This window comes from Ruminococcus sp. 8Y-12 (assembly GCF_058119865.1).
Map to the genome: position 1 here is coordinate 3,479,290 of NZ_CM176623.1, position 115,343 is coordinate 3,594,632.

Consider the following 115,343-nt stretch of genomic DNA (forward strand, 5'->3'; position numbering starts at 1 on the left):
CCGGAGGTCCGGCGGGACCTGGGCACCCTCTAGGGCCAGTGGGTCCAGTGGGGCCGCAGGGACAGCAGTTTGGACGGCAGCAAGATCTTATGTACTCAGCGGATTCGGTTTGTAAATCGTTTTCGGATAGGGAATTTTCCATGGGATTTTTGTTTTTAGAACATCTGAAAAACATATGATTCATCCTCCTGTTTTTGCACAAAAAGGCTCAGTCTCTAACAATATATGCAAAAAAACCAAAGTGGTGAGGAGGGGTGGGAGAGAACATAGATAGGTGCAAAAAAGATGGGAATTAGCCCTGGGGGCAGAAGTGTGTGTTCCACCAAAATAGATACGCTGCCGAAACACACACTTTGCAATAGAAGTTAAATCTCTGTCTTCCAAAATCCGTGCAGATTACAGTAGGCATATGCAGCCACCGGACGGTCACCCTCCGCCAGAAGAAAAACGGCGACAGGCTCATCGGTTGCACTTAAGTTTACTCTCTGACATCCCTTTTCTGTCTGCAGATAGACCCATTCGATACTGTGTTCCTGAGACATGGGATGGAAGACACTGCCCACCTTAACGGTAACACGGTTGCCTTCCTGTTCTACTACCGGCAGATGCTTTTCCTGAGCGCCTTCTGAGGTGTTTGCAGTCAGTTCTTTGAGCTGTGTGTCACAGCAGGAGAATTCTCCCTTGTCTCCGCAGATTTCTTCAATGACGACATGACAGCTGCCGCATGCATAAAATTTAGGTTCTTTCTGGTTCATAATTACCTCCTAATAGATTCATCTTTGCAAAAATATGAAATACTTCTGTACAGGTTTCTTTTTTATTATGTGCATGATCTGCCTTTTCATTCCGAATCTTTGATATAGGATTACTTTCCGAATCTTCATACCAAATTCATAAAAATTTGTTATAATTTTAAATAAACGTACCAGTAACTTAATTTTAACAATACCAGGCAGATCGATAAGAAGCAGAAAAGGGGAGGAGATGTTCACATGAAAAAAATACTGTTTATGGAGGATGAACCAACTATTCGTGAGGTCTTAGCTGAATATATGAAGATGCAGCATTATGAGGTGACGGAAACAGCAGATGGGGAGGAGGCAGTGGATGCCTTGGGGCGCAGCATTTACGATATGGCAGTGCTTGACATTATGGTTCCCAAGAAAAATGGCTTGGAGGTACTGGCTTATATCCGTCAACGTTTTCCAGACATGGGAGTGATCATGCTGACAGCTCTTGGAGATGAGCAGACACAGGTGAAAGCTTTTAATGCCTTTGCAGATGATTATGTGATTAAGCCTGTGTCGCCCATCATTCTTTTGAAGCGCATGGAGACGATTCTGCGCCGTGCAGCCCGAAAATCACAGGTGGAGGAGCTGGGACTGGTGATACGAAAGGAGTCCTATCAGGCATTTTTTAATGGTGAGCCCCTGGATCTGACCTTGAGTGAATTTTTGCTGCTGCAGGCTTTATGTGAGGAATCCAAGAGAGTTTTTACCAGAGAACAGCTGATTCTCAAAATATTCAATGAGGATTATATTGGAAACGACCGAATCATAGATGCCCATGTCAAAAATCTCAGAAAAAAGCTGCCCGTAAACTGCATTCGCACGGTCATTGGTGTTGGATATCAGTTTGAACCAGCCAGCCGCTAAGGACAGGCAAGTCCGGATTGGGCTTGTGTTTGAAAGAAAAAATGGAGGAAAGGTATGGGCCTGTCAAAAAAAACATTCTGCTACAGTATTTTAATTTCGTTGGTATTAATTGTATTTGTTGTTCTGTATTTTTCGTTTATGCTTCCCTCTCTGTATGTGGAATATATGAATCAGGAAAACCTGGATTCCATAGTAAAAGTTCAGGAGGGGTATGTAAAGGACAGAAGCTACCAGGGCCTTCAGGTAAAAAATCCTACAGGTTCTGCATCTGTGGAGATACCATACGTTGGAAATAAGATTTATCTGGCGGGAAAGGCATTTCGTATTGCCGTGGAGTTAAATGATAAAGAACTTCTGGAGATGGTCTGCCAGCTGAGGGATGCGGCGAGATCAGCGGAAAGCTTTGCGGATATTGAGATGCCCGACATGGATATTGAGAAGTTTATAGAGCGGCTACAGCAGGAGGATACAGGTCTGTTCGCAGAGCTTTTGTCCGTTCACATTGAGCTGGATGAAGAGATAAATGGCTTGGAAAGCAGAAAGGGAAAGATACATCAAATCTCTGATTCTATGGTGGTTTTTGAAGGTGGTATGAATGACGGAGAAATTGACTATACCACATATTTTGCAGCCGGGAAGACTGAGGATGCGTTAATTTTCTCTGTACTTCCTGTCACAACACCCCAAATGAAGGAAATACGTTCCATTGTACTGGGCAGCCTGCCTATGATTACTGCGGTGGTGTTTTTGATTGTTTTGATTGCCTCTCAGATGTTTTCACGAAGGATCGTTAACCCGATCATCCGGCTTGCAGGATATGCGGAGGAAGTCAAGGAAGCAGGATATGCAGAACTGGAACCCTTTGTAATTCATGAGAAGGACGAGATTGGTGAGCTGGGTACGGTTCTAAACGAGCTGTATGAGAGGCTTAGGAGACAGTACCGGGAACTGGAAGAGAAGAACCGGGCCCTGGCAAGTGAAAATAAGCGGCAAGAGGTCTTTTTGAGGGCATCCTCCCATCAGCTGAAAACGCCTATAACAGCAGCTCTATTGCTGACAGAGGGTATGATTTCTGAGATAGGAAAATATGAGGATACGCATAAGTATCTCCCGGAAGTGAAAGCACAGCTTCTTGCTATGCGGAAGATTGTGGAGGATATTTTGTACCTGAACCACTCTGCAGATCATATTCGAAAAGAGCAGGTGGACATGAACTTGATGGTCAGAGAGGCCCTGGAGAATTATCGGATTCCGGCAGGGGAGAAAAAGCTGCAGTTTTCCTATATGGAGAGATCCGTGGACACTGTGACGGATATGGAGATTATGCGGAAGATTCTGGACAATCTAGTGTCCAATGCAGTCTCCTATACTCCTGATGGCGGCAGAATTGACATTCATCTGTCTGAGAGGTGTCTGGTGGTTCATAACACTGGAGCACATATTGACGAGGGACTGCTGCCACATATCTATGAGCCCTTTGTGAGCAGCGACACCAGCCACAAAGGCAGAGGACTGGGGCTCTATGTGGTATCTTATTATGCCAGGCTATTAGGTTTGGAGATTGTGTTGAAGAACCGGGAAGATGGTGTCGAGGCGCGTCTGAGCTTAGATCAAGGAGGCGCATAGCTGCAAAGAACCTGCACGTCATCTTCATACGGTCTTCACAGGGATTTGATATGATATAGGTATCAAAAGATGTTGGGGTCAAAGGTTCTTTTAGAGAAGGAGAGGAGATATATGCTGCTGACGATTAAAGATCTTCAGGTTCGTTATGGAAACCAAATTGCACTGCAGATTGACCGCCCTATCGAAATCAGGGAGGGTGAGCGGATAGGTATTATCGGTTCCAATGGTGCTGGAAAAACCACGCTTGTGAAAGCAGTTTTAGGGTTGACGCATTATAAGGGAAGCATACGGACCAGTCTGAGGCCGGAACAGATCGCTGCCCATATGCAGTCAAACCACTATGCCGCGACGATGCCGGTCAAAACGATTATGGAAACCATTCTGGATACGAGTATCCGGAAAAACAGAGAGCTGCAGGAGCTGATCAAATACTTTGAATTTGAAAAATGTCTTCATAAGCGCTATACACATTTGTCCGGGGGACAAAAACAGCGATTTACAATTATCATGGTGATGCTTCAGAATGCGCCTCTCACTTTTTATGATGAGGTGACGTCTGGGTTGGATTTTGAAACCAGGCAGAAACTGATGGAGAGATTGTCCGATTGGTACCAGGGGAGATCGAACACTCTGTGTATTGTATCCCATTATTATGAGGAACTGGAGATGCTGGCGGAAAAAATCCTGATTTTAGACCAGGGGAAGGTAATTGACTTTGGCAGTAAAGGGGAATTATTTCAAAAGTACTGCGGGCGCTCTGTGATCATTGTAGATAATAACAGGGACAATCAAGAGCTGCTTGGGGAATACAAAAAATTGGTGGCCCCGGATCATCTTTTGGCTGTTTCCTGCCCGGATCTGGACGCAGAGCAGAGATTGTCCCTGCTCTTACTGCAAAAAAATGTGAACTTCAAAAGAAGTGACAATGATATTGAGATCATGTCCACTAATGCAAAGGCTGCATACTATGGGAAGGAGGAGCTGCAAAATGAAAGCTAAGAGATGTAATAAACGCCTGATTGTCTACGAGATATTAAATGTGATTGGAAATCCCTTTATTGCCTTTTTTGGAATTGTGTTTCCTGTTATGATGCTGATGATCATTACCGTCTCATTGAAAAAGCAGGTTCCCGCCTCCATGCTTCAGGAGTCAAATACGGCTGTGTTTATCACAATGAGCCTAGTCATCCCTATGGCCGTGATTCTATTGGGCCACGCAGCCAACTATTCACAGGAGCTTGAGAAGGAGATACCGATTCGGCTGCAGCTGTTTGGATTCCGTGCAAACAGTATCATGATTGCAAAAGTGATTGCCCAGACCATAACTTTGACAGCAGGACTGATTTTTTATACAGTGGTTTCCTATCTCTTCGTAGATTTGCAGGTTCCAAGGCTGGCGTCTGCCATTTGCCTGATTGTCTGCCTGTATATTTTGGGAATATTGTACTTCTTGTTTGCACATGGACTGTCTAATATTTTGAAAAAGTTTGGCCCCACCTATTCAATCAGCATGTTATTGTACTTTGGTATCATGCTTCTCTGTGGAATGATGGGAATCCAGACAGAACAGCTTCCCAAATTTCTGAAAGGAATTGCCTCATTCCTGCCAATGAGCTATATAAGCAGCGATTTTATCGATTTCTGGCAGGAGGGCAGCTATAATTTTGGACCCTTGATACAGGCATTCCTCTTTTTCGGCGCTGTCTGCGGACTTCTGCTTCTCTATGCCAATTACCGCAACAGAAGAGTGATAAAGTGACGGCTGGCTTCGTTACTGTGAACGTGTGAAGAGTAACCTGGCTGCTGAACATGGTGTGGTAGTTTCCCTGCAATTGTGTTAGACTGTACCTGTAGAGTATATTATGGAGGTATGGATATGTATGAACTAAAACAGGTTGGCAGCAGCAGTTACTACATAGAAAGTCCTGCAAAGATTGGTCTTTTCAGGCTAAATGAGACAGAAGTATGCTTGATTGACAGCGGAAGTGACAAAGATGCCGGACGAAAAGTTAGGCAGATTTTGGACAAAAACAACTGGCATCTTGCAGCCATCTATAATACCCACTCAAACGCGGATCATATTGGAGGAAACCAGTATCTGCAGGGGCAGACAGGCTGCAAGATCTTTGCTCCCGGGATAGAATGTGACTTTACGAGGTCTCCTATCCTTGAACCAGCCTTTTTATACGGCGGTTTTCCGCCAAAGGAGTTGAGGCATAAATTCTTGATGGCAAAGCCGAGCGATGCCGAGTATCTCCAGAGGGAGAATCTGCCGGAGGGATTGAGCATGATCTCTCTTCCCGGACATTTTTTTGAGATGGCAGGGTTTCGAACTGCAGATAACGTGGTTTATCTTGCGGATTGCCTATCCAGCAGGGAGACCCTGGAGAAGTATCAGATAGGATTTGTTTATGATGTCGCTTCCTATCTTGATACCTTACATAGGGTAAAAGAGATGGAGGCGTCTCTCTTTGTGCCCTCCCATGCAGAAGTCACAGAACAGATTGCACCCCTTGTCAAGATGAACATTGATAAAGTAAATGAAATTGCGGAAAAGATTGTCCACATCTGCAATACACCGGTTTGTTTTGAGCAGATTTTACAGAGGCTATTCCTGGATTATTCCCTGGTGATGAATTTTCAGCAATATGCATTAGTTGGAAGTACCGTTCGGTCTTATCTGTCCTGGCTTAAAGATACAAAGAGGCTGGAGGCAATATTTGACAATGGGCGGTTATTGTGGACTGCAGGTGGGGAGTAAAAAAGAATCCCGCCGAGGCGTATTCGAGATAAAAAGCAGGAGGAACAGAGTATATGGGATTTCGGAAAGATTTTTGGTGGGATGCAGCAACTTCTTCGTATCAGATAGAGGGAGCTGCCTATGAGGATGGCAAGGGTCTGAACATATGGGATGTTTTCTGTCAGGAAGAGGGAAGGGTGTTTAGCGGACACACAGGGGATGTTGCCTGTGACCATTACCACAGATATCGGGAAGACGTGGAGTTGATGAAACAGCTGGGTTTGAAGGCTTATCGCTTCTCTATTGACTGGAGCCGGATTCTTCCGGATGGTACCGGTAAAGCAAACGAAAAGGGGATTCGATTTTATAGTGAACTCATCGATGCTCTTTTAGAGGGTGGGATTGAGCCGTTCATTACTCTGTATCACTGGGAACTTCCCTACGAGCTGTACAAAAAGGGCGGCTGGCTCAATGAGGAGATAGTAGACTGGTTCGGAGCATATGCTCGTCTAGTGTCAGAACGATTTTCGGACAGAGTAAAGTATTTTTTTACATTTAATGAACCTCAGTGCTTTATAGGACTCGGCTATCTGGACGGGATTCATGCGCCCGGAGTGAAGGCGCCGGTGAGGGATACCTTTCAGATGGCCCACAATGTGCTGAAGGCCCACGGTATGGCTGTAAAAAATCTAAAAGAATATGCGAAACAGGAGATTTATGTGGGGTACGCCCCAACGGGAAGTATGAGCTTTCCGGACAGCGATAAGCCAGAGGATATCGAAGCTGCCAGGAAACATTTTTTCAGCTTTCCGGAGGCTTTTGACCGCTGGGCCGGAAACGTACGCTGGTGGAGTGATCCGGTGCTCTTTGGAGAGTACCCGGAAGAGGGCTTAAAGAAATATCAAAAATATCTTCCCAAAATTACAAAAGAGGATATGAAATTGATTTCCCAGCCTATTGATTTTTATGGACAGAATATTTACAGCGGAAACAGGATTCGCATGGGAGAAGACGGAGCGCCCCAAGTGGTGAAGCACTATGACGGGTTCCCTAAAACGGCTCTGGACTGGCCGGTGACCCCGGAATGTCTGTGCTGGGGGCCGAAATTTTTATACGAGAGATACCTAAAACCCATTTATATTACGGAAAATGGTCTCTCCTGTCATGATGTAATCTCTGTGGACGGACAGGTACATGACCCTAACAGAATAGACTTTCTCACCCGCTACTTACGGGAGTTGAAGAAATGTGCAGAGCAGGGAGCGGATATTCGCGGATATTTCCACTGGTCTCTTATGGATAACTTTGAGTGGCAGAGCGGATATGCAGAGCGTTTTGGGCTGATATTTGTGGACTATGGTACACAAAAGAGGGTTATCAAGGATTCCGGATATTGGTATAAAAACTTAATCTTGGAGAATGGACGAAATATATAAATAGAGAAGGAAAAGGTAAATATACCATGAATGAATATTATATTAGAGAGGCAGATTCCTGTTTTCGCTACCTGGACTTTCCGGGTAACGATATTCCTATTTTACTGATACATGCCTGTACCGAAAGGATTTATATTCGGTGAGCGTTCATAGCCGGATGAAGACTATGATGTAATGAAGCAGCGGGGTGTACATGTTGAGACCGTGGAACAGGCAGGTCACTCTATGGCGTGGGAAAATCCACAGGGATTAGCGATTGCTGTTTCCAGATGTGTGGAGGCATTCCGCGCTGCATTTTGATATTAATGGGGCTGTCGCAAAATGAATCTTTCATACAAGATATTGGGACTGACTTGTGAGTCAGAAAACATATCTTGTTGGTGATTTACATTTTGCGACAGCCCCATTGCAGCAATCAGCGAGACAACTATCTATTGCAGTGACTTCCAATATCTCCAGAATTGGTATCCAAACCAAGCAAAAAGAGCCAGATACAGGAGAAACAATCCCATAAACAGAATCAACAATATTTGATTTATCAGTCTGTTAAAATGAGCCTGCAGATATATATTTGGTAAGATCAGAAGAAAGAAAAAGAAGATAAGAGGAATCACACGCCCCTGAAATACCCGTTTCATCATATCCAATCTGGATGCATTATCACAGAAGATTTCTTCCTCACCGTTCATTTCAGAAACGGGTTTGCAGAAATAGCTGTATCCTGCATAATCCTGTATATATTTCCAGCCGCAGTCATGGAACATCTGGATGTACTCCCCCTTATGCGCTGTGCCGTTGGGATTGTAGTCTAATTGATAGACAACGTCTTCTGGCTCACATTTATCAAAATGATAGAATCCAATAGAGCTTACCCCAGTAAACTTCCAGCCATTTTTATGCTGTTTCCTTAAAAAATCCTGCTCTTTCTGCCATTCTGGAATCGTGAAAAATCTTAAAACTGTTTTTCTGTCGTTCATTTTAGCGCACCTCCATCATGTTTTTATATAAACGTTCTATACGCAGCATCTCCAAGTCCAATACTTGCGTTCCTAAATCGGTAATACAATAAATTTTTCGTTTCTCTTCCTCGCGCACAAACTGGATCAGCCCATCTCTTTCCATTTTAGACAGGCTTCCATACATGGTGCCAGGACTTATCCTAAGTTCTCCCCGGGTCAACGTCTCTACTTTTTGTACAATACTGTAACCATGCGATTCCTCCCGCAGACACAGCAGGATATAAAAACCTGTCTCAGTCATTGGCACATACACTTTCCGAATATGAGCATCCATAAAATCCCCCCAAACTATTCAGTACGATATATCGAACTGCGATATTATACCTATAGTATATAGCACTGCGATATATTTGTCAATGTGTATCGGCTGATATTAAGGATAATTAAGGTTCTCCCATCATGGATTACTCTTCTTGAAATTGCGTCAAGCTCAGCCCTGTGCTATACTTCATAAGTAGCGCTATACTAATAGGAGGAGTGATGAATGACCACATACAAGACTTCAGAAATTGCATCAATGATTGGCATACACCCAAATACTGTTCGGCTGTATGAAGAGTTAGAGCTCATCCCAAAACCACAGCGTCAGCCCAATGGCTACAGGATTTTTTCGGATCTCCATGTGGAACATTTTCAGCTTGCGAGGCTTGCCTTTCAGGTAGAAGTACTACAAAATGGGCTCAGGAAAAAAATGGTACAAATGGTTAAAGTATCTGCAGCCGGGGACTATGATAGAGCTGTGAATATCACAGAGGATTACTTGGCTCAAGTTCGGCGGGAAATTGGGAATGCAAAGGTGGCCATTGCCGTTGTGGAGCAGATCTTAAATGGAGATACACAAAAGGACGCGCAGACCTATAAGAGAAAAGAGGTATCCGAGAAATTAAATATTTCTATGGATACATTGAGAAACTGGGAGATGAACGGTCTGCTGAGTGTGAAACGCATGCAGAATGGATATAGAGTATACATGGGGGCAGATATACAAAGGCTGAAAATAATCCGCTCACTGAGATGTGCAAATTACTCATTGGAATCCATTTTGTCTATGCTTAGCCAGTTAGATGAAGATCCCCAGTTGGATATAAAAAAGGCGCTAGATACTCCCAGAGAAAGTTCAGAAATCATCGCGGTCTGCGATAAACTGCTCACCTCTTTGGCAAAAGCAGAGAGGAATGCGTGCGAAGTGATGTGTAAATTAAAGATCATGAGAGAGAAATATTTTAAACCCTCCACTTAGCCACCAATGTTGTGCTCTGTGATATCCTTGTTTTTGACAAAAACAAGGAGGTAATAATATGCAGGAAGTAATTAAAGTGGATCAGCTTTCGAAATCTTATGGCAGTCTGGCGGCGGTCGATCATATCAGTCTATCGGTGAAGCGCGGTACGGCCTTTGGATTGATTGGGGCAAACGGCGCAGGGAAGTCTACTACTATTGAGTGTATTTTGGGAACCAAGAATGCTGACAAAGGGAAGGTTGCGATTTTAGGTAAAGACCCGGCAGAGGACAGGAAACACCTTTTTGAGAGAATTGGTGTTCAGTTTCAGGAGAGCAATTATCAGGATCAGATAAAAGTGGGTGAACTCTGCGAAGTAACTGCCTCACTCTACCAAAGGGCTGCAAACCCCTCTGTGCTGCTTGAAAGATTTGGGCTTGCGGACAAGAAAAAAAGTCTTGTGAAAGAATTATCCGGAGGACAGAGGCAGCGTTTATTTATTGTCCTGGCGTTGATTCCTAGCCCGGAAGTCGTATTTCTGGATGAGCTTTCTAACGGCCTGGACGCAAAAGCGCGCCGGGAAATCTGGAAAATACTCTCAGACCTCAAAGGGGAAGGACTGACTATTTTCCTGACCTCCCATTTTATGGATGAGGTAGAAACCCTATGTGACTGTATTTGTATTCTAAAAAAGGGAAAAATTGTTTATTATGGAACCGTCTCAGAGGCAGTGGAAAAAAGCCCTTATGACAAGTTTGAGGATGCTTATCTTTGGTACACAGACGAGGAGGAACAGGACTATGAAAACATTTAGAGCCATGCTGAAAACAGAATTAAAATTGTCACTGAGAGGGATGGATATGTTTATTTTCGCCATCTGCGTTCCGCTTATAGTGCTGGTTATTCTAGGAATCCTATATGGGAATAAGCCGGCCATCCCAGGCGCAGAATACAGTTTTTTGGAACAGTCTTTTGGCGCGCTTACAACCATATCCATATGTGCAGGTGGTGTTATGGGCTTACCTCTGGTGGTGTCGGATTACAGGAACCGAAATATCCTGAAGCGCTATAAAGTGACCCCTGTCAGTCCTACCATGATACTTATTGTGCAGGTGGTGATTTATACTCTCTATGCACTGGCCTCCCTTTTCCTTTTGTATTTGGCGGCGGCGATTTTCTTTGGATACCAGTTCCGGGGATCAGTAATAAACTTTTTGGGAGGATATCTTCTGGTTCTGGTGTCCATTTTCAGCATAGGTATGATGGTGGGCGGAATTGCCCCCAACACTAAGATAGCAGGTGTAATTGCCAGTATCCTATATTTCCCAATGCTGATATTTTCAGGGGCTACGCTGCCCTATGAGATTATGCCGGAAGCATTGCAGAGGATAGCCAATTTCCTGCCTCTGACCCAGGGAATCAAACTGCTAAAGGCAGCCTCACTGGGATACGATGTAAACAATGTGCTTGCGCCGATTATAATATTGGTTGTGATTGCTGCTCTCTGTACAGGTATCGCCATTCGGTATTTTCAATGGGAGTGAATTGAGATGAAAGAAAGCGGGTGAAAAGCATAGACAGCAGAATTTTATTGGTGGATGATGAGAGAGAGATTGTGGATTTGTTGGAAGAGGTTTTGCAGCGGGATGGGTTTCTGAATATAAGGAAAGCATACACAGGGACAGAAGCCCTGGAGGCTTGTTTGGATTTCCAACCGGATGTTGTGATTTTGGATATTATGCTTCCTGACATTGATGGGCTGGAGGTTTGCAAAAAAATAAGGGATTTTTCTTACTGCTCTATACTGTTCTTATCCTCCAAAAATGATGATCTCGATAAGATTCTGGGACTCTCCGGCGGCGGTGATGACTACATTACAAAACCCTTCAGCCCCCGTGAGGTAGTGTTCCGGGTTAAGGCCCAGCTTCGCCGCCAGAGCTATCAAAGGTATGCCTCTTTTGAAGAGGAGGCACCTTTGAGTGTGGGCCCTCTTACCATTGACAGGGGAAGCTGCCTGGCTTTTAAAAATGGGCGGGAATTATCACTCACTGGCAGAGAATTTCTCTTACTTGCTTATCTTATGGAAAATGCGGACAAGATTATTAGCAAAGAACGGCTTTATGAGCAGGTTTGGGGAGAGTACAGCAGCATCTGTGACAATACCATCATGGTTCACATCCGACATCTCCGGGAGAAGATAGAAGATACTCCCTCAAATCCGCGTCAGCTTATCACAGTGAAAGGTTTGGGCTATAAGCTCAGGAAAAGGATTGGTAAATGAGAAAATCAGGTTATAGAACCATATTTCATATTTATGTAATTTTTTTCCTGTCCTTGCTGGGAACGGTAATCGCAGCAGTTGCCTTTAGCTTTATGCTGATTACTGTCCGGCAGCCGGATGGAACAAGGTCAAGAAGCGACTGGCCAAAAGTATTTACTGAAAATTTCAGAGAACAGATTGTGTTCATTGACAATGCGCCGCAGGTAAAGCAGTCAGGGATTGCACTGCTGCATGAAAATGATCTGGGCTTACAGATTATATCTCCTCTTGGCAAGGAGGTGTTTTCTTATGAACGGCCATCCGGGGCTGGTGTGACGTATTCCATATCAGACTTACTGAGTCTCTGCCAGGGAGTCCGGTCAGAGGATGGACAAACTACAGGCTTTGCAGGCACAGTCACAAATGGCGGGAAAGAATATATATATATTCTCTACTTTCCTGTGAACATTGCTAAGGTTACTATGTACCTGAATGGAGAGCAATTTGCCGGAGGAAAACTCGTGGTGCTTGCTGTATTTGTGGTACTGCTTCTTGCTATCGTAGGTTCAGGTGTACTCTATGGGTTCATGACAACGAGAGCTATGAAGAAGCTGACTGCTTCGATTGAAGACATAGCATCCCGGAGTTATCTTCCCATACAGAAGCAGGGAGCATTCCACGACCTTTACAAGAGCCTGAATACTTTGGACGCGCAGATCAGGACCAGTGACCAACTGAGGACTCAGACGGAAAAGATGAGGGAGGAGTGGATTGCAAATATCACCCATGACTTGAAAACGCCGCTTTCTCCTATTAAGGGATATGCGGAGATTCTGCTGGAAACTGACGGTAAGAGTGCAGAGCAGTGCAGGCGCTATGCAGGGATTGTGATGAAAAATGTCTCCTACATGGAAACCCTTATAGAGGATTTAAAGCTGACTTATCAGTTGGAGAATGGAATGCTTCCCTTAAACTGCCAAGAGCAGAACCTCGTCCGGTTTTTAAGAGAGCTGGCAATTGATATTTTGAATGACCCGGAATATGAAGACCGCATCATTCATTTTGAGTGTGCAAAACAGATGGTACGGTATTCATTTGATCAGATGCTTTTTCAGAGAGCCTTTGGAAACCTGATTGTCAATGCCTTTGTACATGGCAGAGCAGATACAGAAATTACACTGCGGGTCGCGGACACGGAGGATTCCATCCAAATTTCGGTGAGGGATAACGGCGGAGGAATGAGTACGGAGGAATGTGCGCATCTCTTTGAGCGTTATTACCGAGGTGCAAGTACGGAAAAAAGGCCAGAGGGAACAGGGTTAGGTCTGGCAATCGCAAAAAATATTATTGAACGTCATGGCGGCAAAATTTCCGTTTCCAGTGTTTTGGGCCTTGGCACCACTTTTTATATGGAATTTCCGGTGTGAACAGAAAAGTATACGTTTTGAGAGTCAGCAGTGCATCTCTCACAGAGAGTCAGGAAAAAAGAGATCCGTTAAAAGATTCAGAGTCAGGTTTTCCATTTGCTCGTCTACATAGTAACGGGTCAGCTCTGGATTGTCTGTGATAATCCCATTCACCTTACATCTCAGATTCCTCTGAATGGTATTCTCAGAGTTTGCAGTCCAGCCAAAGATCTTTTTGCCCTGATAGTTTGCGGTCATTACCATTTCTGTGGTAATGGACGTGGTCTCAACACTGTATCCGTCGATGTAGTCAATTCCATAATCATGAGAGTACAGCAGGGGAGTAATGTAAACGGTCTCAATCTGAGACTCCATCTGTTTTGCTTCCTTTAGAATTTCCAGGTTCATGGAGGCTATGCTGCACTGGTGAACCATATCATATTTGCGGATTTGTTCTAAAGTCTGTTTTACCAGATCGATGCGCTGCTCATGGCCGGTGAGCTTTAGTTCAATCATCAGGTTAATTTTGTTTTTTGCGGTTTTTAACATCTCATCCAGGGTTGGAACAGGTTCTTTGGCGAAATCATCTGAAAAAAAGGAACCTGCATCATACCCCCTGACTTCAGAATAATTTGTATCCCAGACGTTTTTATCAACGCCGGTTGTACGCTTAAAGTTACTGTCATGCAGGATTATCAACGTATTATCCTTTAGTAGCTGTACATCAATTTCAGCGGCATCCGCCTTTGCTTCAATAGAATAGTTGAGTGCAGCCATAGTATTTTCTGGGGCAAAAGCGGAAGCAGCACGGTGGGCAATGATCTGAGTAGATAAATCGTCTGAATAAATAAAATTACCTCCCAGTTCCGTTTCACTGAATAGAATCACCAGAAATACTGTGGCTGCCATAACAATAACGCGCCTGATAATCGAAAAAAGTCGGGGCTTTGTATGGACCCGGTTGGGACGGATATCGTTTCTGTACTCATGAAACAGAGAGAGGACCATGGCGAACAGCCATATAGTACTGATTGTACTGGCTAAAATGATCCCGATCCTGCCCAGAGTCTCCATCCGGAAACGAAAGGCGGCTTCTGCCTGGGAGAGGGCATAGGCGGATTTTGCGTAGGCTGCAAGTGCTCCTGCTCCTGAAAAAAAAATGAGAAAAAAGACAGCAAAAAGAACTGTGAATGATACCACAAACTTCCACAGGGTAGCTGCCTTGCGCTTTCTCAGCAAGACGAAACATTCCTGCCAAGAGGCTCTAAAATCTTTTTTATACAAGATGACAGAGGGCAGAACAAAGAGGCAGAGAATAAACAAATAATTCAGACCGATGAGGATAATGATAAATAATACCCGGAATAGTTGATTCTCCCAAATAAAATCCATGATAAACTCTGGCATGCTTCTCCATCCCAATACGTAACGTGAAAAAGGAGAGACTGCCAGCAGCACACCGAGCATAAATCCCCAGAAGAACAAGAGTATTTTTATATTCAAAAGCGCTCTGCAGCTTTTAAACGCTTTTTTGATTAACTGCCACAGCGATAGAAATTCATTCCGCCATCCTTTTTCACAGTAAATATAGAGCGCGGAAACTTCAAAAAATGTGCTCACTGTTATGATCATTATGAGGCAGAGAAATAATACTATGGAAAGTGGGTGGGTTAATAAAATGCGGATATTTTCAAAGCTCAGGTATGTAATACCTGCAGCATGCAGAATATTGTCCATAATAATGCCTACGATTGAGGAGAGGAAGGAATAACATACTACTTTATAGAATAATTCAAAAGTCAACAGAGTGGTCCAGTTCTTTAGAGTGATACTGCCGGATACTTTCAGCAATTTTTTCATTTTTATTTTCTCGCTTTTAAAATGATTTCTTATATGGTATAGTGTTATAATATAACTATTCTATCCAGTTTTCAAGGCTAAACCTTCTTCTTTCCAAAGAATACAAATTTTTTATTCCACGTCATAATTCTCAGAACGAAGTTCACGGGAGACACTTTAGGGGATTCCTAGTTGGAATCCTCTAAAGTGTCTTTTTTGTTACATTAATAAAAATAATTTATATATATCGAAAGAATAATGAAAATTACAATATATAGCCCTAAAAACACTTGTAAAATTTTGGTAAAAGCAAAATATTTGGGTATAATACACAAAACTATTTTAAATTAATAGTAAAAATATAAAAGAATTATTAATAAAATAAATTTAAAAATATATTGACATGGGCATTGTGTTGATGTATGATTAAAATATCCTTATTGCTAGGAGGCAAAAGAGAAACACACACATTTTGGACTGTAGAAGAACAGCCAAAGAGGATTTTACAAGGAGGTATAAGCGATGTCGGTAGTAAATGATTTGTTCAATCTGAATGGAGAAGTTGCGCTGGTGACAGGTGCCAGTAAAGGACTGGGAAGGATGTTCGCCAATACGTTGGCAGAAGCGGGGGCAAAGGTTTGTTTACTTTCTTTTGAAAAGGAGGACTTGGATCGCGCGGAAAGAGAAATGAGGGAAGCTGGCCATGACTGCATGAGCTTTTTTGGGGACATTACCCATGAAGACGAGATACAGAAATGCGTGGATGCGATAGTAAAACGTTACGGAAAACTTGACATTCTGGTCAACAACGCAGGGATCGGACGTTGTAATAAATCTCCAGAGAATACCGCCACACAGGAGTGGGAAAAAGTAATAGATATAAATGTAAATGGAAGCTTTATCTGCGCGAAAGTTGCGGGGAAAGAAATGTTGAAAAACAGAAAGGGGAAGATTATTAATATGTCTTCCATCTCCGGTAAAATCATTAATAAAGGAGTACATGGAGGCTCTTATGATGTGTCAAAAGCAGCCATAGATGGTCTGACAAAAGCTCTGGCCAGTGAATGGGCTCAATATCATATAAATGTAAATGCGATTGCTCCAGGATATTTTATGACAGACCCTAATAAAGAGTTCTTTCGTGCTGACCCTGGTTTTTATGATCTGGCTCTTGATATGATACCGGCAGGTCATATGGCAGAACCGGAGGAACTGGCAGGAACGCTTCTTTTTTTAGCCTCCAGGGCCTCAGATTACGTACACGGAACGATTATACAGGTTGACGGCGGTTATATGGTGTGGTAAGAAAATTCGACCCTGAATCATAGAAAATGAGAGGTGATGAGTGTGGCTGAAACATTGTTGAAACTTACCGATATAACGAAGAAATTTCCGGGAGTTCTCGCTTTAAACAAAGTCAGACTGGATATTAAAGAAGCTGAGGTATTGGCCCTGGTGGGAGAGAACGGAGCGGGAAAGTCTACACTGATTAAGATTCTGACCGGTGCTTTGGGCGGCTGGACGGGAGAAATTCTTTGGAAAGGTAAAAAACTGAAGATTCAGCATCCGAGGGAAGCTCAGCGGGCAGGAATCTCAACCATCTATCAGGAACTCACTCTCTGCCCGGATATTTCAGTGTCAGAGAATGTATTTCTGGGCAGGGAGCCTAAGAAGAACGGCCTGATCGATTGGACTAAGATGAATAAAATGACAGAGGAGGTGCTGGGAAAGCTGGAAGTCAGAGTATCTCCAACAGCAAAGGTGGGGAGCCTGAATGTGGCGACTCAGCAGTTAATAGAAATTGCAAGGGCATTGACTATGAATGCGCAGCTCATAATCATGGATGAACCAACCTCCTCTCTTTCAGAGCATGAAGTTGTGAACTTAATGAAAATCATTAAAGATCTGAAAGCGAATGGGATTTCGATTCTGTACATATCCCATAAATTCAATGAAATCTTTGAGATATCTGACCGAATCAGTGTTCTCAGGGATGGCGAATATGTAGATACTGTCAATACTGCACAAGCTGATCTGGACAAAGTTTTGGAGATGATGGTGGGCCGTACTGTAAATATACGGTTTAAGGAGCGGACAAACAAGATAGGAAAAGAAATTTTTGCTGTTACAAACCTGACTTCTAAGGGAGTGTTCGAGGATATCTGTTTCAGCTTGCATGAGGGAGAGATTCTGGGAGTGTCCGGACTGGTGGGAGCAGGCAGAACAGAAATGGCAAGGGCAATATTTGGTATTGATAAATCAGATTCAGGCGAAATCACCATTGGAAACAAGAAGCAGCACCTTCCGCGCTCTCCCAAAGAAGCATTAAAGCTGGGCATTGGATTTTTACCTGAGGACCGCAAGGACGAAGGGCTCGTGTTGCTTATGAGCGTACAGGAGAATTCGACTTTGGCAGCTTTGGCTAAGAATAAAGCAAATTGGTTTATACATTCGAAAAAAGAAAAAGTGTTGATGGATGAGTACGTTCGGAAGCTTACAATTAAGACTCCCTCCACGAAACAATTGACCCGTAACCTCAGTGGCGGTAATCAGCAGAAGGTTGTAATTGCTAAGTGGCTTTTAAGCAAATCCAAAATTTTAATTTTTGACGAACCTACACGCGGCATTGATGTGGGCGCAAAGGCTGAAATATACGATTTGATGAACGAGTTAGTGGCTGATGGCTACGGCATTATTATGATATCCTCTGAGCTGCCGGAAGTGATTGGAATGAGTGACCGGATCATGGTGATGCAGGAGGGGAAGGTTGCTGGTATTTTCCCAAAAGAGGATGTTACACCGGAAGAAATTATAAGTTACGCAACAGGAGCAGACAGAAATTAGAATTATTGGAAGGAGGGGACAGGTATTTTGAAAAAAGATGTTACGGCCATCCGCAAGGGAGGAATGGGGAGATCTGTCGGAAGAATTTTGATTAGCATTCCGGAACTGACCATTATCATATCAATCATTCTGATTTCTATATTGATCGGTGCGCAGTCAGAGTCTTTTTTTACCAGTACTAATTTGCTAAATATTTCAAAGCAGATTTCAGTGAATGGGATCATTGCTGTGGGCATGATGCTGGCAATTATCGCCAAGGGAGTCGATCTTTCAGTAGGGTCTATGGTTGGTGTAATCTGTGTAGTGGCCGGGTCTTTCATTAAGTTGGGGCTTCCGGCTGGAGCTGTACTGATGGTTTGCTTACTTACCGGAGCAGTTTGTGGCGGAATAAATGGACTTCTTATCGTAAAACTGCAGGTAAAGCCAATCATTGTTACCCTGGCCACAATGAATATCTTCAGGGGAATTACGTATGTATATTCCGGCGGGAAATGGGTAACCAATTTGCCTAAGGAATTTTTATTGTTTGGAAATGGGGTGGTTCCCGCAGTAATCTTATTGGTTGTACTGGTTTTATTTACTATCATTATGAAATATACGTCATTTGGAAGGCATGTCTATGCTATTGGCAGTAATGAGGAGTCTGCGAAATTAGCCGGGATTCGGGTTGATCAGACAAAAGTAATGATTTTTATGGTGTCAGGAATTTTGACCGGGCTTGCGGCAATGCTATTTATCGGACGAACAGGAGCTATTCAGCCGGCAGCGGGGACTGGATATGAGATGGACGCAATTGGAGCAGCTGTGCTGGGCGGTGTCAGTTTCCTGGGAGGTAAGGGAACTGTTTTGGGAACGATTATGGGGGCTGTTTTAATGGGGCTAATTCTAAACGGTATGACTTTGCTAAAGATCTCAGCAAATTATCAGGGATTGATCACCGGACTGATTATTATTTTAGCATTGCTTCTGGATACTGTAAGAACCATTTATGGGGAGAGGAGGTGAGTACAATGAAAGGCAGTGTAGGAAAAGACATATTTGCAAAAATGGGCTATGAATTGGTTTTACTTGGTTTTCTGGCTATATGGTTTCTTTTCATGGGCGTTATGGAGCACAGCTTTCTGGCCCTGAACAATATTGTAACCGTTCTTACCAGAGTCAGTGAAGTGGCAATCATAGCTGTGGGGATGACAGTGGTGATCATAGCCGGAGGATTTGATCTTTCAGTGGGAACTGTGATGGCTATTGTCCCCATTATCATTGGCCTTAGTTACGGCAACGGCTTTCCTTTTGGCGTATGTATATTTTACGGTATCCTTTCGGCTGTCGCTATCGGAATAGTGAATGGCATTTTGATTGCAAAGGCAGGATTTCAGCCAATTATAGGAACCTTGGCTACTATGACAGCGCTTAGAAGTATTATATATGTGCTGACAGACGGAAAGCCGGTCAGCACGTTTCCCAGCGGTTATGACCAGTTGGCCCAGGGGAAGCTGCTGGGAATACCTATTCCAATACTGATTCTTTTAGCTATCATCATTGCAGCTCAGTGGATGATGAGGTGTACGAAATATGGAAGATTCATCTACGCAACAGGAGGCAATCCCAAAGCAACGGACATTGCGGGAATCAGTGTGGTGCGGATTACCATCGCTGTATATGTGTTGAATGCGCTGCTTGCAGGAGTAGCGGGTATCATCTTCTCATCCCGTTTGATTTCTGCCTCACCTGATGCAGGAAGGAATACTGCTTTTGACGTGGTGACAGCAGTATTAATGGGGGGAACCAGTATCAATGGCGGTCAGGGCAATATTCTGGGCACAATGCTTGGTATTCTGATCCTGAATTTTATCATTAATGGTTTCAACTTACTCGGGGTAAATGCTTACTGGCAAATGATCTTCATGGGGATTGTGCTGCTGATCGCTATCGGGTATGATGCAAAACTGAGAAATGGTTTTGACATTGCAAAGTTTTTTAAACATAGAAAGGGATAAAATATGAAAAAAAAGAGTTCATTTATGGCAATCTTGATGAGTACTATCTTTATTTTAACCATTGCAGGCTGTGCAAGTAACGGCGAAAGGACACCAGAGCAGTCAAAGACAGCAAAAAGTGCAGATACCACCGCAGACAAAGATTCAGAAGTAAAAGAAACAAGTGACAGAGATACATATAAGATAGGAATTGTGGTCAAACAGATGGGAGCCCCATATTTTGATTATGCAGCGGAGGGAGCCAAGAAGGCAGCAGCGGACTTTAACGCGGAAATCATATCCTATACAGGACCGTCCACAGAGGATGTAAATCAGGAAATCACCTTTATCGAGGATCTTATCACTCAGGGAGCAGACGCGATTTTAATATCTACTGCGGATAGTACTGCTATTATTCCAACCATAAACAAGGCCGTAGATGCCGGCGTAGATATTTTCACCTTTGACATTGATGCACCTGACAGCCAGCGTCTGTTTTGTATTACAGCTGGTGAGCCGGAAGAAAGCGGTACTGCAATCGGAGAGAGCTTGGTTAAGCAGGTTGGAGAGAAAGGACAAGTGGCGTTACTCACGGGTGGACTTGGATCAGAGACTTTGAACAGGCGTTTGGAGGCAATTAAAGCTGTTTTGGCAAAATATCCTGATATTGAACTGGTTGCTACGGAGGCATGTGACGATAATTTTGAAAAATGTGTATCGCAGGTTGAAAATTTAATACAGACATACCCGGATTTAAAAGCAGTGGCGGGGGTATCCACTGTGAATCCTCCAGCTGCGGCCATGGCCATCCAGTCAGCCAATAAAACAGGGGAGATCATTTCACTGGGAATTGGCCTTCCTTCACAGTGTTCTGAGTATATTGATGCAGGCGTAATACCGGAATTGATCCTGTGGGACCCGGGAGTTATGGGATATGATGCTGTGGCAGCAGCAGTCAATTACATGGATACAGGGAAACTGCCTCAGAATAATGAAGATTATGGAGAATACGGCGGTAAATTGATTGTGAAAGATGGAAGTGATGTAGGATATATTCCGAGTATTATTTTTACAAAAGAAAATGTACATAATTACGAGTTTTGAGATAATTTTAGTACGCAAATCACAGTAATATCTATCGCTGGAGTTGATCGGGTAGCATGAAAGAAAGGTGGTAAGGAAGAATGGAAAAATTGAGAATGGGTATTGTTGGAGCCGGCATTTGGGGAGAAACACATGCAAGTATCTATAATGAACATCCTTTTGCAAAGACAGTGGCAATTTGTGATCAAAATCGTTCAAAGGCGGAGGCTTTGGCGGCAAAGTTTGGAATAGAAGAGATCTATACGGACTACAGGGAAATGGCAGTAAAATCCAAATGTGATGCTATTGCCATTGTTACACCGGATTTTCTGCATGCTGATATTGCCATAGCATGTGCAAAGGCAAAGAAAGATCTCTTGATTGAGAAACCCCTGGCGACCACGCATGATGATGTGTACCGGATGATGGATTCTTTTGAAAAGAACAAAATACGTGTGATGGTAGATCTGCACAATCGTTGGAATCCAGCGGTCAATACTGCAAAACAGTTGATTGATGCAGGGGATCTGGGAACGCCCACCAGTGCTTATGGCCGCCTAAATGATATTAAGTGGGTAGCTACAGATATGCTTTCATGGGCAGGACAGTCTTCTATTTTGTGGTTTCTGGGCAGCCATTGCCTGGATACCCTCCGATTTTTAGTGGGATCAGAGGTAGAGAGGGTATATGCTGTTTCGAGGGAAGGTATATTAAAAAAAATGGGGGTGGATGTTCCGGATATGTATCAGGCTACTCTGGAATTTAAAAACGGCGCAATTGCTCAGATGGAGTGCGGCTGGATAACGCCGAATGCAAATACCTGTATTAATGACATTAAGTTTACTGTGTTGGGTACAGACGGGATGATCAATATTGACTGCTCCAGCCATAACATGATCCAGGAAGTGACAGACCATAAAGTGATAACACCGGATATCATTGTACGTAATAAAGTGGATGGGAAGGTAAAAGGTTTTGCATATGAGAGTATTCGTTCTTTTGTGGACTGTATCTTAAGCGAACGGAATTTTCTGGTCACAAAGGAGGATGCTGCTAATACGTCCCTGGCACTGCTGGCAATTATGGAATCGGCAAAGACAAGGCAGCCCGTGACAGTAAAATACTAAAAGTGTGAAAGGATTGGTTTACCCATGAAGAGTAAATTTGATTTAAGCGGCAGGACTGCAGTGGTGACGGGGGCAGGACAGGGGCTTGGAAAGTCATTTGCACGGTCCCTGTCTTTGGCGGGCGCTGAGGTCTTTATGATGGCAAGAAATCTGGAACGTCTGGAGAATACTTCCAGGTTTATACAGGAGGAGTCGGGGAACACAATCCATGTCTGGCCTTTGGACATTACAGATGAGCAGAGTGTGAAGGAAGCATGTCGGTTTGTAATGCAATCCGCAGGACACCTGGATATCCTGGTCAACAATGCCGCTGTGGGCAGGAGTGATACGCCACTGGTGCATGAGAGCTTGAAGGAATGGAGCAGGATACTGGAGACAAACCTTACCGGAACATTTCTGATGATGAAGCATGTGGGCAAAATAATGGAGGCACAGAAGTACGGAAAAATAATTAATCTGGCTTCTGTGACAGGGAAGGTGGCGATGAGAAACCCAACCATTGGGGCATATGATGTGTCAAAAGCAGGAGTTGAGTGTCTGACGCGGCTGATGGCAGGAGTATGGGCAGAGCACAATATCAACGTCAATGCCATTTGTCCAGGTTATTATATGACCGAGATCAATGAGAAGTATGTGAAAGAGAATCCCGGATTCTATAAGGATTCTTTAGATTGTATACCACTAAAGACCTGGGGAAAACCGGAGGATATCGGGGATATCGCTGTATTTCTGGCATCACAGGCGTCAGATTATATGACAGGAGCTACACTGGTTACAGACGGGGGATACATGGTTTGGTAGGAGGAGAACATATTATGCGGGTGGAAGGAAAAATAATCGCTGTTACCGGAGCCGGAAGCGGCATTGGTAAAGCGTCAGCTCAATTATTTGCTGAGGAGGGAGCGACCGTTTTGCTCTTGGAGAGAGATGAGTTAAAAGGAAGGAAAGCAGAGCAGGACATAAAGGCTGCTGGCGGACGGGCAGAATTGTATCTTTTGGATATCTCAGACTGGGATGCGGTTCAAAAGGTTTTTGGAAGTATCAAGGAGGAGTACGGCGGGATTGATGTCTTGTATAATAATGCATCCGTGTTCTGGGGAGAACTTGACAAAAGCATCGATAGTCTGGAGGTAGATGTGTTTGAAAAAATAATCAGAATTAACCTGTTTGGAATGATGTATTGCTCAAAAGCAGCGTTGCCGCTGATTCGCAGAAGGGGAGGTGGATCAGTAATTAATACGTCATCCAGCTGTGGACTGATCGGAGTTCCCGGTTGTGATGCCTACAGTGCTTCAAAAGGAGCAGTGATTTCCCTGACCAGATCCATGGCTGTCGAATTTGGACCCGAAAATATCAGGACAAATTGTATTGCGCCGGCGGCGATTCATACCCCTATGATATATGAAAGTGATCTAAATAAGAAAACGTTTGATGAAAAGCGTTTTCTGAATCAGGGTACGCCGCTCCGCCGCTGGGGGATGGCCGAAGATGTAGCCAATATTGCATTATTTCTGGCCAGCAATGAGTCCAGCTATATGAATGGGGCAATTCTGGTGGCAGATGGGGGTATTACCGTTTCCTGAATGCCGTCTATCACAAAATACTGTATTTGAAATGATCATAGATAAAAGATAGGGGGAACAAAGATGAACGTTTTGGCAGTGGGGTGCCATCCTGACGATTTAGAAATTGCATGTGGTGGAACACTTGCAAAATATGTAGAACAAGGCGCCGATGTCTCTATATGCCATGTTGCAAATGGAAATATGGGACATGCGGAAATATTACCGGAACCATTGGCCAGGCTTCGGGCAATGGAATCAGAACAGGCAGGCCGGGTACTTGGAGTTAAGAAGGTATTCAACTTAGATATAGGTGATGTTTTAGTGAACCGTTATGATAATGAAGCGGTAGATGCGCTTGCGGATGTTGTGAGGCTTGTAAAACCTGATGTTATTATCACCCATAATGACATGGATTATATGCAGGATCATATTGAGACCAGCAAACTGGCGTTCAACAGCAGCTTTATAGCCACTTTAGCGCATAAGTCAGTACAATATGCTGCGTACAATGAGTTCGTGCCCATTTATTTTATGGATACCTTGGCAGGAGTCGATTTTATACCCACCCATTATGTAGATGTCACCAAACAGATAGACAGAAAGTTAAAAGCCCTTGCGTGTCATGAATCCCAGATAAAATGGATGTTGGAACATGACGGAATAGATTTTTTGGATATGGTCAGAACCTGTTCCAGATACAGGGGGTATCAGTGCGGGGTTGCATATGCGGAGGGATACCGGCCGTGTACCGTTTATCCCAGGATGACAACAAAACAATTACTGCCATAAAGAGTGTAAATGATGTATATGGTTTGAAAGGAAGAGGGTTTATGAAGATTAACTTTAAAGAAACAGTTGAAAAAAGTTTATTGGAAGGATTCTATCCAAAAGGATGGGATATGGATAAAATTGACAGGTGCTGCAGCTACGGTCCAGAAGAAATCAAAGAAAGGCAGGCTTTTTGGAACGAGGAGTTTGAGATTGCAGCCTGTAAATCGCTAGAGGAGTTTAATGTAAAACTGGGCCATGAAATTGCGCTGGAAATCCGGGAGACAAGAGAAAAAGGACAGACACTGGCGCTCATTTTACCTGTGGGACCCATGGGAATGTATGAATGGATTGTATATTATCTGAAAAGATGGAATATTGCCTGTGATCATTTGTATTGTTTTAATATGGATGAATGGGCTGATAAAGATGGAAATACACTTGACAGCACAGAGCCGGGTTCCTTTCAATATGCAATGGAGCATGCATTCTATAATCCATTAGGGGATTTGACGGTGCCTGAATCTCACCGAAATTTTGCAACAAAAGAAAACCTCCCTGCTTACCCTGAGAAGATTAAAAGGTTGAAGGAACAGGGGGCGCGGCTTATAACAGTATACGGTATTGGCAGAATGTGTCATATTGCTTTTTGGGAACCCCATTTTGCAGCGGAGTTTGATTCAGAAGCATCTTGGAAAGAGCAGTGCTACAGGGAGGGCGCGCTGCTTCATCCGTTGACTGTTGAACAAAATGCGATAACCAGTTTCAAGAGCAGAACCCCTCTTGTACCATGTACAGCGAATACCATAGGACCCGGTTTGTTTCTCCAGTCTGACCGAATGATCGGAGGGGCGGATGGAGCGTTCTCCAGGGGAATGCAGTGGCAAGGGATGCCTTTATGGATGACCCTACGCTATGGTCCTTCCAGGTGGGTTACATCCTCTTATATCCCTACCATTCCCGGAACTCTTTTTTATCTGGAAGAGCTTGCAGGACCTATGCTGGCAGATTGCAACTAAGGGAAAAAGCTGCTTTGCGTGCCGAAATGCGGATGCAAAGCAGCTCTCTTTGTAAACAGAGTAACATGGAAGGGAAAATCAAATAGTCAGGTTGCCGGTAAATAGCTGGTCTAAAACGATGCAGACGGAGCCGTAGAGAGGGCTGTTCTCCTCAAATTTTGTCTTATGCAGTGTAATTGTGCGGTTATTGCGAAAGATACTGAGCTGATTCAGGGTGAACGCGATAGATGCCAGTATTTCATCCGGAAAGTACACAGCAGAGTGGCCGAACACCACGGTACTGATATCTATTATATTAATCAGATTATTAAGTGCATAGGCCAGCTGATCAGATATGTTTTGCAAAGTGGAGTAAGCTTTCACAGAAGTAGTACAATACTCCATCGTTTCCTTAAAGGTACTCAGTTGGGTACCGCAGGCTTCATTAATCCTTCGGATAATAACAGGGGCACTGGCATACAGCTCCAGACATCCACGACTGCCGCAATTACACCTGGGACCTTTGAAATCAATGGTAGTATGTCCCAGCTCTCCGCAGGAGCCGGTGGAGTTGTTTAACAATTGCTTATTGGAGACAATAGCGGAAGCGATTCCATTTGTAATGCCAATATATAGAAAGTTTTCTTTTTGCTGTCCAATACCATAATACATCTCGCAGAGGGCAGCAGCCTGCATGTCATTTTTAACATATATGGGTATATCAAATTTAGGGGACATATAACTTTTAATGTCCATCTCTTTAATATCAAAAAAATTCGTTACATTTTTAATAACTCCGTGAATGGTATCTACGACACCGATTGCAGAGATACCAATACCGAGTACCGGACGCTCTGTTAAATGGAGCAGAAATTCAGCCAGATGATATGTTTTCTCCAGAATGGTTTCGGAGGTCTCGTTATCCTCGAAATATTCCTGCTTTGCTGCTACCAGCTTTAAACTGAAGTCACTTAAGATGCCGAAAAGAAAGTCTTTTGAAATCCAAATTCCTGCAACGACCGGGGAAGTTGGAGAGATTGTGAGGAGCTTAGGCGTCCTCCCCAGATTTTTGGAGTTGGAGGGAGCTTCTGATTCTACAATAATATTTTGCTGTAGAAGTTCAGATGTAATGTTCGTCAGTGTCATAGACGTTAGCCTTGACCGCTGTGCAAGACTATTGCGTGTTGTTCCGTTTCCAGTGGCAATCAATTGTAATATTAGGGCGCGGTTATATTCTTTCACGCCGATGAGGTTTAAACCGGATTTTTTCATAAGGTTTCCTTCTGATTTGTAAAAAGTTTTTATTATATATTGTATCGCATTTTTAATTAGGTGTAAACCTCTCAAAAAATAATTTCCTCATTCATCAAAACTGCCAAAAGAAATTATGTGCGCTGCATAGAAGGTGTGAATGAATACATCTCCAGTTTGTTTTACTATTTTTTATTCCACGATAAAATTCTCAGAACTGAAATTCCTGTAGAATCTACCCTCTTTGGCAGTGAACCGAAGCACACAGTAATCAGGGTCAGTGACGCCCTGAGGGTAATACATGGTGTCACCCTCCTGCCATATCATCTCCTTGTAAAAACTATCCTCCAATACCTCCATGGAGCCAAGCAGCATAACGCCCCTGAAAAATCTTTTGTCACAAAAATAAATACAGGCCTGCGGGTTTTTCCGGTACTGGTTTACACGCAGAGACGACGTATTTGTAGTAAAGTAGAATACTTTTATTCCTTCCCTTTTTCGCGGGGGAAGCATGGCCTTTGTGTTAGGATACCCATTCTCATCCACAGAACTTATGAATGACACGTTTTGTTTGTCTATTAGGTTACCAATTGTTTGTACTGCATTTCTCATTTTCATCTTGTAGCCCTCCTTTCACAATAGCAGCAAATAATTTACCAGAGTGTTTTATGACTTTATGTTACCATAGAGTCATGATAAATTCTATATGGGAAGTGTAATGAATGAGAAAAATAAATATTATTTTGTAAATATATCAAGACAGTAAAAAATTCCTGTGTTAAAATGAACATTATGATAGGCAGAGAGAGGAATCACATATAACGTCAGTGGAGCGTGGGTTGAAACAATTCAAAGGAACGGAGGCTATGTATGGAAGTTAATTTAACAGAACTGGAACGTGTTCTAAGTACAGCAGAAGTGATCTATTTATCGACAAGCAGAGATGACAGGGTATCATCCAGACCTGTAAGCCCCTTGAGTATAGGTCTGCGCCTATATGTAAGGACATCAGCAGCGACCAGAAAGGCTGGAGAAATGCTTTATAATCCCAATATTGCTGTCTGTGTGGGAAATTTCTATTTTACAGGAAAAGCAAAGCCTCTTGGTTCTGCATTTGATGACAGGAATGCTAAGATAAAGGCTTCCTATATGCTGCGCTATCCGGAATCCTTTAGCGAGGAGGACGAATTTATTGAATCGGACGAGGTGTTTTTTGAATTATCAATTGAAAATGTGTCTGAATGGATCTATGAAGATCATATCCCCATTGGATTTGCACAACAATCAAAGATGGAAAAATAGGAGATCTTGTGATTATGAATATGACAGACAGTAATATAGACGGCGGAAAAGCATTTGATTGGGGCAAAACCTCTGAAGATTACGCAAAATTCCGTGATATTTATCCGCAGAAATTTTACGATAAAATTTTAGAACGTAAACTATGTATAGAAGGTCAAAATGTATTAGACATGGGTACTGGAACGGGAGTTCTTCCCAGAAATATGTACCGATATGGGGCAAAATGGACGGCCACGGATATATCAGAAAATCAGATTGAACAGGCTAAATTACTCTCAGAGGGTATGGATATTGACTATTATGCGAAATCTGCTGAACATATAGATTTTCCCGAACATTCTTTTGATGTTATCACTGCGTGTCAGTGTTTCTGGTATTTTGACCATAAGCATCTTATTCCAAAGTTATACAAAATGCTGAGGACTGGTGGACGTATACTTATATTGTATATGGCGTGGCTGCCCTTTGAGGATGAGGTTGCGGGGGCAAGTGAAAAACTCGTTCTGAAATACAGCCCCAAGTGGAGCGGGGCCGGAGAAACGCTACATCCCATCTCAATTCCGGACTGTTATAGAGAAAAATTTGAGCTTGTCTATCACGAGGAATATCCATTGAAGGTGCATTTCACCCGCGAGAGCTGGAATGGGAGAATGAAAGCCTGCAGGGGTGTGGGCGCTTCGCTCTCTGAAAGAGAAGTCGCTGCATGGGAACAGGAGCATATGAAGCTGCTTGCTGAGATTGCTCCGGCCGAATTTGATGTTTTGCATTACGGAGCAATTGCTGAACTTAATAAGAGATGAAGGGTTCTTATTGTCCTGCTAAAACAGGCCAATTGAGGTATGTAAGCTGATCATTGAATAGAATGGATTTCCATTTTTTTGAGAGGGAGATATATAAAAGTGAAAAGAATCTTTTATAATAACAATAAGGAACTGAGGAACATATGGAAAATTATTTTCATTTTTGTATTTTTTAACATGATATCTCTGACATCCGCCGTCGCAGCGGGCGTGATATATCAAAATGTCAATATTAAAAGTTTTCCAGAAATGATCTCAGAGACAATGAACCATGATTTGGGATATGATTTGGCGATTCTAATTATGTGCGGGCTCATATATCTATTTTATAGATATATACTAAAAAAGGAAAAACGAAGTTGGATCGATTTGGGGCTTTCCAGGGAGCATCGGTTTCTGAAGATATTGCAGGGTTTTGCATTTGGTGCGATTTTTGTAGCGGTATATATATCTATCCTAATTCTTATGAAGCAGGTGGAATTTGAGATGAGGCCCCTGACGAGTTCTGCAGCATACTCACTATTAAATGGTCTTCTCATCTTTTCCGGAGTGGCGTTTGCCGAGGAGACTACTTTCAGAGGCTATTTTCAATATTTGCTGGGTAAAAAAAATAAGTATGCAGGAATGGTATTGTCAGCGGTAATATTTGCTTTATATCATCTGGTAAATGCTGACAATTATACAATCGCGTCTCTTATTTATTTGACATTAGGCGGAATACTGTTAGGTATCATTCGACTGAGTGCAAATAATATCTGGTTTCCAATCGGATTTCATATAGCTTGGAATTGGATGGAAATCAGAGTATTTGGGTTGAATAATATCTCGGATCATCATTGGCTGTCGACAAAAATAGTACATAATACAATCTGGAATGGTGGAGAAGGCGGATCAGGACTTGTGCTAATATTATTGCAAGTGGCTTTTATCTTTGGCTTTGGATATTTTTATTCCAGGAAGCGAGGTGAAACAAAGTTGCTGTTCACACGTTCACAGTAACATGCATAAATACATCCAAAATCGCCTGCGGCGATGGGATTTATGCACTCCTGAATCATTTTCTCACGGTCTGAGCAGTAAATGCTCAGACCTGAGTGAACCGTAACGAAACAAACCTGGAAAATATACGTTTAGAATAGAAAATAGAACGATTATGTGGTACAATATGTATTAATTACAGACATGCCTTATCTGCCTCTTTCAATTTTCTTCATTAACGTGCAGAGAGTGAAAAAATAGCAAGAGCAGACAAGCTTTTTGTCTGTAAATCAATTTTATAAGGAAGGTGAACAATTGGAGAATTATACCAAGTATAAGCTGAAGGGAAATGAGGAACTGGCTTCATTACTGGCCGACAAGGATAAGCTGTTCGTCATTGCCTGTAACAAATGCTTTAAGGAATTTGAGACCATTGACGAACCAGATTGCGGTGAATTTGAGAAGATTGCCTCTGAACATGGAAAAACGATCACTGGCAGTACAAAGGTTGATTTTTTGTGCAATAAAACTCAGACTGGCAACAAATTACAGGATATGATTCCGGAAGGCACGGAGCATATTTTTGTAATTTCCTGCGGCCTGGGTATACAGACTGTTGCGGACATGGCAGAGATACCTGTATATGCGGCCAGCAATTCATTGAATTATACAGGACATCACGGCATGGCGCTGACCAAAAAGAGCTGTGATGCATGTGCCCAGTGTTATCTGAATATCACCGGAGGAATCTGTCCCATCGTTGATTGCTCCAAGAGTCTGGTCAATGGACAGTGCGGCGGCGCAAAGGATGGAAAATGTGAAGTGGATTCCAACAAAGACTGTGCCTGGGAAAAAATTAATAAAAAGCTGGAACAGCAGGGACGTCTTGAGGAGTTTTTGAGTCAGCCGGTTCAGGTACGCGATTATTCAAAGGTCAATTTCAAAGTGATCAATGATTATGTGAGATCCATCCGTGAGGAAAGATTCGCAGGCTATTACGGTGGTGTTCATCCATCAGAGCGCAAAGAGTTCAGCGAGCATCTGGCGCTTGTGCGTTTCCCGGAACCGAAGACAGTTGTGATTTCTATGTCACAGCATTTAGGTGCTCCGGCAAATCCCATTGTTCAGGCGGGGGACACCGTGAAGGTGGGACAGAAAATCGGTGAAGCCGCCGGTTTTATCAGCGCTCCTGTACACTCCAGTGTCAGCGGAACCGTAATTGCCGTTGAACCGCGGCTGCACGCCACAAGGGGCAGCGAGGTGATGGCTGTCGTAATCCAATCAGATGGAAAAAATACTCTGCACGAAACAGTAAAACCAAATAAAGATTATGAAAGCCTTACGCCGGACGAGATCATTGAGATTGTCCGCGAGGCAGGAATTGTAGGTATGGGGGGAGCCGGTTTCCCCACCTCTGTTAAATTAAAGCCCAACAAGCCAATTGAAGCCATTTTGCTAAACGGCTGCGAATGTGAACCGTTTCTGACCGCAGACCACAGAGTGCTGTTGGAGTTTGCCGACGATATTATTTACGGTCTCAAAGCTATGATGAAGACCGTTGACGCCCAGAAGGGTATAATCGTCATTGAGGATAACAAGCCTGACGCGGTCGAGCTTATGGAGACTAAAACTGCGGACTGCGGCAATATTGAAGTGGTAGTGGCTAAGACAAAGTACCCCCAGGGTGCTGAAAAAATGTTGATCAAGCGCGTTATGGGAAGACAGGTGCCCAGGGGCGGTCTGCCTGCAGATGTAGGCGTTGTAGTGAGTAACATCAGCACCGTGAAGGCTGTTTCTGATGCAATTCAGAAGGGTATGCCGCTGATCGAACGTGTTGCCTCTATAACTGGTGAAAAGATTAAAAAGCCGGGCAATTATATCGTGAAGGTCGGTACCAATGTAAAAGATCTGATCGACTACTGCGGCGGAGTGACAGATGATGATGTGATGATAAAGATGGGCGGGCCCATGATGGGATTTGCGCTTTCCGATTTGAATGTGCCTATGATGAAAGGCTCCAATGGAATCATTGCCATTGATACAGATCAAACCCAGGAAGTAGCATGCATCAAATGCGGACGCTGTGTGGATGTATGTCCTATGGAACTTTCACCGCTGTATTTTGCGAAACTTGCGGATGGGCAGGACTGGCAGGGTATGCGTGACAGGAATGTCATGGACTGTGTTGAGTGCAGGAGCTGTGAGTACATCTGTTCCTCCAAGATTCCATTAGTCAGCAAGATCAAAGCTGGAAAAAATGCCATAAGGGAGATGAAGTGATATGTTAATTACCCAATTAAAATCTAAGGAAACTATCGTATCACTGGTGGACGCTAAGAAAGTCTTTATCATTAACTGCCAGGGATGCAAAGAAGTTCATTTCCCCGAAAAAGAAGCCGAAGAATTCCAGAAGGAATTGGCTGACGGCGGGAATGTGACCGGAATCATTACGACAGACTATATATGTAATCCGGAAAATATGAAGCTTCGTCTTCAGAAACATAAAAGTGCCATCGAGGCAGCGGATGTGGTACTTGTATTCTCCTGCGGTGTCGGTGTACAGACAATTGCCGAGTACCTGGAGGATAAAAAAGTATGTGCAGCATGTGATACATACCCTTTGCCGGGATTCCAGGGTGTGACACCCTTAGAGTATGACTGTGATCAGTGCGGTGAATGTTACCTGAATATCACCGGAGGAATCTGTCCTATCACTGCCTGTTCCAAAAGCCTGGTCAATGGCCCCTGCGGCGGTACGAAAAACGGCAAATGTGAAGTGGACAGCGAAATGGAATGCGGCTGGGAGCGCATTTACAGACGACTGGCACAGCTAGGGCGTCTGGATGAACTGAAATGTCCTGTAAAGATACGCAACTACGCAACGGATGATGAAGTGTCTAAATAAACAGAGAACGGTCAACATACATGTAACTAAACGGATATACAAATATAGAATGATTAGGAGTAAGGGAGAATGAATATTAGCGAATTATTTCAACATGGTGAATTTGTAGTTTCTGCAGAAGTAGGACCGCCAAAAGGAACCAATATAGATCATCTTGTCGAAGAAGCAAAGACTTATCTGAAGGGGGTTACTGCAGTCAATGTGACAGATAACCAGTCTTCCGTTATGCGTCTTGGCTCACTGGCCACATGCAAGGTTCTGAAGGATGAAGGGTTGACGCCGATCTATCAGCTTACCTGCCGTGACAGAAACCGCATCGCGCTGCAGTCTGACCTTCTGAGCGCGGCTATGCTGGGAATCGAAAATCTGCTGCTATTGACCGGAGACCATACAAAGATGGGAGACCATCCCCAGGCAAAGCCCGTTTTCGATCTGGATTCTGTTTCTCTGATCCATACAGTCAAGCTGCTGGAATCAGGCTGTGATCTTGGCGGAAACGAACTGGTAGGGGAACCGCCAAAGTTTGCAAAGGGTGCAGTGGTATCACCCTGCAGCGACTCAGTTGATGCGCAGCTTGCAAAGATGGAGCGAAAGGTTATGGCCGGAGCGGATTATTTCCAGACTCAGGCAGTTTATGAGCCGGAAAAATTCATCGAATTTATGGAAAAAGCAAAACAATTTGGAAAACCGGTTCAGCTTGGTATTGTAATTCCGAAATCTGTGGGAATGGCAAGATACATGAACGCAAATGTTGCCGGAATCCATGTTCCGGAATCCATGATTGATGAGCTGAAAGCGGATAAAGAAAAAACAAAAGCAGGAATCACAGGTGTTGAGATCGCTGCGCGCATTATCAAAGAATGTAAACCGTACTGCCAGGGTGTACATATTATGGCATTGGGATGGGAATCCAAAATACCGGATCTACTCAAACTGGCTGGCTTATAATGAACTACGTGCTCTGTTAAGCTGTCAAAAGTGGATTGAGACAATTCTAAATAAGAAATCCCCACTTGAATCCATGCTTCATGGCATTGAGATTTATAGTGGGGATTTGAAATTTCACTTATTCTTATTAAAGCCTAAGGTCTTCTTCCAGTGAGGCGATCCATGTCTCAACCGCATCCGTAAGGACAAGCTGTTGTTCTAGAACAGCAATCCCTTCTTTGGGGATATCCGGGTTATTTTCCTTAATAGTCAGGTTCTCCTCTATATATGATTTTAAGATCTTCACATTGCTGCCGATATCTGTCAGACATCGTTTCTGCTGATCGGGAGAGAGGCTTGACAGGTTTACGATGACAGCGTTGAAATCCAAAAAAAAGTGAACCGGTTTGGTGGAAATATCCAGCATAAGTCTCTCGAATTCCCGTTCCCCGGCTTCTGTCAGGGAATACACTGCCTTCTCAGGCATCTTTCCTTCCTTTACAATATTGCTTTTCACTAATTTCTTTTCCTCTAATTGAATGACTTTTTTATATATGGATGGGGTACTGATTTTTACCCATTTAGAAATATTCCGGTACTCTACCAGTTTTTGAATGTCATAAGCGCTCAGAGATTCCTTTTTCAAAATCCCCAAAACAATTAAATCAATGGCTGCCATAAGCTCCTCCTTTTTCACTTGACAACTACTATAAATTATAGTAATATAAATACTGATAATGCTATAAATTATAGTAATATATTTCATGCTTGATGTCAAGCGAAAGGAGAATTTTATTATGAGTCAATCAAACAAAAAAATGGTGCTGCTGGGAAGTATACCCATACCAAAAGCACTTTTGGCACTGGGTTTTCCCACAATGATTGGGATGTTGATTAATGCAGTTTACAGTCTGGCTGACACCTATTTTGTGGGTGGACTGGGAACGGATCAGATGGGCGCGGTCACGGTGGCTTTTCCATTGGGGCAAGTGATTGTCGGTCTGGGCTTACTATTTGGAAATGGTGCTGCCGCGTATCTTTCGAGACTGCTTGGGCGGGGCGATGAAGAAAAGGCAGACAAGGTAGCCAGCACGGCCTTGTACAGCAGCCTTTTGGTTGGAGCAATCCTTATTCTCTGCTCAGTTCTTTTCCTGAAACCAATCTTAAAGCAGATGGGTGCAATTGAGAGTGTCATGCCTTATGCAATCTCATATACCAGTATCTATATCACATTTTCCATATTTAATGTTTTCAATGTCACAATGAACAATATCGTGTCCAGTGAAGGTGCTGCTAAAACAGCCATGTTTGCATTGATGGCAGGCGCTCTGTTAAATGTGGGTTTAGACCCAATTTTCATATATGTGTTAAACCTTGGAGTAGAGGGGGCGGCGATTGCCACAGCCATATCGCAGATGGTCTCCACAATAGTGTATCTGGTCTATATCCTTCGCAAAAAGAGTGCATTTAGCTTTCATATCAGAAAATGCTGCTATTCCAAAGAAATCATGTCAGAGATTTTTAAGATTGGAATCCCCACGCTGTTATTCCAGATATTGACCAGCCTTTCCATTAGTATGATGAATAGTGCGGCAAAAGAATACGGAGGCTCTGCGCTGGCTGCAATGGGGCCGCTCACTAAAATCATGTCTATGGGAAGCCTGGTTGTTTTCGGCTTTTTAAAAGGGTTTCAGCCAATCGCAGGATTCAGTTATGGAGCGAAAAAATTTGACCGGCTGCGTGAAGCAATTAAGACCTCTATTCTCTGGTCTACCATCTTTTGTGCGGCTTTCGGTTTGGCTGTGGCCGTATTTCCTGCACAGATCATGGGGCTGTTTACCAAGGGGGACACAGAGATGATCCGTGTCGGCACAGCCGCATTGAGGGCAAACGGCATTTCGTTCTTCCTTTTTGGTTACTATACAGTATATTCGTTCCTCTTCCTTGCCATGGGAAAAGCAAAAGAGGGCTGTATCCTTGGAGCCTGCAGGCAGGGTATTTGTTTTATACCTGTCATTTTGATTCTACCTAAGGTCATGGGGTTAAATGGAGTGCTCTATGCCCAGCCGGTTGCGGATATATTGTCGGCTGTCATTACAGTATTAATAAGCCGAAAATATGAGGTATGATTTAGGCTGATTGTCTGCTATAATTTATTAGGAAAGATTCTTTCCGAAATATTTTTGACAGAAAATTATGGGAGAATGTATGCAATGATTAAGCTTGGGAAAAAATTATTTGCGATTTTTGGAAATGTAAGTCTGGTGGTCTTTTTGCTGTCCGGATGTGGGAAAGATTTAACGGAACAGCAGGATTCAGAGCATATGGAGTCCACAGCCATTACTCTTTTAGCCTCTCAGAACTGGATCAGGGAAATTGATCGGATCTTGTTTCAGGAATTTGAGGAAGAAACAGGTATAGAAGTGCGGGTACTGCTGACTCCGGACAACGGATATAAATCCCTGGTAGGAACCTGTCTTTCAGGGGGAAACAATGCGGTAGATATTTTTATGTTTCCGGTAGGATCAGCACTGACCTCCATGGGAATTCAGAATATGGCAGTAGACCTATCGGACGAGAGTTGGGTGGCTGATCTGGAGGATTGGGCACTGGAGTCTGGCAGCTATCAGGGAAAAGTTATTGGATTTAACACATGGGGGATGGATTACGAAGGGATTTTATATAATAAATCATTTTTTCAGGAACATAATCTGGAGGTTCCGGACACATGGGAAGGGTTCCTTACACTTTGTGATCAAATCAGAACACTTGGGATAGTGCCATTATATGAAGGAATCAACGGTTCTTGGCATACCCGTTCCTGGGTAGACGGACTGACTCCTGTACTTTATAAAGAAAGACCTGACCTTCCAGAGTATTTAAATGCAGGTCCAGACCATAAATTTGCAGATATCAGCTGCTTTAGTGAAGGGTTGGAGCAAATCAGGCAGCTGTTTTCTGAAAAAGAAGACGGCGTTCCCAAATATTATATCAGTGACGGACAGGACGAAGATTTTAAAGGAAGCTATCAATATCTGAAAGAGCGCAGGACCGTCATGATGTTTACCTACTCTGCTTATGCCGGAGAATTGGAAGCATACGGAAGCCAGGATGAATGGGGGATGTTTCCGGTTCCACTGCTGGATCATCAGACGGTAATTTCCAATGGAGGCGGGATGGCGAAGTTCATTAATAAATACAGCCATCAGGCAGAAGCGTGTAAAAAGCTGTTTCAGTTTCTGGCAAAAAAGGAAAATCTGGAGCGCTACTATGATGCACGTACAGATTTAACAACATCGGCCTTTCGGGATGTAAAGAGCGTACATACCACAGATGCCACCAGGGAAGTCTTGAGCAGAAGTAAAGAAGAGCCTGTAGTCATGTTTGTGAAGGATGTATTTTATACGGATCCGAATCTTTATCAGTATCTCCGGGGATTCGCTAATGGGACGTGCAGCGTGGAGCAAGCTGTTAAAAACATAGATACATATCGAAAGGAGATGTTTGTACCAAAATTGACGGAACCATAAAAGGTAAAAAAATTTCTCCAAACAGGTAAAAAAAATCCTCATGGTCCAGGAAAGAAAATTGCTATAATAAGATCTGCAACTCAGCACTTTCTCGCAGATGTGGCTTTATTTTTCATCATAGGCGTTGCTTTAGCGAGGTCATTTAAAATAGATGGAAAATAAAGCAATTTTTTGAACTAAGACAGCAATTTTTTGAAATGATACCACAAATGCCAGATGCTATAATGAAAGAGAAAAGTGGCGGATCATTAAAAAGTGCTTTTTGCGAAGAGGAAGAGAGCTTCGAGAGGCTATTTAGAAAAAAGGAGGAAAATGAAATGAAGAAGCGTATTCTCTCAGGTTTTTTGGCAGTGGTCATGTGCGGAAGCTTAACTTTACCTGTTACAGCCGTGGCAGGAACCGGACAGCAGAACGCGGTGTTATCTGGCAGTGTTTCGGGTGAGGGAGGGCCAGTGGTGGAGGCATTTGCAGATACGGGCCGTCAAACCCTGAATTTTAACAAGGATTGGCGTTTTCAGCTTGGAGAGGTCAAAGGTGCAGAAGCGAAGGACTATGATGACAGCGAGTGGAGGGCATTAAATCTGCCTCATGATTACAGCATCGAAAATGACTTTGATACATACTCAGAGGCAAAGTCGGGAGGCGGATTTTTAGACGGAGGTGTGGCTTGGTACCGCAAGACATGGGTGGTTCCTGCTTCTATGGCGGACAAGCGCATCAGGGTTGAATTCGACGGGGTATATATGGACAGCAGCATTTATGTCAACGGCACCCTGGTGGGAAGTTATCCCTACGGATACAGCCCATTCAGTTATGACATTACAGACTATGTGGCAGCTGACGGTATGACGGAAAATGTCATCGCAGTCCGGGTGAACAACACACAGCCCAGTAGCCGCTGGTATTCCGGCAGCGGTATTTACCGTGATGTAAAGCTGGTTGCAACGAACCCTGTCCATGTAGACCGGTACGGTACGAAAATAACAACACCTGATCTGGAGAGCGAGTATACAGAAGGTGAACCGGTCACAGTAAACGTAGATACAGAGGTTGCCAACGAGAGTGGCAAGGATTCTAATATTACTCTCCGGCATACGGCTTACTTTAACGGTAGCCTGGAGACACCGGGCAGTTTAGACCCTGTGTCCACCGTGACTACGGAGCAGGCAATTGTAAACTCCGGCGCAGTAGAGAACATAAATACGCAATTATCCATAGCAGATGCCCACTTATGGGAGGTGGGAGACGGCGGCATGTACAGCCTCCATACTGAGGTACTTTCCGATGGTGTGGTGATTGATACCTACGACACAGATTTTGGGCTGCGCTGGATGAAGTTCAATTCAAAGAATGGCTTTTTCCTGAATGGGAAATATACAAAGATGCAGGGTGTATGTCAGCATCATGACCAGGGCGCCTTGGGAGCAGTAAACAATCCCGCGGCTCTGTCCCGGCAGATCCGTATTTTGAGGGAGATGGGCGTCAATGCCATCCGTTCTTCCCATAATCCTGCCTCCCGTGCCCTGCTGGATGCCTGCAACCAGCAGGGTATCATGGTCATGAATGAATCGTTCGATACCTGGTGGAGTTCCAAAAACCTCTACGATTTTCATCGCTTCTTTGATATACCCTGCTCTCATCCGGATGCACAGGAGGGCCAGACCTGGCAGGAGTATGATATCAAAAATATGGTAGACGGTTCTAAGAATGATCCCAGTATTATCATGTGGTCGATAGGAAATGAGATCGGTGAATCCTGGAGCGATAAAGGACTGGAAGTAGGTTCCAAGCTGCGCCAGTGGGTTAAAGAGGTTGACGATACAAGGGCAATTACACAGGCTGATCCGATTTTCTACAGCATTGATAAGCCAGCCTATGACCCGGCGAATAACCAGGCTCACTGGCAGCTGATCAATGGGCATGACGCCATGGGATTTAACTACGGTCAGTATACAGATTATGACTATGTTCATGAGAAAAATCCCAACTGGTTTATCTACAGTTCTGAGACTTCATCTGCCGTAAGTACACGGGGGGCCTATTTCCACCCGGAGGTGGATGACGACCCGGATGCCGGTCTGCACAGAGATACTTATCAGTGTTCCGAGTTCGACAACGACCGGGTAAACTGGGGTACCACGCTTCATTATGCCCTGCGTGAGGATGCAAAGCGCAAATATATGGGCGGGCTGTTCTTCTGGACCGGCTTTGACTATATTGGGGAGCCTGCTCCGTTTGCGGGAGGATCTTCCAAAAGCTCTTATTTTGGCGCGATAGATACCTGCGGTTTCCCAAAGGACAGCTTTTATCTGATTCAGAGCCAATGGCTGGATGAAAAGACCGATCCTATGGTTCATATCCTGCCCCACTGGAACTGGGAGGATGACCACAGCATAGACATTGACGGAAAGAGTCCAATCCGTGTTTACAGCAATGCCCGCAGCGTGGAGGTTTTCTTAAATGGTGAGAGCCTGGGCAGAAAAGAATTTACCTATTATCCAGAGACAGATACCAGCCTGGCCCGTCAGGACGATGGCAGCGACCAGGAAAACCTCTATCTCCAGTGGCTGGTACCTTATGAGGCAGGTACCGTTGAGGCTGTGGCTTATGATGAGAATGGAAAAGAAATTGCCCGCGATGTAAAGACGACTGCAGGTGATCCTGCTGCGATCAAGCTGTCTCCGGAGCGTCAGTCTATTACTGCAGACGGGGAAGACCTGTGCTACATTGAAGTGGACGTGGTAGATAAAGAGGGCGTCATGAATCCCAGAGCCAACAATTCAATCCAGTTTTCCATAAGCGGAAATGGCCGCATTGTTGGAACGGATAACGGAGATCCAACGGATTTTACTAACATGAAGAGCACCAGGAGATCTGCTTTTAACGGAAAGGCACTGGTTATTGTCCAGTCAACCGAAAAGTCCGGCTCCTTTACCCTGAAGGCTGTTTCAGCCGGACTGCCCATCAGCAGTACCACAGTTTATACAGTGGATGACACCTATGAAGAGGATGCCCTGTTAGGTTATCAGCAGGTGTCCGTTAGGACGAAAGCGGGAGAATACCCCAATTTGCCAGATACCGTGACTGCTGAATATCTGGACGGTACCAGCCAGGAGGCGGCTGTGACATGGGAAAAGATTCCGGAGATCCAGCTTAAGAATGCAGGTATCCTCAACATAAAAGGTACGGTGAACAGGGATGGGGCAGCGGTAAAGGCTACTGTGGAAGTCGTAGCCCCGGTGGGGGTACGGCCCGTCAGTGCAGTCACAGCCCCAGGCATGCAGCCTGCTCTGCCCGAACAGGTACAACTGGTATACAGCGATTCTTCCGAGGAGGCCTATGGAGTTTCCTGGGCAAATATTGATGGGGAAGATCTAAAGGAGGGAGCACAGCTTACGGTAGAAGGCACTCTGGAGGGACGGACGGACTTAAAGGCAGAGGCTGTTGTCCGCGTGGCAGCCATGGGTACCAGACAAAATATAGCATTGGCGGTAAAAGGAGCAGAGTATCCGAAATTTACGGCCTCCCACACCAGTACCTATGACCCTCTTTCCCATGTAAATGATGGAATTATTTCTTATGGTACGGATCCCAAAAATGGGTGGGGAAATTGGAAATATGCACCTATTCCTGAGGTTACTACCTTGGATTGTGAACTTGAGGAACCTCTTGAATTGAATAATATCTCTATGTATTTCAGAGAAGATGGCGGCATCTATATCCCTGAAGATACCCTGATCCAGTACTGGGATGGTACGGACTGGGTGGATGTGGAAAACCAGAGCCAGAGAACCGGATTCGTCTCAGGCAGTGAACAAATCATTACTTTTGACCCGGTGACAACAAACAAGCTTCGAGCCCAGTTTACACGCGGTACTCAGGACACCAGCGTCGGAAAGAAGGACTGCCTTGTCCTGACAGAAGTGGAAATCTATGCCTTCCCTCCCGAAAAGGGCTTTGCTACAGCTCAACTGGAAACTCTGACCGTAGGAGGAGAGGCAATCGAAGACTTTGACCCGGATCAGAAGGACTATACAGTGACCCTGCCCTATGGCGCTAAGGTACCTGAGGTGAAGGCAACAGCAGCGGATCATGGCACTGTTTTTGTGCTGCCAGCGCTTACGAACCAGTCTGCCGCTATGATTCAAGTGGCATCTGAAAATGGAAAAGTCACAGAAACCTATACAGTTCAGTTCCAGGAGATTCCGGCGTCCATCGTCTCTGCCAGCCTGCGGCTGGAACAGGATGAGGTGTATGAGGATTCTATGATCCCCATTCATGTAGATGCCATGCTGGAAAGCGGTGAATTGGCCGACGAAGAAAATCTGCGCATAAAGTACCGCATTGTGGACGGCGGTATACCTGCCAGAGCAGAGGTTAAAAATGGTATTCTTTATGCCTATTGGGAAGGGAACCTTCAGGTGGAAGCGGACATTACCCTGAATGGACAAAATAAAGTAACCAGTGCACCGTTGAATATTATGATTCTCCCGGGGCAGAGCGATAAGAAGATCATAAGCTACGCACAGGCCGTAGTAGACACCAAACTTAATCAGGCCCCCAAACTCCCTAAAACTGTACGGGCAACTTATGACGTTGGCCTTCCGAGGGATGTACTGGTGGATTGGGAACCTGTGGATCCTGCTAAGTATGCCAGTTACGGTACGTTTACCGTCAGCGGTACAGTAGAGAACCAGGCGTTAAAGCCTACGGTTACCGTTCGGGTGAGGGACAGACTGGCAGCTCAGAATGTTTCAATGGTAACTCCCATAGGTATTGTACCCAAACTTCCCGAGAGTGTACTTGTGTATTTTACAGATGGAACCTCCACACTCAGCCAGGTACAGTGGGATGACTATGATCCGGATCAGCTAAAAGCAAGCGGGACGTTTACCGTGAACGGCAGTACACAGCTTGGCGGTTTTGCTGTAAGCGCCTCTGTACGGGTGACCGATGATACGGTACAGAGCGAGAATCATGCGAAAAAACGCAATGGCTGTCCTTATTCTATGGCCATTACGTCCTTCAGCGAGGGAGGATCTGCGGTGGCCCTCAACAATGGGCTGCTGGATAAATGGACAGACTGGAGCAATCCAAATGCACAGGGAGATATCTGGTTTGGCGTAATTTTCGGCGCCGATTATCCGGAAACCCGTTATGTAGACAGCATAGTCCTGGATCTCTTAAATGACAGCAGCTGGGACAGAACAAAAATAACATCCTGTACAGTAGAGTACTACAATCAGCCAATTACGCTGGAAGATGTTCCCCAAAATGTGGCAAATTTTGATGCTGCAAACATGGCAGACCACCCATTCAATAATCCGGATAACTGGACTCAGGTGACTGGACTTAAACAGCCGGAAGCCTATCATTTCGGCGAAAACTCCCTTACCTTCGATATGGTGGAGGCGCCGGCCATCCGTGTCAAAACCAAGCATGAAACGCCAGGCGACACATACTATACTGCACTGAAAGAGATGTATGCCTATGGCAAGCAGGCGGTATCCAATGGAAGCTTTAGCGTATCTGGACTTAAGGTAGATGGTAAGGAATTTGAAGGGTTTGATCCTAAAATCCATGAATATCTGATTACCGGTTACGATGCCGATATACCAGCACTGGAAATGACGGCCGATAAGAATGCATCTATTACCTTGCTGCCTGCAACAGATATCAACAGTGAGGCCAGGTTCCTTATTACTTCAGAGGATGGGTTGAAGACGGAGACTTATACCATACGATTTAAGGAAAAAGAGATTCCGGTTGAACAAATCCGTCTGACCGCAGGCAAAGACAGGATAGAAGTAAAGGAAGAGACCTTCATAACGGCAGAAGTATTGCCTGAAGAAGCAACGAATAAAGAAGTGGAATTTTCAGCTTCCCCATCAGATCGCGTCCGCCTGGAAGCAGACCCGGCCAATCAGAGAAAAGTAAAGGTAACAGGAATAAAAGCAGGTGAAGTCACCATTACTGCCAGAGCAAAAAATGAAAGCCAGGTATTCAAAGAAGTAAAAATCACAGTAACAGAAAAACCGGTGGAGGATATTAAGGTAAGCGGTATAACCCTGACTGCTGTGAAACGCTCCATACTTGTGAATGAGATATCTCAGGTTACGGCACAGGTAGCTCCTGAAAATGCAAAGAATAAGGCATTAAGCTATAGCAGTTCCAACCCAGCAGTGGCATCTGTAGATCAAAATGGATTCGTAAGGGGAGTGAACGCAGGGACGGCAACCATCACAGCAGCCGCCAAAGACGGAAGCAATGTAAAGGGGAGTATTGTGATGACAGTCACAGCTCCAGTTGTAAATGCAGAGAAGGTTCATGTGACTCCATCCAAGAAAACATTGGCAGAAGGAGAAAAAGTCACCTTAAAAGCCGTGGTAAAGCCTTCCAATGTAACCGTAAAAGGAGTTAATTTCAAATCCTCTAATAAGAAAATAGCAACCGTTTCAAGTGCAGGAAAGGTGACAGCAAAGAGGACGGGTACAGCAGTCATTACCGTGATCTCAAAAGACAACAGTGCAAAAGCATCTGTGAAGATTACGGTGACACCAAAGAAGGTGAGAGGAGTCAAGGTAGAGAAAGTATCTTCAAGGGTGGCAAAAGTATCCTGGAAAAAGGTTTCAGGAGTGAATGGATATAAAGTATCTGTCTCTACAAAGAAAAACGGTAAATATCATGTAAAAGCCAGAATTAAGAAATCAGGTAAAACTTCTGCAGAGATTAAAAAACTTAAAAAGGGAAAAGTATACTATATAAAGGTTTCCACTTATAAGAAAGTTGGAAAGAAAACGTATATAACTACCCCAATAAATAGCGTCAGATACAAAGCAAAGTAAATCTCATAAGGCAAGCCCGTGGCAGAACCAGGAATTTGGGTTCTGTCACGGGCTTTTACTGCTGTGGGAAGGACGCATGCAGGAATGGTTGTGGAACAGCTTATAAAATGGTAAAATTAAAATATGAAAAAACAACCCATTGTTAAAAAATTGTTTGGAACTTATATTTTCTGGATTGTGATCTGCATTCTGGTTATACTGTGCAGCACCATATTCTACGTAGGTTATGTAATTAACAGCAATATTACGCAGACTCAGAGCCAGCTGACATTGAGCATTAATCAGAATATCGAAAACTATTTTGAAGAAATGAATGACTTCTCCATGGAATTAGTGAAATCACAGAAATTTCGGGACACAGCCCTGGACAGTCTTCCGGAATACTATAGGGGAGGTCGTAACACGGTAGATTTATTTTCTAGCCTGTATCTGGACGCCTATAAAATGATTCAGAAAAAGTATAGTCTCGGGATCATCACGGATCAGGAATACTATATTTGGATGGGAAATGAATACTTCATTGATCAAATCGGAAAAAAAGTTCCGGATATATATCAGGATTATGCCATGGACGGCAGCCCTGTGATCAAGTATCTGGATAAAAATGAATACCTGCAGAGCAGTGCGGGAAGCAGAGCGATCAGCGCTATAGACAGCCCGAAAGTTACCCTCTCCAGGAGTTTTGGAGGTAACAGTTTTTTGTATAACGGGTCAGCACTTTTGGAGGTTCAAGTAGAAGCAGAGGAATTTTTCAGGGATATCCGCAGGCTTTCTTCCGGCAAGAATGATGTGGGACTTCAGATTCATATTCTGAATGACTTGGGAGAAGAGATATTCTCAGAGACAGATTGGGACGGAAAAGCATTTTTAGATGAAAACGGGTGGAAAACAGGAAGTTTTTGGAAGGATGGATACTATACATTTGTCTATCAGATCTTTAATTCAGGATTATATGTCCTGTATAATATTTCTGTTTTTAATTACTATAATAAACTGTTTACATTCCTGGGCATTGCACTGATTTTCTTTTTCCTGATCACTATTTTGATGATCTGCGTAAGTTATCATGTATCCAAACAGATTTCAAAACCCCTCCATCAGATATGCAATGAACTGAGGAGGGTAGATATGGAACAGGAAATCCGATATCAGCCGGTAGACACGGATATTCTGGAATTGGATTACCTGTCCGCCACGATCGGTGAGTTAAATGAAAAACTGGAAGAATCCCTGCATCATATCATTACCCTGAAGAACTTTGAAATTCATTCCAAGCTACTGGCTCTGCAGGCCCAAATGCAGCCTCATTTTCTGGTCAATACACTGACTACCATGGGCTCTATGGCGGATGAGATGGGAAACATGGACATCGCCAGGATGTGCCTGAATCTGACTCAGATGTTCCGCTACATTTCCGCAGAAGATAGCCAGGGAGTCCGCCTGTTTGAGGAAATGAAACATGTGGATCGTTATGTGGAAATTATGAAAGAAAGGTTCCCTAATGCCTGCGTGGAAATTGACATTCCTCTAGAAATGATGAATATCCGCATTCCCAAACTGATTATCCAGCCTTTGGTAGAAAATTCATTTAAGTATTGCAACCGGAGTAAACCTTATATCCGGATTACGGGTGAGATGCCGGAAGAGGGAGAATGGAGGATAAAAATATCCGATAATGGAGCAGGCTTTACAGATGAAAAGGCGACTGAAATCTTGAAAAAGTGTGCGGAAAGCATGGAAGGAGTAAACAGCCTTTCTACTCAAATTGACGGCATGGGATTAGTAAATGTGTATGTCAGACTACAATTGTTTTACCGGGAACGGGTCTTGTACATCATCAATCAGGAAGGCATCATGATAGGAGGAAAGATATTATGACAACAGATCCGTCGGGCCATATCCAGGCCATAGTAGTAGAAGATGAATTAAAGATTGGCACGTATATTAAGCATAAAATAGAATACCTGGATTCTTCTATTTCCATTGCAGGTGTGGCCGAGAATGGAAGAGAAGCCCTAAAGCTGATTGAACAGTTCGAGCCCCAGGTGGTCTTCACAGACATCTCCATGCCGGTTATGGATGGGTTGGAATTATCCCGAATTATTAGGAATACATACCCCGGTCTGATTGTGGTAATTATTTCAGGATATTCCGATTTTACCTATGCACAAAAAGCGATGCAATACGGGGTATTTAATTATATTTTAAAGCCCCTGGAAGACGAAAAGCTGTCAGACGTACTGCTTGAAATCAAAAAGAGCCTGGTCTATACAAAGTCTAAGCATGAGCGTCAGGTGCTCTATTCAGACACCTATATGTTCTTGCAGACTTCCGGAATGCAGTATGCAATTTTTTCACTGTGTATAGGAAATCTGCTTTATGATATTGAGGATACGGTCCTGACAGAGTACTACCAGAAGGAACTTCGGGATATTCCATGGAAGAAGATCATGGAGGAACTTTGCCAGGATGGGTATAATTGGTATCTGGCAGACGAACAGGCAGTAAACCAGAAAATTGTGGGCATTCAAATGCAGGATAGAAGTATCCAAAAGACAGAAAAGCTGGCAGAACGTCTTTTAGAATTACTAAAACCCTGGACACGCCTGGCTATTCACATCGGTCATTCCGGAAAAATCCTGGAGTATGAGTGTGTATGGAACATGACCAAGCATTTAAGACATGTCATGCATCAGGAATTGATCATCGGGTGTCCCCAGATTCTGACGGTAGAAAAACAGAACGGCGGAAACCAGGATATGCTGGAAATAGTTAAAATGAAGCTGAGCAGTTATATTAAGAATTACTTTCTGTCCACGGACCTGAAAAGCTTTACCAATGAAATCCAGACTGTCTTAAAATATATGATCCAGAACCGGGCACCCCAGCTCAGCATAGAAAAAGTAAGCATCTATGTGCTAAAGCTGCTGGAGTTTTCCAGCCAGATCTATGAGGGCAACTTTCTGGAAACCATGCAGATAAAGCAGCAAAGATGTATAAGCCTTGCAACCACGGGGGAAGAACTGATCAGTCTGATGATGGAGGGGTTTCAGGAGATCGGCTGCTGCATGGACCAGATCTATGAGAAGAATCTTGATACAAAAGTGCTGGAATATGTGGATAACAACTTTCTGACCCTGGAAAGCCTGGAGCAGGTGGCAGATGTGTTTGGTTACAACTATACATATCTCTCCAGATTATTCAAGAAAATGTCAGGAATACCCATGAACAAATATATAACCGAAAAGAAAATTGCACTGGCCAGAAAACTGTTGAAAGAGCAGCCGGATCTGATACTGGAAGAAGTGTGCGAACTGTGCGGTTATAATGACTGCCGCTATTTCAGCAGAGTATTTAAGAGCCAGACAGGCGTTACTCCAAGTGAATACCGGACAGGAGAAAAAAAGGAGGAAGAAGATTGTCCTTTCACTGCGAAACCGATGCAGTGTAATTACGATTGACAATAAATATCTACTTGAAGTTCTGCCGGAAACTTCGTATAATTGAAAAAGTATGCATAGTTAGACAAATTGAGCTATACTGCTGAAGCAGAAAATAAACTGCATATAGCGGTTTTTAAGAACTAAGGAGATAAAATGAGAAAACTTGCGTTAAGCGATGAAATATTACTAAAAATAGAAAAGCCTGCCCGCTATATCGGCAATGAGGTCAACTCGGTGATGAAGGATGGCAGCAAGGTGGATATTCGTTTCGCCATGTGCTTCCCGGACGTCTATGAAATCGGTATGTCACACTTGGGAATCCAGATTCTCTATGATATGCTGAACAGACGGGAGGATGTGTACTGCGAGCGTGTCTACTCTCCGTGGACTGATCTGGATCAGATTATGCGTAAGCAGCATATCCCTCTGTTTGCCCTGGAATCCCAGGACCCGATCAAAGGGTTTGATTTTCTGGGAATTACGATACAGTATGAGATGTGTTATGCAAACATTCTTCAGATTCTGGATCTGTCGGGAATTCCTTTAAAAGCCGGGGACAGGGATGAAACCGTTCCCATCGTAATCGGCGGAGGACCATGTACCTACAACCCGGAACCGTTGGCAGATTTTTTTGATCTGTTTTACATCGGAGAGGGAGAGACCGTGTATTACCAGCTGTTGGATCTCTACAAGGAGTGCAGGGCGGCTGGAAAGAGCAGGGCGGAATTTCTGCGCGCAGCTGCCAGGGTGCCGGGGATTTATGTGCCTTCTCTGTATGAGGTTTCCTATCATGAGGATGGAACCATCGCCTCCTTTGTTCCCAAATATAAAGATGTTCCGGCTCAGATTGAGAAGCAGATTGTAATGGAAGTGACGGATACGTATTATCCGAAAGCGCCTGTTGTGCCCTTTATCAAGGCAACTCAGGACAGGGTGGTTTTGGAGATACAGAGGGGCTGCATCCGCGGATGCCGTTTCTGTCAGGCTGGAATGCTGTATCGGCCCACCAGGGAAAGGACGCTTCCCATGCTTAAGGAGTATGCCGCTAAAATGCTGAAAAATACCGGACACGAGGAAATTTCTCTGAGTTCACTCAGTTCCAGCGACTATACACAGCTGGAGCCTCTGGTTGATTTTCTGATTGAGGAGTGCAGTAAGAAGGGAATCAATATCTCTCTTCCGTCCCTGCGTATAGACGCTTTTTCCCTGGATGTAATGAGTAAGGTTCAGGATGTGCGCAAAAGCAGTCTGACGTTTGCTCCGGAGGCTGGCTCCCAGCGTATGAGGAATGTGATTAACAAAGGCCTCACAGAGGAAGTGATCCTGGAGGGAGCGGCCCAGGCATTTGAAGGCGGTTGGAGCAGAGTGAAGCTCTATTTTATGCTGGGACTGCCCACTGAGACAGAAGAGGATATCAGAGAAATCGCCCGTCTGGCTGACAAAATTGCGCGGCGTTACTATGAAATCCCCAAGGAGCAGAGAAACGGCAAATGTCAAATTACAGTGAGTTCTTCCTTCTTTGTGCCAAAACCCTTTACCCCTTTCCAGTGGACCAGGATGAATACAAAGGATGAGTTTCTTGGAAAAGCGAGAGTGGTAAATCAGGAAGTCAAGGATCAGCTAAATCGAAAGAGCATTAAGTACAACTGGCATGAGGCTGACGTCACTGTTCTGGAAGGTCTTCTGGCCAGGGGCGACCGGAGAGTAGGCGCTGCTATTCTGCGCGCATATGAAAAAGGTGCCCTCTATGATGCCTGGGGTGAGACTTTTCGAAATGAAGTTTGGCAGGAGGCTTTTGATGAGACAGGAGTTGACCCGGATTTTTACACAGTGCGGGAGAGGGACTGGGAGGAGATTCTCCCGTGGGATTTTATAAATATTGGGGTAACTAAAAAGTTTCTGTGGCGGGAGTGGGAGAGGGCGCAGGCCGAGCAAGTCACTCCAAACTGCAGGGCAGGCTGTGCCGGATGCGGGGCAAAGCTTTACAAGGGAGGTGTCTGCTTTGAAGGTGAGAATTAAATTTTCCAAACAGGGGGTTATGAAATTTATCGGCCATTTGGATATTATGCGCTATTTTCAAAAGGCCATCAGGAGAGCAAAGATTCCTATTGTATTTACAGAGGGATTCAGCCCTCATATGATAATGTCCTTTGCATCCCCACTGGGCGTGGGACTCACCAGCAGCGGTGAGTATATGGATATTGAAGTCAGCACAGAGATCCCGTCAGAGGAGGCTGTCAGACGCTTAAACGCAGTGATGGTGGACGGAATTCAGGTGCTGAGTTATCGCAGAATCGAAGATGGAAAGGCCGGTAAGGCTATGTCCCTGGTTGCTGCTGCTGACTATACCCTGGGCTTTCGGAGCGGACACGAGCCTGCGCAGGAATGGAAAAATCGAATAGACGCATTTATGGCACAGTCATCCATAAATATTTTAAAGAAAACAAAAAAGAGCGAAAAAGAAGTGGATATCAAACCCATGATCTATGAGATGCGCATGGCGGACAATGATCGTGTCTTTATGCAATTGGCGGCGGGAAGTGCGGCAAATTTAAAGCCGGAACTGGTGATGGAGGCTTTTGCAAATTATCTAGGGATCACACTGACAGAGTTTGCGCTGGAGATTAACCGGGAAGAACTCTATGCTGAGGGCATGGTATCCCTAGAAGATCTGGGAGAGGAAATTGGAGCGTAAACTGATTATCACAAGACAGAATGAGCGTATTGTCACTGCACTTTTTGAGAATGGCAGAGCGGTGGAACTGGGATGTTATAATGAAAATGTTCCCTCACTATTGGGCAATATTTATATCGGGAGGGTGAAAAATGTAACCAGGAACATCGGCGCTGCATTTATAGAGATCAGCAAAGGTGTTACCTGCTATTACCCGCTGGATGACTGCAAGAGACCTATATACACAAAAAAAGGAAAGTCCCCACATCTGGAGGCGGGCGACGAGTTGCTGGTGCAGGTTTCCCGGGAAGCGGCCAAGACAAAGCCCCCCAGCGTGACCGCAAATTTAAATTTTACGGGAAAATACCTGGTGCTTACCACAGGGAAACAGCAGGTGGGTGTGTCCGCCAAGCTGGGTCCCCAGATTCGGTGCCGGCTAAAGACATTGATTGAGGAGAGCGGCATCGGGGAGTATGGATTTATCGTGCGCACAAATGCCGGGAATGCATCGGATAGGGAAATATTAAGAGAGATGGAGACTCTGAAAGGACACTGTCAAAAATTGACAGAGCGGGCACAGTTTTTAAGTTGCTTTTCCCTTCTTTCCGAACCATCTCCTTCCTGGCTTGAGGCTCTCAGAGATACACGCACGGAGGGTCTGTCCGCTATCACTACAGATGATCCCGAACTGCATGGAAAAATGAAAGAATATTTGGAGCTTCACCAACCCGGGGATCTTCAGTTGCTTTGTCTATATAAAGATGCACTTCTGCCCCTGGACAAGCTGTATAATCTGGGAGGAGAGCTTCAGAATGCGCTGCGGGAGAAGGTATGGATGAAATCCGGCGCATACCTGGTCATTCAGCCCACAGAAGCTCTGACGGTCATTGATGTGAATACTGGGAAATATGAGAGTAAGAAAAAAAGGCAGGATACCTATCTAAAGATCAACCTGGAGGCTGCAGGGGAGATTGCCAGGCAGCTTAGGCTGCGTAACCTCTCCGGAATCATCGTGGTGGATTTCATAAATATGGACTCCCAAGAAGCAAAGCAGGAGCTTATGGAATATCTGGAAGCCTGCCTCAGACAGGACCGTATTAAAACAGTATTGGTGGATATGACTGTACTGAATCTGGTGGAGATTACCAGGAAAAAAGTGAGGAAACCCTTGGCGGAACAGATGGGAGAGGTGGGAAGATGATAAAAGCCGATCTGCATATACATAGCCGCCGCTCTGACGGTGAGTTCACTTATGAGGAGCTTGCTTTAAAGGCAATGGAATCAGGGCTGCAGGTGATTGCGTTTACGGACCATTATGTCAGCCCTGATTTAGAGCGCATAGGCAGACTGAATGACAACTACCCTCTTCGGATTCTGCCGGGAATAGAGTGTGCCGCATATTGTCCTGCCACTCATCTGAAGGCTCACATTTTAGGGTATGGGATCCGGGATTATATGCCTGTAGAAAAAGTGATGGAAGACACCTTGGCATCTTTGGAAAAAGGCGGATTGCAGCAGCTTACTCTTTTGCAGGAAATGGGGTATCCTATTACAGAGAAGGAAGCGCGCGCGTTCGGGGAAGGTCCCATGTTCAGCCAGCAGTTTAACGATATTCTTCTGCGTAAGGGTGTTATTCCCGATATGTTCGGCAGCTGGTATCAAAAGATGTACAAAGGGCACGGTCCCTTAAAGTATTCGTATCGTTATCCTGAGCCGATAACCGTTGTCAAGGCTATTGTCCAGGCAGGGGGTGCCGCTGTGTTGGCTCATCCGGGGCAGCAGAAAAACTACTGTCTGATTCCTGAACTGGCAGACGCGGGCCTTGTTGGATTGGAGCTTATACATCCCTCCAACAGTGCTGAGGACCAAAATTATATTTTGGAGTATGCAAGGGAAAGGGGATTGCTTCTCACAGGTGGCAGTGATTTTCATGGAAGGCTTTCAAACAGCGGAGGAGCGTTGGGAGAATATATAATTGACGCCAAAGAGCTGTTAAATCTGATTGATGCGAGGTAAGTATTACTGTTTAAAATAATTGTTCAAAAGTACAAGGAGGTTTTGATATGTTAAAATTTGCACATTTTAACTTTAATGTTTTGGATTTGGAGAAATCCCTGAAGTTTTATGAGGATGCGCTTGGGCTGAAACCTGTGCGGGAGAAAAATGCCAAGGATGGTTCCTTTAAGCTGGTTTATCTCGGGGACGCTGAGACTGACTTTACACTTGAATTGACCTGGCTGGCGGACAGAACGCAAAAGTATGATTTGGGAGAGTGTGAATTCCATCTGGCCTTTGAGACTGACAATTATGAAGGCTTTCACAAACGCCATCAGGAGATGGGATGCATCTGCTTTGAAAATGAAGCTATGGGCATTTATTTCATTACAGATCCCGATGGCTATTGGATTGAAATCGTACCGGCAAAATAGAACGATTGGCGAAAAAACAGTTGACGTAATAACCATAATATGCTATTATACAACAGTATGCCGCATAAAGAGGTCTAAGAGTTATGCAGATAACCACCACATTTAGCGAGTAATGATAATAGGAGGTGCCATATGTACGCAATTATTGCAACAGGTGGTAAACAGTACAAAGTAGCCGAAGGCGATATCATTAACGTAGAAAAGCTTGGAGTAGAAGCTGGAGAAACCGTTACCTTTGACAATGTACTTGCAGTGAGCAATGACGGCTTAAAGGTAGGAGCGGATGTAGCTGATGCAACCGTAACTGCCAGCGTGGTAAAGAACGGAAAAGCCAGAAAAGTGATCGTTTACAAGTACAAGAGAAAAACTGGATATCACAAGAAAAACGGTCACAGACAGCAGTTTACTCAGGTTAAGATCGAAAAAATCAACGGTTAAGAGCCATGATTACGATTGAGATTCATAAGAACGGGGAACAATATAAAGGCTTTACTTCACAGGGACATGCAGGGTATGCTGACAGCGGACAGGACATAATATGTGCTGCGGTGTCGGTGCTGGCTGTGAACGCCATTAATTCTATAGAAGCATTTACGAAAGACCGATTTGCCGTAAGGCAGGAGGATGGATTTCTGGAGCTCATCTTAGAAGGCAAGGTATCAAAAGAGGCCACATTGTTACTGGATTCTATGATTCTGGGTCTGCAGGATATTCAAAATAGTTACGGTAATGAATATATCAAACTGATATACGAGGAGGTGTAAGTGATGTTAAATATGAACCTTCAAATTTTCGCTCATAAAAAGGGAGTTGGTTCTACCAAGAACGGCAGAGATTCCGAGTCCAAGAGATTAGGAGCGAAAAGAGCTGACGGACAATTTGTAAAAGCTGGCAATATTCTTTACAGACAGCGTGGAACAAAGATTCATCCGGGCGTGAACGTAGGACGCGGCGGAGACGATACTTTATTCGCATTAGTTGACGGTGTTGTAAGATTTGAGAGAAAAGGCAGAGACAAGAAACAGGTTTCAGTCGTTCCAGTAGCAGAGTAGTACATGTGGCTTCAAATCAGTTTGGTTTGAAGCCATTTATATATTTAAAGGAGAAAATTATGTTTGCAGACAGAGCCAAAATCTATATCCGCTCCGGTAAAGGCGGCGACGGACATGTGAGCTTCCGCCGGGAGCTGTATGTACCGAACGGCGGTCCGGATGGCGGCGACGGCGGTAAGGGCGGGGACATCATCTTTGAGGTGGATGAAGGACTGAACACCCTGGTGGATTTCCGCCATAAACGCAAATTTTGCGCCCAGGACGGTGAGCCTGGCAATAAAAAACGCTGCCATGGCAGCAATGGAAATGACTTGGTTTTAAAGGTTCCGGAGGGAACAGTCATCAAGGAGGCGGAATCCGGCAAGGTGATTGCAGACTTGTCTGGGGAGAACCGCAGGCAGGTGATTTTAAAGGGCGGCCGGGGCGGTCAGGGAAATATGCACTATGCCACAGCCACCATGCAGGCGCCCAAGTATGCCCAGCCTGGACAGAGTGCAAGAGAACTCTGGGTGAACCTGGAGCTGAAGGTGATTGCGGATGTGGGACTTGTGGGCTTTCCGAATGTGGGGAAATCCACCCTGCTTTCCCGTGTCACAAACGCCAGACCCAAAATTGCCAATTACCATTTCACCACTTTAAATCCCAACCTGGGTGTGGTGGACTTAGAGGGCGGACGCGGTTTCGTTATCGCAGATATTCCCGGACTGATCGAGGGAGCATCCGAGGGTGTGGGACTGGGGCACGAGTTCCTTCGCCATATTGAACGCACCAGAGTGATCATTCACATGGTAGATGCCGCATCCACGGAGGGACGGGAACCCATTGACGATATTTATAAAATCAATGAGGAACTAAAGGCCTACAATCCGGAAATTGCAGCCAGACCACAAGTCATTGCAGCGAATAAGATAGACGTAATCTATGCAGGGGATGAAGATCCCGTTGAGCGTATCCGCAAAGAGTTTGAACCTCAGGGAATACGGGTTTTTGCTATCTCAGCAGTGAGTGGAAAGGGACTTCAGGAACTGCTGTATTATGTGAGAGAATTATTAGATTCTCTGCCGGACGAGCCCGTGGTGTTTGAACAGGAGTACTTTCCGGAGGAGTTAAATATAGATGAAAATCTTCCCTACACGGTGGAAAAATCCCAGGAGGAGGAAAATACCTATGTTGTGGAAGGACCTAAGATTGAAAAAATGCTGGGTTATACCAATCTGGAATCAGAGAAGGGATTTGCCTTTTTCCAGAGATTTTTAAAAGAGACAGGTATATTGGACGAACTGGAGGCCGCCGGCATCCAGGAGGGAGATACCGTCCGCATGTATGGTCTGGTGTTTGACTATTATAAGTAAGAGACAAAAGTACCAAACAGTAAGAGACAGAGGAAAAAGGAGAAGAGATGACAAGTAAACAGCGCGCATATCTGAAAAGCCTGGCTATGACCATGGACCCAATTTTTCAGATTGGAAAGGGAAGTCTTACCCCGGAGAATACACAGGCTATTGCAGAGGCTTTGGCCGCCAGGGAGTTGATTAAAATCAATGTTCTTCAAAACTGCATGGACGACCCCAGGGAACTGGCCTCCACCATTGCAGAGCGGACCCGGTCTCAGGTAGTGCAGGTCATTGGAAAAAAGATTGTCCTCTACAAAGAAGGCAAAGAGGATAAGAAAAGAATAGAGTTACCATAAAATAAATGGATGAAAATTATGTCGGAAGAGAAACGCAGAAAAGTTGGAATTATGGGAGGGACCTTTGATCCCATTCATATTGGTCACCTGATTTTAGGGGAAAACGCCTTTCAACAGTTTGGATTGGACTATGTGCTCTTTATGCCGTCCGGGAACCCGCCCCACAAACGAAACCGTCCAGGGCGGGCCAGTACACAGGAGAGGGTGGATATGGTTAAACTGGCCATAGCGGATAACCCTCATTTTGTGTTATCCTTAGCTGAGACACATGAGGACGGATATACCTACACAAAGGAGACACTGGAGCGGCTGACCAGGGAACATCCGGATACGGATTATTATTTTATTATGGGAGCGGACTCTCTTTTCAGCTTTGAAACCTGGAAAGAACCCCAGGGGATCTGCGATCTGTGTACGCTCCTGGTTGCAGTGCGCAATGACGTGGGGATGGAGCTGCTGGACGCGAAGATCAGCGATCTGAAGGAAAAGTATGGCGGACGTATCTTAAAGCTGGATGCCCCCAATATAGAGATCTCGTCTGGGGCTATGCGCAAGCACATATTTCAGCAGCGTTCTCTGCGGTACTATATGCCTGAGACAGTGGCAGAGTATATTGAAGTAAAACAACTGTACAGAGAGTGTGAAAAAGAATGAGCGGCTATGATTTGGAAAGAATGCAGAAAAAACTGAAAAAATATCTGGACAAAGAGCGTTTTGAGCATACCATAGGCGTGCGTTACACCTGTGCAGCTCTGGCCATGTGTTACGGCTGCGATCTGGAGAAGGCTCAGGTGGCAGGTCTGCTCCACGACAGCGCCAAGTGCATTCCAAATGACCAGAAGCTGAAGCTGTGTAAAAATCATGGCATACCAGTGACACCAGCGGAGAAAAAGAGTCCGTTTTTGCTCCACTCCAAACTGGGCGCCTGGATTGCCAGGGAGAAGTATGAAGTGGAGGATGAAGAAATCCTCGGCGCGATTTGCTGGCACACCACAGGCAAACCGGAAATGACCGTTCTGGAAAAAATCACTTATATAGCGGATTATATTGAGCCCTGGAGAAAAGCGGCTCCAAATCTGGACAAAATACGCTCTATGGCGTTTCGGGATCTGGATCTGACGATGTATGTGATTCTAAAGAGCACACTTTTTTATCTGCGGCAGTCCGGACGGGAAACTGATCCCATGACGGAGAATGCCTATGAATATTACCATGAACTTTGTGAGATAACAAGAGAAGAGAAGGAGGTAACACCATGAACGCGAAAGAAATGTCCCATATGATATGCAAGGCCTTGGATGAGAAGAAGGCAGGAGATATCAAGGTTATCAACATTGAAGAGGTTTCCGTTATGGCTGATTATTTTATTATAGCAAGCGGAACAAACAGAAATCAGGTACAGGCCATGGCTGACAATGTGGATGAAACTTTGAGCAAAGCAGGAATTAACCCACGCCAGGTTGAGGGTTACCAGACTGCGAATTGGATTTTGATGGACTACGGCGATGTGATTGTACATGTGTTTGACGAAGAGAATCGCCTGTTCTATGATCTGGAGCGCATCTGGCGCGACGGAAAGAGTGTGGCGGTAGAAGATCTGAGATAAAGGAAGCCATGGAAAAACACGAATATGCCACCATCCAGGAGCTGCTGAGATGTCTTACTGAGCACGGTTGTATCCATATTGAGGGAAATCAGGAGGTTGCGGAAGAAGCTTTACGGATTTTTCGAGATGAATATGGACTGCAGGACACTAGCTACCTTCTGCGCACTGACAGAGGTTATGAGAGGGAGAGCGTATACGCTTATTTAAAGTTGTTTCGTGCCCTGTTCCGGTACAGAGGTTCTTTGGAACAGGTGATGGAACGCTTTGGCCTCACTGCCCTAAAGCACAAAAGAATACGCCTGCTGAGTGCAGCTGAGGCTTTGCGGCTTCAGTATGCCCGTATCAGTATGCAGGATGCAAGTGTCTGTTTTTTAGACGAACCGCTCTTGAACTTGGACAGCGAAGCCATGAAGTCTGTGGTGCAATGGCTAGAATCCCAGTATGAGAGAGGTGTACATTTTGTCAGTGTAAATGCCTCACTTAAACATGCGCTCCTGCTTCCGGGGAACGCTTTTTATCTGGATAATGGCAGTTACATAGAGATTGAAAGAGAAGAGGATGAGCCCGCAGAGGAGGAACAGGAAATTTCTGTATGGAAAATTCCCGTTAAATCAGGAAATCAAACTTTGCTTTTTGAGCCCAAGGATATTGATTATATTGAAAGCTTAAACAGGTGCAACTATCTCTCAATCAGAGGAACCATGTTTCAGGTTCAGCTGACCATGGATGAATTGGAAAAGACATTGAAAAAGTCCGGATTTTTCCGGTGTCACCGTTCGTACATTGTAAATATCCAGAGGGTAGAACGGTTTGAAAAATGGACAAAGAACAGCTATGTACTGTTGCTGAATACCCCGGAGCACACACAAATCCCTCTGGCCAAAGGACGCATAGATGAAATGAAGGATACTTTTCACTGGTAGATGTTCCCCTGTTTCCGGACAGGGGAATTTGTCTGTCTCCATTCATCCCTGCACAGGCTCCACTGGTAGTTTTTTTGTTCCAGTGGATCAAAAAAGTTCTCTTTTGAGTCTCAAAGTATTGATTTTTTCCAGAGCTATGGCATACTATTCCTATACCAACAAGGAGGACGGAACAATGAAGGAAATGATTTATCTCAAAGATGTGTGCCTGTCATTTGGTACAGGATTTTCTCTTGACCATCTGGGGTTTCAGGTGATGGCTGGAGAGGTATACGGGTTTCTGGGTCCCAGCGGAGCCGGAAAGACAACAACGATGAAGCTGCTTACAAAGCAGCTGAATAAAAGCTCCGGAATCATCCGTGTGTTTGGAAAAGATATTGAGAAAATGGAGCGGGAAGATTTTGATCAGATTGGCATTCTTTCTGATACCAACGGACTGTATGAACGTATGACAATTGAAGAAAATCTTCAGTTTTTTGCCTCGCTGCGCCAGGTACCAAAGAAGGACGTTTCTCGTATTCTGCACCAGATACATCTATATGATCAAAAGAAGACACCCCTAAAAAAGTGTTCCAAAGGAATGAAGCAGAGAGTCGTGCTGGCGGCAGCTATTCTACACAAGCCTTCCCTTTTGTTTTTAGATGAGCCCACCAGTGGCCTGGACCCGGCAACCATACAGGCAGTACATAAGATGCTGATGGAGCTGAACCAGGAGGGAACAACAATTTTTCTCACAACCCACAATATGGAAGAGGCAGATAAGCTTTGCGGGCGCATAGGTATCCTGAATCAGGGCAGTATCATTGCCACCGGCTCCCCGGAGGACTTAAAACTGCACTATGCTAAGGAAGAGCTACTGGTTACCACCGCGGACCGGCAGAGGATCACCCTTCCGAAAACCCGGGAGGGATTCAAAGAGCTGCTTGCCCTCTCAGAAGAGGGAAATCTTTTGACAGTACACTCCAAGGAGCCAAATTTGGAGGAGATCTTTTTAGAATTGACTGGGAGGGAATTTTGATGAAAATATCTATGAGAAAAGTAAACGTACTCACCAAAAAAGACCTGAAGGACTTTTTAAAGAACCCTTCTCTGTTTTTGTCCTGCCTGATTCCACTTTTTTTTGTGGTTTTGTATGGAAGCATAGACTTTCCCATGCTTGGGGGCGGAGATCGTTCCATGTTACTGCTTAATATGGGGGTACTTTTAAGCACTACCATGTGCGGATCTATGATCACCTCCACCTCTATCTCAGAGGAGAAAGAAAAGTTTACCCTGCGTACACTGATGCTCTCAAATATCAGTGCGGGAGAATTCTTTCTGGCCAAGATTATTATGGGATTTGCGATAACAACCGTCTCTAATCTCCTGATTTTTTTGATTTCCAGAACAGCCCTGACCCAGCTGCCATTATTTCTCCTGTGTTCAATTTTGGGCAGTTCATGTATGATCATGTTCAGCGGTGTGTATGGGGTTATGGCCAGAGACCAGATGACCTGTGGCGTTTATCAGATACCGCTTATGCTGCTTTTTCTGCTTCCCACTATGCTGGGAGAGCTAAACAGTGTTTTAGCCGCGATCGCTAAGGTGACACCGCTAAATGCCATGCTTAGATTGTACTATCTGGGAGCAGATGGAAAGTTATTGTCCGCGGCGGCTCTTGGACAGGTGGGCGTCATGGCGGTTTGGATACTCATCTCAGCCCTGCTCTTTTCTTATGTTTACAAAAAGAAAGGGATAGACAATTAACCTTACGGTTTTGAAAGGTTATCCGGCCAATTGCAAGGAACTTCTATGGCAGAACCTCCCTGGCTTTTCTATAATGATCTTATCATGAATAAGATATAGAAAGTCAGTGGAGGTATTTTTATGAAAAAATTTTTATTGTTGATTGTCAGCGTCCTGTTATTTTACCTGGTGTTTGGAAAAAATGAAAAACAGTATCGTCCGGGCGCATACGAAGAGATGGAAAGATAGCTGCATATGTGGTATAATGCTCTTTACATAAATTATGGTAAAAGAGGTTTGATATTATGCAGCGTTTTATAAAACGTCACTGGTTGGTTTTGTTGATTCTTCTGGTGATATTGTATCTGGTCGTTGGTCTTTATGCGCCCTTTGCAGTTGGAAAAAAGATATCCTCACAGACAGTGGCTGATTTTGATGTGAACAGTCTTTATAGTGATACGCTAAGCACAGACAGGGCTATGCTGGTTGAGACAAACCAGAGTGCCCTGGATGAACGGATACGCCTGTTAAATCAGGCAAAGGAGCGAATCATCCTCTCTACCTTTGATATGAGGGAGGGGGAGAGCACCAGAGATGTTCTGTCTGTGATTTTAAACAAGGCTGAGGAGGGAATTCAGGTACAGATTTTAGTGGATGGAGTCAGCGGAGCCATTCGGATGGAGGGAAATCCATTATTTTATGCTATAGCTGCACATCCAAATGTGGAGATCCGCATTTACAATCCCCTCAATCTTTTGATGCCCTGGAAGAGTCAGGGGCGTATGCACGATAAATATGTGATTGTAGATGACCTGGCTTATATTCTGGGCGGGCGGAATACATTTGACTATTTTTTGGGAATGTATGATGTGACGGACAGCAGCTATGACAGGGAGGTGCTCATCTACAATACCGCGGCGGGTAAGCCTAAGAGCAGCCAGAGTTCTCTGTTTGAGGTAGAGGATTACTTTCACCAGGTATGGAACCTGGAGGTATGCAAACCCTTTCACAATGATACCTCGTTGTTGGAGCAAGAGAATGTTAGAGAGGAAACAAAAAACCTTCACACACGCTATCAGGAAATTCGAAAGAGTATGTCCCCTCTTTTTGAAGAACCGCAGTACCTGAAAAAAACGGTGGAAGTCAATGGCGTTCATCTTCTATCTAACCCGATCGGTATTTACGGCAAAGAACCTGTATTGTTTTACCAACTCTCACAGCTGATGCAAAATGCGAAAGAGAGAGTTATCATACATACACCCTATACGGTCTGTAACGGGTTTATGTACGATACATTGGCCGGCATTGTCAAAGAGGTGCCGGATACCACCATGTTGATCAATTCCGTTGAAAACGGTGACAATGTGATGGCATCCAGCGATTATTTGTACAATAAGAAAAAAGTGGTGGACACAGGAATAAAACTCTATGAGTATGACGGAGGTAATTCCTATCACGGCAAATCCATTGTAATTGACCATAACATCTCACTCATTGGTTCCTATAATCTGGATCTGCGCAGTACCTATGTGGATACGGAACTGATGCTGATGGTTCAGAGCGAAGAACTCACCTCTCAGCTGACTGCCTGTATGGATGCGTTTCAGGAGGACAGCCGAAAAGTGGTAGATGCTAAAAACTATGAAGTACCGGAACATGTCACGGTAGCCTCTATGCCGGTATGGAGAAAAGCGATGTACCGGGTGATTGGATTTGTAATGCAGGCATTTCGTTATCTGGTGTAAAAAAGAAAGAAGACAATCTATTGACAGAACTGGGGAGAGACCATATACTTGTGTTAGATTTTTCTAATACTTTATCTCACTATTCAGGAGGTTACATATGCTAAAACAAATATCCATATATGCAGAAAACAAAAAAGGGATGCTGCAGTCCATAACGGGTATTCTTGCCCGGGAAGAAATCAATATTATGGGGTCAGTGACCAACGACAGTGCCGAATACGGCATTATCCGGATGGTGGTTTCTGATCCGGAAAAAGCGCTGGAGGCTCTTTCAAAGGAGGGATATATTTGCCGCAAAACAGACGTTCTGGGGGTGGAGCTGGATGACAATCCTGGGGCGTTGAACCGGCTTTTAATCTCCTTGCTGGAGGGAAATATTAATGTGGACTATCTCTATCTATCCTTTAACCGTGATTCAGGTATGCCCATCATGATCCTCCATGTGGATTCCATCTATGAAGTGAAGAACTGTCTTCAGGCAAAGGGACATTGTGTCCTTTAGTTTTTATTATTCTTCCTGCAATTGTAATATTGACGGAAAGATTTAGAGTGTCCAAGCCAAAGTTGGCCGGACACTCTGTTTTTTATTAGCTGGTCTGCGGCTTTGTAAAGGATGCACCTGTATAAATCCAGACTACCCAAATGGAAGTTCTGGAACCGTTTTGTGAGGCGAAAGTCTTCACTTCACAGAGGGACCAGAGGCGGGTGTCAGGGTCTTGCTGGCGAATCCGCATCCAGTGCGTCTCCTGTGACTGTGAGTAAACTGTGTCATCTAAGACCAGTTTGGTAGAGACGTTGGTGTTGTTAAAAGTTTGTGATTCAACAGCCGCGGAATCATAAATAGATGTTCTGCGTATATCTGTTAAAACCGGAACAGAGGCATTCGCAGAGCGGACTGAGAGCTGAATGGATGTGGTGCTGGTATACTGCGCGGTCAGTATTAGTTTTCCCAGGGGAATGTTCAGGACATTTCCGCTTGCAGACAGATCAGCATTGTATACAAGTATTGTAGAGCGCAAATTGGGGCTGGTTACATTCTGATCACCAGATTTAAAGTTGACTTTATAAGTGGTCGGAGTATCCTCTGATACAGTGACCTCTGGATTAGGGCCCGTGCTGCCAGTGGGTCCGGTAGCTCCGGTGATACCCTGAATGCCAGTGGGTCCGGTAGCTCCGGTGATACCCTGAATGCCAGTTGGACCTTGAGCGCCAGTGGGTCCTTGCAAGCCCTGCGGTCCGGTAAGACCAATGATTCCCTGAATACCAGTGGGCCCCTGAGCACCTGTAGGTCCTTGTTCTCCTTGAGGTCCGGTAGGCCCAGTGATTCCCTGAGTTCCAGTGGGCCCCTGAGCACCTGTAGGCCCTTGCTCTCCTTGAGGTCCGGTAGGCCCAGTGATTCCCTGAGTTCCAGTGGGTCCCTGAACACCTGTAGGTCCTTGCTCTCCTTGAGGTCCGGTAGGCCCAGTGATTCCCTGAGTTCCAGTGGGTCCCTGAGCACCTGTAGGTCCTTGTTCTCCTTGAGGTCCGGTAGGCCCAGTGATTCCCTGAGTTCCAATGGGCCCCTGAGCACCTGTAGGTCCTTGTTCTCCTTGAGATCCGGTAGGCCCAGTGATTCCCTGAGTTCCAGTGGGCCCTTGAGCACCTGTAGGTCCTTGCTCTCCTTGGGGTCCAGTGGGCCCAGCGATCCCCTGAGCGCCAGTGGGTCCCTGAGTTCCAGTAGGCCCTTGCTCTCCCTGGGGTCCGGCAGGTCCTTGTTCTCCAATAGGGCCTTGTTCTCCTTGCGGTCCCTGGCAGCCCTGCTCTCCCTGGGGCCCCTGAGGTCCGGTCTCACCCTGAAAGCCTTGCTCTCCCTGAGGCCCCTGTTCCCCTAAAGGTCCGCGTTCGCCGGGCTCTCCCTGTTCCCCTTTGGGTCCTTGTGGCCCCTGCTCTCCCGAATCTCCCTTAGGCCCTACTGGTCCTCGGTCTCCCTGAGGACCTTGAGGACCGGGATTTCCCTTTACTCCCTGCTGTCCAATTACCCCTGGATCTCCTTTCGGTCCGGTATCGCCCCGTACTCCCTGAGGCCCCCGAGGTCCCATAGGGCCTGCCATTCCTCGGGGGCCGATCTGACCGGGACATCCCGGATCTCCTTTCGGTCCCTGAGGCCCCTGCAAGCCCCGTTCGCCTCTGGGTCCCTGAGGGCCTTGTTCCCCAGGAAAACCTTGCGGCCCTTGAGGGCCTTGGCAGATAGAGCTGTCATCCAATTGAGGCGTGCAGGAGCAGGGAGTATTTCTGGTCATATTGGTGTTTCGGCCACAGTTATTCATTATATAAAACTCCTATCTAATATTTTATTTTGATTACTTTAGAATATGCAGCTTTTCTATACATGCCACGTTGCATGAAAGCTGCAATCTTTTGGAACATAAAGCGAGGAAAAGCCCAATTGAGTCTTGGATGCCCATTTGGGAAATATGTCTTTGACTCTCACAGCCGGATATCATACAATAGTCAGAAGAGGAGATCTTAATTAAGGAGGAGTAGAGGTATGGAAAGTATGGATATTGCAAAAAACTTTGAGCTGTTGACAGTGAAAGATAATCAGACCGCTTATCGGGCCTTACAGGTATTGCGGGAGATGAGTGAAAAGACAGACCTTGTGTATGCCTATATGGATAAGTTGGGGGAAATGCTGGACAGTCCGAACTCCTATGTACGCACCAGAGGGCTGATTCTGATTGCATGCAATGCAAAGTGGGATGTAGAATTTAAAATAGATGAACTGATAGATAAATATCTAACACATATCACTGATAAAAAACCCATTACGGCGAGGCAATGTATAAAGTGTCTGCCAGTGATTGCCAAAAGCAAGCCCCAACTGAGGGAAGATATCATCGCTGTCTTGAATCATGCAGATGTCTCTATTTATGCTGACAGTATGCAGCCGTTGGTTTATAAAGATATTCATGAATCGCTGCAGATGTTACAGAGTGATGTATCATCTATCTGAATCTATATCAGAGAATTTGAGAGGAGTGGATAAGTGGTGAAACGCTGTATTGCATTAGCTGAAATAGTCGGCAAATAATTGATATATACTGGACTGTCAAAGTTCAATATCGTAAAAAGGAGAATGATTATGGCTATTTCAGCAGAAAAAGTATATCCCCGAACCGGAGATAATCAAACAATTTACTTAAAAAATGTGATCACAAACCCCAATATAACAGTTGGGGACTATACAATGTATAATGATTTTGTGAATGATCCTGTTATGTTTCAAGAAAATAACGTATTGTATCACTACCCAATTAACCATGACAAGCTGATTATTGGGAAATTTTGTTCTATTGCATGTGGAGCGCGTTTTTTGTTTAACAGTGCGAACCATGCGATGTCTTCTTTGTCCACCTATCCGTTTCCTCTTTTCTTTGAGGAATGGGATTTGAGGCTGGAAGATGTGACTTCTTCATGGGACAACAAAGGAGATATTGTTGTAGGTAATGATGTGTGGATAGGGTATGAATCTGTTATATTATCAGGTGTTACCATAGGAGACGGTGCCATTATCGGAACCCGGGCGGTTGTGACAAAAGATATCCCTCCCTATACCATTGTTGGCGGTATCCCTGCAAAACCAATCCGAAGGAGGTTTGATGACAAAACCATAACCAAGCTGCTGCAGATAAAGTGGTGGAACTGGCCAAAGGAGAGGATTGCTAAAAATATGGCGGCGATTAAGGCAGGGCTTATAGAACAGCTCAAGTAAATCTGAAATACTTGGCAACAACGGAAGCGTCTCATCCCCTCCGCATGTGTCACATTTTACAAGAAAACTTTGAATTGGTATGATAAGATGGCAAGGAGACAGAAAAGGAGACGAAAGATATGGAACTGAATGCAAAAAAATGTGTGATGGTGATTGATGAGGCCCTTCCCCTTGGTATTATTGCAAATACTGCTGGCATTATGGGAATTACGCTTGGAAAGTATATTCCGGAAACAGTCGGTCCGGAGGTGATGGATAAGAGCGGCAGCTCCCATTTGGGAATCATACAGATTCCGGTTCCGGTCCTGAAGGCTGATGGGGAAAAGATCAAAGAAATAAGAGAACGCCTCTACCAGCCTGAATTTAACGGCTTGATTGTGGTTGATTTTTCCGATGTGGCACAGAGCTGCAATGTTTATGAAGAGTACATCCATAAGGCTGCTTTTGTGGAAGAGAGCGGATTTCGTTATTTTGGGATTGGGATTTGTGGAGAGAAGAAGCTGGTTAACAAATTGACAGGGAGCCTTCCTCTGCTAAGGTAGAGACTGCATCATTATTCACCAAGAATAAGTGAGGATTCTCCGACCTATATAGCCTGCGAGAGGAATCACCTAAAACAAAAATAACGGCAGTGGCGTGTCTTAGATGGGACAATAAATAAAGGTTATTTAAGGTTGCCTAAAAGATAGATTAAGGTTGGCAAGTTATCATTATTTTATGATAACTGCCAACCTTTTTTTGTTCTAAGGAAGTGATAATTTGAAAGAACTAGTGAAAAAATCAATTGAAAATGCATTAGAAGGAACGAAAAAACATTCTGTTAGAAAGTAGGTGTTAATTTGAAAATCATATGTAAATACATTTTTACAAATGTAAAAGAGAGAAAAATACGGACGTGTGTCATGCTGCTGTCCATATTACTGTCAACCACTTTGCTGTTTGTATCGTTTTCTATAGGCGCATCCTATGAAAGTGCGCAGCGGAAAATGGCCCGGGGGATGGCTGGAAGCGCTACGATTTCTGTAACTGCATTAGATGGAGAAATAAAAGCAGGCACTCTTCCGGAATTATCCTCAATACGTGCCAGTGTTGGGATGGTGGAGGGAAGGGCACTATATCATGAAAACGGCTATTATGAAACGATTGACTTAATTGCAGCCGACCTGCCAACGCTTAGCAAAATCAATCCACCCCGTTTGGTAAATGGCGGTAACATTACCAATTTTTCCGACAGCCAGGTGATTTTACCAGACCGCTTTACATCAAAATATGGGATTCAAAAAGGAGACAAGATTACGCTTCAGATTGGAGGAAATCCGGTTTCTTTCACAGTTGCCGAAATTGCTGCTTATGATACCGTATTTCTTCGTCATACAAGGGGTGCAACGGCTCTCTTGCCTCTTTCTACACTGTCTGAATTATTAGGACAGACAGACGGCTATACGGAGATTTTAGTGGAACCAGCTGAGGGGATTTCTGCAGTTGAGCTTAAAGAAGAGCTGGAATCCAGGCTTCCTGCAGAAAAATATAAGGTCTCCGAAGTAATAAACGAAGCGCAAATCGCTGCAGATGCAAGACAGAAATCTATGCCATTTTTCCTGATTAGTTTTTTTTCTCTGACAATGAGTGTTTTTATTATTTATGGAAGTTATAAAGTAATTACTTTAGACCGGCTGCCAGTGATTGGTACCTTCCGAAGCATTGGTGCCACACAGAAGGCAGTGACTAAAATACTTTTGCTGGAGAGCACATTATACGGAGTGACAGGCGGTTTGCTTGGCATTCCTGCCGGCACCTTGGTTTTAAAAATGATTCTACAGGGAATGGGGAGATCTCTTTCACAGGGGATCGAAATACCGGTGGTGATTTCCCCATTTAGTTGTCTCTTCTCGTTTGCAGTGGCAGTCATGGTGTCCTTATTCTCTGCATGGCTCCCTGTGCGGCGGGCAAGCCGGCTGCCCATTAAAGACGTGGTGCTTGGAAGTGTGGAGGATCAGCATGTTCCCCGGCGTTTTATCCTGGTAATAGGAGTTGTCTTATTTGTCACCTCAATCATTCTTCCAAAGATAGTGTCCGGAAAGCTGCTTTACTTGGCCGGGGGTTTTTCACTGCTGGGGCTGATTGCCGCAACGATTCTGACTGTTCCGCTATGGACGAATTTGGTTTCCAGGGTGTTGGAACATGTCTATGGAGCCATCCTGGGAAATGAGGGCAGGCTTGCCGCTCGGAACATGCGGGATAACAAAAACGTGGAACAGAATATTACGCTGCTTTTTATCAGCATTTCAGCCGTAATTGCCATAACCGTTGTGGGAGGTTTTGTGACAACATATGTGAGCGACGTATTCAGGGATGCCGAGCTGCAGGGATTTGCAGATGGGTATATGGAACCGGAATTTGTGGATCAGGTAAAGAATATGGAGGGAATTGAGAAAGTGCTTCCGCTTCATGTTTACAAAAATCATATGCTGGCAGATGGCAAGACACTGAGCCGTCTGGAGGCAACCGACAATCTAGACTGGTACAGTTCCATGATGGCGCTTCAGTATACACAAGAAGGTATGAAAGAACAGGCGATTACTGCCTTTGAGGGGCAGCGGGCTGTTTTGTTAAGCGAAAGCTGTATCGAACGCACTGGCTTTTTGGTGGGAGATACCATAACACTGGCCGGCGATACCGGAAAACAAGATTATCTCCTTGCAGGAAGTTTTAAATCGAGAGCTACGGACGTAGAAGCAGTGATTGCCACTCATTACGCAGTTACGGATTTTGGAGCATCTGCCTATGATTTCCTTGCGTATACCGCCGCAGACCCCGAGGCAGTTATGATACAGATCCGAAGCTTGTTTGGCGAGACAGCTAATTGGAGCAGGACAGTGGAGGAGTTTAATGAGGATGCCCTGTCTACTGTAGGAGCATTTTTGCAGCCTATGCAAAGCTTGACTTATTTCATACTGATGCTGGCGACATTGGGAATTATCAATAATCTGCTGATCAATTATATTCAGAGACGGAGAAGTATCGCTATGTATAAGTCTCTAGGGCTGTCTAACTGGCAAAATATAAAAATGACTTTGATAGAAGGGTTTTCCTCCGGTGTGATTGGATCGGTCATTGCCATCTTTGTCTCATACATGGAAATAAAAACCATATTCCTTGTAGCTGGACCTAAAATTGCAATGGCACCTAAACTGGATGTGGGTACTTTTTTGACCGCCGGTTGTTTGGGCGTGATGGTAACACTGATTGGTTCCGTTGTCCCAATCTTAAAGAACCGTAAGATGAAGCTGGTGGAAGAGATTAAATTTGAATAAAACAAGAAGGTGGAGGTTTACAATGAGACAAGGAATAGGAACTATTGCTGTAGAAGGAAAACATATTGCAAAGGATTTTCGACTTGGGGATACAACAACAAAGGTACTTAAGGATATTTCACTGCAGGTCATGCAGGGGGAGTTTGTCTCCATCATGGGACCGTCCGGCTCCGGAAAAAGCACGCTGCTCTATATCCTTGGAGGATTGGACGCTCCAACCTGCGGACAGGTTCTTTTAGATGGTACAGATATATCCCAGTTTGGGGATGAAAAAATGAGCCGTATCAGGCGGCAGAAAATTGGATTTGTATTCCAGTTTTATAATCTGATTCCAAATTTAAATGTAGAGGAGAACATTCTGCTTCCGTTGCTCTTGGATGGGAAAAAGGCAGGCGGATACAGAAAAGAAGTAAATCAAATCCTGGAGATCGTGGGCCTGTCTGACCGCCGAAAACATACGCCCCGTGAATTATCCGGAGGGCAGCAGCAACGTGTGGCAATTGCACGTGCTTTAATTGGAAAGCCTGAAATTCTTTTTGCAGATGAGCCTACGGGAAATCTGGACAGCAGGACTGGAGCTGAAATTATGAATCTGCTGCAGGAAATTAATAATAGCATCGGCCAGACGATTATTATGGTGACGCATTCAATGGAAGCAGCGAAAAGCAGCAGCCGTATAATCACCGTGCAGGATGGGGGTATCGTCTGAGCGATTGGAGTTCGTTACAGGCAATAGAGATTTACATATTGTCAGCTCCGCACCTTTCGTAAAAGCGAAGTATCAAGTCATAGAAGTGATGTTTACATAGTTATAAGTTTTTTGGAGGTCCATTTTTTACGTGCAAAAAAGATAATTCCTACAGTGGCAGGCAGAATAGGAGAGAGAGCCTGGCCTATGTAAACACCCATATACCCGAGTTGAAAAGTATATGCAAGTAACCAACTGGCAGGCAGCCGTACGACCATTGCATCCAAGATGGCATTACACATCGCCATATTGGCCGAACCCACACCGATTGCAAAGGAATCAAGTGTATACATCACCGCATAAACCAGGCTGTTAATACTACAGCAAATTCGGAGATACATGACCCCCTCCTCCATGACGTCCTGACTGGCAGGTGCAAACAGCCCGATAATGTGTTCCGAAAACAGTTGTACCAGAACAACGATAAAGAGAGTAACGAGAAGATTTAGGAATAAACCGCTCCGTGTGGTTTTCTTCACCCGTTCAATGTTTGCCGCCCCCATATTTTGACCTGCCATGGCAGTTACAGCCTGTCCGATTGCCCAACAGGGCATGCCTGCAAAGGTATTTATCTTCAGTCCTATGCCTGAAGCAGCGGCTACAGAAACGCCATAGGTATTTAGCATGCCGGTAACCAACAGATAGGAAATATTCACAATTACCATCTGGACAGCAGTGGGAAGACCGACTTTTAAAATAGTGACCAGAGTATCTTTTTGTATCGCAAAGCTATGTAGCTTGAAATCGAATAGACAATTTTTTCTTTTTAAATGTATGATAGAGATTGCCAGGGAAAAACCCTGGGATAAAATCGTTGCATAAGCTGCGCCCTTGGTTCCCATATCCATAGAACCGACGAACAGAAAGTCTAAAAGGATATTTGCAACTGTGGCGATGGCTACAAAGAAAAGCGGGCTTTTGGAATCTCCGAATCCTTTCATAAGTGAGCCTACGGCATTGTAGCCAAAAACAAATATGGTTCCCAGGCATATAATCCGCATATAATCGCAGGCTTCCTTCATCGCCTCCACCGGTACCTGAAGGAAGGAAAAAAGGGGGGCATATAGGAGTAAACTGACAATTGTAACAACGATGGAAGAAAAAAACGACAGACTGAATAAAGTCCCCACTGTTTCTTTTTGCCCTTGTTCATCGTGTGCCCCTTTGTACTGAGAAACTAAAACGGTTCCACCCATTGTCATGCCGATACAGACCGAAGTGATGATATAGCTGAGCATGGAAGCATTACTGATTGCGGCAAGACCAGTTTTTCCCACATACCGCCCTACAATCAACATGTCAGCAATACTATAAAAAGACTGTAATAAATTTGCACCAAATAAGGGGAGTGCAAATCGTACCAGTTTTTTTGTAACACTTCCCACAGTTAAGTCTTGTTCTTGATTTTTCATAAGATAGTCCTTTCTACTTAAAATAAAACAAAGGCATCCATACACCGGCTGGTGTGGCCCTCTGCTCCGAATCCTGCGTCAAACTGCGCAGGAGTATAAATATTGTAGGCAGCAAAAAAGCCGTAGACATTTACACATTGTCTGCGGCCTGAAAATCATTGAATTAAGTTTAAAAGAGGGTACAATAAAAAGGCTTTCAAATCAGCCAAAGCTGTTGGATAAGCCGCCTCTCAAAACATTCTTTTTTGATTGGGCTCTACACAATGTGTTGCTTTATATATTTGTGCAGAGCATAAGTCAATACAAAACTTCCCATACAACATTGTCTTCGCCCCTTTCCGTAATTGTTATTGATACTATTATAGGGGGAGTTGATATACCTGTCAAGTGGAGAGACAGGAACCGCAAATTATATAGCATACCAAATTCATACCACTTCCATATTTTTTCTATACTTTTTCTTGTTATTGTTATCTCATAATAAGAATTTGTCTATGAAAAAGGAGAACAAACACATGGATAGCATATTGTTAGCGGCAAAATACTTAACACGCAAAAAATCACGTGCATTTTTGATTCTGATTGTGTTTCTTGTAATAAATATGATGGCGTTCTCAATTATTTCCATTCGGGAAGCCGCCAATGAGGCTTTAGCTAACCTGGAACAAAAGCCTCCGGATTATTTTTTCCTTGATTCGCAATATGAGATGAATCCAAATACCGTCGTGGCCGAGGGGAGTACAATTAGCTTTTTGTCGGTGCCACATTTGATAACAGACGAAGTAATTGAAAAAATAATGGGCACGGATAGAGTAAAAACTTATGCAACCCATTATGCTTTTTTATCGGGACAATTATCCGGTAAAAAAGGTACCCCGCTTACTTTGGTTGCTTATGACATTCCGATGACCAAGGATGACGCCGCCTCCGTAAGGGGAGTATCGGATTCTGATTTGTATTTAGGTTCCAGGATAAAATTGGCAGCAGGCAAACACATTACACCAGATTCTGAGCGCGAAGCAATGGTAAATGTCCAATTCGCTAAGCAAAATAATCTGCATATCGGAGATAAGCTGACTATTACTATGCCGGGGTATTCATCCGGTATAGAGGTTGCTCTATCCGGCATATATGAATTTGTGGATGATGCGGATGAAACGGAATCGTCTCCATCAGAGCTAAGCGCAAATTTTATTTACGTCGATTACGACACTGCGTTTGCTCTGGACGAGAGGCGACAAGGAATCATCAGTGTGAAATTTTTTGTTGCCCAGCCGGATCAGCTGGCAGACATCTGCAAACAAGTGCAAAAGCTGGATATCGATTGGGAAAAATATTCTCTGTTTAATGAGGCAGATGCGTCTGTGATAGATCCCGATTCCGTTAAGGCCGTATCAGATCAGTTTTCCGTCTTAACCGTAGTAATCATTTTAGCTGGATTTCTCGTTATCACCTTTGTCATGATGCTTCAAACAAAAATGAGGGCAAACGAAATAGCAGTATTACTCTCCCTTGGTTTTACAAAGGGCAAAATCGTATTGCAACACATTATTGAGGCCATGATACCTGCGGGAATATCCACAGCCGCTGCGTATTTTATAGGAAATTACTTCCTATCCAGCGGAGTATTTCATACAAGCAGTATATCTGTAGACAGTATCCAAATAGTAACGATAGTGCAGATTATTGTCATAAATCTCTGTCTGCTGACCGCATCAATATGGGTATCCAGTGCCCGGATTTTGTACGCACCTCCAAGAGCAATCTTTGAGAAGAACAAATGAGGAAAATATATGAATATTATCCAATGCGCAAGCCGATATGTTATAAGGAAAAAAAGCAGAAGTCTTCTTCTGATTCTGCTGCTAACCACAGTATTTATATTGATACTAACCGTTGTTTCTGTTGCTGCACAGGCAAATACTGCCATTGAACAAATGGAGAATCAATTTAGCAGGGAATTTGTTATAGGCGCGCAGAATGCCCCCGGATCACTGACACTGGATAAAATAAGTGAGATTTCAGCCAGGGATGATATCGCCGCTTACCGCTTGATATCAAATTCTGCCCCTGTGGAATTTGCGAACAATACCGGAACGCCTCTGGCAGTGAAAACGGATGGAGATAGCTGCCTTGTCAGCCCGGGTTTTGAACACGCAGGCACGCTTGTCAGCAATGTGACGTCAACTTCTGATGAATTATTTTCAGAGGGAACCTTAACGATTATTTCAGGCAGGCATATTGTGGAAAGCGATAAACGCAAAATATTGATACACCAAGAGTTGGCAGATAAAAATTCTCTGCACCTTGGGGATATCATACAGATGAAGTTTACACGGGCGATCACCCAGGACATGGAAAGCATGGGATATGATACAAGCCAAATGAGCACCGATATAATTCAAGCGGAAATCATAGGCATTTTTGAATCGCGGGGCGAAGAACAAAAGAAGGGGCTGCATCTCTCTCATGGGCTATATGAAAATTACTGCTATATTGATTTAGGGACCTATTCTTCGGTATTTAATCCAAAATCACAACCCTTTTTCTGTCAAGCAGCTTTCAGCATTTCTTCATCTTCAGATTTAGCCGTTGTTACGAATGAGATCAGAAATCTGGATTGGCCCGCCGGGCAGCCGGATAGCATCGTTTCTGATTTGGATGATTATGCTGACAAGATCGCGTCGCTTAGTTCTCTGTCAAACCTGCTTAAAATCGTATGGATTGTTATTTTACTTGTGTGTATCACCCTGATATACTTCCTGCTTTCGCATGGAGTAAAACAGCGAAAGCGGGAAATCGGCATTATGATGAGTTTGGGCCTATCAAGAAGCCGTGTTTTGATGCAGCACATTGCCGAGGTTATGATTGCCTCTGTAATAGCGATGGTGATTGCCTTCGCTCTAAGCGGAGGAATCGTACACTTGGCCGGAGAGCATATTGTCTCAGCAACCGTTCATCAAAATGACGGTAACGGAGCTTCTGTTTCATCGGACGCGGCAGGAATCATGCTGCTGTTAGGTTTATTGCTGATCCCTGCTTCGGTTATAACAGCGGAATTTCCTGTTTTACGAAAAGAGCCAAATGAAAACTTAAAATCTATAAGTTAGGAGAATCTTAAAATGCTGGAATTACAGAATATCAATTATTCATATCAACCGGGAACAGCCATATTGAATAATCTAAACAGGACTTTCCGTTCGGGCCGTGTTTATGCCATCGTGGGTAGTTCGGGTTGCGGAAAGACAACATTGCTTTCCCTTATGGGTGGGCTGGATATCCCCGATTCAGGGCGTGTCCTGTATAATGGGAAACCTCTCATGAAAAAAGACTTGCCTGAATATCGAAAAAAGGACGTATCTTTTATTTTTCAAAGCTACAATCTGATTGACTACCTGACAGCGGAGGAAAACTTAAAACTGGTATCTCCGCTTAGCGCGCTGCCTGTTTTGGAAAAGGTTGGCTTGAATAGTGAGATCGCCAAACGATATGTTTGGAAGCTATCGGGCGGGCAGCAGCAACGGGTTGCGGTAGCCCGTGCGTTAATTTCCGATTCCTCGTTATTGTTGGCAGATGAGCCGACAGGAAATCTTGACGATGAAAACGCCCACGCGATTTTTGATTTACTGCTGCAATATGCCCATGGTCCGCTGCAGGGATGCGTAATTGCCGTCACGCATTCGCCCGTTCTTGCCCAGAAGGCTGATGTTGTGTTAGAGTTAGAGGACGGTGTTCTAAAGGAAACGGATTCCCTATAAACAGACATTCGAAACCGTGACCATATGGCATAATATACAGTTTGCCATATGGTCAGTATTCTTGTATAATCATATAAATAGTGTAATGTAAATGGCAAGGGGGAGCAAGTGTGTTGGATAACAAAGTCAAAATACTGATCGTTGAGGATGATGAAAGCATCCGTGATATATTACAGGCGTTTATACAACAAAATGGATATCTGGTTGTGTCCGCTTCTGATGGTATTGACGGATATAATTTATTTGTTCGGGAGTCTCCACGCTTGGTGATTCTTGACATTATGATGCCCCGCATGAACGGATATGATTTGCTAAAAAAAATAAGGGAGTCATCGGACACTCCTGTCATCCTGCTGACTGCTTTAGGCAAGGAGCAGGAGCAGGCCCGTGGATTCGACTTATTGGCGGATGATTATATTGTAAAGCCCTTTTCGCATACGATTTTGATAAAACGGATAGAGGCAGTGCTGAGGCGAAACAAAACGGATAATCCGCCTGACGATATCATCATACTTGGAGAGGTGCAGTTGCGGAAAAAAAGCTGTGAAATATTATTCCGTGACGAATTGATTGACTTTACACCCAAGGAATATGAGCTGATTAAATTCATGATGGAGCATCAGGACCATGTGTTCACACGAAATCATCTGTTGGATATCCTTTGGGGAGAGGAATATTATGGAAACGAAAAAATCATCGACAACCACATTAAAAACATCCGAAAAAAACTGGATTGCGAATTTATTCAAACGGTTTGGGGCATGGGTTATAAAATCAGCAGCAAAAGTGCAAAGTAATCTTGGACGGAAACTATTTCTGCAATTATTTGCAATATTGTTTTTGACGTGCACCGGAATAGTATTGTTTCTGCAATTTTACTTACCCCTTCGTTATACGGAGAAAATTGCATATGAATTGGATACGCGGGCGCAAGAACTTGTAAATTATTTTGAAAGCCAGCCGTTGACGGAAACGGAAATGCAGGATTCTATTCTGGCATTTTGTCTGCAGAACGGAACAGAGGCGGAACTTTTTGATAAAAACGAAAACAGTATCTACAAAGTAGATTTCTCCCATAGCATATTGGCTGAAAACCCGGTGTATATCAGGAGCTTAGCCGCTGCCTTTATAACGAATGATCAAAATTATACTTTGGACATAGCTATTTCCCATAATAAAGGAACAGAGGTTACAGATGTCATAAAAGAAATATACCCCTTGATATTGATTGTGATATTTCTTGTTTCTGTTGTGATAGCGGTTATCTATTCAAAGCATATTGCTAAGCCAATAGTTGAAATTAGTAATATTGCCCGGCGAATGGAAAAACTCGATATGACATGGAAGTGCAGGATTAAAAGCAAGGATGAAATAGGTGTGCTGGCAGGCAGTTTAAATAGTATGGCATTAAAGCTAGACAGAACCCTGAAAGCATTAGAGGAGGCGAATAGGGAGCTGAAAACGGATATGGAAAAAGAAAAAGTGCAGGCCAAGCAGCGTTCTGACTTTTTTATGTCTATTTCACATGAGTTGAAAACCCCACTTACCATTCTGAAAGGCGAGACGGAAGGTATGCTGCAGAATTTAACTCCTTTCGACAACCGGGATAAATATCTTTTACATTCCATGCAAGTCATTGAAACCATGGAAAAGATGATTAAAGATATTTTAGCAGCAGCAAGAACACAGATGATGAATGATAATGGGGTGATGCACTCTGCTGACATCGGAAAAATAACTTTGGATATTATTCAAAATCAAGATGAGTTGGCAAAATCAAAAAACATTAAAATTCATATGGCATTGGAAAACGAGTTGTTTGTTATCCTGGAACAAGAGCTGTTTGGCAAGGCGCTTGCTAACATAATCAATAATGCTATCGTCCATTCTGAGGAGCATTCTTCTATTTATGTCACGACCAAACAGTCGGGATCAGAATGTATTTTGACTGTGAAAAATATGAGCAGTTCGATACCGGCAGATGAAATACAGCATGTGTTTGAGCCTTTCTACAAAGTTGATAAATCGCGAACAGGAAACGGAACGGGGTTAGGTCTATATATTGTAAAGTCTTTTTTGGAATATCATGGATTTCGGTTTTGTATTGCGAATCAGGAAAACAGTGTTATATTTACGATTGTCATGCCATTGAGTAGTTAAATATGAGTGAAACAGGCTAATGAAAAAACTTTTACCCTCGATACGCTGCGATAGATATAAGGAAAGGAATTAGATTGTTATGGATAAGAAGATTGAATTTAATGATTTTATTGCCACGGTCCCAACAGAGAATCAGGACTTTGTGAAAGAATTACAAGATCAATTAATAGAACTTGGATGTAAAATAGTGATTAAGACTGCCAAAAGCGGATATATGGTTTCCTATCTGTATAATAAAAAAACAGTCGCAAATTATGTGTTTCGGAAAAAAGGAATGCTTGTGCGGATTTATGGAGTCCATGTGAATGATTACGAAGATATCCTGGAAACACTGCCGGATGAAATGGTCCATGCAATTTTGAAAGCACCCATATGTAAGCGTATGGCAGATCCAGATGCCTGCAATCCAAAATGCTCTATGGGATACGATTTTTGGCTGAGGGGTGAACATTGCCAAAAATGCCGCAACAGTGCGTTTATGTTTTTGGTCTGCCCGCAAAACAATCCATTTATTCAGACATTAATGCTAAAAGAAGTTGAAGCATGGAAAAAGTCAAATTTGGGATAGCAGGAAATGTGTTTTACAGAGACTGTATGCAGGAACAGATAAAATGTACATAAGTTTTATATTATGTAGCTGTTAAGACAATAAACGGATATTCCTGAAAAGTCTATACGAAAACATGAATCAGGTGTATAATGAAAGAAAATTGATTTTGTATAACCTGATAAGACATTATGGAAACGAACACTGGGAAGAAGGTTGTCGAAATACAGCAAGGCGGTGATTTTTCGTGCTTGAAAGGGGCTTACAGTATTTCAAAAATTGGTTTCATAATGATGATAACAAGAAGTGTTATGATACTTACCGCGAGGAGATCGATCAATACAATATTAGAATCTTAAACTTTTTTAACGCCTTGGTGCTCTTACTGCTTGTGATCGTATTTTTTTCCGGTTTTTTTACGAGATATGTTGCGCCTATGCAGAGTGTGTACATAGGTACTATGGCCGTTACGCTGCTTGAGATCACTGCAGATAAGTTGGTTCTGTTTCGGGCAGGCAGGCGGACAGATGCGGCAGTATTTTTATGTATGACAAAGATCTATGCATTCTGCATTCTTTCCGGTGTAAACTACAGCCTGAATATGCCAGCTGTCAGCTTTTCCGTATTTATGATCGTGATGCCGATCCTGTTTATTGTAAGATCTATTAAAATGAATATCTTCAATCTGGGAGCTGCACTCACGTTTTGTGTCTGCAGCTATATTGCAAAGGAACCCTCTGTGGCACTGGCGGATATCTATAACTGTATTGTATTTTATCTGGTGGCATCCATTATATCCTATTGGATCGTAACACTGCGGATCGGGTTTATTAGGAATGAAAAATTACTGACTATTCAGAGGGATACGGACATACTGACTACGCTTCCAAACAGAAGACGGTTTAACATTTACGCCAGGGATGCATTTGAGGCGGACAAGGATAGAAGGATAAGTATTCTGATGATGGATATTGACCATTTTAAAGCATACAATGATTCAAAAGGTCATATTGCTGGAGATTACTGTCTGGAGTGTATTGGAAAAACACTCCGCAAATTTGGTGAGACAAACGGTATATTTTTTGCCCGTTATGGTGGGGAGGAGTTTGTGGCTATTGACAGGAATCGCGGCAGCAAGGAGTTGGAGGCAATCGCTCAGGGAATAGTGGATGCCATCTATGTTCTTGGACTTCCCCATGAGAGTTCTGATTTTAGGAGAATTACCATCAGCGTGGGATATGCCAGCCAATCAGATATAAATGCAGAAGATTACATCCAACTGTTGGCTTGCGCGGACGAAGCACTGTACCAGGCGAAAAGGCAGGGGCGGAATAAAATTGCAGGTTACCATAGAGAGGTGTCAAAGACCGAATAATAAATCACAAGTCAATGCCTTGTTTAGGAACCGAGACGCAAAGGTATTAAAAATTCCGGTATTCCTGTAGAATATGGGGCAATGTCATATTGCTGAAAATAAATAATAACGCCATTTGGCTTTATATAAAAATTCTCTGGACGAAAGGATTTCTGTAAAAGTATTGAAAAATCATCGAAGTAGGAGCCAGGCACGGCATTTAGCCTATCGGATATCTGTTGCTCTACAATTTTCTGGAATTTTGCAAGGGAGGCTTGGTTGAGGGGATATATGTCACCTAACATAATTTTTGTTCCGGTTTTAAAGTCCCAGGTATCAGATTGCCGTTTTGTTTCCCCGTGCGCTCCGCCCATATAGGTGAAAGTATCCATAAAAAGACTAACAATACACCCTGCATTGTAAGTGATCTGATAATCCATAATCAAAGAATAGCTGTTAAAAGGTCTTTGATTATCCTGTATATATTTTACATTTTCCAATGTCTGAGCGTAGAGAACCGTGCGGCTGTATTCTTCCATATGCTTCGCATTATTGGAGTAGTACTCATTTACGGTTTGTGTAGCTGCTGAACCGTTGGGTGATGTGAAACAGGGATAGTTTATCCTATAGACAAACACTGGCATCCCGTTGTAATACATGGTGTCTTTCAGTGATTTTCGTATTACAGTCTGCATAAGAACTCCGGAAAGGAAAGCTTATGATAAGATATGCAGAGAGTAGAGATTGGTGACTGTTTAATTATATCTTAACTTTTTATTGAGTTTTGAGGAAGACTATTGACTTCTGATAGCCGATATGGTAGATTAATTTCATCCAATAAAAGGGAGTAGCCGAACACCAAACGGTGGGTTTGAGAGCGTCAGCCGATATGCAGAAGCGTATCCGTATCAAATGAGATGAGCAAGACTTTTATTATGACTAAGTGCCATAATAAAAGTCTTTTTTATATCCTAGGAAAGTCCTTCGTAATTCCCTAGGATATAAAAAGCCCTCCGGGCGGGATCGCACTGGATTTGGAAACGGCATAATGAAAGGAGAAACAATGAATAGAAGAGAACAGCAAACAGAGATTCATGAGGCAATCGTGGCAGGGCAGATTGCGTTAAACAGCTTGGCAAAGGCAAGGGAACATCTATCCAGCGCTAAGAACTGGGGATTGTTTGATATGCTGGGAGGAGGATTCTTTGCCAGTATGGTCAAACACTCTAAGCTGAATAATGCTCAGGAGGAGATGGAGATGGCCAGGGAAAATCTTCGGATTTTTCAGAGAGAACTGAGAGATATTCGGGTACCTATTGACTTTCGCATAGACATAGGCAGCTTTCTCACCTTTGCCGATTACTTTTTTGACGGGTTAGTTGCAGACTGGATGGTTCAGAGCAAGATAAACGATGCATACGGTCAGGTTGAAGAAGCAATTGAACAAGTGAGTATGATTCTGGAAGATCTAGATCAGATGCACCACACACTAATGCTGGATGATAAGGGGGAATACTGATGGGGTGTCTTGGAAATTTGCTATGGTTTGTCTTCGGTGGGTTTATCAGCGGAATCAGTTGGCTGGGATTTGGATGTCTGTGGTGTATTACCATTGTAGGTATTCCAATAGGGATGCAGTGCTTTAAAATGGCTTCCCTGAGCTTTTTTCCCTTTGGTAAAGAAGTCCGCTACGGCGGAGGCCCTGGATCACTCATACTAAACATACTCTGGTTGGTTTTTTCAGGAATACCATTGGCACTGGAGTCCGCAGTGATTGGACTTGTGCTGTGTATTACTATTGTGGGAATTCCCTTCGGGCTTCAGCAGTTTAAGATTGCGAAGCTTGCGCTCATGCCTTTTGGAGCAGAAATCGTATAATTTTCAATTTTGACCCGGTCATTTTTCAAAAGTGACCGGGTCATTTCCGGAAATGACCCGGTCAAAACTGACTAAGTTGCTATATATTTTTACGGCAGCCAATATAGGTAGCTGCAAAATACAGAAGATATACGAATCCAAAGACTCCGATGCTCATAAATACAGTTCCCCAAAACTTTCCTCCCGAAAGCTGTTCCATCAGTATCAGATGATTCATGCACCTTGTCACAAACATGCTCAGCGGAATGGGAACCGCCAGAGGAATTGCAAAGTAGAAGAGCACATTTTTAAACACCAACTTTTGTCGGGTACGTTTCCCCACACCCAGCTTAGAGAGTATCCGATAACGAAAACGGTATTTTGACGATTCGCTTAACTGCTGTACAGCAAGTATCGTGGCAGCTACACAGGCGAAGATCAGGCCCACATAGAAGAGCGAAAAGGAAAATATTATAAAGGAAGACAGGTTGTTGTTCTCAATAGAGGTTCTGGTATAGAGGCAGTCCAGGTCGCCCTCATTGAAGCCAAAGGATATGCCCTGATCAAAAAACAGATCTTCCAGCTTCTCTTCCAGCCCCTCTGATGGCTTCTTATCCGTCTCAGCCGCCAGTGTGGTGTGATAGATGTCCAAAGTGCGGGCCAGCTTGTCTTCGACCACCGTGGTGTATCCAGTGCCGTTCAGGCCATTGCCAATCCCAAAAGAATCTGTTTTCCAGTCCTGACAGGCGAGTGCTGTGCCGCTTATTTCCAGCTTTGGCAAATCTTCTGTGCTCTGTCCCTCTTTCATACTGCCAAAACTGTAGAGCAGGTAATGTCCCTCCTCCAAAGCGGCTGGTGTTAGGTCCAGCATTTCACAGAGTTTCACGTAATCGCTGTAGGCAAGCACCGCATCCTGTATCATCCACCCATGATTCCCAAGCTTTTTAAAATAATCGTACAGTGCTGTGCTTTCAGACGTATAAAGAGGATAGATGTGGCTGGCTTTTACTTTAGCATCCTCATCAATAACCTTACGTATTTCCCCAAAATCCTTGTTTTCACCGGTAAGGGAAATACCTACGTCAAAGGTAGCAATCTGTAGTGTACGCGTATCAAAGAATTGTTTAAACAGTACACCCAGCTGTACAGCCGTCAGTGTAAGGGTGAGCAGCAGCGCCAGTGTCCCTAATGCAGCCCCTGTTTTTCGCAGCTTGGCACTCAAGTTTCTTGTAAGAAACAGCCGGTTTCCCTGATACTTGACTGTCGGGTTTGTGAGAATAGCCTTTGTAATGAAAGCAGTAACTGTTAAGTAGATTCCATATATGCTTATGATCAGCATTATAATTCCGGCAAACAGGAAAGTTCCAGCCTGGCCGCTTTCCATAATTACATTGCTGTACGCGCACAGCTCCAGGCATACGCAGCCGCCGATCAGCAGGAGTACAGAGAGGATAAAAATCCCCCAATGTCCCTTTTTATTTTCCAATGCCTCACTCTCATTCTTTTTTTCAGCATACAGAAGATCGCAGATCTTCATTTTTTTCAGCCGGTGCCCTATTTTTACAAGAGCCAAAAGATAGATCAGGCCAAAGTAAAGCAGTGAGAGCCCAAGGGCTTTTGGGGAGAAGGTAAACCGGATCTGATAATGAACCCCGAATACCTTCATGACCAGAAGGGCTAAAAATTGGTAGATTAAGGTACCAAATAGCACCCCACCTGCAAATGCAGCTCCCCCCATCAGCAGACTCTCTCTGCGATACAGGCGCACAATATCTCTGTTGGAGATGCCGAGCAGCATGTAGGTGCCGAATTCCTTGCTGCGTCTTTCCAGCATAAAGCGCATCATATAAAAGATCAGCCAGCCAATCACAAACACCACAATGCAGGAGATAAAGATTATGACAGCTCCCAGTATACCCAATCCACTGCTCAAAGCCTGTATTTCTTCTGAAAAGATCAGAGTGTTAAAAGAATAGACCAGGGCAATGGCAAGTATTACGGTGATGAGATAGATCACGTAATCCCTGGAAGAACGCCTGGCATTGCGCAAAGCTAATTTACTGAGCATCGGATACGTCACCTCCCAGCAGAGTCACCACATCCAAAATCTCATTAAAAAATTCACGGCGGCTCTTTTCTCCCCTGCGTAGTTCGCTGAAAATGCGGCCGTCCTTCAGAAACAGGATTCTGCTGCAGTAACTTGCAGTAAATACGTCGTGGGTAACCATGAGAATGGTAGCCCCCATCTCCCGGTTCATGCGGGAGAAACTATCCAGCAGCATACCGGCTGACTTGGAGTCCAGGGCTCCAGTGGGTTCATCAGCCAGGATTAGCTTGGGATGGTTGATCAGCGCCCGCGCACAGGCGCACCGCTGTTTTTGGCCTCCGGATACCTCATATGGAAATTTCTCAAGAATGTCCGCGATTCCCAGATTCTCTGCGATTGTACGCACCATGTCAGTGATCTTGGAAGAATCCACGCCACGGATCGCAGGAGCCAGTCCAATGTTCTCCTCAATAGTAAGAGTATCTAAGAGGTTAAAGTCCTGGAATACAAAACCCAGATTCTGCTGCCGGAAGTCTGCCAGATCTTCATCTTCCAATGAAGTGATGTCGCGTCCCTCCAGCCAGATATGCCCCGCTGTGGCGGAATCTATGGTGGAGATGCAGTTTAAGAGCGTGGTTTTTCCGCTTCCGCTGGCTCCCATGATTCCAAAGTATTCTCCGGACTCCACCTCAAAGGAGATCCGGTCAATGGCCTTTGTCACCAAGTTCTTAGTTCCATAATACTTTTCCATATTTTCAATTTTCAGCAATGTGTTCATAAATTATCGCTCCTCTCTGTAAAGATAGTATAGCAGGAAACAGAGCACCGGGGTACTTACAGAATTGTAAGTACCCCGGCGCCTTTACACATCCTCGGGTCGATGCATTCTTCCTTTGGGAAATCCCAGAGTAATACAGGTATATTTATCAGCTTCAGAGTCCGCCTGTATGGTAAGGCCCAATTTTGTGCAGAGCTTTCGACAAAGATACAACCCCATTCCGGTAGAATTTGTGTTTTTTCGGTCATTTCCGGTAAATCCCTTTTCAAATATTCGGGGGAGATCCTCCGGTGCAATCCCCTTTCCGTTGTCCCATACTTCCAAAAATACTGCCTGTCTGGTTTCCCTCAAAGAAAAACGCAGTTGGGGATGCCTGTCAGAATGATATTTTACCGCGTTGGATACTAGCTGACCGACAATGAAGGTCACCCATTTTTCATCTGTGTAAGCCGTGTCCGTGCGCTCATCCGTAGAGACCTGAATCCCCCCCTCCAGAAGCTGTGTCCGGTAATCCATAAGCGCTGCCCCAACTGCGTCATAGATGGGAAATTTTCGGATAAAATAATCATTCTCCACTTGGCCGCTGCGTGCATAGTACAGGGACTGTTCCACCAAACAGCGGATGTGGAACAGCTCCGCGCTGATTTTTCTGGTGGCAGGGGAGGGATGGTTTTTACAGAGCAGTTCAATGGCCAGGATGGGTGTTTTGATCTCATGAATCCATTCTTCTATATATTCTTTATAATCCCGAAAATCAGACTTGGCCTGTCCGATTTCTTCCAGCATGGACTTGTTGGCTGTTCTCAGCATTTGATAATATATTTTTTCTTGCATACAGTGAGGCTTTGGAATCAGCTCGGCAATCAAATACTTTTGGTCCAGTCCTGCAAGCTGGCTTTTCATCCGGTGGTATTTCCCGGAAAGCTGGACGTAGTTCAGTCCACCTGCTCCCAGGAGAATGAGCAGCCACACAATCCAGATCAGAGCCACGGAGCTGAGATCCAGCCCTAGCAGAAAAAGATAGAAGGATAAACCTGCGGCTGCGGACAAGTTCAGAATCAGTATCCCAAGCTTTTCATCTATATACTCAAATACACTCATGATTATTCCTCCACTTTCAACTGATATCCGGTTCCGGGAATCGTCCGGATAAAGTTTGTCAGTCCAATGCCCGCAAGCCTTTTGCGCAGGCGGGAAAGGTTGACGTTTAAGATATTCTCATCCACATACAGCTTACTCTCCCAGAGATATTCAATCAGATCATCTCTGGGTACAGGGCAGTCCTGGTTTAAAAAGAGGTAATAGAGGATCTTTATCTCATTTTTGCTGAGATCCAAAATGCTGTCCCCATAACGAATCTGCCCCAGCACCAGATTCAGGACAACCCCGGAGAACTCCAAAGCCTCCTGTACCTGACTGCTTCTCGACAGCAGACGGCGTATACGCGCCAGCAGTACAGGCAAATTATAGGGTTTTCGGATATAGTCATCGCCTCCCAAGGTAATCCCCTTTAGTTCATCCAGGTCACTGCTGCGTCCAGTGACAAATATAATGGGAATCTGAGATTTCCTGCGTATTTCCCGGCACAGCGCATACCCGTCAAAGTGGCCCAGGTTAATGTCCAGCAGCAGTAAGTCCGCCACGGACTCTTCTAAAACAGAGGGGATATTTGAAAAGTCTTCAGGTATAATTGTATGAAACCCCTGCCTCTGCAGATAAGAGCTGATCTCTTCACGCACCGTCTGGTTGTCTTCTATAATTGCAATTGTATTCATTTTCCATCCTCCCAGGTTCTTTCCTGGTAAGTATACCAAAAATAACACAGTTTTGGGAAAAAAATGCGTCCTGCGAGTTGGTTTTTTATTGGGCAATTGATTGGCAATTTTGATGAAGAAATAATTTTGCGAACATGTTCATTTATTGTTATCTTGACATTATATGTAAAATTATTTATACTAAGACCAATCGATATCAATAATTGTTTAACTATTCAGATAGAGGAAGAAAATTATGGCGAAAAATGTAACAATGGCGGATATTGCGTCTAAAGTTGGTGTGAGTATAGTAGCAGTATCAAAGGCCCTGTCCGGCAAACCGGGCGTAAGTGATGAATTGCGTTTCAGAATCAAACAGGTGGCACAGCAGTTGGGATATGTGCAAATCACCTCTACTAAACCGGGCGTTACGGAGACGGGCAACATAGGGGTGCTCATTCCGGAACACTACTATGGATATTCCTTTTCCTTTTATGGACAAATGTACGAGAAGGTCGTAAGGGCGCTGTACAACAACAAATATTATGGAATTTTGGAACTGATTGCCGAAGAGGATGAAAAAGAGGGAAATCCTCCCCAGGTACTGATTGACGACAAGGTAGACGGACTGATTCTCTTAGGGCCAATAGATGAGAACTATATTGAGAAGATTGTCCGGCAGACGAAACTGCCCGTCTTTTTCCTTGACACCTATTCACCCGCCGGTACCTTTGATACAGTCATTTCAAACGGGTATTACGGAATGTATATGGTTACTAATTATCTGATCAGCCAGGGGCACAAAAAAATTGGCTTTGTGGGGAATGTTGACGCCACCAATAGTATTACGGACCGGTATTGGGGGTATCGCAGAGCATTACGGGAAAACAATCTACCTTTTGAGGAGAGCTGGGAAATACCGGACCGTGATGAGACTGGAAAAATTTTTGAAAAGATTTTGGATTCAGCGCAGGGAATGGATGCCTATGCCTGCAACTGTGATTTTGCAGCCCGCTACGTGATCCAAAATCTGGAGGAGATGGGCTTTCGTGTCCCGGAGGACGTATCTGTTGTGGGGTATGACCATTTTCTGCCAGTTGGTATGGAAGCATACGCGGATAGAATCACCACCTATCAGGTAGATATGGAACAGATGGCTGAGGTCTGTGTAAGGTCTTTAATCAACAAAATAAAACACATAAAATATACAGAAGGTATTCAGATTGTCACAGGTCGGATGGTTCTCAAAAAAACTGTTAAAAACAAGAAGCAGCCTTAGGACGGTATGGTATGAAAATATGCACTAATAGCTTTTTATTTCAGAAGGGTATTGATTTATTCACTAAACTATATTAAGATTAAATTAATTTATATACATTAACTCGATGATTAAAATTTAATTAAAAATAGAAAGAGAATGATATGTGCATATTAAAATTAGAACCAAGCGGCAAAGAATACCTATGGGGAGGACACAGACTGGCGGAGGAGTACGGCAAAAAAAGCGGGGGAAATGTGCTTGCAGAGACATGGGAGTTATCCTGTCATCCGGATGGACCCTGTTATATTGTAAACGGACCGAACAAGGGCAGGACTCTTCAGCAGTACATAGAGCAGGAGGGAAGAGAAATCCTGGGAATTAATTGCAGAAGATTTCGAGATTTTCCCATTCTCGTGAAATTCATAGACGCAAAGGACAACCTGTCTATTCAGGTACATCCGGATAACCGCTATGCGCTGAAAAATGAAGGGCAGTATGGAAAAACAGAAATGTGGTATGTGATGGATGCGGGCGAAGAGGCATTTTTGTACTATGGTTTCAAGCGCGAGATCAGTGTAGAAGAATTTGAGAAAAGGATTCAGGATGACACTCTTTTGGATGTGCTGAATGCAGTACCGGTTCAAAAAGGGGACGTGCTGTTTATTGAGTCCGGAACCATCCATGCTATAGGGAAAGATATATTGATTGCGGAAATACAGCAAAATTCCAATATAACTTACCGCGTTTACGATTACGGAAGAACGGATAAGAGTGGGAGAAAACGGGATTTACACATTGAGAAAGCGCTTGCAGTGACCCGCAGAGTTCCCATTTTAAAAGATAGAAGCAGCTATCCCCATGTGGCGGACTGTGATTATTTTACGGTCGACAAGCTAAATTTGGACGGCAGAGTTATGAAGAAGATGGAAGGGGAAGTCTCCGGGGCTTCCTTTGCCAGTATTTTGGTGCTGGATGGCAAAGGGACTATATCTAACTTTGGAGAAACACTGGAGTTTAAAAAGGGAGACAGCTTTTTTCTTACTGCGGGAAGTGGAAATTATACCATAGAAGGTTCCTGTGATGCACTGGTTACAACCATCAGAGAAAAGGCTGCTCCAGTGCGGATTGGAATCGATATGAGCGGAACTGCCACAGCAATTGGACTCGTGGATATCCATCAGAAGCTGCTTGCACTTGAGATTATGAAGACAGATACGTTTCAGCCTGCAGAAGGCAGGATTCAGAGTATAGCTGAGAAAACATTGGCGTTACTTGAGAAACAGGGGATTGCAATGGATCAGTGTGTTGGTGTTGGTGTCGGCGTACCGGGAACGGTAGACCGGAAAAAGGGAGTCGTGCGCTATTCCAACAACATTAGGTGGGAAAACGTTGATTTAAAAAAGGCATTGGAGAGATATCTGCCTATCCCCATCTGCATTGCCAATAATGCGGACTGCGCAGCGCTGGGAGAAGCGGTTGCTGGGGCGGGGAAAGACTGTGAGGATGTGGTCATGATCACGATTGGAGCTGGTGTGGGCGGCGGAGTCATTATTGACGGCAGCATCTATGAGGGGGGAGGTATCGGAGGCAGTGAGCTGGGACATATGGTTATTGTAGAGAACGGACAACCCTGTACATGTGGACGGAGAGGCTGCCTGGAGGCCTATACTTCAGCGGCGGCCCTCACCAAGCAGGTGAGAGAAGCAACTGGGAGTGGACTGGGGCTGGAAGAAATCTTTGCGGGGGCGGCTGACGGTGATCCCATATTAAAGAAAATTCTCGCTCTGTACACAAACAGACTGGGAACCGGTATTGCAAATGCAGTGAATATCTTTCGCCCGCAGCTTGTCCTTCTGGGGGGAGACGTCTCTACACAGGGAGAGATGCTCCTGGAACCGCTTCGCCTATTCATAAAAGAGAACTGTTTTGGAAAGGATAAGGGCCAGCTTCCGGAGATCGAATTGGCTGCTCTGGGAAAAAAAGCGGGAATAATCGGAGCTGCCAGCCTTCTCTAGTTATAGTAAGTTAATAGAAATGCTTCAGCATGGGCATAATATAGTAATCGTGGAAGATTTATACAGCGAAACTATAGAGGCATAAAGGAGGCAGCACCATGTTGGAAGAAAATGTTTTGATTTCGTTTCTAAAGAAGTTTGATGAATATCCATTCCTGGTTAAATTGGGTGATAAAGCGTATACCATAGGAGAGGGCGCTCCGACTTTTATTGTAAAATTTCATAAGATGATCCCTCTTTCTGATTTGATGACCAGCACTTCCCTGGCTCTGGGGGAGGCGTATATGAACGGTATTCTGGAGGTTGAAGGGAATCTCTACCATGCACTGGATCATTTTCTGGGACAGATGGGCAAGTTTTCTGTGGACCACAGCGCCATCAAGAAACTGATCTTTACGTCCAACGGGAAGAAGAACCAGAAAAAAGAGGTTTGCAGCCACTATGATATTGGAAATAACTTTTATAAGCTGTGGCTGGATGAGACCCTTAGTTATTCCTGCGGATATTTTCAGCATGAGGACGACACACTTTATCAGGCTCAGGTAAATAAGGTGGATCGTATTCTTCGGAAGCTGCATCTAAAGGAAGGGATGCGTCTGCTGGATGTGGGCTGTGGTTGGGGATTTCTCCTGATTGAAGCGGCCAAAAAATATAAAATCAAAGGAACAGGAATTACTCTGAGCGAGGAGCAGTACAGGGAATTCCAAAATCGTATTCAGGAGGAAGGCCTGGAAGAACTGCTGAATGCAGAGTTAATGGACTACCGGGATCTGCCAAAAAGTGGGCTGACTTTTGACCGTGCAGTGAGTGTGGGGATGGTGGAGCATGTAGGACGTGAAAACTACCCGCTGTTTTTAAGTTGCGTAAATAAGGTTCTAAAACCGGGAGGACTGTTTCTCTTACACTTTATCAGTGCTCTCAAAGAGTACCCTGGCGACCCCTGGACCAAAAAATATATCTTTCCGGGGGGGATGGTTCCAAGTCTCAGGGAAATTCTGTCCTGTATGGCGGAGGAAAACTTTCACACCCTGGATGTAGAAAATTTAAGGCTTCACTATAACCGCACCCTGCTGTGCTGGGAAAACAATTTCAAAGAACACAGGGATGAGGTGCGGGCAATGTTTGATGAGCATTTTGTGCGCATGTGGGAACTCTACCTGTGCTCCTGTGCAGCAACTTTTCACAACGGTATTATTGACCTGCATCAGGTTTTGATGACTAAGGGGATAGACAATGAGCTTCCAATTGTACGCTGGTATTGACACATACCACTTAGGGTAACGCATTGAAAAGTTCACTCACCTATGATATAATTATCTGAAATATAGAGTGGACGGAGGAAGTGTTATGAATAAGAGGGTAATTGCTTTGCTTGTCCTTACCGTATTTACGTTGCACGTCTTTACCGGATGCGGTAATAGCGGCATAGTGATGAATTATGAGGATTCCGACAAGGAAACAGTGACACTCTCCTTTTTTGGAAATAAATATGAACCAGAAAATGTAAAAGTGATCGAAGAGATCATTTCCGGTTTTATGGAGGAAAATCCCAATATTAGGGTTTCCTATGAAAGCTTGAAGGGAAACGATTATTTTGACGCACTCATAAAAAGAATGGCTTCGGGCAAAGGGAACGATGTATTTATGGTCAATCACGATGTGCTGCTGGAGCTAGAGCAAAAAGAGCAGGTAGCAGATTTATCCCAACTGAGTAACATTTCCTCCTACACGGAGCAGATGCGCAGCCAGATGGAGGAGAAAAGCGGAAAAATTTACTGGGTGCCCACAACTGTGTCTGCTTTTGGCCTGTACTGCAATATGGATTTGTTGAAGAAGTACGGACAAAAGGTTCCTCAAAACATAGGGGAATGGGATTCCGTTTGCAGCTTCTTTAAGCAGCAGGGAATCACTCCTGTGGTAGCGAACAATGATATCTCCCTTAAAACAATGGCTATCGGGCACAGCTTTTTTTCTGTCTATCAGGAGAACAGTCAGGCGGATATCTTTGACAAAATCAACCGCGGTGAAGCAAGGTTAAGCGACTATCTGCGTTCTGGCTTTTCAATTGCAGAATCATTTCTTTCAAAAGGATATATTGATCGAGAGAAGGCACTTCATACCAAAAAGACATCGGATGATCTTGAGGAATTTGCGAAAGGTGAAGCTCCATTTATGCTGACAGGTGCCTGGGCAGCCGGGCGCGTGGAAAATATGAACACAGAGCTCGATTTTGAGGTGGCACCTCTTCCGGTTTTAGAGGATGGTTCTATGTTGGTGATCAACCCGGATACGAGGTTGAGTGTAAATGCCGACAGCCAGCATTTGGAAGCTGCTATGAAATTTGTGGAATATTTTACTGAGGAAAATAATATCCAGAAATTTGCGGATCAGCAATCATCATTCAGTCCGCTTAAAGCAGGAAGCCCCTCTTCTATAGGAGAGATACAGTCTTTGGTCTCCTGCTATAAAAGTGGAAGAACGGTGATCGGTTCCGATGCTTTGCTGGAACTTCCCATTTGGGAACTGACTGCTGAGGCAGCTCAGAAACTGTTATCAGGGGAACGGTTGGAGACGGTCATGGAGTGGATTGATCAACAGGCCGGGGGGGACAATGCACTGTGAGGACAAAAGAATCAATAAAAGCAAAAAGAACTATTGCAATAACCGCTGTGCTTGTGGGCATTGGACTGAGTATCATGATGATGGTTTTCGTAAATACAGTAAGAAATCAGTTGTGGCAGCAGTCAGTGAATACCATTCTTGAGAGTACACGGCAGGGTCTCAATACACTTCAAATACAGCTTCAAAATGAATATGATGCAATGGAAAGCGTTTCCGCACATATTAAAAACTTTAACAAAAATGAACAGAGTAGGATAGAGAGTTTCTTGAGCGAATACGGGTCTGTGGATCAGAATGTAAGCTTATATCTGAACGATGGCCGTTTTTATCCGGCTTCTTTGTCTCCTGATAAGAGTATTTCTGCTATCCTCGAAAAGTCAGATGCCGAAAAAGGAATCGTTGATCCGCATATCAGCAGTGTCACAGGTCTGAATGTTTTTAATCTGTATGTGCCAGTGTCATTGAGGGATGGGACTGCCGGCTTTCTTGTTAAAGAGTATGAAGTTGCTCAAATTGTAGATTCCTTCAGCGTTTCCTTTTACAATGATGCAGGATTTTCTTATGTTGTGGATATAGATGGGAATGTTTTGATCCGCCCGCCACATCCTAACAGCAATAAAACTGTTCAGAACCTTTACGATATTTTGCAGGAGTCCCCAAATGCCCCGGTTCTCCTGGAGCAGTTTTCTGAGGCATTAAATAGCTCCAAAACAGGCTGGGCAACGTTATCCTATCAGGGAGAGGATACGGTTTTTTGCTATCTTCCTCTGAGACTGCAGTCTGACTGGTATCTGATTTCAATTATCCCTGCAAGTGTTGTCAATGAACAGACCAATCAAATTATAGTGGGCACCTTTGTTTTAATTGCAGGAATAATCTTAGGGATTGTTCTTCTGGTAGTGCTGTATTTTTGTCATGTTAACAGAACAAACCGCAAGCTTCGCAATCAAGCGGAGTATATCAGCCGTTTATATAACGCCGTTCCGGAGGGGATTGCGCTAATGACAGTGGAGGAGCCCTACCATTTTCTTCAGCTCAATGAGGAAGGCCAGCGCCTGTTAGGATATCCGGAGGACTCCACTAACGATACTTTTGCGGGACTGAACCTCCAAAACACCGTTCATCCTGAAGATTATAAAGGGATCGTTTCTCTGTTTCAGGATGCAGAGGTAAATGGAACAAAAAATATATTTGCAATCCGTATTAAAAAGAAAGATGGCACTTACTTTTGGGCATCTGGTATTGTGGAAAAAACATTGGATGAAAACGGCATTCCGGTGTTTATTACAGCAATCCATGATATCACAAAAGAAAAGGTGGCTGAGGAGGAGGAGACACGAAGAAATTTGCAGGAGAGACTCACTTTAGTCAGTGCAATCTCCAATGCATATCCTGTGATCATCACTCTCAACCTAACCCAAGACAAGCTGAAGTTTGTCTATATCAAGTCCAATCTAATGCTTCCTCTGGGTCAGCAAAACTCATACAGTGAGCTGTATGAGTCTATGTTGCCTACCATAAATGCTGACTCACAGGAGGAGTACAAGAGATGCTTTGCGCCAAAGAATCTTATTCGTACCCTTGTACATGAACGTAATGAGGTCTCTTTTGAGACAAAACAGCTTTTGACTGATGGGATATATCATTGGATCTCTACTCAGATTATTGCGGTGGATAATCCCTATTCCAAGGACAAATTGGCTATTCTTATTTCAAGACGCATTGATGAAAAGCGGTATGAAGAAGAACGGAAGAATCAGGCATTAAAGAGCGCTTTGGAGAGCGCCCAAGCTGCCAATCTGGCAAAAAGCAAGTTTTTGTCAAATATGTCCCATGACATCCGCACACCTTTGAATGCCATTCTTGGCATGACTGCCATCGCATCCGCACATCCGAATGATTCCGATCGGGTTATGGAATGTTTGAAAAAAATCAATATATCCGGGAAACATCTACTGAGTCTGATCAATGATGTACTTGATATGTCTAGGATTGAAAATAAAAAAGTGTCACTGCGGGAGGAGACATTTTATTTCTCCGAATTAGTATCTGACACGGTTGACCTGGTTCGTGCTCAGACAGATGCCGGGAAGCTACAGTTGGATGTTCATTTGTCAGCGTTAAAAAATGATGAGGTAATCGGAGATCCACTTCGTATACGGCAGATATACATAAATATTTTGAGCAATGCTGTAAAGTATACACCAGAGGGCGGAAGGATCTGCGTGGAAGTATCACAGGAGGAAAAGCCGCATAAAGAATATGTCAATTATATATTAAAATGCTCTGATACTGGGATTGGCATGAGCCAGGAGTTTTTAGAGAGATTGTTTCAACCTTTTGAACGAGGGGCAGAAACCGTAAGCAGTAAGATGACTGGAACTGGACTTGGAATGGCAATTACGAAAAATTTGGTTGATATGATGAATGGCGGCATACAGGTTGAAAGTGAAGTTGGAAAGGGATCGGTGGTTACTGTGACGATTCCATTAAAGAGACGAGTGGGAAAAGGAGATGTGCAGCATGAGTCAGGCCATGAAACCGCCACCTCCAGTTGGAACAGCCTGATTGATTCCTGCGACTTTGCTGCAAAACATATATTGCTGGCAGAGGACAATGAGATCAATCTGGAAATTGCACGTACACTGCTTGAGGAGACTGGCGCCCATGTGACAGATGTTCCCAATGGAGCAGAAGCAGTCAGGGTAATTACAGAGTCTGCCGAAGGATATTATGACTTGATTTTCATGGATATTCAGATGCCTGTCATGGACGGATACGAGGCGGCAAAAGCAATTCGTAATCTGGAACGAAAGGATGCATCTGCAATACCGATTGTAGCCATGACAGCCAATGCGTTTGACGAGGATGTCAGGGAAGCTCTCAAGTCGGGAATGGATGCACATTTATCCAAACCAATCGATATTGTTACATTGAAAAAAACGCTTCATCGCTTCCTGTCGGATGATGGCTGGAAAAGGGGATAAGCGCCCTGCATTGTACAGAAGAGCTGCTATTCAGAGCTCTTCTGCATACGGATGCATTTCAACAAGGAGTCTGGTTTTAAACAAACATAAACTTGAGTTTGCGCTGTGCGTCCCGAAATGTTATTATGTTCTGTAGAGAGAAAAATAGAATATTTTAACAGGGAGAAGAAAACATGTGTGCAAGAGATGAAAAACTTTGCTTGAGGGAGAAAGTTGCTTTCTTTTTTGCCAACATTGGCAATATTCCCGTGACCACATTGATAGGCGGTTATCTGCTTATTTTTTACACAGATGTGGTGGGAATGGACGCGGCGGCTGTTGGAACTCTTTTTTAATTACAAAGATATTTGATGCTTTGAATGATCCGCTGATCGGATATCTCATTGACCAGAGACCTCGGACAAAATTTGGGAAGTTCCGGAAGGTTTTACTGGTGGGTTCTGTTATTTGTGCGCTAAACTACATGCTTATCTGGTATGGCCCTGCCCTGGTTCCCACCTCTTTAAAGCTCTTTGTGGCATACATATCTTATTTTCTGCTGGGCATCACCTTCTCTGTCATGGATATCTCATTAAACAGCATGATTCCGGTGATGACAGACGATGCCAAAGAGCGCAGCGCCCTGAGTTCTATCAAAGGAGTGGGCTATATGGCCGGCTCTATGATCATCTCTATCGGGGTTCCCCTTGTGATCAATGCTTACGCAGACAAGCGGACCGCTTATTTTATATTGGTTGGGATTGCAAGTGCAGCGATTGCAGTATTCTCTGTGGGCGGAGCTCTGGGAGTGAATGAGCGTGTGGGCGCGTCAGAAAATCAGAAGTATTCCGTTAAACAGATGTTTGGTTTTCTAACTTTGGAACCTGTGCTGATTACCTTTCTGTCACAGTTGCTGTTTTCTATCGGAGGAGCAATCGGCGGAACCACAGAGATTTACTACATGATTTATGTTATGGAGGATGTAACGCTTCTGACTAAGGCGTCCCTGTTCAAACTGATCGGAATGACAGGAGCTGTCCTGTTAAATACTTACCTGGTGCGTATTGTGGGAAAACGGATCGTATACAGTTCAGGAATACTTCTCATCAGTGCAGCACTTTTTTTAAGACTCTTAGATGTACATAGTGTCCCCCTGATCTATGTATCCTTTATTCTCAGCGGACTCGGGAGCAGCCTTGTGATGGTTCTTATGTATGGAATTCAGGCGGACAACATTGACTACGTGGAGTATAGGGGAGGAATGCGTGCGGAGGGGGCAATTTCCTCCCTACAGTCATTGGTTGCTAAACTTGGACATGCCCTGGGCGGCACCATACCAGCCTATATTCTGGCATCCACAGGATATGTGGCAAATGCAGAACAGACCCAGTCCACCATCCACGGTATTATTTTCTCGGTCACTATTGTTCCCGCTGTTATACAAATAGTTTCTGCTCTGCTCTTCCTGTTGCGATACAGACTGGACAGTAAAGAACTGGAGAAAGCCCAGCATTCTCTACACTGTCGCAGAGCTATGGAGAAGTAGTGTGCTTATAAATATGACAAATATGTCATCTCCTGGAAAGGATATGGAAAGATTTATCTTGTATCATTAAGTATACCTTATAAGGCGCACTAGCTGCGCCATGAGTTTCGGGATACCAGAATGGTATACCATGAAAGGAGAAAATGTATGAGTATACTTTTGACACAGGATTTAAGGAAATATTATGGAAGCGGTGAGACAGCAGTAAAGGCGCTGGATGGAGTAAATCTGTCTGTTGAAAAGGGGGAGTTTGTCTCCATAGTGGGAAGCTCAGGCAGCGGCAAGTCCACTCTGCTGCATATGATGGGAGGGCTGGATTTGCCGACTTCCGGAAGCGTTATTGTAGATGGACACAGCCTTGGACAGATGAAGAGTGAAGAGATTACAATTTTCCGAAGGAGAAAAATTGGTTTTGTATTTCAAAATTATAACCTACTGCCGTTGCTGAATGTTTATGAGAACGTGGTACTGCCGTTACAGTTGGATGGTATTCAGCCAGATGGGGCATTTATCGACGAGATTTTAGACCTACTGGGCCTGACTGCCAAACGCCACTCCATGCCGGACCATCTTTCAGGAGGACAGCAGCAGAGGACTGCGATAGCAAGAGCGCTGGCGTCAAAGCCATCTATCATTCTGGCTGACGAACCTACAGGAAACCTGGACAGCCGAACCAGCCAGGATGTTTTGGGACTGATTAAGGTCAGCAGCGAGTGCTATCTGCAGACGGTTGTAATGATTACCCACAATGAAGAAATAGCTCAGATGGCAGAGCGTATCATTCATCTGGAGGATGGGAAAATCTGCGGAGGTGGCAATTTATGATAAAAGTGAACAACCGCAGGACCATTTTCTTTTTGGCTAAGAGAAATTATTTGGGGAACAAGAGAAGAAATCTGATTATTATACTGGCTGTTGCACTGACTGCGTTTCTCATCACCTCTGTATGCAGTATTGGGATGGGATATTGGGATGCTATGACAAAGCGTTCTCTGTACATGGCAGGGGTTAAATATGACATTATGCTTCCGGCCCCAACGGAGAAACAGATACAAAAGGCTTACCAGATGGATAAGATTCAGTGGGCAGGCCTGAATGTCAAATGTGCTGTAGTTAAGAACTACGATGGAGTTCCAACCCAAATACGGCTTTTCTGGAGCGATAAGGTTAACTGGGAGCAGCAGTGCGTGCCGGCCCATGAGTTTACGGCAGGCACTTACCCCCAGGCGGAGGATGAGATCATCCTTTCCACACAAATGCTTGGAGAGCTGGGAATAGAAAATCCGCAGATTGGCATGAAATTACCTATGACCTACTACGACTTATCTGAGGATAGTAAGTCGGACACAAAGGTGTTTAAGCTCTCCGGTTATTTTCGGGATTACACCAGTAAGCCCAGAGGTTATATCTCTGAAGCTTTCTACCGGAAAACAGGAGTGAAGCCCACTGATCTCTCACAGGGTTATCTCCAGATCATTCTTAAAAATCCACTGTACAGCAATAAAGACCTCCGCCAAATTGGGGAAGCATTCCAACTGGAAACTGGTCAGGTTCTGATAGCGGACCGTTATCTCTTACATGATTTCATACGTTTTGCTGTGGGATTGGGTTTTCTGTTTTTTTTGATACTGGCAAGCGGTTACCTATTCATCCATAATGTTCTGTATATCTCTGTTTCCCGAAATGTGCGGTATTTTGGACAGCTTAAAACATTGGGGGTTACTCCACGCCAGATTCGGCGCTATATTCATATGCAGATGCTATGGAACTCGGTGGCTGGTATTCCCATTGGATTACTGGCAGGGGCGGGAGTGTCCTTTTTGATTGTCCCGGCTGTGCTGAACCTTGTCAATCCGACGCTGGATGCCTCTCATGGTGCGGAATTCAGCCCTGTTGTCTATCTGGCTGCCGCTGTATTTTCCCTGCTTTCTGTCTGGCTCAGTTCCAGGAAGCCTGCAGTCTTGGCTGCAAGTATCTCCCCTGTGGAAGCTACCCGATATTTAAACTGTCAGTATAAGCACTCTCAGCGGCGAAGATGCGATGGCGGAAAGGCACTGTCCATGGCTCGCAGAAATGTGTTTCAGGATAAGAAAAAAGCATTTATTGTACTGTCATCCTTTTTTATAGCCCTGACTATCTTTCTGGCTGTAAATGTATATATCAGCGGAAATAATGCAAAGAGCGTCTTAAATGCCCTGCGACAGAGTGATCTGGTGATTAAAAATGCAAAGGTGTTTGCAACAGATGCTGTCCCAGGACAAGTATTTGACAGCGGAAAGATCTCAGAACTGGAACATACAAATGGTGTTGCCCGGATAGATACGATGTATGCAGGAGAAATCGTGGTTCCATATACTGAAAACCATTTAGAAGCCTATTTTAAGGAGGCGTGTGAAACATTTTACGTAGGAACCGACTATAAAGCTCATCTTCAGGCATATATTGAGGATCCGTCGGACGCATATTATACTGGACGTATTCAGGCTATCGATGAAAATGGATTTGACAAAATAAATCAAAAAATGGGCGGAACACTGGATAAATCAGCGTTTACTTCTGGAGAATATGCTCTTCTGAGTTCTTTTGGAGATATTTCACTGGAAGCCTGCATCGGAAAAGAATACTCCTTCCGTTTATCTGAGGAGAAGGCGGATGTGAGGCACAAAATCGAAATTGCTGCGCAGTGTCCATATGATTATGTTTCAGGAGGACTGGCGGGAGGATATGCTCCTAATCTGCTTGTCAGCCAGGAATACTTAATCAGTCTGCAAAAAGATCCTATTCTGGAGCTGGTGAATGTGGATTACGATACGCCGTTTAATCAGGAGGCAGAACAAGCTGTGCGAAAAATATTCCAGGATACCAGCCTGTTTTTACTAGAATCTAAGCTGGACAGCTATGATGAAATGAAAAAATCCGAAGACCAGATGCGTGTACTGGGAGGGTGCCTCTCTCTGATTCTGTTCGTTCTGGCTCTTATGAATTACTTCAATCTGACTGCTACAGGAATCGAAAATAGAAGGAAAGAGTTTGCCATACTGGAAGGTATTGGTATGACACGGCGTCAGCAATTGGGTGTATTGGCGCTGGAGGGCCTGTACTATGGATTGACATCCCTGGGGGCTGTTGTCTTTTTAGGGCTGCCGGCCAGTTATTTTTTCTTTCAGGTAACCTCCCAATATGGAACTGCTTTTAGTATCCCTGTCATTCCCTGTCTCCTGGCGGCCATCTTCTTTTTGGTGGTATGTGTCATGATACCGCCATCCACATATCGTATGATACACAGGGGTAGTGTGGTTGAACAACTGACAGAAATATAATACAAGAGAAAGGAAAGAAACCATGAAAAGAATACTTCTTCTGGAGGACGATGAGGTGCTGAGCGACGGCATAGCGCTGGCTTTGAAGAGAGAGGAGTATGATTTTATTCAATGTTCTACCCTCTCTTTTGCAAGGAAGATCCTTTTAAAACAGGCTTTTGATATGCTGATCTTGGATGTGAACCTTCCTGACGGGAGTGGATTCGACCTGTGTCGGGAATATCGGCGTATGAGCAGAATACCCATTATTCTGCTCACAGCCAGGGATATGGAATTGGACATTGTGGCAGGATTGGAATGCGGTGCGGATGACTATATTACCAAGCCTTTCAGTCTTATGGTTCTGCGCGCCCGGGTCAATGCCTTGTTTCGCCGTTCCCTTCCATCGGATACAGGGGTTCCCTACGAGCTGGATTCTTTTTCCTTTCACTTTACCACCATGGAGTTTTTTAAGAACGGGAAACCCGTGGAGCTGAGTAAAACAGAACAGAAACTCCTCTACCTGTTGACGCAGAATCAGAATACAACGCTTACCCGCCAGAGGATGATGGAATATATCTGGCCAGATGGAACGGAGTATGTGGAAGACAATGCCCTTTCGGTGACCATACGCAGATTGAGAGATAAACTGGAAGATACGCCCTCAAAGCCCAAGTATATCCGCACAGTCTACGGATTAGGATATGTGTGGGCAAGCCAGGAAAAAGGAGAGTACTTATGACTTGGTCTGCTGCTGTCTGCATTTTAATTATTTTGGTCCAGGCAGCAGTCTGCGCCTATGTGATTCTCATTTACCGCAGACGCACAGAGGCGCTGATGCACCGGATTCTGCACAGGATAAACGAGGCAATTGCAGGGAACGATAGCTGCCCTCAGTACAATGAGTCTATGGAGTCCGCTATTGATGAGAAACTAAACCATTTTCTTACAATCTCTAAAGAGACAAAAGCTGCTGCAAAAAAGGAGAGAGACAGGATAAAAACCTTTGTAGCCGATGTATCCCACCAGACAAAAACACCTCTCTCCAATATTCTTTTGTATACGCAGCTTCTGTCAGAGAAAGAGGAGCTGGATGAGGAAACACGTTTCCTATCCTCACAGATTCAGTCTCAGGCAGATAAGCTGGATTTTTTGCTGAAAGCCTTAACCAAAAGCTCACATCTGGAGGCTGATTTAATTTCATTAAGTCCATGCAGACAGTCAGTCGACAAACTGGTTCTACTGACATGCCAGCAGTGGGAAATTTACGCTTTGCGCCGAAATATCTCCATTGCCTATGAAGAGTGCGGGCTAGACTGCCTCTTCGATATGAAGTGGACGTTGGAGGCGCTTGGCAATGTTTTGGATAATGCCATTAAATATTCTCCAAAAGGCTCTAGGATCGGGATTTCAGCCACACCCTATGAAATGTTCTTGCGGATTGATGTAAAGGATAATGGGCTTGGCATTGAACAGGCGGAACAGGGACTGATTTTTACACGGTTTTACCGCTGCACACAGGTTCAGAAGGAAAAGGGTCTTGGGATCGGACTTTTTTTGTCCAGGGAAATCATATCCAAGGAGAACGGCTATATCAAAGTAGATTCCTCATTGGGGAAGGGCTCCACCTTTTCCATCTTTCTGCCACGGTAACAGACCTTATCTCAGTTCCAAAGACTCCTCAGAAAACTGCAGCGTCTTAAACTGTTTTGGCGTGACCCCGGCATATTTTTTGAAAATGGTCGAAAAATACTGTACACTGGAAAAGCCTAGGCTTTCGGAGAGCTCTGTGGACGAGTGATTGTAGATATTGTCCATTGCGCAGTTTATTTTCGCTATATTGATATAATCATTCACTGTCACATGCATATCTCTCTTGAAAAGGTTCATGAGATGGCGTTTGCTTGTAAAGCAGGCATTTGCTATCTCATCCAGGGAGAGCTTTTTTTCCAGATTCTCCTGTATATATTGGATGGCGGAAAGCACAGCGGGGTGCTTGGGCTCCAGCAGGTCCTGAAAGGATTGGGTGATTTCTCTGGACAGAAGAAGGACCAGTTCATAAATATAGAGGTTGGCAATGGCGATGTGATTGATTTGGTCATTGTTCATCTCATAGGTGATCCTCTGGATGCAGGACAGAAACTGAGGGGTAAAGTTCTGCTTCAAATACTGCCTGGATTCGGTGGCAATGTAGTATAAAAATCGCTGGTCACGGTAGGTGTTGGACGGAAGATTTAGAAAGTTTTCCGGGTTGAAGTGGAGCTGCAGAAACTGGCATTTTCGTTCCGCGCGCATCCGAAAGGCGTGTATTACATTTGGGAACAGGATTAAGAACTCCTTTGTGTGCACCGTCACCGTTTCACCGTTAATCTGAATATCACATTCCCCGTCCTGCATGAGGCAGAGCTCCACATTTCTGTGACAATGAGGCCCGAAGGTAAAGCCCGGCTCCAGGGTCTGAATCAATGCATTGTGGATTAAATCTTTCTGTTCCTGACTTTTTAAAATCAATTCCAGTATATTTTCCCGTTGTCTCATTTGACCACCTCCTATGCCATATTATAGAAAAAATTGTTCATATAATCAATATCAAAGTAGAATAAGTGCGTTTTTTTATAATAAATATCGTAAATGTACTATATAATGAACGAAAATACAGGCATCTATTTGGTAAAATAGCCTCATCAAGCAATTGGAGGGAAATGCTATGAAAAGAAATACATGGAAGAAATACAGTAAAAAAGCTGCAGCAGCAATTGCGGCCCTGGCTGTCACCGCTGCCGGCCTTTTGAGCGCCGGGACAGTGGTCAGATCAGCCTCAAACACCCAAAGCTATGACTTTAAGGTGCCTGTGCTGGCAGGGGAGGACAGCGCGCTCCTGCTGTCAAATCCGGACAGAGGACTGCGCATGGAGGTATATCTGGATGTAGCTACGGGGGAAAGCCTCTTTGAACATGCCGGGGAGGATGCAGTGAAGCAGCTCTATGATGAGATTGCGCTTTACAAAACGGATCAGCCTGGGCTGATACAGGTCTATTTCTATCTCACCGGATATAAGGACAAGGACCTGGATGAGGCAGCATTTGCCAGAATGAACCAGTACTTTGAGGAGCTGGAGAAAAATAACCTCAAGGCAGTGCTGCGATTCGCCTATATCTCTGATGATACAAAGCCCATAAGCCAGGAACCGACTACCGATAGGGTTGTAGAGCACATCAAAGAGCTGAAGGGATTTATGGAAGATCATAAAGAGCAGATTCATGTCTTTCAGATGGGGTATATCGGGGCATGGGGAGAATGGGATGGCAGCGCCAGAGGACGAATGGAGGAGAAAAGGATTGTGGATGCTGTTCTTCAGAATACACCCAAGGATATGTTTATTCAAGTCCGTTACCTGAACATAAAAAACAATAATGTAGACAGAGAGGATACTCTGAACTGGAACCGGGTGGGTTACCACGATGATTTTCTGATCGGCAGCCTGCATGGCTGGAACACTGCGGGTAATAACCCTGCATCTGATAGTTACCAGCAGATGACAAGGGAGTCAGCAAACCTGCTGGTTGACGGAGAAATGATCTGGGGCAGTGCAAACGGAGCTTACACGGGAGGAAGGAGTATTGATGCCACATTGATTGCCAAGCGCTTGAAGGAGCATCACTTTACTTCTCTGAGTATGACCCATAATTATAAAGAAAAAAACACAGCCTACTCGATGGTTGACTGGCAACAGGAATATGTAAACCAAAATATCCTGGCCAGCAACGGTTTGAGCTGCGACGAGAGCTGGTTCAAGGACCGAAATGGCAACAATCTCCAGAGAACCATGTTTGAATACATCAGGGATCATTTGGGCTATTATCTGATCATGCAGAATGCAAAAGCTCAGGTTACCGGAAAAGAGGTGACAGCAGAGATTACACTCAAAAATGATGGATTTGCCGCTCCTCTTGGCCTGAAACATTTTCAGATCGTATTGTTGGATACGGAAGGAAGGGTGGCAGCACAACAGGAGGGATGTCCTATGAAGGAGCTGCAGCCAGGCATCAGTAAAACGGTAAGTGCTGTGCTGGAAAAGCCGGATGAGAACAGAGTATACCAGCTGGCAGTCGTGCTCTCATCGGAAGGCGGAGAACATGCCCGCATGGCGAACAGAGTGGAATACCGGGATGGGTATCATATCTTAGGTGAAGTGTAAAGGAGGAAGAAGAGAATGAGCTATAGATATATTAAGAAATACCTTTGTCTGGCTTTGGCAGGAGTCATGCTCGCGGGATCAGCCGTCCAGGAGACAGCCCTGGCTGCATACGCACAGGAAATACAAAGTCCAAAGCTTATGGACGCAGACAATACCTTAAAAGACCCTGTTATAACCATGAACAATCTTACCCTTCAGGCTGGTAATACAGCTTACCTTACAGATAATCCCTCAGGAAAGGACATGGACTTTTATACAGGAGGTTCCACCATGTCGGATGCCTACATTGAATACAACTTTATAGATGTTGTCCAGGTAAGTTCCATATTGATGATCGGATGGTGGCCAAAGGATCAGGGTATCCGTGAGATGAGCGTTACCTATTGGGAGGCGGGTGAGTGGAAGAGCGCCCTTGAGCGCACAGAACTGCCCTGGAAGACCGTCTCAGGAAACGGAAGCAGTGCCGAGTCTCCACATGGAGAGATCCTCTCCGTGCAGTTGCCCAAGTCTGTGGAAACCACAAAGTTAAGAATCCAGATTCATTCTACATACTATGCGTGGGGTAAGATGAATATGAGACTCTTAGCGCCTCAGGGTAGGGTGATTCGGAATATTCGAGGACTGTACAATGAGATTGAGAAAGCCAAAAGCTACTTAGATTCCGTGTTGCTCGGCGGTAATCCCGGAGAGTATCCGCAGGCTGCCGCGGATACTTTGAGTCAAAGGATTGCAGAAATTTCGCCCAAAGCAGAAGACCCCGATATCAGCGAAGAAGATCTAAGTGCTCTGATCCAGGAAATGCAGGAGGCGATACGGTTATTTGAACAGAGTCAAAATCCAGTAACTGCAGCCACTGGATTGCCAAGTGTAACGCTAGAAAACTTATCAACTGCAGAGGGGAGTCCAAGCCTTCTGACAGACCGCCAGCTTAATACAGGCCTGAAGCTTACACACACGGATGAATCCTTGAATGGTGAAATCCTCTTTGATTTCGGCAGCCGGAGTATTCATATGGAGAGTCTGACACTGATCAGCGATGAACCAAAGCACGCTCCGCAGGCTCTTGAAGTCCAGGCCTTTCTTGACGGGACTTGGGAGACCGTCGCGCAGGAGGAATTGATCTGGAAAGATACTATACCAAATTTTGAGGGTAAAGAGATTTCCTTGGCCCAAATTGTTACAGCACAGAAATTCCGGGTGCTAATCCAAAATAACATGGAATCGGATTTTTGTAAAATCAATGAGATTACACTCAATGGTAATACCGCCGTTCAGACAGATCAGCTGCAGTCTCTGATCCAAAAGGGTGAGGATCTTTTAAGCGCAAACGCAGAGTTGCGTAATATATTGACAGACCAGCTTTCCTTTAAGCTGAACCGGGCAAAAAACAGTGAATACATCGCCCTGGTATCCCAGGAGGAAATAGAACAATTGTACAGTGACCTAAATGAAACCATAACTCTTCTGGAGTCCAGCTTAAAACCAGAGCCAAATGCCTCCGCCCTGGATGAGGCGGTTGCAAAAGCGCAGAAATTAAACAGCGGAGACTATACACAGGAATCTTTTGCGAGAGTCACACGGGCTTTAGAAAAGGCCTTAAAGGCCGACCGCCTGGATCAGACGGCAATGGATTTGGCAGTAAAGGAATTGAACGAGGCCATCGCAGCATTGCAGAAAAAACAAGATCCGCCCATAAAGGATATCCCAGTGGTAGAATCTAAGCTGCCGGCAGTAAATAGTATTTATAAGGACAAAAACTTTGTTTACAAGGTTAAGAAAAATTTTGAGACAGCTATAGTAAGACCGATCAAAAAGACGAGGACCACAGTTACCATCCCAAAGACAGTCAACATCAATGGGTATACCCTGAAGGTCACAGGCATTCAAAATAATGCATTTAAAAACAACACAAAGTTAAAGACCATAAACTGTGGCAGCAATGTAAAGAGCATAGGGTCCTGTGCATTTATGGGATGTAAAAACCTGAAAAAGGTCGTTATTGGAGCAAAGGTGACCACTATTGGAGCAAAGGCCTTCTATAAAGACAAAAAACTCAAGACATTGACCATAAAGACAACAAAGCTGAAAAAAGCAGGGAAGAGCGCCTTTAAAGGTATATCTCCCAGAGCTTCCATCAAAGTGCCGAAAAAGAACATTCAAAAATACCGGAGACTTCTAAAGAAATCCGGCCTGAGTAAAACAGTAAAGATAAAGTAAGGCGCACCTATGGGATAAATACACCGACTTTTGAATAGTTACAACAAATCTTAATTTTATCTGAAATCAGTTTAAAAACATTTATTTTCATTTACAATCTAAGCAGAAGCCATTATAATAAGTACGAGTTTCTCTAAAAAAGGCATGTAAATGGAGGAAAATAATTTGTTTAGCAAATATTTATACGTATTCTTGATCTCTATGGTACCGCTGATTGAACTGCGCGGGGCAATTCCGTACTCACAGCTGTTTGGACTCCCTCTTGTGCAGTCCTATGTGATCGCTGTGATTGGAAATATGCTGCCTGTCCCCATTATTTTTCTGTTTGCCAGAAAGGTATTGGAGTGGGGGTCTGACAAGCCTGTAATTGGTAAGTTCTTTACCTTCTGCTTGGAAAAGGGGCATAAAGGCGGGCAAAAGCTGAAAGAAAAGGCAGGAAGAGGGCTGCCAATTGCCCTGCTTTTATTTGTGGGAATTCCGCTTCCCGGAACCGGAGCGTGGACAGGAACGCTGGCGGCCAGTCTGTTGGATATGGATTTCAAGTCCAGTGTGATCGCCGTAATGCTGGGGGTTTTGCTGGCAGGCCTTATCATGGGGGCTGCAAGTGCAGGGCTGTTGGGAGCCATTGGAGCACTATTCTAGGAAAACTCCTTTTCCTTAATCGCCGCCACGCCTATGAAGTGGGAGCTTCAAAGTAAAGGTGCAGCCTCCTCCCTCCGTATCCCTCAGGAGAATCTGACCTCCCAGCAGAAGAGTATACTTTTTAGCTATGCTCAGGCCAAGTCCAAAGTGTTCTTTGTCTGTTCTGGATTTGTCGCCCCTGTAAAACTTTTGGAAAATTTGTTGTTTATCCTCAGCCAAAATTCCAGGACCATGATCTATTACTTGAAAGTATACCGAATTTTTGTTTATCTGTTCTTTTAACAGGATATCCCTGCCCGGCGGAGAAAAGGCTATGGCATTGTCCAGAAAAATACGTAAAATCTGTGAAATATAGGAAGGGTTGCTTTTTAAGTCCGCTGTGTACTCCTGCGGAAGTTCTATGTTCAGAATTAAGCCTTTGGTATGGCATAAAGGCAGGTAAGATTCATAGAGTTCCATCAAAAGGGTCACAGGATCAAATAGCTGAAAGCTGCCAATAGGTGCTTCTAACGAGGAAGTTAAAATCAAAAGGTCTTTAACCAACTCCCGCATGCGGCTGCACTCTTTGCGGATGATCTTTCCGAAATAGTCTGCCTTTTCCGGAAAGACATCCATGGAATCTGCTGCCCCCTGGATCAGCATAATTGGAGTTCGAAGCTCATGGGAAGCTGCTGCTACAAACTCATTCTGCATCCGCTCATTTTCCCTGACAGGATACATGACGTGCCTGATAAAGGTTCTCCCTATTAAAAAAAGAGCACCCAGACATAAAAATTCCAAAATTAAAAAATAGCATAAGCGAAGTCTCAACTGAGATCGCACTCCTGTGATATCATTTAATACCAAAATGCTGATATAGCTTCCATATGGTTCTAAAACAATATACGCACCCAGATAACGGTCCCCCTGAAGCCCTTCTGTATGAAATATCCCGCTTTGATATGGGGAAGGGCTGGCAAGAGCCTCCTGTCTGTATATCGAATCTACCTTTTCTGAGACAGTAAGAAAAAGGTCTTCCCTCTGAGTGGGTGTCTCATAAGCACCCTGATACAGCAGGGGGATATTGTTCTCCTCAATCCGAATCACAAGTTTCTCCTGCATCTCCAATTCCCTGAGCCAGGAATCGGGGATATTATTGCTGCTTTGGATTCTGGACATTATGTGGGCTATATTTGCCTGAAAGACTGCCTCCTGCTGTCGAATGACCGTCTGGCTATAGAGAAACGCAGTGATTCCCAGGGCAAGGGTCAGAATGATTCCAGAAGTCAGCACATAGAGAAAGACCAGCCGCCTTTGAACATTTTGAAACATAGTGTATGCTCCTTTATTCCATATAATAACCAACACCGTGCATTGTCTTAATCGCCACATCAACCTTCAACTGTCTAAGTCTCTTCCTCAGAAAATAAATGTAGTTATCCAAGTTATTTTCATTGATATCAGAGTTTCCACCCCACACAGAATTTATAAGATAAGCTCTGGGCAGGGTTTTTCCGGCATTTTTTAAGAAGACTTCCGCCATCTTTGTTTCCGTTGAGGAGAGTGAGACCTCTGCGCTTTGCCAGGATAGTATCTGTTTTTCTGGTTCCAGCCGCAGCTCTTTGTAACTTAGGATATCCGGATCTTTGCGGGTACCCGGCCTTCTTGCTATGGCCCGGATACGAGCCATAAGTTCAGAAATATCAAAGGGCTTGGTGATATAGTCATCCGCACCTGCATCCAAGCCGCCTATTTTATCATTTAACTGTTCCAGGGCAGTGATAAAGATGGCTGGAGTATAGTTTTCCTTCTGGCGGATAAGCTTGAGAAGGGATAAGCCATCCAACTCCGGCAGCATACGGTCAAAGAGAAACAAGTCATAGTATGTATTGGAGGCATAGATCAGGGCTTCCGCACCTGAGTGACAGATGTCGGTTTCATACCCAGCCTTCTCAAAATGCATTTCCAGCATGGAACAGAGATCCTCATTATCCTCTACCAATAATATTTTCACAGCAATCCTCCTCCAGATTTAAGTTTTCATCTCAGTATAACATAGAAATCTCGAAAGATTCTTTAAATAAATTTGGAAATTTCGTAAATGTTCAGTACCTCACATTTACATGCAAAAATCATTTTCTTTCAGTCAGCGCAGTAAATGAGCAAGACCTGTTAAATAATTACGAAATTTCTATCATGGTTTAAAAGATTCTTCGAGATTTATGTGTTATTCTGAAAAGGATCAGACGTCGGATACCAATTAAGAAAGGAGCTATTATGAAGAAAGCAACAATACTTTTGACAATTTTACTCTTAATTACAGCAACAGGATGTAGCACAAAGAGTGCAGAAGGTGATACAAGCAAGGCGGAAACCAGTACAGTGAAAAGTTATCAGGAAGAGGAGATTGCGCTGCCTTTTGAGGGGAGGGACGAAAAGATTGTCAACCTGACAAAAGATCCCTCTGGAAATATCCTGATCTATACAGTGGATACTGCTTCCAAAAAGGGGATTGCCTACCAGATGCAGGAGGATAAAAGTTTTCAGAGGAAGGAGCTTCCAGTTCTGGACTCTTACCTGAAGGAGGCGTCTTCCCCGTGGACGGTATCCATAGGTGAGGATGGCGCTGTCTATTTTATCTATTATGACGCAGATTATTACCCCCATGTCCTTAGAATGAAAGAGGATGGCGTGGAAGAGTTGGCAGCGGATAATATCCAAAAATATATGGGAGGAGATTCACCGGATTACCCTTCCAGTATACTGGGACAGGCGGATGGTTCCTTTCTTCTGTCCTATATGGGGACTTTGGCTGAACAGTATGACAGCACTGGGAAGGTAATCCGCGAATATACGCTTTGCTCAGGAGATACCAATATCCGAAATGATGTCGCAGCTATAGGGAGTACCCTTATCACTCTGAATCAGGAGCAAAACGGTTTTGTCCTATACGATCTGGAGACTGGAAAAGAAAAAAACCAGATTGCAGCGTCAAAAACACAGTGGAAGCTATTGCGGGCCGGTTCGGAAAATGATTTTTATTACATGGATGAAAAGGGATTGCATCACGTTTCCGTTGACGGAAAGCTCACAGAAACTATCATCGATGCATCTGATATGCCCTCGCTGCTGGAGAATAAAAGCGCATATTCCTTTGAGATGGGAAAAGACAACAGCAGCTATGTGCTATACAAGGACGCCTCCGGCAACTGTTCAATAAAATATTATCATTACGCTTCCGTTCAAAACGCCCCGGACCAACCCCCTGCACAGTCAAAGTCAATACGCATCATCGGTCTTAGTCAGAGTAATACGATAATGAGGGCAGTCAATGAGTTTGAGAAGCAGTATCCTGATATTAAAGTGGATTTTCAGAGCTATGGCGAACAGGTGAAACAGGGCTCCTTGTCCGAGACCATCCGTATAATGAACACGGAAATCCTTTCAGGTAAGTCCGGGCCCGATTTGATTCTGCTGGATAAGCTTCCGGCTAAGTCCTATATTGAAAAGGGCGCGCTGGCTGATTTGACTGAACTGTACAGGGAATTTCAGGGAGATGACGCACTTTTGGACAGCATTGTACCTCAGGATGGGGAAAATGTTTACTCTATTCCGGTAAGGTTTAGCGTTCCCCTTCTATATGGAAGCGAACACGCTATGGAACAGGTTGGCTCTATCCGTAAGATCAATGAGTTCCTTAAAAATCCCGGGGATACCCCACTTTTTGAAAATGTGGTAAGCCAGGCGCTCGCCGAGTCTCTGCTGCTTATGCATTACAATGAAATCACTGCCAATCTGCCGGATGAACAGGCAATCAAAGAGTACATGGATGCAGTGGCTGGATTGGGAGAGTATGTCAATGCAACCGCCGAGGACGCGGAAATGTCGGAGGGATATGAAGAAATGTATCTGCTCTCCCTGGGTACTGCCTCCTGCCTGGGCAGGGATTTAGCAGCAGTAAGAGAGGTCAAGACCATTTGGGATTTGGCAGAACCAGCAGCTTTTGCAGAGCAGTATGACCAGAAGTACAGCCTCATAGACGGACTCTATATTCCCTATGACTCCATTGGAATCAATGCAATGTCCGAAAATCAGGAGGCTGCAAAAGATTTCCTAAGAATCCTTTTTTCTTATAATATGCAGAATATAGATATGGGAGAGGGATTTCCGGTCAATAAAAAAGCCTTTGAAGCAATTCATGCGGTTGAGGCAGAGGAGGAGCTTTTCTTCAGTTGGGAAGAAAATGGAGAGAGGGTATCAATTACATGTGAGAATCCCGGCGAATCGCAGGTAGAAGCATTCAAGGAAATGGTCAAGGGTATCCATAAACCACTTCAGATTGATCAAACGGTAAAGGAGACACTCTTGGAAAGCGTAAAAAGGGTTTACAGAGGTGAGGCAGCCAGTGAAGAGGCTGCAAAAGACGCTTACCAGAAACTGAAACTATATTTATCAGAATAGCAACACTCATACACAAAGCGGAGAGGCCCGGTAACCATTGGGAACTCTCCGCTTTAACACTTACAATAAAAGTTATGACAGAAAACGGAACACGCCTATCACCTTACCCAGCACTTCCATCTCCTCAACGATAATGGGTTCCATGGTATCATTTTCCGGCTGCAGCCGAAAATGCCCATTTTCTCTATAATACGTCTTGACCGTAGCGGAGTCATCGATCAGAGCCACAATAATGTCCCCGTTTTCTGCAGTTTTCTGCATCTTCACCAAAATCTGGTCTCCTTCAAAAATTCCGGCTTTTATCATACTATCGCCTTTGACTGTAAGCATGAAGGTCTGCTCATTGGGCATATACTCTGCAGGAACAGGGAAATAACTCTCCACATTTTGAATAGCAAGTATGGGTTCACCGGCTGCCACGCGGCCCACTACAGGGACATTCACTAATTCCCGTCTGGTCAGGTTAAAATTGTCATCCAGAATCTCAATAGCCCTGGGCTTAGAGGGGTCTCTGCGGATATAACCGTTTTTCTCCAACGTCTCCAGGTGTGAGTGGACAGAAGAGGTTGACTTCAGATTCACTGCCTCACAGATATCCCTCACAGCAGGAGGAAATCCTCTGTTTATTATTTCATTTTTGATGTACTCTAATATCTCTTCCTGTTTCTTTGAAATCTTACCGTATGCCATATGTACCTCCTGTTTATATCAAACCTCCACCCGAAATCTCCAAATCAGGACATCTGATCTAAAATGGCCGCAGCGGAAGAGGGCTGAATTTTCTGAAAAAATATGTTTTATTAATGATACCATAGACTGGGAAAAAATGCAAACAAATGTTTAGAAACTTTGTTCGAATTTACGTATTGACAAACAAACGTTCGCATACTATAATTTTCTTATAACAAACAGATGTTCTGAACTTATGTTTGTATCATTTTCATTACGGAGGGATAAAAGATTATGAGAGTACACCAAGCTGAAAAGAGAAGAAAAGGAATGGACACTGTCCAGAACAGACACAACAGAATCACATTTATAGCAAAAGCATGCATCTGCATTTTTGCAGCCCTTGTAGTATTTGGAGGACTTGTTGTAAAAGCTTCAACCCCGCAGATGCAGGAGATCTACAAATATTATACGGACATAAAAGTAGACAATGGCATGACTCTGACGGATATTGCAGAGGACTATATGACAGAGGGATATGGGACACCAGAGGAATACATCAATGAAGTGCGTCAGATTAACTCTATCTGTGAAGACGAGATATACTATGGGCAAAAGCTGATGATACCTTATTATTCTGCTGAATTAAAATAGATGTATGCAAAGCTTATATATGATATAATTCCTAAGGAGTAGAATCCTAAAGGAGGTATATAAAAATTGAGACAAGAAAAATTTAAAATGGAGCGTCCCGGACTTGTGGATCCCGGACAAAAGGTAGAAATCACAGAGATCCAGACAAATATGAATTTCAGTTATATCATAGAGCCTGCTGTAGCTATGTCGGGATGTTTTAAGGGCAGCAATCGGATCAAAGCCAGGGAAGGTACAATCATCAGTATTGAGAACACCCCCAGAGGATACATCGTAACAGCGGAGTTTGAGGAATAAAAATAAAAACCCCCTTTTTACATTTTAACTGTAAAGAGGGGGTAGTCATTGTCTCAATACATCTATTCGCGAAACACCTGTTTTTCCAAAAACCCAAACACTTTTTCAAAGTACAGGTCCGGGGCCAATGTGTAAGCCTGCCCGTGTCCAGCTCCTTCCACAACCAGTATATCTTTTTCGCACTGAGCCGCGTTAAATAACTCATAGACCATATCTGTATGAACAAAGTTGTCCTGGCTTCCGTGGATAAATAAAATGGGAACCTGGCTTTTTTTCACTTGTTCAAGGGCTGATGCCTTTTTTAGGTCATATCCAGCCCGTACCTTGGCTGCCATATTGCTCATATGCAGAGCCGGAAATGCCGGCAGATGATAAAGAGCATCCAGCTCATCGGCAAAGATATCCCACACAGAGGTATATCCACAGTCCTCTACAACAGCTTTCACCTGGCCGGGCAGATCTTCTTCCCCTGCAGTCATCATAACAGTGGCTCCTCCCATTGAGATACCGTGCAGTACAATTTCCGCTTCCGGGTCTTCTTCGAGTATGTAATTTGTCCAAAGGAGGACATCTTTTCGATCCAGCCATCCCATGCCGATATAGGTCCCCTCGCTTTCACCGTGGGAACGCATATCCGGGGTCACAACCTGGTAACCTTGATCTCCGTAAAAGCTGCCAACCTTTTGCATATTGGTTCGATTTCCTGTATAACCATGAATCAAAATGACCCATTTATGGCTCTCCTCCTTCTGTAAAAACTGGTCAGCCATTAGTTTTAGACCATCTTGAGACTGAATGGAAACAGTCTCTTTCTCAACTATGGAGAGCCACCTATCCAACTGCTGATCCATGGCTTTTGCATTCTGATTGACTACAGCTTCCACTTCATCGGAAGTCACTGACTCCGGAGCCACATTCGGCGCGCCAGATGCCTTTCTCACTAAAGCAAAGTTCACAAAATAGTTTCCAACAATTACTGTAGCAGCTCCTACAATTACTACCAGAACCAAGAGACTGATGAGAAGTCCTTTTTTCCTTTTCTTCATGCTTATTAATTTCCTTCCTATTTCCATTTTCTACGAAGGAATTATAGCACATAATTATTTGATTTTCAAAATTATTTCATTCTGTCAAACTCATTTCCCACAGATTTTTTATTTGAGGTGCCAAATCTGAAAAACTCCATAATGTTTGGCTGTTTATTATACTGTTTGGATCATTTAATTTGATCTTTCCGTTTTGAACACCTGTGAGAACAATAAAGTGACCGGAGGTAGTGAAATCTCCCGGGCGCATGCTGCAGATAATAGGTATTCCCTGCTTTAGCTTCTCTGTCACCAAAGTCTCTTCCAAAGATACCGGCTGTCCCTTAACCCCAAACTCCATTCCGCCGTCTGTTATAAAGGCCCAGGCTGTATTTCCCTCGGCAGTCACAAAATCGTGTTCCTGACTGTACTCTGCCATTGTATAAGGAGTAACGGAGCGATTGCCCGTAAGTCCCGCGATTACCATTGCCATACAGGTAGGGCCGCATCCGCTGACAGCCACAATATTATTCCCGTAATCCCCGTACCCCCAGCGTTCATCCCATTGAAGAAGCAGGGGAATGTCACCTGTCTCAAAATCTTCCTCCAGGTAATCTGTATATACACGGTTCTTTTTATTCGGGTAATCCAGGACAAAATCGATAGTTTCAATATTTCTCTCCAGCATCTCTAAGAGTTCCTCGGGATACAGATACTTCTTTTCTGAAATTTCCTGCAGCTTTTCCTCTGTGGTTTTTGGCTTTTCTGTTTGTGTCTCTGTTACCTGCTCGGATTCCTCTGTCATTGTCTCATCTGTTTCTGTTCCAGTGGTTACCACTTCTGTCTGTGAGGGCTCCGGCTCTTCGGACCGGAGCGTCTGATCTTCCGATCCATCGGACATATGCCCGGCTTTCACTGTATAGGAAGTGCCATCAGAGTTTTTCCAGCTCTGGGCCTGTTTCATCACAAAAGGCAGTAACAAAAATATTCCCAAAAGCAGTATGATGCTTAGCGTGATCATCTGGCGCTTTTCACGGCCTTTACTTTGTTTCTTAATGTTTTTTGATTCCCGATTCATCCTCTGTTCTCCATCTTCTGTATTACATTAACTATGGTGTCAGTCTTTCGGTGTTAAATACCTGATTCATTCAGGACTATCTTTTCCAAAAATCTGTAGAATTTACTATAGTTCTTCTTTCAAAATAGTATAACATATTTTATATATGTGACATAGTAAAATTCTATAAATTCAATTTTTTTAAGTGCAGAGGATATGCTGACTGTATTCAAGATCATGAAGAGTATTAAATATATGGACAAACCGGTATCTTCTTTATTTATTCCTTACTTTCACGCAAGGAAACTGCAGAAGCAGCCTGGCGCCTTCTGGCGTCACCCGTTTTCGCATAATGCTTTTTTGTGGTATTGACATCTGAATGACCGAGTACATCTGCCACTAGGTAAATATCCCCGGTTTCTTGATACAGTGCAGTGCCATAGGTGCTTCTCAGCTTGTGGGGGGTGATATTTTTGTGTGGAATGGAAGCTTTTGAGTATTTTTTCACTACATTTTCAACGGCATCTGTGCTGATCCTGCGTTTCTGCATAGAGAGAAATAAGGCATTTTCATGTCCTGGCAGCGGAACAATCGCTTCGCGGATTTCCAAATAGTTCAGTAAAGCAGTTTCAACCTCTGAACCAAAGTAAACCATCATTTCATTACCGCCTTTCCGAATGATCCGAATTCCGTCGTTTTTGAAATCCACATCGTTTATATCCAGACCAACACACTCTGACACCCTGATGCCGGTTCCGAGTAGGAGAGTGACAACCGCAAGATCACGTATAATGGTCTTTTGGTAATAAGCTTTTCTATGGGAACTTATATTGGCGCCACATTCTTCCATATAATCTAACATAATGGCTACCTCATCGGGGTCAAGCTGGATAATTTCTTTTTCGTGCAGCTTTGGTGTGTCCACAAGGGCTGTGGGATCTTGGTTAATCATACCATGCCTATGCAGATAGGTAAAAAGACTGCGCAGTGAAGACAATTTTCTCGAAATCCCTGGCAGATCGTTCGTAACTGTATTTCCGGTCACTGGATGTTGATAACATTTTAAAAACTCCAGATATTCCTCAATATCAGAAGGAGCAAGTTTATCCAAGTAATTAAGAGGAATTTCCCTTATTTTCTTATCCTTGAATTCAGGATTTGCAGTTGTTAAGAACCAAAAAAATGTTTTAAAATCATACGCATAAGAAATCTGAGTCCTGGCTGTCTGTGTAGTTTCCCGGCCACGGCAATAATCTGTCACATATGGTGGAAGCTCTGCAAGATAGGTGCGCAGCTTTATAATATTATTTATTTTTTCCTGTTCATGAAAACTTTTTTCTGCCATAGTTAAAACCTACTTTCTATATGTACCTATAGGTGTATTTTAGCAGATATATAGAGAAAAGTCCACAACTATCGAAAAAAGTATCGTTTGTCCGATAGTTCACAATTAGACACATATCTCTTTCAGCCACTCCCTCTTTCCGTTTCACAAAAATCGGAATGTCAGATTTCCTTTTTATCTTTGTCAACTTCTAGCTTCATCACAATTTGACTGCCAAAACCTCC

General features: G+C 44.1%; 104 protein-coding genes (1 of these 104 running past the window's edge). 81 read left to right on the forward strand and 23 right to left on the reverse strand.

Translation table 11 applies throughout. From position 1 onward, the window contains the following. Positions 1–365 precede the first annotated feature (365 nt). Positions 366–755: a desulfoferrodoxin family protein gene (locus AC0THY_RS13675; protein ID WP_489991153.1), complete on the reverse strand. Its 390-nt coding sequence runs from the start codon at positions 753–755 to the stop codon at positions 366–368. Between the two features lie 237 nt (positions 756–992). Here AC0THY_RS13675 and AC0THY_RS13680 point away from each other — a divergent pair, with 237 nt between their 5' ends. From AC0THY_RS13680 to AC0THY_RS13705, 6 genes are all read left to right on the forward strand, one after another. Further along, entirely contained in the window at positions 993–1,655 is a 663-nt protein-coding gene (locus AC0THY_RS13680; protein WP_489991154.1) for a response regulator transcription factor, read from the forward strand. Between the two features lie 54 nt (positions 1,656–1,709). Then, positions 1,710–3,281 (forward strand): sensor histidine kinase, encoded by a 1,572-nt coding sequence (locus AC0THY_RS13685; RefSeq protein ID WP_489991155.1) that lies wholly within the window; start codon positions 1,710–1,712, stop codon positions 3,279–3,281. A gap of 111 nt (positions 3,282–3,392) precedes the next feature. Then, on the forward strand, positions 3,393–4,280 hold the full coding sequence (locus AC0THY_RS13690) for an ATP-binding cassette domain-containing protein (RefSeq protein ID WP_489991156.1): 888 nt from the start codon (positions 3,393–3,395) through the stop codon (positions 4,278–4,280). Beyond that, on the forward strand, positions 4,270–5,040 hold the full coding sequence (locus AC0THY_RS13695; protein ID WP_489991157.1) for an ABC transporter permease: 771 nt from the start codon (positions 4,270–4,272) through the stop codon (positions 5,038–5,040). The genes AC0THY_RS13690 and AC0THY_RS13695 overlap by 11 nt, the downstream gene beginning before the upstream one ends. 117 nt (positions 5,041–5,157) lie before the next feature. Next, positions 5,158–6,042, forward strand: a complete 885-nt coding sequence (locus AC0THY_RS13700) for an MBL fold metallo-hydrolase (RefSeq protein WP_489991158.1) — start codon at positions 5,158–5,160, stop codon at positions 6,040–6,042. A gap of 53 nt (positions 6,043–6,095) precedes the next feature. Then, positions 6,096–7,457 (forward strand): GH1 family beta-glucosidase, encoded by a 1,362-nt coding sequence (locus AC0THY_RS13705; RefSeq protein ID WP_489991159.1) that lies wholly within the window; start codon positions 6,096–6,098, stop codon positions 7,455–7,457. Between the two features lie 431 nt (positions 7,458–7,888). On the opposite strand, the gene AC0THY_RS13710 is transcribed toward AC0THY_RS13705, so the two are convergent. Together AC0THY_RS13710 and AC0THY_RS13715 are read right to left on the reverse strand one after the other, a co-directional pair. After that, positions 7,889–8,434 carry a DUF2812 domain-containing protein gene (locus AC0THY_RS13710; protein WP_489991160.1) on the reverse strand — a complete coding sequence of 182 codons (546 nt, stop codon included), beginning with the start codon at positions 8,432–8,434 and terminating at the stop codon, positions 7,889–7,891. A 1-nt stretch (position 8,435) separates the two neighbouring features. After that, positions 8,436–8,750 (reverse strand): PadR family transcriptional regulator, encoded by a 315-nt coding sequence (locus tag AC0THY_RS13715; RefSeq protein WP_489991161.1) that lies wholly within the window; start codon positions 8,748–8,750, stop codon positions 8,436–8,438. A 210-nt stretch (positions 8,751–8,960) separates the two neighbouring features. On the opposite strand from AC0THY_RS13715, the gene AC0THY_RS13720 reads away from it, so the two are divergent. Genes AC0THY_RS13720 through AC0THY_RS13740 form a run of 5 tightly spaced genes read left to right on the forward strand, consistent with a single transcriptional unit; the run spans position 8,961 to position 13,382 of the window. Further along, entirely contained in the window at positions 8,961–9,716 is a 756-nt protein-coding gene (locus AC0THY_RS13720) for a MerR family transcriptional regulator (protein ID WP_489991162.1), read from the forward strand. Positions 9,717–9,774: 58 nt separating this feature from the next. Next, the gene (locus tag AC0THY_RS13725) at positions 9,775–10,509 is read left to right on the forward strand and encodes an ABC transporter ATP-binding protein (RefSeq protein ID WP_489991163.1); all 735 of its coding nucleotides are present in this window, start codon (positions 9,775–9,777) and stop codon (positions 10,507–10,509) included. Then, the gene (locus tag AC0THY_RS13730; RefSeq protein WP_489991164.1) at positions 10,496–11,239 is read left to right on the forward strand and encodes an ABC transporter permease; all 744 of its coding nucleotides are present in this window, start codon (positions 10,496–10,498) and stop codon (positions 11,237–11,239) included. Before AC0THY_RS13725 ends, AC0THY_RS13730 begins: the two co-directional genes overlap by 14 nt. 29 nt (positions 11,240–11,268) lie before the next feature. Then, positions 11,269–11,976, forward strand: coding sequence for a response regulator transcription factor (locus AC0THY_RS13735; RefSeq protein WP_489994198.1), 708 nt, complete (start codon positions 11,269–11,271; stop codon positions 11,974–11,976). Beyond that, positions 11,973–13,382, forward strand: a complete 1,410-nt coding sequence (locus tag AC0THY_RS13740; protein ID WP_489991165.1) for a sensor histidine kinase — start codon at positions 11,973–11,975, stop codon at positions 13,380–13,382. Before AC0THY_RS13735 ends, AC0THY_RS13740 begins: the two co-directional genes overlap by 4 nt. Positions 13,383–13,421: 39 nt before the next feature. Here the strand turns inward: AC0THY_RS13740 and AC0THY_RS13745 are convergent, their stop codons facing one another. Then, complete coding sequence (locus tag AC0THY_RS13745; protein ID WP_489991166.1) at positions 13,422–15,221, reverse strand: glycerophosphodiester phosphodiesterase family protein; 1,800 nt, start codon at positions 15,219–15,221, stop codon at positions 13,422–13,424. Between the two features lie 501 nt (positions 15,222–15,722). Between AC0THY_RS13745 and AC0THY_RS13750 the strand changes: the two genes are divergently transcribed. From AC0THY_RS13750 to AC0THY_RS13795, 10 genes are all read left to right on the forward strand, one after another. Then, a complete protein-coding gene (locus tag AC0THY_RS13750) occupies positions 15,723–16,505 on the forward strand; it encodes an SDR family NAD(P)-dependent oxidoreductase (protein WP_489991167.1) in 783 nt (260 codons plus the stop codon). A 42-nt stretch (positions 16,506–16,547) separates the two neighbouring features. Then, positions 16,548–18,044: a sugar ABC transporter ATP-binding protein gene (locus tag AC0THY_RS13755; RefSeq protein WP_489991168.1), complete on the forward strand. Its 1,497-nt coding sequence runs from the start codon at positions 16,548–16,550 to the stop codon at positions 18,042–18,044. 27 nt (positions 18,045–18,071) lie between these two features. Continuing rightward, positions 18,072–19,049 (forward strand): ABC transporter permease, encoded by a 978-nt coding sequence (locus AC0THY_RS13760; protein WP_489991169.1) that lies wholly within the window; start codon positions 18,072–18,074, stop codon positions 19,047–19,049. Between the two features lie 5 nt (positions 19,050–19,054). Then, positions 19,055–20,041, forward strand: a complete 987-nt coding sequence (locus AC0THY_RS13765) for an ABC transporter permease (RefSeq protein WP_489991170.1) — start codon at positions 19,055–19,057, stop codon at positions 20,039–20,041. A 24-nt stretch (positions 20,042–20,065) separates the two neighbouring features. Then, positions 20,066–21,124 carry an autoinducer 2 ABC transporter substrate-binding protein gene (locus tag AC0THY_RS13770; protein WP_489991171.1) on the forward strand — a complete coding sequence of 353 codons (1,059 nt, stop codon included), beginning with the start codon at positions 20,066–20,068 and terminating at the stop codon, positions 21,122–21,124. An 80-nt stretch (positions 21,125–21,204) separates the two neighbouring features. Next, complete coding sequence (locus AC0THY_RS13775) at positions 21,205–22,230, forward strand: Gfo/Idh/MocA family protein (protein WP_489991172.1); 1,026 nt, start codon at positions 21,205–21,207, stop codon at positions 22,228–22,230. A 24-nt stretch (positions 22,231–22,254) separates the two neighbouring features. Further along, complete coding sequence (locus AC0THY_RS13780; protein ID WP_489991173.1) at positions 22,255–23,031, forward strand: SDR family NAD(P)-dependent oxidoreductase; 777 nt, start codon at positions 22,255–22,257, stop codon at positions 23,029–23,031. A gap of 14 nt (positions 23,032–23,045) precedes the next feature. Continuing rightward, a complete protein-coding gene (locus tag AC0THY_RS13785) occupies positions 23,046–23,813 on the forward strand; it encodes an SDR family NAD(P)-dependent oxidoreductase (RefSeq protein ID WP_489991174.1) in 768 nt (255 codons plus the stop codon). A gap of 63 nt (positions 23,814–23,876) precedes the next feature. After that, positions 23,877–24,584: a PIG-L deacetylase family protein gene (locus AC0THY_RS13790; protein WP_489991175.1), complete on the forward strand. Its 708-nt coding sequence runs from the start codon at positions 23,877–23,879 to the stop codon at positions 24,582–24,584. A gap of 41 nt (positions 24,585–24,625) precedes the next feature. After that, positions 24,626–25,582, forward strand: a complete 957-nt coding sequence (locus AC0THY_RS13795; RefSeq protein ID WP_489991176.1) for a 6-phosphogluconolactonase — start codon at positions 24,626–24,628, stop codon at positions 25,580–25,582. Positions 25,583–25,660: 78 nt separating this feature from the next. On the opposite strand, the gene AC0THY_RS13800 is transcribed toward AC0THY_RS13795, so the two are convergent. Both AC0THY_RS13800 and AC0THY_RS13805 read right to left on the reverse strand, forming a co-directional pair. Continuing rightward, a complete protein-coding gene (locus AC0THY_RS13800) occupies positions 25,661–26,833 on the reverse strand; it encodes an ROK family protein (protein WP_489991177.1) in 1,173 nt (390 codons plus the stop codon). A gap of 171 nt (positions 26,834–27,004) precedes the next feature. Continuing rightward, complete coding sequence (locus AC0THY_RS13805; RefSeq protein ID WP_489994199.1) at positions 27,005–27,424, reverse strand: pyridoxamine 5'-phosphate oxidase family protein; 420 nt, start codon at positions 27,422–27,424, stop codon at positions 27,005–27,007. Positions 27,425–27,682: 258 nt separating this feature from the next. On the opposite strand from AC0THY_RS13805, the gene AC0THY_RS13810 reads away from it, so the two are divergent. The 6 genes from AC0THY_RS13810 (at position 27,683) to AC0THY_RS13835 (ending at position 33,745) form a co-directional block, all read left to right on the forward strand. Continuing rightward, positions 27,683–28,114, forward strand: coding sequence for a pyridoxamine 5'-phosphate oxidase family protein (locus AC0THY_RS13810; protein ID WP_489991178.1), 432 nt, complete (start codon positions 27,683–27,685; stop codon positions 28,112–28,114). Between the two features lie 14 nt (positions 28,115–28,128). Continuing rightward, positions 28,129–28,914, forward strand: a complete 786-nt coding sequence (locus AC0THY_RS13815; RefSeq protein WP_489991179.1) for a class I SAM-dependent methyltransferase — start codon at positions 28,129–28,131, stop codon at positions 28,912–28,914. Between the two features lie 99 nt (positions 28,915–29,013). Next, positions 29,014–29,913, forward strand: coding sequence for a CPBP family intramembrane glutamic endopeptidase (locus tag AC0THY_RS13820; RefSeq protein WP_489991180.1), 900 nt, complete (start codon positions 29,014–29,016; stop codon positions 29,911–29,913). A 294-nt stretch (positions 29,914–30,207) separates the two neighbouring features. Next, a complete protein-coding gene (gene rsxC / locus AC0THY_RS13825; RefSeq protein ID WP_489991181.1) occupies positions 30,208–32,172 on the forward strand; it encodes an electron transport complex subunit RsxC in 1,965 nt (654 codons plus the stop codon). A 1-nt stretch (position 32,173) separates the two neighbouring features. Continuing rightward, positions 32,174–32,797, forward strand: coding sequence for a methylenetetrahydrofolate reductase C-terminal domain-containing protein (locus AC0THY_RS13830; protein WP_489991182.1), 624 nt, complete (start codon positions 32,174–32,176; stop codon positions 32,795–32,797). Between the two features lie 69 nt (positions 32,798–32,866). Further along, positions 32,867–33,745: a methylenetetrahydrofolate reductase gene (locus AC0THY_RS13835; protein ID WP_489991183.1), complete on the forward strand. Its 879-nt coding sequence runs from the start codon at positions 32,867–32,869 to the stop codon at positions 33,743–33,745. 127 nt (positions 33,746–33,872) lie between these two features. Here the strand turns inward: AC0THY_RS13835 and AC0THY_RS13840 are convergent, their stop codons facing one another. After that, positions 33,873–34,403, reverse strand: coding sequence for a PadR family transcriptional regulator (locus tag AC0THY_RS13840; RefSeq protein WP_489991184.1), 531 nt, complete (start codon positions 34,401–34,403; stop codon positions 33,873–33,875). A gap of 118 nt (positions 34,404–34,521) precedes the next feature. On the opposite strand from AC0THY_RS13840, the gene AC0THY_RS13845 reads away from it, so the two are divergent. The 23 genes from AC0THY_RS13845 (at position 34,522) to AC0THY_RS13955 (ending at position 61,888) form a co-directional block, all read left to right on the forward strand. Beyond that, a complete protein-coding gene (locus AC0THY_RS13845) occupies positions 34,522–35,853 on the forward strand; it encodes an MATE family efflux transporter (RefSeq protein WP_489991185.1) in 1,332 nt (443 codons plus the stop codon). A gap of 84 nt (positions 35,854–35,937) precedes the next feature. Continuing rightward, complete coding sequence (locus tag AC0THY_RS13850) at positions 35,938–37,254, forward strand: ABC transporter substrate-binding protein (RefSeq protein WP_489991186.1); 1,317 nt, start codon at positions 35,938–35,940, stop codon at positions 37,252–37,254. A 317-nt stretch (positions 37,255–37,571) separates the two neighbouring features. Then, positions 37,572–44,099: an Ig-like domain-containing protein gene (locus tag AC0THY_RS13855; protein WP_489991187.1), complete on the forward strand. Its 6,528-nt coding sequence runs from the start codon at positions 37,572–37,574 to the stop codon at positions 44,097–44,099. A 123-nt stretch (positions 44,100–44,222) separates the two neighbouring features. Continuing rightward, complete coding sequence (locus tag AC0THY_RS13860) at positions 44,223–45,977, forward strand: sensor histidine kinase (RefSeq protein WP_489991188.1); 1,755 nt, start codon at positions 44,223–44,225, stop codon at positions 45,975–45,977. Beyond that, positions 45,974–47,560, forward strand: a complete 1,587-nt coding sequence (locus AC0THY_RS13865; RefSeq protein ID WP_489991189.1) for a response regulator transcription factor — start codon at positions 45,974–45,976, stop codon at positions 47,558–47,560. The genes AC0THY_RS13860 and AC0THY_RS13865 overlap by 4 nt, the downstream gene beginning before the upstream one ends. A 135-nt stretch (positions 47,561–47,695) precedes the next feature. Next, complete coding sequence (locus AC0THY_RS13870) at positions 47,696–49,561, forward strand: TIGR03960 family B12-binding radical SAM protein (protein WP_489991190.1); 1,866 nt, start codon at positions 47,696–47,698, stop codon at positions 49,559–49,561. Then, on the forward strand, positions 49,551–50,237 hold the full coding sequence (locus tag AC0THY_RS13875) for a TIGR03936 family radical SAM-associated protein (protein WP_489994200.1): 687 nt from the start codon (positions 49,551–49,553) through the stop codon (positions 50,235–50,237). The genes AC0THY_RS13870 and AC0THY_RS13875 overlap by 11 nt, the downstream gene beginning before the upstream one ends. Continuing rightward, positions 50,227–51,417, forward strand: a complete 1,191-nt coding sequence (locus AC0THY_RS13880) for a ribonuclease E/G (protein WP_489991191.1) — start codon at positions 50,227–50,229, stop codon at positions 51,415–51,417. The genes AC0THY_RS13875 and AC0THY_RS13880 overlap by 11 nt, the downstream gene beginning before the upstream one ends. After that, positions 51,414–52,232, forward strand: a complete 819-nt coding sequence (locus AC0THY_RS13885; RefSeq protein ID WP_489991192.1) for a PHP domain-containing protein — start codon at positions 51,414–51,416, stop codon at positions 52,230–52,232. The genes AC0THY_RS13880 and AC0THY_RS13885 overlap by 4 nt, the downstream gene beginning before the upstream one ends. Before the next feature lie 47 nt (positions 52,233–52,279). Continuing rightward, positions 52,280–52,645, forward strand: coding sequence for a VOC family protein (locus AC0THY_RS13890; RefSeq protein WP_489991193.1), 366 nt, complete (start codon positions 52,280–52,282; stop codon positions 52,643–52,645). A 132-nt stretch (positions 52,646–52,777) separates the two neighbouring features. Then, complete coding sequence (gene rplU / locus AC0THY_RS13895; protein ID WP_489991194.1) at positions 52,778–53,083, forward strand: 50S ribosomal protein L21; 306 nt, start codon at positions 52,778–52,780, stop codon at positions 53,081–53,083. Between the two features lie 5 nt (positions 53,084–53,088). Continuing rightward, positions 53,089–53,409 carry a ribosomal-processing cysteine protease Prp gene (locus AC0THY_RS13900; RefSeq protein ID WP_489991195.1) on the forward strand — a complete coding sequence of 107 codons (321 nt, stop codon included), beginning with the start codon at positions 53,089–53,091 and terminating at the stop codon, positions 53,407–53,409. 3 nt (positions 53,410–53,412) lie between these two features. Then, positions 53,413–53,697 carry a 50S ribosomal protein L27 gene (gene rpmA / locus AC0THY_RS13905; RefSeq protein WP_489991196.1) on the forward strand — a complete coding sequence of 95 codons (285 nt, stop codon included), beginning with the start codon at positions 53,413–53,415 and terminating at the stop codon, positions 53,695–53,697. 59 nt (positions 53,698–53,756) lie between these two features. Beyond that, on the forward strand, positions 53,757–55,049 hold the full coding sequence (gene obgE / locus AC0THY_RS13910) for a GTPase ObgE (protein ID WP_489991197.1): 1,293 nt from the start codon (positions 53,757–53,759) through the stop codon (positions 55,047–55,049). A gap of 47 nt (positions 55,050–55,096) precedes the next feature. Continuing rightward, positions 55,097–55,387, forward strand: coding sequence for a ribosome assembly RNA-binding protein YhbY (gene yhbY, locus AC0THY_RS13915; protein ID WP_489991198.1), 291 nt, complete (start codon positions 55,097–55,099; stop codon positions 55,385–55,387). 18 nt (positions 55,388–55,405) lie between these two features. Further along, the gene (nadD, locus tag AC0THY_RS13920) at positions 55,406–56,041 is read left to right on the forward strand and encodes a nicotinate-nucleotide adenylyltransferase (RefSeq protein WP_489991199.1); all 636 of its coding nucleotides are present in this window, start codon (positions 55,406–55,408) and stop codon (positions 56,039–56,041) included. Next, the gene (gene yqeK, locus AC0THY_RS13925; protein ID WP_489991200.1) at positions 56,038–56,646 is read left to right on the forward strand and encodes a bis(5'-nucleosyl)-tetraphosphatase (symmetrical) YqeK; all 609 of its coding nucleotides are present in this window, start codon (positions 56,038–56,040) and stop codon (positions 56,644–56,646) included. The genes nadD and yqeK overlap by 4 nt, the downstream gene beginning before the upstream one ends. Further along, positions 56,643–56,993: a ribosome silencing factor gene (gene rsfS / locus AC0THY_RS13930; RefSeq protein WP_489991201.1), complete on the forward strand. Its 351-nt coding sequence runs from the start codon at positions 56,643–56,645 to the stop codon at positions 56,991–56,993. Before yqeK ends, rsfS begins: the two co-directional genes overlap by 4 nt. Before the next feature lie 8 nt (positions 56,994–57,001). Next, on the forward strand, positions 57,002–57,916 hold the full coding sequence (locus tag AC0THY_RS13935) for a LytTR family transcriptional regulator DNA-binding domain-containing protein (protein WP_489991202.1): 915 nt from the start codon (positions 57,002–57,004) through the stop codon (positions 57,914–57,916). A 175-nt stretch (positions 57,917–58,091) separates the two neighbouring features. Further along, a complete protein-coding gene (locus tag AC0THY_RS13940; RefSeq protein WP_489991203.1) occupies positions 58,092–58,934 on the forward strand; it encodes an ABC transporter ATP-binding protein in 843 nt (280 codons plus the stop codon). After that, positions 58,934–59,662, forward strand: a complete 729-nt coding sequence (locus tag AC0THY_RS13945; RefSeq protein WP_489991204.1) for an ABC transporter permease — start codon at positions 58,934–58,936, stop codon at positions 59,660–59,662. The genes AC0THY_RS13940 and AC0THY_RS13945 overlap by 1 nt, the downstream gene beginning before the upstream one ends. Before the next feature lie 284 nt (positions 59,663–59,946). Then, on the forward strand, positions 59,947–61,386 hold the full coding sequence (locus AC0THY_RS13950) for a phospholipase D family protein (RefSeq protein WP_489991205.1): 1,440 nt from the start codon (positions 59,947–59,949) through the stop codon (positions 61,384–61,386). 97 nt (positions 61,387–61,483) lie between these two features. Next, positions 61,484–61,888: an ACT domain-containing protein gene (locus tag AC0THY_RS13955; RefSeq protein ID WP_489991206.1), complete on the forward strand. Its 405-nt coding sequence runs from the start codon at positions 61,484–61,486 to the stop codon at positions 61,886–61,888. A gap of 85 nt (positions 61,889–61,973) precedes the next feature. On the opposite strand, the gene AC0THY_RS13960 is transcribed toward AC0THY_RS13955, so the two are convergent. Together AC0THY_RS13960 and AC0THY_RS13965 are read right to left on the reverse strand one after the other, a co-directional pair. After that, positions 61,974–62,120 carry a hypothetical protein gene (locus tag AC0THY_RS13960; protein ID WP_489991207.1) on the reverse strand — a complete coding sequence of 49 codons (147 nt, stop codon included), beginning with the start codon at positions 62,118–62,120 and terminating at the stop codon, positions 61,974–61,976. A 296-nt stretch (positions 62,121–62,416) separates the two neighbouring features. After that, entirely contained in the window at positions 62,417–63,148 is a 732-nt protein-coding gene (locus AC0THY_RS13965) for a hypothetical protein (protein ID WP_489991208.1), read from the reverse strand. A gap of 765 nt (positions 63,149–63,913) precedes the next feature. Between AC0THY_RS13965 and AC0THY_RS13970 the strand changes: the two genes are divergently transcribed. The 5 genes from AC0THY_RS13970 to AC0THY_RS13990 all read left to right on the forward strand — a co-directional run bounded on the left by AC0THY_RS13970 (position 63,914) and on the right by AC0THY_RS13990 (position 69,160). Beyond that, positions 63,914–64,378 carry a SufBD protein gene (locus tag AC0THY_RS13970; protein WP_489991209.1) on the forward strand — a complete coding sequence of 155 codons (465 nt, stop codon included), beginning with the start codon at positions 63,914–63,916 and terminating at the stop codon, positions 64,376–64,378. A 129-nt stretch (positions 64,379–64,507) separates the two neighbouring features. Continuing rightward, positions 64,508–65,137, forward strand: coding sequence for a CatB-related O-acetyltransferase (locus tag AC0THY_RS13975; RefSeq protein ID WP_489991210.1), 630 nt, complete (start codon positions 64,508–64,510; stop codon positions 65,135–65,137). Between the two features lie 119 nt (positions 65,138–65,256). After that, on the forward strand, positions 65,257–65,679 hold the full coding sequence (locus AC0THY_RS13980) for a DUF2000 domain-containing protein (protein WP_489991211.1): 423 nt from the start codon (positions 65,257–65,259) through the stop codon (positions 65,677–65,679). 297 nt (positions 65,680–65,976) lie between these two features. After that, positions 65,977–68,451: an ABC transporter permease gene (locus tag AC0THY_RS13985; RefSeq protein WP_489991212.1), complete on the forward strand. Its 2,475-nt coding sequence runs from the start codon at positions 65,977–65,979 to the stop codon at positions 68,449–68,451. Positions 68,452–68,473: 22 nt separating this feature from the next. Beyond that, positions 68,474–69,160 carry an ABC transporter ATP-binding protein gene (locus AC0THY_RS13990; protein WP_489991213.1) on the forward strand — a complete coding sequence of 229 codons (687 nt, stop codon included), beginning with the start codon at positions 68,474–68,476 and terminating at the stop codon, positions 69,158–69,160. Positions 69,161–69,252: 92 nt separating this feature from the next. On the opposite strand, the gene AC0THY_RS13995 is transcribed toward AC0THY_RS13990, so the two are convergent. Further along, positions 69,253–70,611, reverse strand: coding sequence for an MATE family efflux transporter (locus AC0THY_RS13995; protein WP_489991214.1), 1,359 nt, complete (start codon positions 70,609–70,611; stop codon positions 69,253–69,255). Between the two features lie 515 nt (positions 70,612–71,126). Between AC0THY_RS13995 and AC0THY_RS14000 the strand changes: the two genes are divergently transcribed. The 7 genes from AC0THY_RS14000 to AC0THY_RS14030 all read left to right on the forward strand — a co-directional run bounded on the left by AC0THY_RS14000 (position 71,127) and on the right by AC0THY_RS14030 (position 78,451). Beyond that, the gene (locus tag AC0THY_RS14000) at positions 71,127–72,395 is read left to right on the forward strand and encodes an ABC transporter permease (RefSeq protein ID WP_489991215.1); all 1,269 of its coding nucleotides are present in this window, start codon (positions 71,127–71,129) and stop codon (positions 72,393–72,395) included. Between the two features lie 99 nt (positions 72,396–72,494). Beyond that, positions 72,495–73,721 carry an ABC transporter permease gene (locus tag AC0THY_RS14005; RefSeq protein WP_489991216.1) on the forward strand — a complete coding sequence of 409 codons (1,227 nt, stop codon included), beginning with the start codon at positions 72,495–72,497 and terminating at the stop codon, positions 73,719–73,721. Positions 73,722–73,733: 12 nt separating this feature from the next. Next, positions 73,734–74,369, forward strand: a complete 636-nt coding sequence (locus tag AC0THY_RS14010; protein WP_489991217.1) for an ABC transporter ATP-binding protein — start codon at positions 73,734–73,736, stop codon at positions 74,367–74,369. 110 nt (positions 74,370–74,479) lie between these two features. Further along, positions 74,480–75,166 (forward strand): response regulator transcription factor, encoded by a 687-nt coding sequence (locus tag AC0THY_RS14015; protein WP_489991218.1) that lies wholly within the window; start codon positions 74,480–74,482, stop codon positions 75,164–75,166. After that, positions 75,048–76,529, forward strand: a complete 1,482-nt coding sequence (locus AC0THY_RS14020; protein WP_489991219.1) for a sensor histidine kinase — start codon at positions 75,048–75,050, stop codon at positions 76,527–76,529. Before AC0THY_RS14015 ends, AC0THY_RS14020 begins: the two co-directional genes overlap by 119 nt. Positions 76,530–76,608: 79 nt before the next feature. After that, positions 76,609–77,097, forward strand: a complete 489-nt coding sequence (locus AC0THY_RS14025) for a hypothetical protein (protein ID WP_489991220.1) — start codon at positions 76,609–76,611, stop codon at positions 77,095–77,097. A gap of 226 nt (positions 77,098–77,323) precedes the next feature. Further along, positions 77,324–78,451, forward strand: a complete 1,128-nt coding sequence (locus tag AC0THY_RS14030) for a GGDEF domain-containing protein (protein WP_489991221.1) — start codon at positions 77,324–77,326, stop codon at positions 78,449–78,451. Between the two features lie 23 nt (positions 78,452–78,474). Here the strand turns inward: AC0THY_RS14030 and AC0THY_RS14035 are convergent, their stop codons facing one another. Then, positions 78,475–79,125, reverse strand: a complete 651-nt coding sequence (locus tag AC0THY_RS14035; protein ID WP_489991222.1) for a DUF3298 and DUF4163 domain-containing protein — start codon at positions 79,123–79,125, stop codon at positions 78,475–78,477. A 368-nt stretch (positions 79,126–79,493) separates the two neighbouring features. Here AC0THY_RS14035 and AC0THY_RS14040 point away from each other — a divergent pair, with 368 nt between their 5' ends. Together AC0THY_RS14040 and AC0THY_RS14045 are read left to right on the forward strand one after the other, a co-directional pair. Beyond that, entirely contained in the window at positions 79,494–79,949 is a 456-nt protein-coding gene (locus AC0THY_RS14040) for a hypothetical protein (RefSeq protein ID WP_489991223.1), read from the forward strand. After that, on the forward strand, positions 79,949–80,308 hold the full coding sequence (locus AC0THY_RS14045; RefSeq protein ID WP_489991224.1) for a YccF domain-containing protein: 360 nt from the start codon (positions 79,949–79,951) through the stop codon (positions 80,306–80,308). Before AC0THY_RS14040 ends, AC0THY_RS14045 begins: the two co-directional genes overlap by 1 nt. A 79-nt stretch (positions 80,309–80,387) precedes the next feature. Here AC0THY_RS14045 and AC0THY_RS14050 read toward each other — a convergent pair whose 3' ends face one another. From AC0THY_RS14050 to AC0THY_RS14065, 4 genes are all read right to left on the reverse strand, one after another. After that, positions 80,388–82,355 (reverse strand): ABC transporter permease, encoded by a 1,968-nt coding sequence (locus AC0THY_RS14050; RefSeq protein ID WP_489991225.1) that lies wholly within the window; start codon positions 82,353–82,355, stop codon positions 80,388–80,390. Continuing rightward, positions 82,345–83,112, reverse strand: coding sequence for an ABC transporter ATP-binding protein (locus tag AC0THY_RS14055; RefSeq protein ID WP_489991226.1), 768 nt, complete (start codon positions 83,110–83,112; stop codon positions 82,345–82,347). Before AC0THY_RS14055 ends, AC0THY_RS14050 begins: the two co-directional genes overlap by 11 nt. An 84-nt stretch (positions 83,113–83,196) precedes the next feature. Then, positions 83,197–84,213, reverse strand: coding sequence for a sensor histidine kinase (locus tag AC0THY_RS14060; protein ID WP_489991227.1), 1,017 nt, complete (start codon positions 84,211–84,213; stop codon positions 83,197–83,199). 2 nt (positions 84,214–84,215) lie between these two features. Further along, a complete protein-coding gene (locus tag AC0THY_RS14065; RefSeq protein WP_489991228.1) occupies positions 84,216–84,887 on the reverse strand; it encodes a response regulator transcription factor in 672 nt (223 codons plus the stop codon). Between the two features lie 235 nt (positions 84,888–85,122). Between AC0THY_RS14065 and AC0THY_RS14070 the strand changes: the two genes are divergently transcribed. From AC0THY_RS14070 to AC0THY_RS14120, 11 genes are all read left to right on the forward strand, one after another. Next, on the forward strand, positions 85,123–86,145 hold the full coding sequence (locus AC0THY_RS14070; protein WP_489991229.1) for a LacI family DNA-binding transcriptional regulator: 1,023 nt from the start codon (positions 85,123–85,125) through the stop codon (positions 86,143–86,145). 143 nt (positions 86,146–86,288) lie between these two features. Then, a complete protein-coding gene (locus AC0THY_RS14075; RefSeq protein ID WP_489991230.1) occupies positions 86,289–88,142 on the forward strand; it encodes a type I phosphomannose isomerase catalytic subunit in 1,854 nt (617 codons plus the stop codon). Positions 88,143–88,240: 98 nt separating this feature from the next. After that, a complete protein-coding gene (locus AC0THY_RS14080) occupies positions 88,241–89,404 on the forward strand; it encodes a class I SAM-dependent methyltransferase (protein ID WP_489991231.1) in 1,164 nt (387 codons plus the stop codon). Positions 89,405–89,489: 85 nt separating this feature from the next. Continuing rightward, complete coding sequence (locus AC0THY_RS14085; RefSeq protein ID WP_489991232.1) at positions 89,490–90,764, forward strand: ABC transporter substrate-binding protein; 1,275 nt, start codon at positions 89,490–89,492, stop codon at positions 90,762–90,764. Then, on the forward strand, positions 90,761–93,751 hold the full coding sequence (locus tag AC0THY_RS14090; protein WP_489991233.1) for an ATP-binding protein: 2,991 nt from the start codon (positions 90,761–90,763) through the stop codon (positions 93,749–93,751). The genes AC0THY_RS14085 and AC0THY_RS14090 overlap by 4 nt, the downstream gene beginning before the upstream one ends. Before the next feature lie 173 nt (positions 93,752–93,924). Beyond that, positions 93,925–94,086, forward strand: a complete 162-nt coding sequence (locus AC0THY_RS14095; protein ID WP_489991234.1) for a hypothetical protein — start codon at positions 93,925–93,927, stop codon at positions 94,084–94,086. Positions 94,087–94,106: 20 nt separating this feature from the next. Next, positions 94,107–95,276, forward strand: a complete 1,170-nt coding sequence (locus AC0THY_RS14100; protein WP_489991235.1) for an MFS transporter — start codon at positions 94,107–94,109, stop codon at positions 95,274–95,276. Positions 95,277–95,423: 147 nt separating this feature from the next. Next, complete coding sequence (locus AC0THY_RS14105) at positions 95,424–96,101, forward strand: ABC transporter ATP-binding protein (RefSeq protein WP_489991236.1); 678 nt, start codon at positions 95,424–95,426, stop codon at positions 96,099–96,101. Beyond that, positions 96,098–98,596 (forward strand): ABC transporter permease, encoded by a 2,499-nt coding sequence (locus AC0THY_RS14110; RefSeq protein ID WP_489991237.1) that lies wholly within the window; start codon positions 96,098–96,100, stop codon positions 98,594–98,596. Before AC0THY_RS14105 ends, AC0THY_RS14110 begins: the two co-directional genes overlap by 4 nt. A gap of 22 nt (positions 98,597–98,618) precedes the next feature. Further along, complete coding sequence (locus tag AC0THY_RS14115) at positions 98,619–99,317, forward strand: response regulator transcription factor (protein WP_489991238.1); 699 nt, start codon at positions 98,619–98,621, stop codon at positions 99,315–99,317. Next, positions 99,314–100,228: a sensor histidine kinase gene (locus AC0THY_RS14120; RefSeq protein WP_489991239.1), complete on the forward strand. Its 915-nt coding sequence runs from the start codon at positions 99,314–99,316 to the stop codon at positions 100,226–100,228. The genes AC0THY_RS14115 and AC0THY_RS14120 overlap by 4 nt, the downstream gene beginning before the upstream one ends. 6 nt (positions 100,229–100,234) lie before the next feature. Here AC0THY_RS14120 and AC0THY_RS14125 read toward each other — a convergent pair whose 3' ends face one another. Further along, entirely contained in the window at positions 100,235–101,113 is an 879-nt protein-coding gene (locus AC0THY_RS14125; RefSeq protein WP_489991240.1) for an AraC family transcriptional regulator, read from the reverse strand. A 169-nt stretch (positions 101,114–101,282) separates the two neighbouring features. Here AC0THY_RS14125 and AC0THY_RS14130 point away from each other — a divergent pair, with 169 nt between their 5' ends. The 3 genes from AC0THY_RS14130 (at position 101,283) to AC0THY_RS14140 (ending at position 105,632) form a co-directional block, all read left to right on the forward strand. Beyond that, positions 101,283–102,773, forward strand: coding sequence for a DUF4874 domain-containing protein (locus AC0THY_RS14130; protein WP_489991241.1), 1,491 nt, complete (start codon positions 101,283–101,285; stop codon positions 102,771–102,773). 15 nt (positions 102,774–102,788) lie between these two features. Further along, positions 102,789–104,990 (forward strand): leucine-rich repeat domain-containing protein, encoded by a 2,202-nt coding sequence (locus AC0THY_RS14135; protein ID WP_489991242.1) that lies wholly within the window; start codon positions 102,789–102,791, stop codon positions 104,988–104,990. 150 nt (positions 104,991–105,140) lie between these two features. Beyond that, positions 105,141–105,632 carry a COG2426 family protein gene (locus AC0THY_RS14140; protein WP_489991243.1) on the forward strand — a complete coding sequence of 164 codons (492 nt, stop codon included), beginning with the start codon at positions 105,141–105,143 and terminating at the stop codon, positions 105,630–105,632. Positions 105,633–105,647: 15 nt separating this feature from the next. On the opposite strand, the gene AC0THY_RS14145 is transcribed toward AC0THY_RS14140, so the two are convergent. Both AC0THY_RS14145 and AC0THY_RS14150 read right to left on the reverse strand, forming a co-directional pair. Beyond that, on the reverse strand, positions 105,648–106,943 hold the full coding sequence (locus AC0THY_RS14145; RefSeq protein ID WP_489991244.1) for a sensor histidine kinase: 1,296 nt from the start codon (positions 106,941–106,943) through the stop codon (positions 105,648–105,650). 13 nt (positions 106,944–106,956) lie between these two features. Continuing rightward, entirely contained in the window at positions 106,957–107,625 is a 669-nt protein-coding gene (locus AC0THY_RS14150) for a response regulator transcription factor (protein ID WP_489991245.1), read from the reverse strand. Positions 107,626–107,888: 263 nt separating this feature from the next. On the opposite strand from AC0THY_RS14150, the gene AC0THY_RS14155 reads away from it, so the two are divergent. After that, positions 107,889–110,072: a hypothetical protein gene (locus AC0THY_RS14155; protein ID WP_489991246.1), complete on the forward strand. Its 2,184-nt coding sequence runs from the start codon at positions 107,889–107,891 to the stop codon at positions 110,070–110,072. A 72-nt stretch (positions 110,073–110,144) separates the two neighbouring features. Here AC0THY_RS14155 and lexA read toward each other — a convergent pair whose 3' ends face one another. After that, positions 110,145–110,762: a transcriptional repressor LexA gene (gene lexA / locus AC0THY_RS14160; protein ID WP_489991247.1), complete on the reverse strand. Its 618-nt coding sequence runs from the start codon at positions 110,760–110,762 to the stop codon at positions 110,145–110,147. A gap of 273 nt (positions 110,763–111,035) precedes the next feature. On the opposite strand from lexA, the gene AC0THY_RS14165 reads away from it, so the two are divergent. Then, positions 111,036–111,395, forward strand: a complete 360-nt coding sequence (locus AC0THY_RS14165) for a hypothetical protein (protein ID WP_489991248.1) — start codon at positions 111,036–111,038, stop codon at positions 111,393–111,395. 66 nt (positions 111,396–111,461) lie between these two features. After that, on the forward strand, positions 111,462–111,692 hold the full coding sequence (locus tag AC0THY_RS14170; RefSeq protein WP_489991249.1) for a hypothetical protein: 231 nt from the start codon (positions 111,462–111,464) through the stop codon (positions 111,690–111,692). Positions 111,693–111,754: 62 nt separating this feature from the next. Here the strand turns inward: AC0THY_RS14170 and AC0THY_RS14175 are convergent, their stop codons facing one another. The 4 genes from AC0THY_RS14175 to AC0THY_RS14190 form a co-directional block, all read right to left on the reverse strand. Then, the gene (locus AC0THY_RS14175) at positions 111,755–112,738 is read right to left on the reverse strand and encodes an alpha/beta hydrolase (protein WP_489991250.1); all 984 of its coding nucleotides are present in this window, start codon (positions 112,736–112,738) and stop codon (positions 111,755–111,757) included. A gap of 76 nt (positions 112,739–112,814) precedes the next feature. Beyond that, positions 112,815–113,795, reverse strand: coding sequence for a C39 family peptidase (locus AC0THY_RS14180; RefSeq protein WP_489991251.1), 981 nt, complete (start codon positions 113,793–113,795; stop codon positions 112,815–112,817). Between the two features lie 259 nt (positions 113,796–114,054). Then, a complete protein-coding gene (locus AC0THY_RS14185; RefSeq protein WP_489991252.1) occupies positions 114,055–115,119 on the reverse strand; it encodes a tyrosine-type recombinase/integrase in 1,065 nt (354 codons plus the stop codon). Positions 115,120–115,280: 161 nt separating this feature from the next. Continuing rightward, positions 115,281–115,343: the 3' portion of a GNAT family N-acetyltransferase gene (locus AC0THY_RS14190; RefSeq protein ID WP_489991253.1), read on the reverse strand. It continues 558 nt past the right edge of the window; the window shows 63 of its 621 coding nt (coding positions 559–621); its start codon lies beyond the right edge, outside the window; it ends in the stop codon at positions 115,281–115,283.

Coding starts and splice junctions, on each gene's coding strand:
- yhbY (WP_489991198.1), top strand. CDS start 55,097: ATGACAAGTAAACAGCGCGCATATCTGAAAAGCCTGGCTATGACCATG.
- AC0THY_RS13775 (WP_489991172.1), top strand. CDS start 21,205: ATGGAAAAATTGAGAATGGGTATTGTTGGAGCCGGCATTTGGGGAGAA.
- AC0THY_RS14125 (WP_489991240.1), bottom strand. CDS start 101,113: ATGAGACAACGGGAAAATATACTGGAATTGATTTTAAAAAGTCAGGAA.
- AC0THY_RS13795 (WP_489991176.1), top strand. CDS start 24,626: ATGAAGATTAACTTTAAAGAAACAGTTGAAAAAAGTTTATTGGAAGGA.
- AC0THY_RS13685 (WP_489991155.1), top strand. CDS start 1,710: ATGGGCCTGTCAAAAAAAACATTCTGCTACAGTATTTTAATTTCGTTG.
- AC0THY_RS13700 (WP_489991158.1), top strand. CDS start 5,158: ATGTATGAACTAAAACAGGTTGGCAGCAGCAGTTACTACATAGAAAGT.
- AC0THY_RS13695 (WP_489991157.1), top strand. CDS start 4,270: ATGAAAGCTAAGAGATGTAATAAACGCCTGATTGTCTACGAGATATTA.
- AC0THY_RS14185 (WP_489991252.1), bottom strand. CDS start 115,119: ATGGCAGAAAAAAGTTTTCATGAACAGGAAAAAATAAATAATATTATA.
- rsfS (WP_489991201.1), top strand. CDS start 56,643: ATGAACGCGAAAGAAATGTCCCATATGATATGCAAGGCCTTGGATGAG.
- rplU (WP_489991194.1), top strand. CDS start 52,778: ATGTACGCAATTATTGCAACAGGTGGTAAACAGTACAAAGTAGCCGAA.
- AC0THY_RS14145 (WP_489991244.1), bottom strand. CDS start 106,943: ATGTTTCAAAATGTTCAAAGGCGGCTGGTCTTTCTCTATGTGCTGACT.
- AC0THY_RS13780 (WP_489991173.1), top strand. CDS start 22,255: ATGAAGAGTAAATTTGATTTAAGCGGCAGGACTGCAGTGGTGACGGGG.
- AC0THY_RS13860 (WP_489991188.1), top strand. CDS start 44,223: ATGAAAAAACAACCCATTGTTAAAAAATTGTTTGGAACTTATATTTTC.
- AC0THY_RS13950 (WP_489991205.1), top strand. CDS start 59,947: ATGCAGCGTTTTATAAAACGTCACTGGTTGGTTTTGTTGATTCTTCTG.
- AC0THY_RS14115 (WP_489991238.1), top strand. CDS start 98,619: ATGAAAAGAATACTTCTTCTGGAGGACGATGAGGTGCTGAGCGACGGC.
- AC0THY_RS13980 (WP_489991211.1), top strand. CDS start 65,257: ATGGAACTGAATGCAAAAAAATGTGTGATGGTGATTGATGAGGCCCTT.
- AC0THY_RS13885 (WP_489991192.1), top strand. CDS start 51,414: ATGATAAAAGCCGATCTGCATATACATAGCCGCCGCTCTGACGGTGAG.
- AC0THY_RS13990 (WP_489991213.1), top strand. CDS start 68,474: ATGAGACAAGGAATAGGAACTATTGCTGTAGAAGGAAAACATATTGCA.
- AC0THY_RS14000 (WP_489991215.1), top strand. CDS start 71,127: ATGGATAGCATATTGTTAGCGGCAAAATACTTAACACGCAAAAAATCA.
- AC0THY_RS14020 (WP_489991219.1), top strand. CDS start 75,048: ATGGAAACGAAAAAATCATCGACAACCACATTAAAAACATCCGAAAAA.
- AC0THY_RS13935 (WP_489991202.1), top strand. CDS start 57,002: ATGGAAAAACACGAATATGCCACCATCCAGGAGCTGCTGAGATGTCTT.
- AC0THY_RS13845 (WP_489991185.1), top strand. CDS start 34,522: ATGAGTCAATCAAACAAAAAAATGGTGCTGCTGGGAAGTATACCCATA.
- AC0THY_RS13800 (WP_489991177.1), bottom strand. CDS start 26,833: ATGAAAAAATCCGGTTTAAACCTCATCGGCGTGAAAGAATATAACCGC.
- AC0THY_RS13715 (WP_489991161.1), bottom strand. CDS start 8,750: ATGGATGCTCATATTCGGAAAGTGTATGTGCCAATGACTGAGACAGGT.
- AC0THY_RS14085 (WP_489991232.1), top strand. CDS start 89,490: ATGAATAAGAGGGTAATTGCTTTGCTTGTCCTTACCGTATTTACGTTG.
- AC0THY_RS13870 (WP_489991190.1), top strand. CDS start 47,696: ATGAGAAAACTTGCGTTAAGCGATGAAATATTACTAAAAATAGAAAAG.
- AC0THY_RS13710 (WP_489991160.1), bottom strand. CDS start 8,434: ATGAACGACAGAAAAACAGTTTTAAGATTTTTCACGATTCCAGAATGG.
- AC0THY_RS13720 (WP_489991162.1), top strand. CDS start 8,961: ATGACCACATACAAGACTTCAGAAATTGCATCAATGATTGGCATACAC.
- AC0THY_RS13995 (WP_489991214.1), bottom strand. CDS start 70,611: ATGAAAAATCAAGAACAAGACTTAACTGTGGGAAGTGTTACAAAAAAA.
- AC0THY_RS14050 (WP_489991225.1), bottom strand. CDS start 82,355: ATGCTCAGTAAATTAGCTTTGCGCAATGCCAGGCGTTCTTCCAGGGAT.
- AC0THY_RS13840 (WP_489991184.1), bottom strand. CDS start 34,403: ATGGCAGCCATTGATTTAATTGTTTTGGGGATTTTGAAAAAGGAATCT.
- AC0THY_RS14165 (WP_489991248.1), top strand. CDS start 111,036: ATGAGAGTACACCAAGCTGAAAAGAGAAGAAAAGGAATGGACACTGTC.
- AC0THY_RS13960 (WP_489991207.1), bottom strand. CDS start 62,120: ATGCGGATTCGCCAGCAAGACCCTGACACCCGCCTCTGGTCCCTCTGT.
- AC0THY_RS14105 (WP_489991236.1), top strand. CDS start 95,424: ATGAGTATACTTTTGACACAGGATTTAAGGAAATATTATGGAAGCGGT.
- AC0THY_RS13810 (WP_489991178.1), top strand. CDS start 27,683: ATGGAAGTTAATTTAACAGAACTGGAACGTGTTCTAAGTACAGCAGAA.
- AC0THY_RS13675 (WP_489991153.1), bottom strand. CDS start 755: ATGAACCAGAAAGAACCTAAATTTTATGCATGCGGCAGCTGTCATGTC.
- AC0THY_RS14065 (WP_489991228.1), bottom strand. CDS start 84,887: ATGAATACAATTGCAATTATAGAAGACAACCAGACGGTGCGTGAAGAG.
- AC0THY_RS13730 (WP_489991164.1), top strand. CDS start 10,496: ATGAAAACATTTAGAGCCATGCTGAAAACAGAATTAAAATTGTCACTG.
- AC0THY_RS14140 (WP_489991243.1), top strand. CDS start 105,141: ATGGAGGAAAATAATTTGTTTAGCAAATATTTATACGTATTCTTGATC.
- AC0THY_RS14025 (WP_489991220.1), top strand. CDS start 76,609: ATGGATAAGAAGATTGAATTTAATGATTTTATTGCCACGGTCCCAACA.
- yqeK (WP_489991200.1), top strand. CDS start 56,038: ATGAGCGGCTATGATTTGGAAAGAATGCAGAAAAAACTGAAAAAATAT.
- AC0THY_RS13750 (WP_489991167.1), top strand. CDS start 15,723: ATGTCGGTAGTAAATGATTTGTTCAATCTGAATGGAGAAGTTGCGCTG.
- AC0THY_RS13725 (WP_489991163.1), top strand. CDS start 9,775: ATGCAGGAAGTAATTAAAGTGGATCAGCTTTCGAAATCTTATGGCAGT.
- AC0THY_RS14055 (WP_489991226.1), bottom strand. CDS start 83,112: ATGAACACATTGCTGAAAATTGAAAATATGGAAAAGTATTATGGAACT.
- AC0THY_RS13890 (WP_489991193.1), top strand. CDS start 52,280: ATGTTAAAATTTGCACATTTTAACTTTAATGTTTTGGATTTGGAGAAA.
- AC0THY_RS13835 (WP_489991183.1), top strand. CDS start 32,867: ATGAATATTAGCGAATTATTTCAACATGGTGAATTTGTAGTTTCTGCA.
- AC0THY_RS14080 (WP_489991231.1), top strand. CDS start 88,241: ATGTTGGAAGAAAATGTTTTGATTTCGTTTCTAAAGAAGTTTGATGAA.
- AC0THY_RS13830 (WP_489991182.1), top strand. CDS start 32,174: ATGTTAATTACCCAATTAAAATCTAAGGAAACTATCGTATCACTGGTG.
- AC0THY_RS13745 (WP_489991166.1), bottom strand. CDS start 15,221: ATGAAAAAATTGCTGAAAGTATCCGGCAGTATCACTCTAAAGAACTGG.
- AC0THY_RS13705 (WP_489991159.1), top strand. CDS start 6,096: ATGGGATTTCGGAAAGATTTTTGGTGGGATGCAGCAACTTCTTCGTAT.
- AC0THY_RS13850 (WP_489991186.1), top strand. CDS start 35,938: ATGATTAAGCTTGGGAAAAAATTATTTGCGATTTTTGGAAATGTAAGT.
- AC0THY_RS14010 (WP_489991217.1), top strand. CDS start 73,734: ATGCTGGAATTACAGAATATCAATTATTCATATCAACCGGGAACAGCC.
- AC0THY_RS13740 (WP_489991165.1), top strand. CDS start 11,973: ATGAGAAAATCAGGTTATAGAACCATATTTCATATTTATGTAATTTTT.
- lexA (WP_489991247.1), bottom strand. CDS start 110,762: ATGGCATACGGTAAGATTTCAAAGAAACAGGAAGAGATATTAGAGTAC.
- AC0THY_RS13805 (WP_489994199.1), bottom strand. CDS start 27,424: ATGAGAAATGCAGTACAAACAATTGGTAACCTAATAGACAAACAAAAC.
- AC0THY_RS13785 (WP_489991174.1), top strand. CDS start 23,046: ATGCGGGTGGAAGGAAAAATAATCGCTGTTACCGGAGCCGGAAGCGGC.
- AC0THY_RS14135 (WP_489991242.1), top strand. CDS start 102,789: ATGAGCTATAGATATATTAAGAAATACCTTTGTCTGGCTTTGGCAGGA.
- AC0THY_RS14035 (WP_489991222.1), bottom strand. CDS start 79,125: ATGCAGACTGTAATACGAAAATCACTGAAAGACACCATGTATTACAAC.
- AC0THY_RS13680 (WP_489991154.1), top strand. CDS start 993: ATGAAAAAAATACTGTTTATGGAGGATGAACCAACTATTCGTGAGGTC.
- rpmA (WP_489991196.1), top strand. CDS start 53,413: ATGTTAAATATGAACCTTCAAATTTTCGCTCATAAAAAGGGAGTTGGT.
- nadD (WP_489991199.1), top strand. CDS start 55,406: ATGTCGGAAGAGAAACGCAGAAAAGTTGGAATTATGGGAGGGACCTTT.
- AC0THY_RS13955 (WP_489991206.1), top strand. CDS start 61,484: ATGCTAAAACAAATATCCATATATGCAGAAAACAAAAAAGGGATGCTG.
- AC0THY_RS14060 (WP_489991227.1), bottom strand. CDS start 84,213: ATGAGTGTATTTGAGTATATAGATGAAAAGCTTGGGATACTGATTCTG.
- AC0THY_RS13690 (WP_489991156.1), top strand. CDS start 3,393: ATGCTGCTGACGATTAAAGATCTTCAGGTTCGTTATGGAAACCAAATT.
- AC0THY_RS14155 (WP_489991246.1), top strand. CDS start 107,889: ATGAAGAAAGCAACAATACTTTTGACAATTTTACTCTTAATTACAGCA.
- AC0THY_RS14075 (WP_489991230.1), top strand. CDS start 86,289: ATGTGCATATTAAAATTAGAACCAAGCGGCAAAGAATACCTATGGGGA.
- AC0THY_RS13940 (WP_489991203.1), top strand. CDS start 58,092: ATGAAGGAAATGATTTATCTCAAAGATGTGTGCCTGTCATTTGGTACA.
- AC0THY_RS14180 (WP_489991251.1), bottom strand. CDS start 113,795: ATGAATCGGGAATCAAAAAACATTAAGAAACAAAGTAAAGGCCGTGAA.
- obgE (WP_489991197.1), top strand. CDS start 53,757: ATGTTTGCAGACAGAGCCAAAATCTATATCCGCTCCGGTAAAGGCGGC.
- AC0THY_RS13765 (WP_489991170.1), top strand. CDS start 19,055: ATGAAAGGCAGTGTAGGAAAAGACATATTTGCAAAAATGGGCTATGAA.
- AC0THY_RS13855 (WP_489991187.1), top strand. CDS start 37,572: ATGAAGAAGCGTATTCTCTCAGGTTTTTTGGCAGTGGTCATGTGCGGA.
- AC0THY_RS14095 (WP_489991234.1), top strand. CDS start 93,925: ATGTGTGCAAGAGATGAAAAACTTTGCTTGAGGGAGAAAGTTGCTTTC.
- AC0THY_RS13900 (WP_489991195.1), top strand. CDS start 53,089: ATGATTACGATTGAGATTCATAAGAACGGGGAACAATATAAAGGCTTT.
- AC0THY_RS13975 (WP_489991210.1), top strand. CDS start 64,508: ATGGCTATTTCAGCAGAAAAAGTATATCCCCGAACCGGAGATAATCAA.
- AC0THY_RS14175 (WP_489991250.1), bottom strand. CDS start 112,738: ATGAAGAAAAGGAAAAAAGGACTTCTCATCAGTCTCTTGGTTCTGGTA.
- AC0THY_RS14040 (WP_489991223.1), top strand. CDS start 79,494: ATGAATAGAAGAGAACAGCAAACAGAGATTCATGAGGCAATCGTGGCA.
- AC0THY_RS13790 (WP_489991175.1), top strand. CDS start 23,877: ATGAACGTTTTGGCAGTGGGGTGCCATCCTGACGATTTAGAAATTGCA.
- AC0THY_RS14110 (WP_489991237.1), top strand. CDS start 96,098: ATGATAAAAGTGAACAACCGCAGGACCATTTTCTTTTTGGCTAAGAGA.
- AC0THY_RS13815 (WP_489991179.1), top strand. CDS start 28,129: ATGAATATGACAGACAGTAATATAGACGGCGGAAAAGCATTTGATTGG.
- AC0THY_RS13770 (WP_489991171.1), top strand. CDS start 20,066: ATGGCAATCTTGATGAGTACTATCTTTATTTTAACCATTGCAGGCTGT.
- AC0THY_RS14120 (WP_489991239.1), top strand. CDS start 99,314: ATGACTTGGTCTGCTGCTGTCTGCATTTTAATTATTTTGGTCCAGGCA.
- AC0THY_RS13865 (WP_489991189.1), top strand. CDS start 45,974: ATGACAACAGATCCGTCGGGCCATATCCAGGCCATAGTAGTAGAAGAT.
- AC0THY_RS13945 (WP_489991204.1), top strand. CDS start 58,934: ATGAAAATATCTATGAGAAAAGTAAACGTACTCACCAAAAAAGACCTG.
- AC0THY_RS14070 (WP_489991229.1), top strand. CDS start 85,123: ATGGCGAAAAATGTAACAATGGCGGATATTGCGTCTAAAGTTGGTGTG.
- AC0THY_RS13970 (WP_489991209.1), top strand. CDS start 63,914: ATGGAAAGTATGGATATTGCAAAAAACTTTGAGCTGTTGACAGTGAAA.
- AC0THY_RS14130 (WP_489991241.1), top strand. CDS start 101,283: ATGAAAAGAAATACATGGAAGAAATACAGTAAAAAAGCTGCAGCAGCA.
- AC0THY_RS14045 (WP_489991224.1), top strand. CDS start 79,949: ATGGGGTGTCTTGGAAATTTGCTATGGTTTGTCTTCGGTGGGTTTATC.